Annotated in this window: 112 protein-coding genes, 1 tRNA gene and 1 pseudogene (1 of these 114 only partly in view); 74 read left to right on the top strand and 40 right to left on the bottom strand. The window is 64.0% G+C overall.

All coding sequences use genetic code 11. The features are described from left to right. Positions 1-314, top strand: the 3' portion of a protein-coding gene (locus tag GGR13_RS09270) for a carbohydrate ABC transporter permease (RefSeq protein WP_183213255.1). 502 nt of this gene lie to the left of the window's left edge; 314 of the gene's 816 nt are visible here — the last part of the coding sequence; its start codon lies off the left edge, out of view; the stop codon is at positions 312-314. A gap of 147 nt (positions 315-461) precedes the next feature. Further along, positions 462-3683 carry a discoidin domain-containing protein gene (locus tag GGR13_RS09265; protein WP_183213254.1) on the top strand — a complete coding sequence of 1074 codons (3222 nt, stop codon included), beginning with the start codon at positions 462-464 and terminating at the stop codon, positions 3681-3683. Positions 3684-3685: 2 nt separating this feature from the next. On the opposite strand, the gene GGR13_RS09260 is transcribed toward GGR13_RS09265, so the two are convergent. Both GGR13_RS09260 and GGR13_RS09255 read right to left on the bottom strand, forming a co-directional pair. Further along, complete coding sequence (locus tag GGR13_RS09260; protein ID WP_183213253.1) at positions 3686-4774, bottom strand: ABC transporter ATP-binding protein; 1089 nt, start codon at positions 4772-4774, stop codon at positions 3686-3688. A 431-nt stretch (positions 4775-5205) separates the two neighbouring features. Next, positions 5206-7500, bottom strand: a complete 2295-nt coding sequence (locus tag GGR13_RS09255; protein ID WP_183213252.1) for a glycoside hydrolase family 3 N-terminal domain-containing protein — start codon at positions 7498-7500, stop codon at positions 5206-5208. Positions 7501-7843: 343 nt separating this feature from the next. Between GGR13_RS09255 and GGR13_RS09250 the strand changes: the two genes are divergently transcribed. From GGR13_RS09250 to GGR13_RS09225, 7 genes are all read left to right on the top strand, one after another. Continuing rightward, positions 7844-8542, top strand: coding sequence for an IS6 family transposase (locus GGR13_RS09250; RefSeq protein ID WP_183213251.1), 699 nt, complete (start codon positions 7844-7846; stop codon positions 8540-8542). A gap of 128 nt (positions 8543-8670) precedes the next feature. Further along, positions 8671-8832, top strand: coding sequence for a hypothetical protein (locus GGR13_RS09245; protein WP_183213250.1), 162 nt, complete (start codon positions 8671-8673; stop codon positions 8830-8832). Continuing rightward, on the top strand, positions 8829-9572 hold the full coding sequence (locus GGR13_RS09240) for an SGNH/GDSL hydrolase family protein (RefSeq protein ID WP_183213249.1): 744 nt from the start codon (positions 8829-8831) through the stop codon (positions 9570-9572). Before GGR13_RS09245 ends, GGR13_RS09240 begins: the two co-directional genes overlap by 4 nt. Before the next feature lie 583 nt (positions 9573-10155). Beyond that, a complete protein-coding gene (locus GGR13_RS09235) occupies positions 10156-10848 on the top strand; it encodes an IS6 family transposase (protein WP_183213248.1) in 693 nt (230 codons plus the stop codon). Beyond that, positions 10827-11087: an FtsX-like permease family protein gene (locus GGR13_RS16850; RefSeq protein WP_343060330.1), complete on the top strand. Its 261-nt coding sequence runs from the start codon at positions 10827-10829 to the stop codon at positions 11085-11087. Before GGR13_RS09235 ends, GGR13_RS16850 begins: the two co-directional genes overlap by 22 nt. Before the next feature lie 34 nt (positions 11088-11121). Beyond that, positions 11122-11814: an IS6 family transposase gene (locus GGR13_RS09230; RefSeq protein ID WP_183213247.1), complete on the top strand. Its 693-nt coding sequence runs from the start codon at positions 11122-11124 to the stop codon at positions 11812-11814. Positions 11815-11856: 42 nt separating this feature from the next. After that, the gene (locus GGR13_RS09225) at positions 11857-12693 is read left to right on the top strand and encodes a hypothetical protein (protein WP_183213246.1); all 837 of its coding nucleotides are present in this window, start codon (positions 11857-11859) and stop codon (positions 12691-12693) included. A 405-nt stretch (positions 12694-13098) separates the two neighbouring features. On the opposite strand, the gene GGR13_RS09220 is transcribed toward GGR13_RS09225, so the two are convergent. The 10 genes from GGR13_RS09220 to GGR13_RS09175 form a co-directional block, all read right to left on the bottom strand. Continuing rightward, positions 13099-13188, bottom strand: a tRNA-Ser gene (locus tag GGR13_RS09220). A gap of 89 nt (positions 13189-13277) precedes the next feature. Next, positions 13278-14213, bottom strand: a complete 936-nt coding sequence (locus GGR13_RS09215; RefSeq protein WP_183213245.1) for an NUDIX hydrolase — start codon at positions 14211-14213, stop codon at positions 13278-13280. Between the two features lie 4 nt (positions 14214-14217). After that, complete coding sequence (locus GGR13_RS09210; RefSeq protein WP_246347808.1) at positions 14218-14811, bottom strand: YfbR-like 5'-deoxynucleotidase; 594 nt, start codon at positions 14809-14811, stop codon at positions 14218-14220. Between the two features lie 133 nt (positions 14812-14944). After that, complete coding sequence (locus tag GGR13_RS09205) at positions 14945-15829, bottom strand: methyltransferase type 11 (protein ID WP_221230588.1); 885 nt, start codon at positions 15827-15829, stop codon at positions 14945-14947. 117 nt (positions 15830-15946) lie between these two features. Then, positions 15947-16819, bottom strand: a complete 873-nt coding sequence (locus GGR13_RS09200; RefSeq protein WP_183213243.1) for an AAA family ATPase — start codon at positions 16817-16819, stop codon at positions 15947-15949. A 78-nt stretch (positions 16820-16897) separates the two neighbouring features. Next, positions 16898-18208: an MFS transporter gene (locus tag GGR13_RS09195; RefSeq protein ID WP_183213242.1), complete on the bottom strand. Its 1311-nt coding sequence runs from the start codon at positions 18206-18208 to the stop codon at positions 16898-16900. A gap of 2 nt (positions 18209-18210) precedes the next feature. Then, positions 18211-19545 (bottom strand): N-succinylarginine dihydrolase, encoded by a 1335-nt coding sequence (gene astB / locus GGR13_RS09190; protein WP_183213241.1) that lies wholly within the window; start codon positions 19543-19545, stop codon positions 18211-18213. Continuing rightward, positions 19542-20969, bottom strand: a complete 1428-nt coding sequence (gene astD / locus GGR13_RS09185; RefSeq protein WP_183213240.1) for a succinylglutamate-semialdehyde dehydrogenase — start codon at positions 20967-20969, stop codon at positions 19542-19544. Before astD ends, astB begins: the two co-directional genes overlap by 4 nt. A 5-nt stretch (positions 20970-20974) precedes the next feature. Beyond that, complete coding sequence (locus GGR13_RS09180) at positions 20975-21982, bottom strand: arginine N-succinyltransferase (RefSeq protein ID WP_183213239.1); 1008 nt, start codon at positions 21980-21982, stop codon at positions 20975-20977. Beyond that, positions 21983-23233, bottom strand: coding sequence for a hydrolase (locus GGR13_RS09175; RefSeq protein WP_183213238.1), 1251 nt, complete (start codon positions 23231-23233; stop codon positions 21983-21985). It abuts the gene before it with no gap. Positions 23234-23337: 104 nt separating this feature from the next. Here GGR13_RS09175 and GGR13_RS09170 point away from each other — a divergent pair, with 104 nt between their 5' ends. Next, positions 23338-23856 (top strand): hypothetical protein, encoded by a 519-nt coding sequence (locus GGR13_RS09170; RefSeq protein ID WP_183213237.1) that lies wholly within the window; start codon positions 23338-23340, stop codon positions 23854-23856. Next, positions 23843-24271 (top strand): arsenate reductase (glutaredoxin), encoded by a 429-nt coding sequence (gene arsC / locus GGR13_RS09165; protein WP_183213236.1) that lies wholly within the window; start codon positions 23843-23845, stop codon positions 24269-24271. The genes GGR13_RS09170 and arsC overlap by 14 nt, the downstream gene beginning before the upstream one ends. Here arsC and pip read toward each other — a convergent pair. Next, positions 24268-25242, bottom strand: a complete 975-nt coding sequence (gene pip / locus GGR13_RS09160) for a prolyl aminopeptidase (RefSeq protein WP_183213235.1) — start codon at positions 25240-25242, stop codon at positions 24268-24270. The genes arsC and pip overlap by 4 nt on opposite strands. 31 nt (positions 25243-25273) lie before the next feature. Continuing rightward, a complete protein-coding gene (locus GGR13_RS09155; RefSeq protein ID WP_183213234.1) occupies positions 25274-25645 on the bottom strand; it encodes a DUF423 domain-containing protein in 372 nt (123 codons plus the stop codon). Positions 25646-25693: 48 nt separating this feature from the next. Here GGR13_RS09155 and GGR13_RS09150 point away from each other — a divergent pair, with 48 nt between their 5' ends. Continuing rightward, positions 25694-26881, top strand: a complete 1188-nt coding sequence (locus tag GGR13_RS09150; protein ID WP_183213233.1) for an MFS transporter — start codon at positions 25694-25696, stop codon at positions 26879-26881. Here the strand turns inward: GGR13_RS09150 and GGR13_RS09145 are convergent. From GGR13_RS09145 to GGR13_RS09135, 3 genes are all read right to left on the bottom strand, one after another. Beyond that, positions 26852-27451, bottom strand: a complete 600-nt coding sequence (locus GGR13_RS09145; protein WP_183213232.1) for a hypothetical protein — start codon at positions 27449-27451, stop codon at positions 26852-26854. The genes GGR13_RS09150 and GGR13_RS09145 overlap by 30 nt on opposite strands. A 108-nt stretch (positions 27452-27559) precedes the next feature. After that, the gene (locus GGR13_RS09140; protein ID WP_246347780.1) at positions 27560-29956 is read right to left on the bottom strand and encodes a tipN; all 2397 of its coding nucleotides are present in this window, start codon (positions 29954-29956) and stop codon (positions 27560-27562) included. Positions 29957-30323: 367 nt separating this feature from the next. Beyond that, positions 30324-30506 (bottom strand): hypothetical protein, encoded by a 183-nt coding sequence (locus tag GGR13_RS09135; protein ID WP_183213230.1) that lies wholly within the window; start codon positions 30504-30506, stop codon positions 30324-30326. A gap of 123 nt (positions 30507-30629) precedes the next feature. Between GGR13_RS09135 and GGR13_RS09130 the strand changes: the two genes are divergently transcribed. Next, on the top strand, positions 30630-32093 hold the full coding sequence (locus GGR13_RS09130) for a phospholipase D-like domain-containing protein (protein ID WP_183213229.1): 1464 nt from the start codon (positions 30630-30632) through the stop codon (positions 32091-32093). Positions 32094-32107: 14 nt separating this feature from the next. Here the strand turns inward: GGR13_RS09130 and GGR13_RS09125 are convergent, their stop codons facing one another. The 5 genes from GGR13_RS09125 to folD all read right to left on the bottom strand — a co-directional run bounded on the left by GGR13_RS09125 (position 32108) and on the right by folD (position 36039). Beyond that, positions 32108-32842, bottom strand: coding sequence for an endonuclease/exonuclease/phosphatase family protein (locus GGR13_RS09125; protein ID WP_183213228.1), 735 nt, complete (start codon positions 32840-32842; stop codon positions 32108-32110). A 46-nt stretch (positions 32843-32888) separates the two neighbouring features. Further along, positions 32889-33458, bottom strand: coding sequence for a TPM domain-containing protein (locus tag GGR13_RS09120; protein ID WP_343060329.1), 570 nt, complete (start codon positions 33456-33458; stop codon positions 32889-32891). Positions 33459-33574: 116 nt separating this feature from the next. Further along, positions 33575-34390 carry a TPM domain-containing protein gene (locus GGR13_RS09115; RefSeq protein ID WP_343060328.1) on the bottom strand — a complete coding sequence of 272 codons (816 nt, stop codon included), beginning with the start codon at positions 34388-34390 and terminating at the stop codon, positions 33575-33577. Next, positions 34387-35055 carry a LemA family protein gene (locus tag GGR13_RS09110; RefSeq protein ID WP_183213226.1) on the bottom strand — a complete coding sequence of 223 codons (669 nt, stop codon included), beginning with the start codon at positions 35053-35055 and terminating at the stop codon, positions 34387-34389. Before GGR13_RS09110 ends, GGR13_RS09115 begins: the two co-directional genes overlap by 4 nt. A 60-nt stretch (positions 35056-35115) precedes the next feature. Next, a complete protein-coding gene (folD, locus tag GGR13_RS09105; RefSeq protein WP_183213225.1) occupies positions 35116-36039 on the bottom strand; it encodes a bifunctional methylenetetrahydrofolate dehydrogenase/methenyltetrahydrofolate cyclohydrolase FolD in 924 nt (307 codons plus the stop codon). Between the two features lie 96 nt (positions 36040-36135). On the opposite strand from folD, the gene GGR13_RS09100 reads away from it, so the two are divergent. Genes GGR13_RS09100 through GGR13_RS09085 form a run of 4 tightly spaced genes read left to right on the top strand, consistent with a single transcriptional unit; the run spans position 36136 to position 41635 of the window. Further along, positions 36136-37980, top strand: a complete 1845-nt coding sequence (locus GGR13_RS09100) for a PPC domain-containing protein (protein ID WP_183213224.1) — start codon at positions 36136-36138, stop codon at positions 37978-37980. Positions 37981-38028: 48 nt separating this feature from the next. Further along, the gene (crtY, locus tag GGR13_RS09095; protein ID WP_183213223.1) at positions 38029-39201 is read left to right on the top strand and encodes a lycopene beta-cyclase CrtY; all 1173 of its coding nucleotides are present in this window, start codon (positions 38029-38031) and stop codon (positions 39199-39201) included. Further along, entirely contained in the window at positions 39198-40700 is a 1503-nt protein-coding gene (locus GGR13_RS09090) for a phytoene desaturase (protein WP_183213222.1), read from the top strand. Before crtY ends, GGR13_RS09090 begins: the two co-directional genes overlap by 4 nt. Further along, the gene (locus GGR13_RS09085; protein WP_183213221.1) at positions 40697-41635 is read left to right on the top strand and encodes a phytoene/squalene synthase family protein; all 939 of its coding nucleotides are present in this window, start codon (positions 40697-40699) and stop codon (positions 41633-41635) included. Before GGR13_RS09090 ends, GGR13_RS09085 begins: the two co-directional genes overlap by 4 nt. Here GGR13_RS09085 and GGR13_RS09080 read toward each other — a convergent pair. Further along, on the bottom strand, positions 41604-42371 hold the full coding sequence (locus GGR13_RS09080) for a fatty acid desaturase (protein ID WP_343060327.1): 768 nt from the start codon (positions 42369-42371) through the stop codon (positions 41604-41606). The genes GGR13_RS09085 and GGR13_RS09080 overlap by 32 nt on opposite strands. Then, positions 42368-42871 carry a sterol desaturase family protein gene (locus GGR13_RS09075; RefSeq protein ID WP_183213220.1) on the bottom strand — a complete coding sequence of 168 codons (504 nt, stop codon included), beginning with the start codon at positions 42869-42871 and terminating at the stop codon, positions 42368-42370. Before GGR13_RS09075 ends, GGR13_RS09080 begins: the two co-directional genes overlap by 4 nt. 65 nt (positions 42872-42936) lie before the next feature. On the opposite strand from GGR13_RS09075, the gene fni reads away from it, so the two are divergent. Then, positions 42937-43977 carry a type 2 isopentenyl-diphosphate Delta-isomerase gene (fni, locus tag GGR13_RS09070; protein WP_183213219.1) on the top strand — a complete coding sequence of 347 codons (1041 nt, stop codon included), beginning with the start codon at positions 42937-42939 and terminating at the stop codon, positions 43975-43977. A gap of 3 nt (positions 43978-43980) precedes the next feature. Here the strand turns inward: fni and GGR13_RS09065 are convergent, their stop codons facing one another. After that, complete coding sequence (locus GGR13_RS09065; protein WP_183213218.1) at positions 43981-45081, bottom strand: phosphoadenylyl-sulfate reductase; 1101 nt, start codon at positions 45079-45081, stop codon at positions 43981-43983. 139 nt (positions 45082-45220) lie between these two features. Here GGR13_RS09065 and GGR13_RS09060 point away from each other — a divergent pair, with 139 nt between their 5' ends. Then, positions 45221-45787, top strand: coding sequence for a NifU family protein (locus GGR13_RS09060; protein ID WP_183213217.1), 567 nt, complete (start codon positions 45221-45223; stop codon positions 45785-45787). A 44-nt stretch (positions 45788-45831) separates the two neighbouring features. On the opposite strand, the gene GGR13_RS09055 is transcribed toward GGR13_RS09060, so the two are convergent. Then, entirely contained in the window at positions 45832-46083 is a 252-nt protein-coding gene (locus tag GGR13_RS09055) for a FliM/FliN family flagellar motor switch protein (protein WP_183213216.1), read from the bottom strand. Positions 46084-46155: 72 nt separating this feature from the next. Here GGR13_RS09055 and lipB point away from each other — a divergent pair, with 72 nt between their 5' ends. The 4 genes from lipB to GGR13_RS09035 all read left to right on the top strand — a co-directional run bounded on the left by lipB (position 46156) and on the right by GGR13_RS09035 (position 51150). Further along, positions 46156-46878: a lipoyl(octanoyl) transferase LipB gene (gene lipB / locus GGR13_RS09050; RefSeq protein WP_183213215.1), complete on the top strand. Its 723-nt coding sequence runs from the start codon at positions 46156-46158 to the stop codon at positions 46876-46878. Positions 46879-46937: 59 nt separating this feature from the next. Then, positions 46938-48557: an ATP-binding protein gene (locus GGR13_RS09045; RefSeq protein WP_183213214.1), complete on the top strand. Its 1620-nt coding sequence runs from the start codon at positions 46938-46940 to the stop codon at positions 48555-48557. Between the two features lie 89 nt (positions 48558-48646). After that, a complete protein-coding gene (locus GGR13_RS09040; RefSeq protein WP_221230585.1) occupies positions 48647-49276 on the top strand; it encodes a DUF305 domain-containing protein in 630 nt (209 codons plus the stop codon). A 23-nt stretch (positions 49277-49299) separates the two neighbouring features. Next, positions 49300-51150, top strand: coding sequence for an LVIVD repeat-containing protein (locus tag GGR13_RS09035; protein ID WP_183213212.1), 1851 nt, complete (start codon positions 49300-49302; stop codon positions 51148-51150). A gap of 90 nt (positions 51151-51240) precedes the next feature. On the opposite strand, the gene GGR13_RS09030 is transcribed toward GGR13_RS09035, so the two are convergent. Continuing rightward, positions 51241-52353 (bottom strand): L,D-transpeptidase family protein, encoded by a 1113-nt coding sequence (locus GGR13_RS09030; protein WP_246347779.1) that lies wholly within the window; start codon positions 52351-52353, stop codon positions 51241-51243. 389 nt (positions 52354-52742) lie between these two features. On the opposite strand from GGR13_RS09030, the gene GGR13_RS09025 reads away from it, so the two are divergent. From GGR13_RS09025 to GGR13_RS08865, 33 genes are all read left to right on the top strand, one after another. Beyond that, entirely contained in the window at positions 52743-53909 is a 1167-nt protein-coding gene (locus tag GGR13_RS09025) for a GNAT family N-acetyltransferase (protein WP_183213211.1), read from the top strand. After that, on the top strand, positions 53906-54814 hold the full coding sequence (locus tag GGR13_RS09020) for a cupin-like domain-containing protein (RefSeq protein ID WP_183213210.1): 909 nt from the start codon (positions 53906-53908) through the stop codon (positions 54812-54814). Before GGR13_RS09025 ends, GGR13_RS09020 begins: the two co-directional genes overlap by 4 nt. A 169-nt stretch (positions 54815-54983) precedes the next feature. Beyond that, positions 54984-55856: a GIN domain-containing protein gene (locus GGR13_RS09015; RefSeq protein WP_183213209.1), complete on the top strand. Its 873-nt coding sequence runs from the start codon at positions 54984-54986 to the stop codon at positions 55854-55856. Positions 55857-56215: 359 nt separating this feature from the next. Further along, on the top strand, positions 56216-56521 hold the full coding sequence (gene rpsJ, locus GGR13_RS09010; RefSeq protein ID WP_003164367.1) for a 30S ribosomal protein S10: 306 nt from the start codon (positions 56216-56218) through the stop codon (positions 56519-56521). Positions 56522-56543: 22 nt separating this feature from the next. Further along, the gene (gene rplC, locus GGR13_RS09005; RefSeq protein ID WP_183213208.1) at positions 56544-57296 is read left to right on the top strand and encodes a 50S ribosomal protein L3; all 753 of its coding nucleotides are present in this window, start codon (positions 56544-56546) and stop codon (positions 57294-57296) included. After that, the gene (gene rplD, locus GGR13_RS09000) at positions 57296-57964 is read left to right on the top strand and encodes a 50S ribosomal protein L4 (RefSeq protein WP_183213207.1); all 669 of its coding nucleotides are present in this window, start codon (positions 57296-57298) and stop codon (positions 57962-57964) included. Before rplC ends, rplD begins: the two co-directional genes overlap by 1 nt. Further along, positions 57964-58269 carry a 50S ribosomal protein L23 gene (locus GGR13_RS08995; RefSeq protein ID WP_183213206.1) on the top strand — a complete coding sequence of 102 codons (306 nt, stop codon included), beginning with the start codon at positions 57964-57966 and terminating at the stop codon, positions 58267-58269. Before rplD ends, GGR13_RS08995 begins: the two co-directional genes overlap by 1 nt. A 4-nt stretch (positions 58270-58273) precedes the next feature. Next, the gene (rplB, locus tag GGR13_RS08990; RefSeq protein ID WP_183213205.1) at positions 58274-59107 is read left to right on the top strand and encodes a 50S ribosomal protein L2; all 834 of its coding nucleotides are present in this window, start codon (positions 58274-58276) and stop codon (positions 59105-59107) included. A 2-nt stretch (positions 59108-59109) separates the two neighbouring features. Further along, positions 59110-59388 (top strand): 30S ribosomal protein S19, encoded by a 279-nt coding sequence (gene rpsS, locus GGR13_RS08985; protein ID WP_013268924.1) that lies wholly within the window; start codon positions 59110-59112, stop codon positions 59386-59388. A gap of 1 nt (position 59389) precedes the next feature. Further along, complete coding sequence (gene rplV, locus GGR13_RS08980) at positions 59390-59770, top strand: 50S ribosomal protein L22 (protein ID WP_183213204.1); 381 nt, start codon at positions 59390-59392, stop codon at positions 59768-59770. 1 nt (position 59771) lies between these two features. Continuing rightward, positions 59772-60524 carry a 30S ribosomal protein S3 gene (gene rpsC, locus GGR13_RS08975; RefSeq protein WP_183213203.1) on the top strand — a complete coding sequence of 251 codons (753 nt, stop codon included), beginning with the start codon at positions 59772-59774 and terminating at the stop codon, positions 60522-60524. Positions 60525-60527: 3 nt separating this feature from the next. Beyond that, positions 60528-60971: a 50S ribosomal protein L16 gene (rplP, locus tag GGR13_RS08970; protein WP_183213202.1), complete on the top strand. Its 444-nt coding sequence runs from the start codon at positions 60528-60530 to the stop codon at positions 60969-60971. Next, positions 60968-61165 (top strand): 50S ribosomal protein L29, encoded by a 198-nt coding sequence (rpmC, locus tag GGR13_RS08965; RefSeq protein WP_183213201.1) that lies wholly within the window; start codon positions 60968-60970, stop codon positions 61163-61165. Before rplP ends, rpmC begins: the two co-directional genes overlap by 4 nt. Before the next feature lie 9 nt (positions 61166-61174). Continuing rightward, entirely contained in the window at positions 61175-61426 is a 252-nt protein-coding gene (gene rpsQ / locus GGR13_RS08960; RefSeq protein WP_183213200.1) for a 30S ribosomal protein S17, read from the top strand. 18 nt (positions 61427-61444) lie between these two features. Beyond that, entirely contained in the window at positions 61445-61813 is a 369-nt protein-coding gene (gene rplN, locus GGR13_RS08955) for a 50S ribosomal protein L14 (RefSeq protein ID WP_013268930.1), read from the top strand. Positions 61814-61815: 2 nt separating this feature from the next. Then, positions 61816-62124: a 50S ribosomal protein L24 gene (rplX, locus tag GGR13_RS08950; protein WP_183213199.1), complete on the top strand. Its 309-nt coding sequence runs from the start codon at positions 61816-61818 to the stop codon at positions 62122-62124. Beyond that, the gene (gene rplE, locus GGR13_RS08945; RefSeq protein ID WP_183213198.1) at positions 62124-62687 is read left to right on the top strand and encodes a 50S ribosomal protein L5; all 564 of its coding nucleotides are present in this window, start codon (positions 62124-62126) and stop codon (positions 62685-62687) included. Before rplX ends, rplE begins: the two co-directional genes overlap by 1 nt. Positions 62688-62706: 19 nt before the next feature. Then, complete coding sequence (gene rpsN / locus GGR13_RS08940) at positions 62707-63012, top strand: 30S ribosomal protein S14 (protein WP_183213197.1); 306 nt, start codon at positions 62707-62709, stop codon at positions 63010-63012. Between the two features lie 15 nt (positions 63013-63027). Then, positions 63028-63426, top strand: a complete 399-nt coding sequence (gene rpsH, locus GGR13_RS08935) for a 30S ribosomal protein S8 (protein ID WP_183213196.1) — start codon at positions 63028-63030, stop codon at positions 63424-63426. 1 nt (position 63427) lies between these two features. Next, positions 63428-63961, top strand: a complete 534-nt coding sequence (gene rplF / locus GGR13_RS08930; RefSeq protein WP_183213195.1) for a 50S ribosomal protein L6 — start codon at positions 63428-63430, stop codon at positions 63959-63961. A 2-nt stretch (positions 63962-63963) separates the two neighbouring features. Further along, positions 63964-64320 (top strand): 50S ribosomal protein L18, encoded by a 357-nt coding sequence (gene rplR, locus GGR13_RS08925; RefSeq protein ID WP_183213194.1) that lies wholly within the window; start codon positions 63964-63966, stop codon positions 64318-64320. A gap of 12 nt (positions 64321-64332) precedes the next feature. Then, complete coding sequence (gene rpsE / locus GGR13_RS08920; RefSeq protein WP_183213193.1) at positions 64333-64935, top strand: 30S ribosomal protein S5; 603 nt, start codon at positions 64333-64335, stop codon at positions 64933-64935. Between the two features lie 2 nt (positions 64936-64937). After that, the gene (gene rpmD / locus GGR13_RS08915; protein ID WP_013268938.1) at positions 64938-65117 is read left to right on the top strand and encodes a 50S ribosomal protein L30; all 180 of its coding nucleotides are present in this window, start codon (positions 64938-64940) and stop codon (positions 65115-65117) included. A gap of 141 nt (positions 65118-65258) precedes the next feature. Then, positions 65259-65852 carry a 50S ribosomal protein L15 gene (gene rplO / locus GGR13_RS08910; RefSeq protein WP_183213192.1) on the top strand — a complete coding sequence of 198 codons (594 nt, stop codon included), beginning with the start codon at positions 65259-65261 and terminating at the stop codon, positions 65850-65852. Positions 65853-65965: 113 nt separating this feature from the next. After that, the gene (secY, locus tag GGR13_RS08905; protein WP_183213191.1) at positions 65966-67360 is read left to right on the top strand and encodes a preprotein translocase subunit SecY; all 1395 of its coding nucleotides are present in this window, start codon (positions 65966-65968) and stop codon (positions 67358-67360) included. Between the two features lie 66 nt (positions 67361-67426). Further along, a complete protein-coding gene (locus GGR13_RS08900; protein WP_183213190.1) occupies positions 67427-67996 on the top strand; it encodes an adenylate kinase in 570 nt (189 codons plus the stop codon). A 58-nt stretch (positions 67997-68054) separates the two neighbouring features. Continuing rightward, positions 68055-68786 (top strand): TonB family protein, encoded by a 732-nt coding sequence (locus tag GGR13_RS08895; protein WP_183213189.1) that lies wholly within the window; start codon positions 68055-68057, stop codon positions 68784-68786. 74 nt (positions 68787-68860) lie between these two features. Continuing rightward, a complete protein-coding gene (locus tag GGR13_RS08890; RefSeq protein WP_183213188.1) occupies positions 68861-71323 on the top strand; it encodes a zinc-dependent metalloprotease in 2463 nt (820 codons plus the stop codon). Positions 71324-71448: 125 nt separating this feature from the next. Continuing rightward, positions 71449-71817, top strand: coding sequence for a 30S ribosomal protein S13 (gene rpsM / locus GGR13_RS08885; RefSeq protein WP_183213187.1), 369 nt, complete (start codon positions 71449-71451; stop codon positions 71815-71817). Positions 71818-71826: 9 nt separating this feature from the next. Next, positions 71827-72216, top strand: a complete 390-nt coding sequence (gene rpsK / locus GGR13_RS08880) for a 30S ribosomal protein S11 (RefSeq protein ID WP_183213186.1) — start codon at positions 71827-71829, stop codon at positions 72214-72216. A 103-nt stretch (positions 72217-72319) separates the two neighbouring features. Continuing rightward, the gene (locus tag GGR13_RS08875) at positions 72320-73339 is read left to right on the top strand and encodes a DNA-directed RNA polymerase subunit alpha (protein ID WP_183213185.1); all 1020 of its coding nucleotides are present in this window, start codon (positions 72320-72322) and stop codon (positions 73337-73339) included. Positions 73340-73440: 101 nt separating this feature from the next. Then, positions 73441-73860, top strand: coding sequence for a 50S ribosomal protein L17 (gene rplQ, locus GGR13_RS08870; RefSeq protein WP_183213184.1), 420 nt, complete (start codon positions 73441-73443; stop codon positions 73858-73860). A 642-nt stretch (positions 73861-74502) separates the two neighbouring features. Further along, on the top strand, positions 74503-75555 hold the full coding sequence (locus GGR13_RS08865) for a YVTN family beta-propeller repeat protein (protein WP_183213183.1): 1053 nt from the start codon (positions 74503-74505) through the stop codon (positions 75553-75555). A gap of 10 nt (positions 75556-75565) precedes the next feature. On the opposite strand, the gene GGR13_RS08860 is transcribed toward GGR13_RS08865, so the two are convergent. Continuing rightward, positions 75566-76066: a GrpB family protein gene (locus GGR13_RS08860; protein ID WP_183213182.1), complete on the bottom strand. Its 501-nt coding sequence runs from the start codon at positions 76064-76066 to the stop codon at positions 75566-75568. Positions 76067-76212: 146 nt separating this feature from the next. On the opposite strand from GGR13_RS08860, the gene xrtH reads away from it, so the two are divergent. From xrtH to GGR13_RS08845, 3 genes are all read left to right on the top strand, one after another. Beyond that, on the top strand, positions 76213-76761 hold the full coding sequence (xrtH, locus tag GGR13_RS08855; RefSeq protein ID WP_183213181.1) for an exosortase H: 549 nt from the start codon (positions 76213-76215) through the stop codon (positions 76759-76761). Continuing rightward, complete coding sequence (locus tag GGR13_RS08850) at positions 76758-77408, top strand: exosortase H-associated membrane protein (protein ID WP_183213180.1); 651 nt, start codon at positions 76758-76760, stop codon at positions 77406-77408. Before xrtH ends, GGR13_RS08850 begins: the two co-directional genes overlap by 4 nt. A gap of 113 nt (positions 77409-77521) precedes the next feature. After that, entirely contained in the window at positions 77522-77989 is a 468-nt protein-coding gene (locus GGR13_RS08845) for a GNAT family N-acetyltransferase (protein ID WP_183213179.1), read from the top strand. A gap of 10 nt (positions 77990-77999) precedes the next feature. On the opposite strand, the gene GGR13_RS08840 is transcribed toward GGR13_RS08845, so the two are convergent. Together GGR13_RS08840 and GGR13_RS08835 are read right to left on the bottom strand one after the other, a co-directional pair. After that, positions 78000-78863, bottom strand: coding sequence for an ABC transporter permease subunit (locus tag GGR13_RS08840; protein WP_183213178.1), 864 nt, complete (start codon positions 78861-78863; stop codon positions 78000-78002). Beyond that, positions 78853-79767 carry an ABC transporter ATP-binding protein gene (locus tag GGR13_RS08835; protein ID WP_183213177.1) on the bottom strand — a complete coding sequence of 305 codons (915 nt, stop codon included), beginning with the start codon at positions 79765-79767 and terminating at the stop codon, positions 78853-78855. The genes GGR13_RS08840 and GGR13_RS08835 overlap by 11 nt, the downstream gene beginning before the upstream one ends. A 292-nt stretch (positions 79768-80059) precedes the next feature. On the opposite strand from GGR13_RS08835, the gene GGR13_RS08830 reads away from it, so the two are divergent. Beyond that, entirely contained in the window at positions 80060-81448 is a 1389-nt protein-coding gene (locus GGR13_RS08830; protein WP_183213624.1) for a Do family serine endopeptidase, read from the top strand. Here the strand turns inward: GGR13_RS08830 and GGR13_RS08825 are convergent. Further along, a complete protein-coding gene (locus GGR13_RS08825) occupies positions 81445-81861 on the bottom strand; it encodes a VOC family protein (protein WP_183213176.1) in 417 nt (138 codons plus the stop codon). The genes GGR13_RS08830 and GGR13_RS08825 overlap by 4 nt on opposite strands. Positions 81862-82116: 255 nt before the next feature. Between GGR13_RS08825 and GGR13_RS08820 the strand changes: the two genes are divergently transcribed. Together GGR13_RS08820 and GGR13_RS08815 are read left to right on the top strand one after the other, a co-directional pair. Then, positions 82117-83439 (top strand): replication-associated recombination protein A, encoded by a 1323-nt coding sequence (locus GGR13_RS08820; RefSeq protein ID WP_183213175.1) that lies wholly within the window; start codon positions 82117-82119, stop codon positions 83437-83439. Beyond that, positions 83436-83804, top strand: coding sequence for a VOC family protein (locus tag GGR13_RS08815; protein WP_183213174.1), 369 nt, complete (start codon positions 83436-83438; stop codon positions 83802-83804). Before GGR13_RS08820 ends, GGR13_RS08815 begins: the two co-directional genes overlap by 4 nt. Here the strand turns inward: GGR13_RS08815 and GGR13_RS08810 are convergent, their stop codons facing one another. Both GGR13_RS08810 and GGR13_RS08805 read right to left on the bottom strand, forming a co-directional pair. After that, positions 83805-85226, bottom strand: coding sequence for a Ppx/GppA phosphatase family protein (locus tag GGR13_RS08810; RefSeq protein WP_183213623.1), 1422 nt, complete (start codon positions 85224-85226; stop codon positions 83805-83807). It abuts the gene before it with no gap. Positions 85227-85288: 62 nt separating this feature from the next. After that, complete coding sequence (locus GGR13_RS08805; RefSeq protein ID WP_183213173.1) at positions 85289-87505, bottom strand: RNA degradosome polyphosphate kinase; 2217 nt, start codon at positions 87503-87505, stop codon at positions 85289-85291. A 105-nt stretch (positions 87506-87610) separates the two neighbouring features. On the opposite strand from GGR13_RS08805, the pseudogene GGR13_RS16930 reads away from it, so the two are divergent. The 5 genes and pseudogenes from GGR13_RS16930 to GGR13_RS08785 form a co-directional block, all read left to right on the top strand. Further along, positions 87611-87805, top strand: a pseudogene (locus GGR13_RS16930) (response regulator transcription factor); the annotation flags it as partial. A gap of 139 nt (positions 87806-87944) precedes the next feature. After that, positions 87945-88187: a hypothetical protein gene (locus GGR13_RS16615; RefSeq protein ID WP_246347777.1), complete on the top strand. Its 243-nt coding sequence runs from the start codon at positions 87945-87947 to the stop codon at positions 88185-88187. Between the two features lie 196 nt (positions 88188-88383). Continuing rightward, positions 88384-88743, top strand: a complete 360-nt coding sequence (locus tag GGR13_RS08795; protein WP_183213171.1) for a hypothetical protein — start codon at positions 88384-88386, stop codon at positions 88741-88743. Between the two features lie 463 nt (positions 88744-89206). Continuing rightward, positions 89207-89671, top strand: coding sequence for a hypothetical protein (locus GGR13_RS08790; protein ID WP_183213170.1), 465 nt, complete (start codon positions 89207-89209; stop codon positions 89669-89671). Between the two features lie 29 nt (positions 89672-89700). Next, entirely contained in the window at positions 89701-90144 is a 444-nt protein-coding gene (locus GGR13_RS08785; RefSeq protein WP_183213169.1) for a hypothetical protein, read from the top strand. Between the two features lie 52 nt (positions 90145-90196). Here GGR13_RS08785 and GGR13_RS08780 read toward each other — a convergent pair whose 3' ends face one another. Then, on the bottom strand, positions 90197-90880 hold the full coding sequence (locus GGR13_RS08780; RefSeq protein WP_183213168.1) for a P-loop NTPase family protein: 684 nt from the start codon (positions 90878-90880) through the stop codon (positions 90197-90199). A gap of 179 nt (positions 90881-91059) precedes the next feature. Between GGR13_RS08780 and aspS the strand changes: the two genes are divergently transcribed. Continuing rightward, on the top strand, positions 91060-92838 hold the full coding sequence (aspS, locus tag GGR13_RS08775) for an aspartate--tRNA ligase (RefSeq protein ID WP_183213167.1): 1779 nt from the start codon (positions 91060-91062) through the stop codon (positions 92836-92838). Between the two features lie 28 nt (positions 92839-92866). On the opposite strand, the gene GGR13_RS08770 is transcribed toward aspS, so the two are convergent. The 4 genes from GGR13_RS08770 to GGR13_RS08755 all read right to left on the bottom strand — a co-directional run bounded on the left by GGR13_RS08770 (position 92867) and on the right by GGR13_RS08755 (position 98378). Next, positions 92867-93751 carry a pentapeptide repeat-containing protein gene (locus GGR13_RS08770; protein ID WP_183213166.1) on the bottom strand — a complete coding sequence of 295 codons (885 nt, stop codon included), beginning with the start codon at positions 93749-93751 and terminating at the stop codon, positions 92867-92869. A gap of 62 nt (positions 93752-93813) precedes the next feature. Beyond that, a complete protein-coding gene (locus tag GGR13_RS08765) occupies positions 93814-94302 on the bottom strand; it encodes a pentapeptide repeat-containing protein (protein WP_183213165.1) in 489 nt (162 codons plus the stop codon). Positions 94303-94355: 53 nt separating this feature from the next. After that, entirely contained in the window at positions 94356-96335 is a 1980-nt protein-coding gene (locus tag GGR13_RS08760) for a M61 family metallopeptidase (RefSeq protein WP_183213164.1), read from the bottom strand. A gap of 99 nt (positions 96336-96434) precedes the next feature. Further along, on the bottom strand, positions 96435-98378 hold the full coding sequence (locus GGR13_RS08755) for a M61 family metallopeptidase (RefSeq protein ID WP_183213163.1): 1944 nt from the start codon (positions 98376-98378) through the stop codon (positions 96435-96437). Between the two features lie 377 nt (positions 98379-98755). On the opposite strand from GGR13_RS08755, the gene rpoB reads away from it, so the two are divergent. Both rpoB and rpoC read left to right on the top strand, forming a co-directional pair. Beyond that, complete coding sequence (gene rpoB, locus GGR13_RS08750; protein WP_183213162.1) at positions 98756-102871, top strand: DNA-directed RNA polymerase subunit beta; 4116 nt, start codon at positions 98756-98758, stop codon at positions 102869-102871. Positions 102872-102972: 101 nt separating this feature from the next. Next, the gene (gene rpoC, locus GGR13_RS08745; protein WP_183213161.1) at positions 102973-107166 is read left to right on the top strand and encodes a DNA-directed RNA polymerase subunit beta'; all 4194 of its coding nucleotides are present in this window, start codon (positions 102973-102975) and stop codon (positions 107164-107166) included. Between the two features lie 109 nt (positions 107167-107275). Here the strand turns inward: rpoC and GGR13_RS08740 are convergent, their stop codons facing one another. Next, a complete protein-coding gene (locus GGR13_RS08740; protein WP_183213160.1) occupies positions 107276-108121 on the bottom strand; it encodes a hypothetical protein in 846 nt (281 codons plus the stop codon). A gap of 199 nt (positions 108122-108320) precedes the next feature. Further along, positions 108321-109214 (bottom strand): hypothetical protein, encoded by an 894-nt coding sequence (locus GGR13_RS08735; RefSeq protein ID WP_183213159.1) that lies wholly within the window; start codon positions 109212-109214, stop codon positions 108321-108323. Between the two features lie 352 nt (positions 109215-109566). Between GGR13_RS08735 and rpsL the strand changes: the two genes are divergently transcribed. The 4 genes from rpsL to GGR13_RS08715 all read left to right on the top strand — a co-directional run. Continuing rightward, positions 109567-109941 (top strand): 30S ribosomal protein S12, encoded by a 375-nt coding sequence (gene rpsL / locus GGR13_RS08730; RefSeq protein WP_183213158.1) that lies wholly within the window; start codon positions 109567-109569, stop codon positions 109939-109941. Between the two features lie 66 nt (positions 109942-110007). Further along, a complete protein-coding gene (rpsG, locus tag GGR13_RS08725; protein WP_183213157.1) occupies positions 110008-110481 on the top strand; it encodes a 30S ribosomal protein S7 in 474 nt (157 codons plus the stop codon). 149 nt (positions 110482-110630) lie between these two features. Further along, positions 110631-112712 carry an elongation factor G gene (gene fusA, locus GGR13_RS08720; RefSeq protein ID WP_183213156.1) on the top strand — a complete coding sequence of 694 codons (2082 nt, stop codon included), beginning with the start codon at positions 110631-110633 and terminating at the stop codon, positions 112710-112712. A gap of 89 nt (positions 112713-112801) precedes the next feature. After that, on the top strand, positions 112802-112896 hold a 95-nt coding region (locus GGR13_RS08715; protein ID WP_209282537.1), incomplete at its 3' end, for a GTP-binding protein.

The following is a 112896-nucleotide window of genomic DNA, read 5'->3' as shown; positions in this document are numbered from 1 at the left end:
GTATCGATGGTGCAACCGAGGGACAGATCTTCAGGCGCATCGTCCTGCCAACCCTGTCGCCCATTCTGGTGACGCTGGGACTGTTTGTGTTCCTTGGCAGCTGGAATGACTTCCTTTGGCCGCTGATCGTGCTGACGGACCAGTCGAACTACACGCTGCCGGTCGCTCTGGCCGCCCTGTCGCGTGAGCATGTGCAGGACGTGGAGCTTATGATGGCCGGGGCGGTCATCACCGTGGCTCCGGTGCTGATCCTGTTTCTGGCGCTCCAGCGTTTCTACATCCGCGGCATGCTCGCCGGCAGCGTGAAGGGATAGTTGATGAAACTTGCCCATCTCATCGACAGCATGACGGCCGGCAGGCGAGTGGAGGGCGGCCGTCGCTCCGTGAAGCCTGCAGCCCCGCTCAGCCGGCAGCAAGCGCCGCGACACGGCTTGTCGGCGGGCCCAGGACGCATCCGGGCCATGGTTCTGGGCCTGCTACTGGCGGTGGTGTCTGCCGCGCCTGCGAGTGCCCAGTCATCTCGCGTTCTCGACGCCTTCGAGGATTTGACGCCCTGGACAGCCGACGCCTCGACCGATGTATCCTCGACCCTTTCGGCGGTCGAAGGTGCCACAGGCGCTGCGCTTCGGCTTGATTACAATTTCAATGGTCGGTCGGGCTATGCCTTTGCCGCGCGGGATCTCTCGTTCGAAGCACCGGAAAACTACGAGATCAGCTTCCGCGTCCGCGGCGTCGGTCCGATCAACACGTTCGAAGTCAAATTTACCGACGCCTCTGGCGAGAACGTGCACTGGCGCCAGACCACGCGTTACGATTTTCCCGATGGCTGGAGCCAGGTCACGATCAAGAAGCGCCAGGTCATCTGGGCCTGGGGACCGAACCCCGACCGTACCTTTCGCGGGGCAGACCGGATCGAGTTCGTCGTCGTCGCGGGCGAGGGCGGGGAGGGGTTCTTCGAAATCGACGATCTGACCCTGCGGTCGTTGCCGCCTGAACCCTCGGTGCCACCACGTCCCGTGGCTACGGCAACAAGTGCGCTCGCACCTGCCATTGCTTCCCTGGCCGTCGATGACGATGCGCAAACGGCCTGGCGCGCAAGCGCGCTGGAGCCGCAGAGCCTGACGCTCGATCTGGGGTATGAGCGGGAGTTCGGAGGCGTCACCCTGCGCTGGACGGACGGGCAATCGGCTTCGGCGTATCGGCTGATGGCCTCCTCGGATCGACGCGACTGGCGTGAGCTGGCTCGCGTGGACGATGGCGATGGCGGCACCGACTGGCTGTTGACGACCGAGGCCTCGGCGCGCTGGTTGCGGCTGGACCTTGTTAGCGCCGTTCCGGCTCCCGACACGCCTCGCCAGGCCGGTCCCGCTGCCTCGTCCGTAGCAGCCGTTCACGGCCTCGCCGACCTGCGGATCGAGCCGCTCGCCTTCGGCAAGGACCGTACGACCTTTCTGACGGCTGTGGCTGGCGAGAGCCGCCGCGGGCTTTATCCGCGCGGGTTCGCTGGCGAGCAGCCCTACTGGACCCTTGTGGGCGTGGACGGCGGCGGTGAGAGCGGGCTGATCTCGGAAGATGGCGCGATCGAGATCAGGCGCGGTGGCCCTTCGATCGAACCCTTCGTGCTGGATAACGGACGGCTGGTAACCTGGGCCGATGTCGGGATCCGTCAGTCTCTGGTGGAGGACGACCTGCCCATTCCTTCCGTCCAGTGGGATCACGAAGACTGGACGTTGCGGATCACGGCCATCGCCGAAGGTATGCCCGGAGCGGCCGCCCTTTACGGCCGTTATGAACTGACCAACAGGTCTTCGCGGGCCAGAACCCTGACACTGGCGCTCGCGGCTCGACCGATCCAGGTCAACGGCCCGGTCCAGTTTCTGGCGGTACCAGGCGGAGCCAGTCCTCTGGAGCAAATCCAGTGGAACGGCACGGAACTGGTTCTGAACGACACCCTCCGGGTCCAGCCGCTTAGCACGCCAGATGATGTCCGGCTGGCAACATTTGCTGCGGGGGCGGATCCCCAGAGTCTGCTCGCGCGAGGCCCGGACGGCCTCCGGGACGCGGCCGTACAGTCAGACAGGTCGGGCTTGATGGCCGGGGCCCTGACTTACGATCTGGTGCTGCAGCCGGGCGAGACGCGCACTGTTGGCTGGGTCACGAGCCTGGAAGGCCCGTTGCCAGGCCTCTCGCCCAGGGTAATCCCGGCGGCGGTTCTTGCTGACGTCCAGGCAAAGGTTTCGGCGGACTGGCGAGAGAAGCTTGACCGCTTCGACCTCGTCGTGCCGCCGGAAGGTCAGCGTATCGAAGACACGATGAAGACGTCGCTGGCCCATATGCTGATGTCGACCCAGGGGCCTGTGCTTCAGCCGGGAACGCGCAGCTACAATCGATCCTGGATCCGTGACGGGGCGATGATGGCCGAGGGGCTCAACCGGTTGGGCCACGCGGACCTGTCTGCAGAATATCTTGAATGGTACGCGCCTTATGTCTTCGACAATGGCAAGGTGCCGTGCTGCGTCGACCAGCGGGGAGCCGATCCGGTCCCCGAGAACGACAGCCACGGCGAATTCATCTTCCTTGCCGCAGAGACCTTCCGATACACCCGCGATCGCGAACTGCTGCGATCGGTCTGGCCACAGGTCCAGGCAGCCATCGGATACATGGATGGCCTTCGTGCCTCGACCCGGGTTGCGGCCAACCAGACGCCGGAGACCCGACACCTGTTTGGTCTGCTTCCGCCGAGCATCAGCCACGAAGGATATTCGGACCGCCCGGCCTGGTCTTACTGGGACGATTTCTGGGGTCTGCTCGGCTATGCCGATGCTGTGCAGATAGCCCTGGCTCTTGACGAGCCCGACGCCGCAGCGAGGTTCGAGTCGGCGCGGCAAGAGTTCAGCGCCGACGTCATGGCGTCGGTAGCCGCGACAGCAGCCCATCATGGCATCGACTGGATCGCCGGCGCTGCCGACCGGGGCGACTTCGATGCGACCTCGACCACCATCGGGCTGTCGCCCGCAGGCCTCCAGGCCGAACTCCCTCAGGCGCTTCTGGCGAGAACTTTCGAGAAATACTGGGAAAACTTCACCGCACGTCGGGCCAACCAGATCCGTTGGCGCGACTACACGCCTTACGAGCTGCGCACGGTCGGTGCGTTCGTGCGGCTGGGACAGCGCGAACGGGCCATGCAGGCGTTGGACTTCTTTTTTGCCGACCGCAGGCCCCAGGCCTGGAATGGCTGGGCAGAAGTCGTCGGGCGCGACCTTCGCGAACCGCGATTCATCGGCGACATGCCCCACGCGTGGATCAGTTCGGACTACATCCGCTCGTCCCTGGAGCTGTTTGTGTACGAGCGGGACGAAGACAAAGCGCTTGTGCTGGCAGCCGGCCTGCCGATGTCCTGGTTCGACAGCTCGACCGGCGTCGGGGTGACGGGCGTTCGTACGCCTTACGGGCCGCTCACCTACAGCCTTCGCCGGAGGGGCGGAGTGACAACACTCATTCTGTCAGGGGACGCTCGACCGCCGGGCGGGTTCATCCTTCCGTGGCCCGGTGATGAGGCCCTGCCTTCGCTCCTGCGAACTGATGGCCAGGATGCCAGCTGGACCGGCCGCAACCTGCACATCCCCGCCGGCACGCTCAGCGTCGAACTGCGTTCAGAAAGCGCCCCGACAGCCCGGCAATGAGATCATAGTCGGACGAAGGCGTTGCCCTCAGCATCGAACAGGTGCGCACGGGCTGGATCGATGTGCAGCTTCAGGGCTTCGCCAACCGAAGGGCGAACCTCGCCCGGCAACTGCACCGTCAGGGTTTCGGGCGACCCGGGATGGTTCACATAGGCATATGTGGCATTCCCCAGGGTCTCTACAAACGCAGCCTTTGCCTCAATCACGTCGCCGTTGCCCGACAATGCGAGATGCTCCGGCCGCACGCCCAGTGTGACGGCTTCTCCTGCCTTTGCTTGGCCGGCGTCGACGTCGACACTGATTTTTTCGCCTGCAGGGGTCGCCACGACAGCCCTTGTCGATGACGCCTCCACGACTTCCGCAGAGATCAGGTTCATCTTCGGGCTGCCGATGAATTCGGCGACGAAGCGGGTGCGGGGGTGTTCATAGAGCTCCATCGGAGCGCCGACCTGCTCGATCACACCGCCGTTCAGCACGACAATCCGATCGGCGAGAGTCATGGCCTCCACCTGATCATGGGTGACGTAGATCATGGTCGTCTTCAAACGGCCGTGCAGGTTGGCAAACTCGTAGCGCATTCGGACCCGAAGCGCGGCGTCGAGGTTTGAAAGCGGCTCATCGAACAGGAAGACATCCGGCTCGCGCACGATCGCCCGGCCAATGGCGACCCGTTGGCGCTGCCCCCCGGACAGGGCTTTCGGCTTGCGATCGAGATAGTCAACGATGTTCAAGGTTTCGGCGGCCGCCATCACCCTTCGGTCGATCTCTGCCTTCCCAGTTTTTGCCAGCGTCAGTCCAAAGGCCATATTCTGGCGCACGCTCATGTGCGGATAGAGGGCATACGACTGGAACACCATGGCGATGCCCCGGTCGGAAGGTCCAAGCGCGTTGACAACGCGGCCCTTGATCGAGACCTCGCCGACGTCAGCGTCTTCAAGTCCGGCGATGACACGCAAGAGGGTGGACTTCCCGCAGCCCGACGGTCCGACAAAGACGACGAACTCGCCATCGCCAATGGCGAGGTCCACCCCTTTCAATACCTCGGTGGTACCGAACGTCTTTCGAATGCCGGCGAGGACGACGTCTGCCATGTGTTTTCCGACCCTGTCGTAGTCTTTTGAGAGAACTGTAACCGGTTACGGGTCGGTGGGCCAATGCATCGTCGATGAACGCCGGCTTCAATTGTCGGGAGGGTCAATCCTTCGGGGGCCGCCCTTCGAGGTCAGCCTGAGACGTACCGGGCAAACCGACATGGACGTGCCTTCGCAGACTGCTGCTTGGGCGCGAGCGTGCAGGGGAGGGATGTCCGATTCTGACTTAAATGGGCGTTTGGGACTGCCTGATTTCGACGGGGGGAGGGCAGCTTACACCTTGCAACGATTAACCTGACAGCCCCCGGGCACCTTTGCTTGAAATCAAGCGGCAAAAGGACCTTTGACCCGCCGCAGTTAACTTGACAGAGCCCATCAAGAGCAGGGTAGGGCGGCTTGTGGCCTGGCGCAGTTCACGTGTCAGCACGGCATCAACGGTTCAGCCGGAACTCCACCGGTTCGCCCGCTTGCGCCGAAGACGTCAGCCATAACCGGAAAAGGCCCGGCTCGACCGTCGGGCGGCCCTGCTGGTTTATAAACTCCAGCTGCTGCCGGGTCAGAGTGAACCGAACCGTCTTGGTCTCGCCCTCCGCCAGCCTCACCTTCTGCCAGTCGCGCAGCCGGCGCACCGGCTGGGTCAGGCTGGCCACGCGGTCGTGGATGTACAGCTGGACAGTCTCCTCGACCGGCACCGAGCCGGAGTTGGTGACCGCCACCGACGCCTCGATCCGGCCATTGCCGTCCATGGTCGCCGACGACAGCTGCACTGTCCCATAACGAACCTCGCCATAGGTCAGGCCATGGCCAAACGGATACAGCGCCGTATTTGTCGTCTCGCGATAGCGGGCGACGTATTCCTGGGTCGCCAGTGCATTGTTCGCCGGACGGCCCGTCGTCTTGTGATCGTAGTAGAACGGCTGCTGGCCCGAACGGTGGGGAAAGCTGACGGGCAGCCGCCCCGAGGGCGACACCGTGCCGAACACCACATCGGCGACGCTGTGGCCCATCTGGCTGCCCAGGAACCAGGTCACCACAATCGCGTCCGCGTCCTTGACGGCGCCAGACAGTTCCAGCGCCCGACCATTGCGCAGCAGAACCACCACCGGCTTGCCAGTCGCCGCCACCGCCTCGGCGAGGGCACGTTGAGGTGCCGGGATGTCGATCTCGGTCCGCGACTGGGCCTCGCCCGACATCTTGCTGCTCTCGCCGAGCGCCAGCACCACGACATCGGCTCCACGCGCCGCCGCGACCGCTGCCGCGATCCCGCCGTCCAGCGCCGCCTCGACATCCGATCCCTGGACGATCACGAGGTCCGATGGGTCGCTCATCGCTGCTTTGAACCCGGCTTCCAATGAGACCTTCCTGGTCTCATCGCCCCAGATGGTCCACGGCCCGAACACGTCGAGATCTGCCGCGAAAGGTCCGATCAGGGCAATCTTCTGGCCATCGCGGTTCAGAGGGAGCAGACCGCCCTCGTTCTTCAGGAGCACGATCGACTTCACACCGGCTTCCCTCGCCAGGTCATGGTGCGCCTTGGCATTAACGACCGCCTTCTCGCGCACAGGGTCGCACCCGCGATAGGGATCGTCGAACAGCCCCAGCATGGCCTTGGCCAGCAGCACGCGCCGCACCGCCTGATCGATCCGCGCCATCGGGACGTCGCCCTTGGCCACCAGGTCTGGAATGTGTTCGAGATACAGCCCCGAAACCATGGACATGTCGACCCCGGCCAGCAGGGCGATCCGCGCCGCATCCCGCCCGTCCTCGGCGAAGCCGTGGGCGATCAGTTCCTGTTCGGAGGTATAGTCCGACACGACGAACCCGGTGAAGCCCCACTCATCTCGCAAGATCTCGGTCAGCATCCGGTGATTGCCGCTGGTCGGCACGCCGTTCAGGTCGTTGAACCCGCTCATGACCGACAAGGCTCCCGCCTCGAATGCGGCCTTGAACGGCGGCAGGAAGGTGCCGCGAAGCGTCGCCTCGCTCATGTCGGTGGTATTGTAGTCCATGCCGCCGATCGCTGCAGAATAGGCCACGAAATGCTTGGGCGTGGCCAGCAGGGCGTCACGATCGGCAAGACCCTTGTCGCCCTGGAAGCCGCGCACCCTTGCCGCCGCCAGCCGCTCGTTCAGCAGCACGTCCTCGCCTGCCCCTTCGACCACCCGGCCCCACCTCTGGTCCCGCGCGACGTCGACCATGGGGGCGAAGGTCTGATGGATGCCGCTGGCAGCCCCCTCGATCGCCGCGGCGCGGGCCGTGCGCAGCGCCAGGTCGGCGTCGAACGCCGCCGCCTCGCCAAGCGGCACCGGAAAGACCGTGAACAGCCCGTGGATGATGTCCGCAGCGAACAGCAGCGGGATCTTCAGACGGCTTTCCTCCACGGCGATGGTCTGAATCCTCCGCCCGGCATCGGCCCCGACACCGTTGAACAGATTGCCGACGGTGCCTTCCCGGATCATTTGGTTGATGCGCTCGGGATCGCCCTGGCCGTCCAGTGGATTGACGTTCTGGGGTCGGAACCGGAACGGATCTCCCAGGATATTCAGCTGGCCCGCCTTCTCGACGATCGTCATCTGCGCGATCAGGGCCTCGACACGCTCGACGTCCTGAGCCCGGACGTTTCCGGGCAACGAAAACAGCCCGGCTCCAAAGGCCGCCAGGCCCGCGGCGCTCAGCACACTGCGGCGGCTCGGGCCGGAACCGGCGTAGTTGGGGAAGTCATTCATATTCAGGCTCTGGCGAAATCTGGACGGCTAAAGACACGATATCGGATTGTAACCGTTTACTTGGTGCCACCGACAGGGCGCGCGCCTCAAATTTGTGAGGAACAAGGAAACCTCACTTCCAGCAGATCTGCGGAGACCGAGGCTACGTATTCTCCGGATTGGCACAGGTTCGGAGCGGATCACGGGCAGGGAGAGACTTTAACCACCGCGCAAACCCAGTCACCGCGGCGCGCTGGGGTAGGCAAAGGTCAGAGATCAGCTGTTCAAGGGGTGAGTGGCGGTGCTGTCAGTCTAACACTAACTTGTCTCCACAGAGGGCGGCGTAAGCCGCTGACGGAGATGATTGTTTGTAGGGCCGATATCGTTCAAGCGCCACCGCTTCCCAGCTGATGTGATCCGTCAGGCGGTTTGGCTGTACTTCTGGTTCAGCCTGAGCTTTCGGGACGTCGAAGAACTGATGGCGGCCCGCGGGATCGAGGTCAGCTACGAGACGATCCGATGCTGGACGATCAAGTTTGGGCCGTTGATTGCTCATCGGCTGAGGAAGCGAAGGCCTGCTCCGTCGCCGCGACGGCACCTGGACGAGGTGGTCTGCAGCATCGGCGGCAAGCGGATGTTTCTGTGGCGCGCTGTCGATGACGAGGGCGAGGTTCTCGACGTTCTGGTCCAGCGCAGACGGGACACCGAGGCTGCACTGAAGCTGATCAAGAGGCTCCTTCGCAACCAGCCGGTTGAACCGCAGACGATTACGACAGACGGCTGGGCTTCATACGGTGCCGCTCTCGAGCAACTGGATCTGAAGCACATCCACCGCCCCGGACGGCTCCGGAAGAACAACCGGATTGAGAACTCCCATCTCTCGATCCGAAGACGGGAACGCCAGCAGCAGCGGTTCAAATCGCAGGCATCTGCCCAACGCTTCCTCACCACCCATGCGGCGATCTACAACACCTTCAACATCCAGCGTCATCTAGTCAGCAGACTCACCCTCCGCCGTTTCCGCAGCGAAGCCGATGCTGTGTGGGCTCTTGCGACTGCCTGAATTTGGCAGGGAAGGGTGCTTTACAATTTACCGCCATTAACCTGACATGGCCGTGAACCGATCCCTAACGGAGCCGAGCCCGAAGTAAAGCGTTGCCTTCGAACCTTGAGATAAGCAAGGTTCGACCGATGACTTCCCCCGATCCCCGCCAGACCGAAAACGACAATCTGCGCCCGCCCGCCCATGACGGTGAGCCGCCCCGGCCGGCGACCGAGCCCGCAGGATCTGAAGGCTCCAGCAACTCGGGCGAAACCGAGACCGAGCCCGCCACCGGCAAGGAAAATCCATGACGCCACGCTTCGCCGCCCTCCTCGCCACCGCCGCCCTGGTTTCGACCCCGGCCTTGGCACAGGCGCCCGCCGCCTGCCAGGTCACCGCCGACCACGTCGTGGCCAATGGCGGTCTGACCAAGAGCCGCGCCGCCGTGGCCTCCGGTCGCCTGACCATCCTGGCCATGGGCTCGTCCAGCATCGAAGGGGCCGGGGCCAGCCGACGCGACCTCGGCTTCGTGCCGATGCTGGAGGCCGGTCTGGAGCGCCGTCTGTCCGGCGTGGCCGTCACCGTGATCAACAAGGGGATCGGCGGGGAAACGGCGAAGGATACGGCCGATCGCCTGAGACGCGAGACGGCCGCGGCCTCGCCCGATCTGGTGATCTGGCAGCTGGGCACCAACGATGTGCTGCGCGATCGACCGGGCGACGACATCTTCGCCGACCTGCGTCGGGGCGAGGCCATCCTCGACGCCGCTGGGGTAGACGTCCTGCTGATCGATCCGCAACGCCTGCCCGACGCCACGACCAACCCCGGCTTCAAGGGCCGAAACCCGGCGCTCGGCGACCTGTCGCGGTTGCTGGCCCTGGAAGCCGGTCGCGTCGGCTATGCGGTTTCGGGACGTTTCGCCGCCATGAGTGGCTGGACCGGTTTGGCCGGCAGTTCCGGCGTCGGCCCCGACGATCTGCATTTCAACGACGAGGGCTATGCCTGCTGGGCCGAGATCACGGCAGAGGGCCTGGCCGCCGCCCTTCGCTGACGGCGACGGAACACACGGGTATGCGAGGGATTTGAAAGGCCTGTAACGGAGGAGGCAGTCATCCAACTTGCCGTGCCCTTTCGCGGAATGGCGCTTAGGCGCCAACCGGAAGGGGAGGGATTTCCGTTCCTGACTCAAAGCGGTTGATGGGAAGGTCCGCTTTGGGCGGGACTTGCCGGTGTCGGCCTACAAAACCGGACGTTCGTCAAAGCGGAAGCTTGGAGTCGCTAAATATGATCCAGCCATCGACACCTTGATTAAGACTGCCGTTGCGTCTGCATTCTTTGTCCGACGATCTCAATAACATGGCGGCGCGTACGAACCTTCATTCGGCGCGGCTGAACACCCGGACATAATCGACCTCCATCGTCTGGGGGAACGCCCGGTCGTCGACACCTTCGGCCCCGCCCCAATCGCCGCCGACGGCGATATTCAGGATCATGTAGAAGGGGGCGTCGAACGGCCAGGTGGCGGGATCACCGCGACCATCGTTGCGGAAGCGATAGTAGCCGACGGTGCTGTCAGTCTAACGCCAACTTGTTTCCACTGAGGACGGCTAAGCCGCTGACGGGGATGATGTTTCGTGAAGCCGATTTCGTTCAAGCGCTACCGCTTTCCAGCCGAAGTGATCCGTCAGGCGGTATGGCTGTACTTTCGGTTCAGCCTCAGTTTTCGGGACGTCGAGGAATTGATGGCCGCTCGTGGCGTGGACGTGAGCTATGAGACGATCCGGTGCTGGACGATCAAGTTTCGGCCTCAGATCGCTAAACGATTGAAGAAGCGGCGGTGGCCTCCGTCTCCACGCTGGCACCTGGACGAGGTGGTCTGCAACATCGGTGGCAAGCGGATGTTTCTGTGGCGAGCCGTCGACGACGAGGGCGAAGTCCTCGACGTCCTGGTCCAGCGCCGGCGGGATACGGAGGCGGCATTGAAGCTGCTAAGGCGGCTCCTTCACAACCAGCCGGTGGAGCCGCAGACGATCACGACGGACGGCCTGGCGTCATACGGCGCGGCTCTGGATCAGCTGGATCTTAGGCATCTGCATCGACCGGGCCGGCTCCGCGAGAACAATCGGATCGAGAACTCTCACTTGCCAATCCGCCGACGAGAACGACAGCAGCAGCGGTTCAAATCCCAGGCCTCAGCCCAGAAATTCCTCGCCACCCACGCAGCGATCTACAACACCTTCAACACCCAACGCCATTTGATCAGCAGACCAACCCTTCGGCAATTTCGTGCAGAAGCCGATGCTGCATGGGCGGCCGCCTTCGACTGAAATCAGGCAGGGAAGGGGCCTTTTGGGCGGCAGCAGTTAACCTGACAGCGCCCGTGGCCGGTGGGCTTGGCGTTGCAGGCGCGGTATCCGCCTACCTTGACGAACGGAAGCGTTCAATTGCGACGCTCAAGGCCTTGGGGGCCGAAGGGGCACTTGTCCGTGATATCTATCTGATCCAGATCAGCGCACTCGCCGCGCTCGGCGGTGCTGTCAGTCTAACGCTAACTTGTCTCCACTGACTACGGCCTAAGCCGCTAACGGGGATGATGTTTCGTGAAGCCGATTTCATTCAAGCGCCACCGCTTTCCAGCTGATGTGATCCGTCAGGCGGTATGGCTGTACTTCCGGTTCACCCTTAGTTTTCGGGACGTCGAGGAACTGATGGCCGCTCGCGGCGTGGACGTGAGCTATGAGACGATCCGTTGCTGGACGATCAAGTTTGGACCTCTGATCGCCCGGCGACTGAAGAAGCGGCGGTGGCCACCGACGCCTCGTTGGCATTTGGATGAGATGGTCTGCAACATCGGCGGCAAGTGGATGTTTCTATGGCGAGCCGTCGACGACGAAGGCGAGGTCCTCGACGTTCTGGTCCAGCGCAGACGGGATACGGACGCCGCACTGAAGCTGCTCAGGCGGCTCCTTCACAACCAGCCGGTGGAGCCGCAGACGATCACGACGGACGGCCTGGCGTCATACGGCGCGGCTCTGGATCAGCTGGATCTTAGGCATCTGCATCGACCGGGCCGGCTCCGCGAGAACAATCGGATTGAGAACTCTCACTTGCCAATCCGCCGACGAGAACGACAGCAGCAGCGGTTCAAATCCCAAGCCTCAGCCCAGAGATTCCTCACCACCCACGCAGCGATCTACAACACCTTCAACACCCAACGGCATTTGATCAGCAGAACGACCCTTCGGCTTTTTCGGGCCGAAGCGGCTTCTGCATGGGCAACTGCGACGGCCTGATTGCAGGCAGGGTAGAGAGGCTTTCGACTTAACGCAGTTAACTTGTCAGGACCCGTCCAGGCGCTGTTGTCAGAAAACGATCGCAAAGTCCGCAAACCCGGCGAAACGCGCAAGGCCCATAAAGGCGCTCCGCTGACGGGCCTGATTTACGACACGGCCGGCCATCGGATGTCGCCAACGACCGCGCGGCAGAAGAACAAGCCAGCCTATCGCTACTACGCCTCGACCGCTGTCCAACTCGGTGACCCATCGAAGGCCGGCGCCGTCCCCAGAGTGTCAGCCCCCCTGATTGAGGCCTTGATCGCAGCACGGCTAAAGGAGCTTAAGATCCCCGCAGCCAGCGGACCTGCTGCGGACTGGAACGGCATCCGTGACCTGATCCACCGCATTGAGGTCCGTGCTGATGGCATCCGGGTCGAGCTTGACAGGCCTGCGCGGCAACGGGCGATGCGGGACATGCCCGCTGCCATTCGCGTCAGCCTTGAGCGGTTTGACGCAACGGACGACCGCCTCGTGATCGATATCAAGACACGCACGATCAGGAGAGGTGGGTCAAAGATCGCATTCGGACCTGACGGGCAGCCCGCCCTGAAAAACACCACCGTCGATCCTGCCCTAACTTCTGCGCTGATCCGAGCCGAGGCATGGAAGCGGAAGATACTGAGCGGCGACGCTGAGAACCTGGCAGCGATCTCCCAAGCCGAAAACGTCACACCAGCCTATGCTCGACGGATGATACGACCTGCGTATCTCGCGCCTGACCTCAAAGCCTCAATCCTCGACGGCCGCCAACCGATTGGCCTGACTCTCGAAGCCATCACCCGGACGGAGATGCCCCTCGACTGGAATGACCAACGACGGCTCTACGCCGGTCGCTGAACGCCTGACGGCACCAAGAGGGCGCTGTTCCCAGAACCGCCAACGCATTCCCTGATCGTGACTGACAAATTCCCTGTTTCGTCCTCAGGAAATCCCTGTTCCTGACAGCCTCTTTGAAGTCTAACCCGCCCGCAAATCCAGTGCTGGCGGGCTTTTTTAACGTCGCTGAGTTCGTTCGGACGGTCCAAAACCGGGCCGATCTCCCTGTAGAGTCCCTGTAAACCGCAAAACCGCGCAAAAGGACCCGTCGCCGGAAGAACAGAGACGAGGGGCGAAGTTCGACGACTTATGAGGAGTTAGAAAACCAGCGGAGACGGACTTCCCGTCTCCGATTACCTGCATGTCGCGGGAATGTCGGAGGAAGTTCCCGGTTCTGGGAAAATCGTTATATTACAAGGGAATGGCTGGCGGAGAGGGTGGGATTCGAACCCACGGTACCCTTCCAGGCACGCCGCATTTCGAGTGCGGTACATTCGACCACTCTGCCACCTCTCCGCGGTGCCGAAGTCGCTAGGTCGAAGCGAGCGGTCTCTCTAATGGGCCGGGCGCTTCACCGCAAGCGGGATACGGAAGGATTTTCTTCCCTATCGCTGAGCCGGCAAGGCCAGTCCGGGGGCCTGGCCCGAGTGCGGGTCGGCGTCGCGGATCCGGAACAGTTCGGCGGGGCGTCCGCCGGTTCCGGTCGATAGCAGGCCGGTGGGCTGCACCAGACCGGTGCGCTCGACGCCGCGACGGAAATTCTGTTTGTGGAGTGTAAGGCCGGCGACGGCTTCTGCCGCCGCCTGCAGACCCGACAGGGTGAACGTGTCCGGCGTCAGTTCGAACAGGACGGGGCGATACTTGAGCTTGGATCGCAGTCGCCCCAGACCGGTGGCCAGGATGCGTCGATGGTCTGAAACCATGGTTCGACCCGGCATTTCTGCCTCGGTGGGTCGATCCCGGTCGCGCGCCGCCTCGGTCACCAGACCGGCTTCATAGAGGAGCTCGTAGCGATCCAGCGCCCTTTCCTCATTCCAGCGATGGTCGGCCCCGGTCGCAAATAGGGACTGGACACGGGCGGCCCTGCGATCGTCCTGCCCAGCCCATTCCAGAAGCGCACTGGACAGTGCGAGGGCCGAAGCCGGGCCGCTCCGGCGATCTTCCCACGGGAAGATTTCGAAGAGCGGCGTCCAGTGCGCGTCGGGCACCGATGCCGTTTCAGCTTCGCGGGTCAGGGCGAGATAGCCCACGGACACCTCACGGGCGCGTTCTGGACCCGGGGTCGGACGAGGCGAGGCCCGGCCCGCATCGCCAAAGGTATAGAGCTGTTCCACAAAGCCCGGACGAAAGCCCGTTTGCGCGGCGACGAAGGCGCGCAGTGACAGTTCGAAAGTCCTGTCCCGGACGGGGTCGAAAGGGCCGAAGGGCAGGGCGAGGTCGGGCCCTGAGCCCGTGGTCAGAACGCAGAGGGCGCGCTCATGCAGGGCCATGACAACGGCTGATAGGCCAATGCGGACGCCGTGCTCGCCCCCGAAGGACATGGCTTCACTCCGTATGCCAGGCGTCGGCTCCGGGCAGGATGCCGACAGCTTCAGCCAGGACGCGATAACGCTCGAGGTAGCGCGCCTGGGCGAGCGGAGCAGGCAGGGGGTCGATGGTCAATTGGAAACCCGACGGAGGCGCACCGAAAAGTTTGAGCGACTCGCTCCGCTCGAAGCCTGCCAGCTGGGTGGCTTCGAAGAAGGCACAGGCCCGGTCCGCTTTCTTGATCAGGGTCTTGACGGCAACCGGGGATTTGGGCGGCAGACCAAACCGCACGTGAATGGCGCTCTCCAGCCGCGCCTCGAACGCCTTGTAGTTGACCCCGAGCGCGGATTTGAACGGAGAAATCATGTCGCCGATGACATATTCGGACGCGTCGTGGAGCAGGGCCGCAAGACGCCATCTGGGATCCAGATCCGGCTTTATGTGGACTGCGATGTCCTCGACGACGCACGAGTGCTGGGCGACGGAAAACGCGTGCTCCCCGATGGTCTGACCGTTCCAGCGGGCCACGCGCGCGAGGCCGTGGGCGATATCCTCGATCTCGATGTCGAAGGGAGACGGGTCCAGCAGGTCCAGGCGACGCCCGGACAGCATCCTTTGCCATGCGCGCGGAGCCGGGCTTCGGGACGGTCTGGCAACGGGGGTCGATATCGGGCGGTCAGACAAGGTATTGGTCCTGGGCAGCGGGTCGGTCACGTGACCCATTCCATTGCCAGGATCAAGACCGCTATTCGCCCACGTTCAGGGTGACCAGATCCTTGGCATCGTCGAACACGCCGTCATTGTTGCGATCCTTAGCGCGGACCGTTGCAACAACAATAGGCCCGCCCTGGGGACCGCGGGCTTCATAGCCGACCAGACGCCAGCCGGCTTCCGATGCCGCATTGTCCGTCAGGATATAGGTCACACGGGTCGCAGATCCGGGTGCGCGGGTCCGGATCTCGGCGGCGTCGTCATGAGCCTGGACACTGACCGACTCGTCGGACGAGGAGATGGCCACCGCCTGGCTGCCTTCGCTGGCATCGATGCTGAAGCCGCCGATACGGACACGGGCGTTGTCGCCATCGGTATCGACAGCCATGCCCGGCAGGCGAACGCTGGCGTCATCGCCGCTGGATTCGACGGTCACGCCTGGCATCCGCACCGTGGCGCGGTCGCCGGATTGTGCGCTGGATTCTGCCCTGGCGAGATCTGCTTCTGCGCGCGCGACCTCGGCATCGGCCCGAGCCGCCTCAGCGTCGGCCCGAGCCGCCTCCGTATCGGCCGCTGCGCCACGCATCTGGGCTGCGGTGCTGGGCATTCCTGCGATGAGTTCGTTCTCGAACCGTGCCAGAGCCTCGTCCGGGGTTGTTCCTTCGAGGCTGACCAGATGCAGGGACACCTCAGCCCCGCGCGGTCCTCCATAGGTACAGACCGTCCCCTCGGCCTGGGCTGATCCCTTGCGGGTCAGCGCCCCGAGGGTGTCAGGGCATTGAAGGGTATCAATGACGCGCAGCACCGCGTGACCGTCTCCACCCTCGCTGGTGCGTGTAGAGGTAATGCTGGAGCCTTCGTCACAGCCCGCAAGAAGGGCAGACACGGCGCAGAGGGTAATCAGGGCGGTACGCATCATCCTATCCTTTTTGGATACCCCATAGTCCCGCCGATCGCCCGGTCGCGCCAGTGAAATCGCGGTAATCGGCGTGGCGGCTTTGGCATGCAGCGATGTCCCCGCCGTGACGGTGTCGGATCAGCTTCCGGGCCGCCCGCCTTCCCGTCGGTTCAGAAAGGCGAGGCGCTCGAACAGATGGACGTCCTGTTCGTTCTTGAGCAAGGCTCCGTGGAGCGGCGGGATCAGCTTGTTGGGCGTCTTTTCGCGCAGGGTCTCGGGGTCGATATCCTCGACCAGCAACAGCTTGAGCCAGTCCAGCAGTTCCGAGGTGGAGGGCTTCTTCTTCAGGCCTGGCGTGTCGCGGATTTCATAGAAGGTCTTGAGCGCCGAGGAGACCAGCCGACCCTTGATGCCCGGGAAGTGGACCTCGACGATGGCCTTCATCGTCTCGTCGTCGGGGAAGCGGATGTAGTGGAAGAAGCATCGGCGCAGGAAGGCGTCGGGCAGTTCCTTCTCGTTGTTGGACGTGATCACCACGACCGGGCGGACAGCGGCCCGGATGGTTTCGCCGGTTTCCTGGACGAAGAACTCCATCCGGTCGAGTTCCTGGAGGAGGTCGTTGGGGAACTCGATGTCGGCCTTGTCGATCTCGTCGATCAGCAGGACGGGCCGTACGGGGCTGGTGAAGGCTTCCCAGAGCTTGCCGGGCTTCAGATAATTCCTCACGTCCTGGACGCGTGGATCGCCCAGCTGGGAATCCCTGAGGCGGCTGACAGCATCGTATTCGTAGAGGCCATTATGGGCCTTGGTCGTCGACTTGACGTGCCAGGTGATCAGCGGAGCATTCAGGGCGCTGGCCATCTCATAGGCCAGAACGGTCTTGCCGGTGCCGGGCTCGCCCTTGATCAGCAGGGGGCGCTCCAGGGCGACAGCGGCATTGACCGCGATCTTCAGGTCCTGGGTGGCGATATAGTTCGAGGTGCCCTCGAACCGGTCGGTTGGCCGCTGCATCGGGGTGTCATCGCTCCGGTGGTGTCGGGTGACGCCTAGCGAAGGCCGGCTGACTTAACAACGGTCAGGTTGGCGCGCTCAGCCATGGTCGTCCCTGATCAGGCTATGATGCCGGGTGTCGCGCATGGTCGCATAGGTCAGCAACGAGATGCCGATCATGCCGGTGACGTACCAGAAATACAGGCTTTCATTGCCGTCCAGCTTGAACCAGAGCGCGACATATTCGGCGGTTCCGCCAAAGGCGGCATTGGCAATGGCGTAGGGCAGGGCCACGCCGAGCGCGCGGATGTGGGCTGGAAACAGCTCGGCCTTCACGACGGCATTGATGGCAGTATAGCCGGAGACGATCACCAAAGCCGACAGGCTGAGCAGGAAGGCCATGATCGGATCGGTCGTGGTCGACAGCGCCGTCATGATCGGGACGGTGCAAAGTACGCCCAGGATCCCGAAGGTGATCATCACGGGCTTTCGCCCGATCCGGTCCGACAGGGCCCCGACCGCCGGCTGCAGCAGCATGAAGACGAAGAGGGCCGCCGCGCTGATTTCGGTCGCCGTCGTCTTCTGAAAGCCCGCCGTATTGGTCAGGAATTTCTGGAGATAGGTCGTGTAGGTATAGAAGGCGAGCGTACCGCCCGCGGTCAGGCCGATGACCATCAGCGCCTCTTTCGGGTGCTTCAGGAACAGTAGCAGGGCACTGGATTTTGGCGCCGATCCGGTTTCCCGGGCCTTGAACTCGGCGGTTTCGTCGAGACCGCGCCGCAGCCAGAACACCACCACGGCCAAGGCCGCTCCGACAAAGAAGGGGATGCGCCAGCCCCACGACGCCAGTGCGGCCTCGCCAATCGTGTTCTGCAGGACGATCAGGAGCAGCAACGCGAGGAGCTGCCCCGAGATCAGGGTCACGTACTGGAAGCTGGACCAGAAGCCGCGATGCTTCGCCGTGGCCATCTCGGACAGATAGGTCGCGGAGGACCCGTATTCGCCGCCCACACTCAGCCCCTGCAGCATGCGTGCGACCAGCAACAGGACCGGTGCGGCGAGGCCGATGGTGGCATAGGTCGGGAGGCAGGCGATGATCAGCGACCCCGTGCACATCAGGGTCACCGACAGCGTCAGGCCGGCCTTGCGGCCTTTCCGGTCCGAATAGACGCCCATCACCCAGGCGCCGATGGGCCGCATCAGGAAGCCAACGGCAAACACGGCGGCGGCCTGGAGCAATTCGGCCGTGTCGCTGCTGGACGGGAAGAAAAGCGGCGCGAAATACAGGGTGAAGGCCGCATAGGCGTACCAGTCGAACCATTCGACCAGGTTGCCGGTTGAGCCGCCAATGATGTTTCGCAGGCGGCGGGCCGGGGTCATGGGGACGGGAGGCGATGCCGGGTCTGTCATGGTCAGCCCTGCTGGAACGGGTAGAAGCCCGACCCAAGCTGCAGGATGGCCGTGAGCTCGTCCAGAGCCCCGCGCGTCTCGTCGATCAGGGCAGGATCAGCCAGGTCCCGGGCGGTCAGGGCCTCGCGGTACCAGCGGTTGGCCCAGGTCCCGAGCCGGCCATAAAGGCTGTCGGTCATCCGCATGGTGGGGTGGGTCGCCGCCAATTCGGCCTCGGTCAGGACGACCCGCAGTCGCAGGCAGGCCGGCCCGCCGCCGTTTCGCATCGACTGGCGGACGTCGACGTACTCGACCGAACCGATTGAGCCATTGGACGCCGCCAGGGCCTGCGCGACCGCATGGCTGCGCGGGTTATCACGGGTCTCGGTCGGGCAGATCAGGGTCAGGCGGTCCTGTCGCGGAATCCGCACCAGCATCGAGTTGAACAGATAGCTGGAAATGGCGTCAGCCAGCGGCAGGTCCGCGGTCGGGACTTCCACGAAGATCGGTTCGAACCGCCCGGCTGCAGCCTGCTGGATCGCGCGTTTCGTCGCTTCCGTGTCTTCGAAGGCCAGTTCGTGGAAGAAGAGTGTGTCCAGCGATCCGACGCAGACGACGTCGTTGTGAAAGGTGCCGCCGGCAATGGCCGCACGAGACTGACGGGCCAGAACCGGTCCCTGCGCGCCGTGCCGACGCACGATGGCCTCGCAGGCCTGACGGGTCTGGCGGGCAGGGTAGGGGCCTTCCCAGGACTCGAAGGCGTCGCGCCCCCAGACCAGCAGATTGACGCCGGGCTCGCCGTGATCGGCACAGAGCCGCACGTGGTTGGCCGCACCCTCGTCGGCCAGATGGGCCACGGCCGGAAGCGCGTCGTGGACTGCGAAATGCTCTGGATCCGGGAACAGCGCGTTCAGCGACCTGCGGGTCTGTTGGTGCTCCAGTGAGCGATGCAGATTGGTGTGCAGGTTGGCGGGGGTGAAATGAACCCGACCGTCGGCGCTGTCGGCCGATGGGGTCACAGTCGCGGCATTGGCGGCCCACATGGGGCTGGCCGAGCAGGCGGCGGCGGCAAAGCTCGGTGCGTCCTTCCAGGCCTGTTCGAGGACGCTGGCGTCCGTCCCCGTAAAGCCAAGGCCGCGCAGGAAGTCGATATCCGGGCGCTCGTGGGGCGGCAGGACGAACTGAGGCAGGCCGAGATCGGCAAGCCGCTTCATCTTGTCGAGCCCCTGAAGAACGGCCGCGCGTGGGTTGGACGCCTCGCCCCGGTTCAGACTGGAGGCGAGGTTCCCGGGCGAAAGACCGGCATAGGAATGGGTCGGACCGATCAGGCCATCGGCATTGGCCTCGACGGCTGTCATGCGTCTACGCCCCTTAGGCCCTTGATCTCGCTCTCGATGTTTCGCACGGCCCCGGCCTCGAAACTGGCGACCGGATAGGCGCAATAGTCAGCCGCGTAGTAGGCGCTGGGCCGGTGGTTGCCGCTGGCCCCCAGACCGCCGAACGGCATGTCGCCCGCAGCGCCCGTCGTCGGGCGATTGAAATTCACGACACCGGCGCGGATCCGGCGAATGAAGTGGTTCCAGTTTGCTGGGTCGTCGCTGATCAGGCCGGCGGACAGGCCGTAACGCGTGGCATTGGCCTGCGCGATGGCGGCTTCAAAGGTCGGGACGCGGGTCACCGACAGGAAGGGCGCGAACATCTCCTCGTCGGGGACGTCGATACCAGTCACATCAATGATGGCGGGACGCACGAAGGCTCCGGGCAAATTGCCGACGGGACCCGAGGCGCGGATGACGGTTGCCCCCCTGTCGATCCGTTCCTGCAGCGCTGCAAGTGCAGCCTCTGCCGCGCGGTTCGAGATTAGAGGGCCGGCATAGGGTTCGGGCGTGCTGTCCCACGGCGCGAAGATCAACCGATCAACCATGGCATTCACCGCTTCGATCACCGCGTCACCCTGCGGTCCTTCTGGAACAATCAGGCGACGAGCACAGGAGCAGCGCTGGCCGGTGGTGACGAAGGCCGACTGGACGACCAGCCCGGCAACCGCCTCGGCATCGGCCGTATCCCAGACCACGAGCGGATTGTTGCCGCCCAGTTCCAGCGCGAGGATCACATGCGGATCATCGGCAAACTTCCGCCGGAAATGCGCGCCGGCCGCTCCGGAGCCAGTGAACATCAGGGCATCGATCGGCTGCTCCAGCAGGGCGGCCCCGGTATCGCGACCGCCCTGGATCAGGTTGAACACGCCGGTTGGCAGGTCGGCCTCGGCGAGGCACTCGGCCATCAACTGACCGGTGTGCGGGGTCTCCTCCGATGGCTTGAAGACCACCGTGTCGCCCGCCAGCAAGGCCGGGACGATATGGCCGTTGGGCAGGTGCCCCGGGAAGTTGAAGGGCCCGAGGACCGCGGCGACGCCATGCGGCCGATGGCGCAGGGTGGCCGACCCGAAGGCTGTTTCGGCAGTCCGTTCGCCGGTCCGCTCGTCATAGGCGCGGATCGACAGATCGACCTTGCCGGCCATGGATCCGAGCTCTGCGGTGGTCTCCCACAACGCCTTGCCCGTTTCGCGACTGATAGCCCGAGCGATCTCGGGGGCACGGCTTTTCAGGACCGCCTGGTAGCGTTTGACGGCATCGATCCGGTCGCTACGCGGGCGATCGGCCCAGTCGGGAAAGACAGCGCGCGCGCGTTCAACGGCGGCAGCGACCTCTGTTGGAGAGGCAGCAGGGCCTTCCCAGACAGTGTTGCCCGTGGCGGGATCGGTGGAGATGATCTGGGTCATGGAGTTCACGCCTTCACGCGCACGGTGTCGCCAGCCCGGACCTTCAGCGCCTCGGCAACGTCAGGGGTCAGTATGGCGGTCTGGCCGTCCAGCCCGACCCGGGCACGGACAGCCCGGAAGCCGGACACGGCATTGGTGGATATCAGGGACGGCAGTTCGGCCTCGACCTCGTCGGCAATGCCGACGGTCAGCTGCCGGGCGTCGCGGACTGTCCGGATATGATCCCGGGGACAGGTCACCGTCGGGCCCGCGTCGAAGATGTCCACCAGACCGTTCGGGCGAAACCCTTCGGATTCCAGCAGGGCCATGGCGGGCACGCCCTGCGGATGAACCTTGCCGATCACGGCACGGGCGGGCTCCGGAAGCAGTTCGACATAGATCGGGTGGCGTGGCGCGAGGTCGAGGATGAACTGCTTGTCCGTCGAGCCCGTCATCATGTCCGCCTCGTCAAACGGCATGGGAAAGAACTTATGGGCCACATGGTCCCAGAAGGGACAGGCACCGTCAGGCGTGAATACCCCGCGAAGCTCGGCGAGAACCGTTTCGGCAAACAGGTCCGGCTGGGCACCGATCAGCATGTAACGACTCTGGCTCAGCAGGCGACCCGCTCCACCCTTGCGGCGGTCTGCCTTCAGGAACAGCGAGCCCACCTCGCTCCATCCGCTGCACTCGTTCACCAGCTGCAGCGTCTGGTGCTCCAGCTTGATGTCCAGCGAGGGCGAGGAGGAGGCGTTGGTATTGACCCGGAATGAAAAGAACGGACGGTTCAGGCCGACAGCGGCCTTGACGCTGGCGATCCCGTCGACATCGCCCGTGTCGGTTTCCTCCAGCATCAGGGTGTACCAGCACTGCTGGGCAGGCAGGGCACCGGCGAAACTGTCCCGGCTGAGATCAAGCCGTTCGGTCAGCTGGTCCGGATCTTCCGGCAGGCTGGTGAAACCCGGTCCGGACAAGATGGCCAGCTCCAGAAGGTAATCGAGGTCGGCGGGACCGGCGGGGCGGACGACGAGCATTTACATCGTCTCCAGACGCAGGCGCTTCAGTTCCAGCGCATCGATCTCGCCGGATGCCAGCTTGCATAGCACAAGCGCGCTGAGCTGGGCCCGCTCGACGAAGCTTTCGGGCCAGGCGAACTCGCGCTCGGAATGGATGTTTCCCCCCCGAACGCCCAGAGTGTCGATGTTTGGCAGCCCCGATGCATGGAGGTTGTTGCCCTCGCACACGCCACCTGAAGGAGTCCAGGCAATCGGCTGGCCCAGCAGGGCCCCCGTCGCGCGGACAGCTTCGAACAGGGCAGTCTGTGAGGCGTCCATGGGCTTTGGAGCCCGGGTCATGCCGCCATGAAGATCCAGCGTCAGGCCTTCGAAGGGCGCCGTGGCCACAATTTCGGATATGGCGTCGGTGATCCATGCCGCCGACGGGGCGTCGGGAACGCGGACATTGAAGCGAACCACTGCACGGTCGGCGACGACGTTCAAAGCCCCGCCACCGCTGATCTTCGCAACGTTGACGGTCACACCTTCGCGACGACCGTTCAGACCATGGAGGGCGGCAGCGACGAGGGCCGCACCCGCGATGGCGTTGCGCCCCTCCTCGAAGGCTCTGCCGGCATGCGCGGCCTTGCCCGTCACGATCAGATGGTAGTTGCCGCTGCCTTTGCGGGCTCCGGCCATCGTCCCGTCGGCCAGCGCCGGCTCGTAGGTCATGCCGACATGCCCGGCGGCACCCAGCTTTGCCAGCAGCGGAGCCGATGCGGGCGAGCCGATTTCCTCGTCCGGCGACAGCAGCACCGTCCAGCCGACCCGCTCGCGTCCCGGATGGGTTTCGAAGGCCTCGAGCGCCGCCATCAGGACGGAAATGCCACCCTTCATGTCGGCGATACCCGGACCATTCAACGCGCCATCGTCTCTGGCAGCGACGGTCTGGAAGGCGCTTTCCGCAGGATAGACCGTGTCATAGTGGCCCGTCAGCACAATCTGGACCGGGGCGTCCGGACGCGCGGTGATCAACAGCGCGTCAGCGTGGGCCTCGGTCCGGACCACGCCGTCATCGCCGATCGTCGTCGAGCCCCGGGTCGGAATCCGCGCGACACTGGCAGGCAGACGGCCAGCCTCCGTCTCCAGAGCGGCAAGAACGGCATTCAGGCCATCAGCATTCCGGCTGCCGGAGTTGAGGTTGGACCAGGCGATTGCACGGTCGACGATGTGACCGCTCTGCGCCGCGACATGGTCGAGCACAGTCTGGTCGTGGGGGTGAATCCGCATGGCGCGGACCCTAGCGTTACGATTTTGAAAGGTGAACCCCGCTGGCTTCCGGATTGGCCAGGACATGGTTAGGGTCAGGAAAATGCAACTGGAGGGCTGCTTCTGTGAGTAATCTGATCAAGGCCATGAACCCTGGCGCACCCATCACGAATGAAGCGGAGGCGACGGCAGCGGCCCGGTCCAGCGCGATCGCCATCTTTATCGGGGTCGTTGTCGGCATCGTCAGCGTGGTCTGGACGCTGATGAACCCTGAAATTATGCAACAGGCTGTCGCTCAGGCCAGTGGGGATTCGCCGGAGGCTGCGGCTGCTGCCGAGATCGGGGCAACGGCCGGAATGTGGATCGGCGGCATCGTGGTGCTGATCCAGCTTGCCTTCGCAGTGGTCCAGTGGCGCGACCCGAAGAAATGGATCGCGATCCTTTTCCTTGTCCTGATCGCGCTGGGTATTCTCCAGACAGCGGCGGCGCCGCTGATGGCCGGCATGGTGCCTAACGCGCCGGTCGTGCCGATGTGGCAGATCGCGCTTTCGCTGGTGATCATGGTGGTCCAGGTCGTTCTGCATGTGGCAGGGCTGCGGGGCATCAATCGCCTTGAGGCCATGCAGATGGATGCGGCGCGCTGAGACCACTTCCGTGTCCTCTGACGTCACTATCTGGCATAACCCCGCCTGCGGCACCTCGCGCAACACGCTTGCGATCATCCGAGCCGCAGGCGTGGAGCCCACGGTTGTCGTGTATCTGAAGGTCGGCTGGGACTCCGCTACGCTTCAGCGACTCGTGGATGGCGCAGGGCAGGGCGTGCGGGGCCTGCTTCGCGAGAAGGGGACGCCTGCCGGGGCGTTGGGCCTGCTGGATCCAGACGTCGAGGATGCGGTGATCCTTGCGGCCATGGTCGAGCATTCGATCCTTGTGAACCGTCCGATCGTGGAGACACCAAAAGGGGTGCGTCTGTGTCGCCCGTCGGAAGTCGTGCTCGATATTCTGGAGAATCCGCCGTCCCGCTTCGCAAAGGAGGACGGCGAAATCGTCAGCCTCTAGAGACCCGCGGCCCAGTCCGTGGCACGGATCAGGCTGTCGATGATGCCGGGCTCACTTGAAGCGTGACCGGCGTCCGGCACGATGTCCAGTGTCGATTCCGGCCAGGCCCGATGGAGGGCCCAGGCGCTCGTGATAGGGGTCACGACGTCAAAGCGACCCTGTGCGATCCAGCAAGGAATATGGCGGATCCGGTCAACGTTGTTGATGATCCAGTGTTCCTCGGGGAAGAAGCCGCCATTGACGAAATACCAGCATTCGATCCGCGCGAAGGCGATTGCAAAGGCCGGTTCTGCGAATTTCTCGGGACGCGCGGCAGGGCCCTGAACGCTGACGGTGTCGCCCTCCCAGCTGGACCAGGCGACCGCGCAGCGCTCCTGTTCGGCGCGATCCGGGCCTGTCAGCCGTTTGTAATAAGCCCCCATCAGATCGTGACGTTCAGCTTCGGGAATGGGCTCGACAAAGCGCTCCCATGCGTCCGGGAAGATCATCGAAGCCCCTTCCTGGTAGAACCAGTGAAGTTCCTTCTTGGTCAGCAGGAAGATGCCGCGAAGGATCAGGCTTTCGGTCCGGTCGGGGTGGGTGATTGCATAGGCCAGCGACAGGGTGGACCCCCAGCTACCGCCGAACACAGACCATGTCTCGATCCCGAGTTGCTCGCGCAGCCGCTCGATGTCCTCGATCAGCGTCCAGGTCGTGTTGTCCTCCAGCGACGCATTGGGGCGTGACTTGCCGCACCCACGCTGGTCGAAGAGGATGATTCTGTATCTTGCCGGGTCGAAGTAACGCCGCATGCTGGCATTCACGGCACCACCCGGGCCACCGTGCAACACGATGACGGGCTTGCCGGCAGGATTGCCGCACTGTTCGAAATAGATTTCGTGCGGACCTTCGGTCGCCATCCATCCGGACGCAAAGGGCTCAAGCTCGGGGTAAAGCTCGCGGCGCGGGAGGTTGGTCGCGGGAAAAGCCATCTAGAGCACTGATTCTTCCGAAGTGGTCGATTCAGTCGTTTACGGACGGAGACCGGACGACAGCAAGGACAATCACCAGCCATGCGGCAATCATGAGCAGCCCGCCTACGGGGGCAATGGCACCCATGGCTCTTATGTCCAGCAAACCAATTGTCGCCAGAGCTCCGGCGAAGACCAGACCTCCGGAAGCGGCAAGCCAGCCGGCCAGAGCGATCAGGCGGTTTCGCACCGGCCAAAGCGCGCACACCAGGGCCAGCAGGGCGTGCACCATCTGATACTGTGCCCCAGTCTGGAGCAGGGTCTTGACCGCGGGCCCTGCACCATGGGCCGCAAATGCCCCGCCAGCGACAGCCAGCGCACCATTCAGGGCGGCAAACATGGCGAGGTTGCGCTTCAGATGCATTCGACGACCCTAGAGCAAGGCGCGCGAAAGGTCTGCTATGGCGCGTGAATGAAATCGTCGCAGCGCATGGCGCTCCAGTACGGCCTGATGTTTGCTGCCAATGGCGTCAGCCTGCCGTTTGCCGGTCTGTGGTTCAGGGCCCAGGGTTTGAGCGGTGCCGAGATTGGCACCCTGCTGGCCGTCCCGATGCTGGCGCGGCTGGTGACGGGGCCAGCCATCGCGGTCTGGGCCGACGGGTTCACACAGCGCCGGACGCCGATCGCGATCCTCGCCCTGGTCGCTGCCCTGGCCTATGGCGCAGCCGGTCTGGTCGAAGGTTTCGCCCTATGGGCTCCCCTCTGGTTCATCGCAGCCACGGCTGCGGGAGCCATGATCCCGCTGTCGGACGTGATGACACTGAGGCTGGCGCGGCGAGAGGGCTTCGCCTTTGCCTTCCCACGAGGCTGCGGTTCGGCCGCTTTTGTCGCGGCCAACATCCTGATGGGCGCTCTGCTGGCACGCACATCGGTCGATGTCGTTATTGTCTTTATCGTTGTCGCAACGCTGCTTGTCGCGATGTTGGCAGCCCGCTTGCTGCCCCCCGAGCCTGTCGGCGAGGGAGTCGTGACGGCCAAGCGTGACCGGTTCAAGGGGATGGGGCGACTGGTTGCGGACCCGGTCTTCCTGACGGCCATCGTCGCCATCGGTTGTGTGCAGGCGACCCACGCCTTCTATTACGGCTTCTCGGCCATCGCCTGGAAGGCACAGGGGATCGACGAAGCGACGACTGGCCTGCTCTGGGCGTTTTCAGTCGTCGTCGAGATTGGCTTCATGTGGGCGATCGAACCCTGGCGTCGCGCCCGGGGCATCGGGCCCTGGCTCTTGCTGATGTTTGGCGTCATCGCAGCTCTGGTTCGGTGGGGCCTGATGGCCTTTTCCCCGCCGCTTTGGGCCTTATGGCCCTTGCAGGCCCTGCATGGCCTGACGTTCGCAGCGACCTATCTGGCTGGCGTGCAGATTGTCGAGCGCCTGAGCCCGCCAGCCCATCAGACCGCGGCACAGACGTTGAACTCGGTGCTCGCCGCCGGAGTATTGATCGGGCTTGCGACGGTGTTTTCAGGTCCGCTCTACGACGCCTATGGGGCGCACGGCTATTGGGCGATGACAGTGCTGGCCGCATTGGGCGGCATCGCAGCGATCCGGCTGCGGACTCACCTTGACGATCAGTCAGACGTGTCGAGCGCGAGGCAGGGGTGACATGTGCCGGGCAATCGCTCCAGCCACGGCCTTGATCCCTTGCTTGACCACTTCAGGTTCGGTGTCCTCGGGAACGCGCAAAAGACCGACCGAAGGAACATCCATGCCTTCGGGTAGCGAACAGAGGATGCGATACAGCAGGTAGCTGCCGACATCGTCCTCACCGGCCGACGTCGCTTCAGCCCCCAACCCGATGTCAGTCAGCGCCTCGACCATTCCGGCGGCTGGCGCTGTGGCGCGCGCAATGCTCGGGCTTTGCATCAGGGGAGCGAAGCCGGGTTCCAGCCCCCTGTTCTCAGCTCGCATCTGTATACGGAAAAGGTCTGAGGCCCGGTTCCGTCCGACAAGCAACAACCCTCTGCAGTCAGGGTCAGCGAGATGGCGTGCCAGAGTATCGACCAGATCTGACGGTCCGCAGGCTGGAACAGCGATCGTGCGCGCGCCGGCCGGGTTCCAGAGTTGGCCCGACAGGTCTTCCGCCAGATGCCAGTCACTGGCTCCGACATCATAGGAACAGATGACGATCGCGGGCCTGCGATCCTGAGCAGTCTCGGTGTGTGTATCGAGCATTAGGCTTGAGCGTCGCATGACAGCAGCGTGACAGTTGGGGGACCGTGTCGGTATGCTGATGGTCTCGTCAAGTTGAAAATGGTTCGGGTCTTCAACGCGATCGGAGCTTCAGCCAAGGTCACCCACAGCGGCATCCAGAAGCATGAACGCGCGGCCCGCATCGGTTGCCAGTGCGAGTTGAATCGCCCCTTCGTCGCGGTTGCGCGCATGCCCAGCCAGGGTTTCGCTGAAGGTCCGGACATAGTGTTCGGCATCGCTTCGGAGTTCAGGCTCGCTCATGACCCTCCGCGAGACGCTTCGAACGGCTGCAGGTGCGACCCGTCGGACGATCTGGCGAGCCTGGCCCGGATCGCGGTTGGCGAAGGCCGTCGCAGCTTCCTCGACACGTGACCGGGGCAGGAGCGCATTAGGGTCAACGCCCATCCGGCGAATGGCAGCAGTGATCCGCTCCGCCATTTCAGCGGGGTCCACGGCTGGCAAAGGAGTGCTCGATCCGCCAGTCTCTTGGTCTTCGCCATTGACGACCAGATCGTCCCAGTCGATCCGGGGCTCCCTTGACGGGATCTGTTCAGGCTCGGCGGGCTCCAGCCTTAGCCGACCGCGAAGACCGGAGTCGTCCTGCCTCGATGGGTTCAACGCGCGCGCAGGGGGCGTGCGCGTCGGCTCGAAGTTCATAAGCTCGGGACGAACCGGCTCGGGTATCGGAGCGGGCTCGGAATAGATATCGCGACGACGTTGGGGGACCGATTGTTCGCCCGAGACAACGCCCATCAGGCGGACGGCCTCCGTCAACATGTCGTAGTTGCGTCGCACGCGGTCCTGGAAACCGGCATCGAGCGCTTCTGTCTCTTCGGCTGCCTTTTGAGAGGCCGCCGAAAGTGCCTGCAAGCCTTCTTCGACCGAAGCGCGCACAGCGTCGGCACGGGCCTGAGCCTCCCGTGGCAGGCGAGCCGAGCGCTCATCCAGATCGGTGATGGCGCTGTCGACACGCGAGAGCGCTTCAGACATCCGCTGCAAGGTCGCTTCCAGCTTTTCAGCAGCCCGCTGTCCTGCCTCATCGACCAGATCCGCCGTTTCGCCAATCAGACGACGCGCATCCTCGATCCGAGTGTCGGCTGCCTGATCGGCCTTCTGCGCTGCCTCGAACAGGGCTTCGCCGAGACGGTCGACGCGGATCTGGGCCTGACCGGCGGCTTCGACAGCGGCAGCACGGCTGGTGTCGGCGGTCGCGTACAGCGCAGCCAGCGAACGGCGGGTCTCTTCCATCAGGCCATCCCGCGCATCCGCGGCAAGTGTCTCGAAGCGGTCGAGGGCCATCTTCGTTGCGGCATCGAAACCGTCGGCTTCGCGCTGGGACATCTCGACGAGCGCGTGGAACTGGTCTGTTGCGGCTTCGACGAGTTGACGCAGGGTCTCAGCCGACTGGTGGCTGGCCTGGCCAAGGTCTCCGGAAGCGGTACGCGCCGCAGACAGCTGTTCGTTCAACTGCGCGCGCTGGCTCTCGACCTGGGCGGAAAAATCTTCCTGATCGGTGCGCAGGGCGTAGGCCGCCGTGACCAGCGCCGCGCGCTGCTGGCCCAGGCCTTCCTCGACCGACAGGATTTGCTCGGCGACCCCTGAGCCGGCATTTTCAAGCCGCAGGGTTTGCCGTGCAAGATCATCGGCGGCGAGACGTGCAGCGTCCTGCGCCTCGGTCGCAGCCGCTGCCAGATCTGCTGCCCGCGCTGCGAGGGCTGCCTCGGCCTCGCGCAACTGGGTCTGGGCGAGGTCGGAAGCGTCTACGACCATGCGTGACTGCCGCTCCACGGCATCCAGGACTCCCGCCGCCTGGCTGTCGAGTTGTACCCCGAGCGACTGAAGGGCCTCACGTTCCCGGCCCAGGGCTTCAGCGAGGCGTCGCGCCGTGCGGCCGGCCGAGTCGGCGGCTTCATTCAGTCGGTTTGTCTCCAGCGCGAGCGCTTCACGAAGGAGGACCATGTCGTTCCTCGCTCGCTCTGACGCCAGGGCAGCCTGATCGATGTCGTCGCGCAGCCCGGACAATACCGTCCCGGCCTGGCGGGCGGCCATAGCCGTTGGCCCGAGCAGGGCGTCGGACATCTCGCGTGCGCGACGCGTCTCGGCCGCCAGTTTTCCGCCCTGTCCGGCCGTATGGGCCAGCATGAAGATCAGGCCTGACGGACCAAGGGCCACAAGGGCAAAGAGGGCCAGCCGAAGCGGCTCAAGCTCCAATGCACCCGCTGCGACCTCGGACGCGACCCATGCGGCAATACCGCTGATCCAGAGCGCTGAAGCTATCCCCGCCATCACGAAATTGGTTTGGGGCGACTTACCGTTCGATTGCGGTGGCGACAGAGCCGGGGACGGGACGGGGTCCTGTGTTGGCGTGGGGGGCGGCGCATAGGCTACGGGCGTCCGACCCGACGAAACGGAAAAAGCGGGCATGAACAGGGCGTCGGGGTCAGGCGCTTCCGTTCCCGCCGATGTTGCTGCCTGCTGATCTTCCATGAGACGTCTCCGACGGCGTTCCGACATCGGGCGGTTCGCATCCGGCTCTCGCGGCGTTGCATCGTAGGACATGGACACCGGAGCCATTGAGACAGCCGGAGGCGTGTCAGTCCCTTGCGAAGTGTGACCGGCGATCTCGCCGTCAGCACCATCGTCTTCCACAGCACCTCTCCGAGCAGCGGCGGCCGAAGCATCGGGCTCGGGGTCGGACAGGTTCAGAGGTGGCCGGTGACGGGATTTCATGAGGCGGCGGTCTCGATCACGGTACCTGTGCCGGACACCGGGCACAGAGAAGGAAAGACCCTAGCTGCTGTCATCGAAGGCTGAAAGGCGACAGGTGCGAAATGAAAGACAAGGTGCCGGTTGATCAGCAGCGACGTGACGCAACAGTCACGCTTGATGGGTCTACTTTTGCAGGGCCACAGTCCTGAAGGCGGCGCACTTCACGGTCAGGCTTGGCAGTTTTCGCCATATCCATCCCGAACTGGGCGAGTGCCACAGCGGCAAGCAGTGCAATGAAGCCCGCGATCAGTTCGATCAGTGCCTGCACAGACGACGTCCCCTGTCTCCAGCCTTCAATATGCTGAAATTTGCTTCAGCAGACAAGAACTCCCCTCGTGAACAAAACGTCACGATAAGCCGCTTAGGAACAGACTAGGTTGTGGGGGTGGATATGATCTCGGATCAGGGGGCAGGACTCGACGGCATTCTGGTGCCTGGCGACACCTGCTGGCGAGTCGCCACCGCTGATCGTCTAGCCATTCTGATGGAAAACGAGGCCTATTTCGAAGCGCTGCTTTCGTCGCTGGACAAGGCGCAGAAATCCATAGTGCTTTTGGGCTGGCAGTTCGATCCCCGGACCCGTCTGGATCCGCAGACACGTCCCGGCGACAAACAGGCGGAGATCGGACACAAGCTCAGGATGCTGGTTCGGGCCCGACCGGATCTCGATGTGCGACTGTTGATCTGGCAGTCGCCGTTGCTGATCGCCGCTTCGCAGGGGTTCTATCCTCATCGGGCCCAGGGATGGTTCCGAAAACGAATGGTCGAGTTTCGACTGGACCAGCCCGGGCCGATCGGTGCCTGTCACCATCAGAAGGTCGTCATCATCGATGACCGTGTGGCCTTTGTCGGAGGCGGCGATGTCGCAACCGACCGCTGGGACTCCGAAGCCCATCTCGATGCAGACCCGCGCCGCTGCCAGCCCTCGGGCATCATCTGCGCGCCTCGTCATGAAGTGATGTGTGTCATGGACGGTGATGCGGCGAGAGCACTGGGCGACCTTGCGCGGGAGCGATGGTTCCGGGCCACCTGGGAACGCACGGTTCCCGATGTGGTCGAAACCGACCCCTGGCCCGAGGGTGTTGAGCCGGATCTGCTGGACACGCCCGTGGCGATCGCCCGAACCGAGCCGAAATGGGGTGGGCGAGGAGAGGTCCGGGAGAACGAGAGGCTGTATCTTGCCGCGATCCGGGAAGCCAAGGACCTCATATATCTGGAGAACCAGTATTTCACCTCGCCCGTGATCGCTCGTGCCCTCGCCGATCGCCTCGCCGAGCCAGAAGGGCCCGAGGTCATCCTTGTATCGACAGGCAAGAGCCCCAGCTGGTTTGATGGCATCACGATGGACACGGCGCGAGCCGAGGTCCTGTTCCGTCTGGAAGCGGCCGATGCACACGAGCACTTCTTTGCCTTTGCACCCCGGTCCGCTGGTGGAGGGCGTATCATTGTGCATGCCAAGGTCGCCATCTTCGACGACCGCATGCTTCGCATCGGCTCGACCAATCTGAACAACCGCTCGATGGGCCTGGACACGGAATGTGATGTGGCCATGTTGCCTGAAACCGATGAGGGGCGTGCCGCGATCCGCGCCTTTCGCCATCGCACCATCAGCCATTTCATCGGAACCACGCCAGCGAGGTTTGCAGAGGCAGAGAAGGAGGCGGGTTCGACCGGACGCGCCATCGTCGGCTTCGGGGGTGAGCGAATGGTCCCCCTGGGTTCCGATCAGCCCTCCTTGATCGAAAGGGCGATTGCCGAGTGGCAACTGGGTGATCCGAAATCAGCGCAGGACACCTGGCGTCCGTGGAAGCGTCGCAACCCGTCGCAGCGCATCGCGGATCCCCGCAAAGGCTAGCTTGCACGGCTGCATCAGCCTTCGATTTCAAAATCCACGATAAGCGGAAGGTGATCCGACGCGACGCGCGCCAGCGGCGAGAAAGGCACCGAAACCCCGGTCACCCGAATGTGGGGGCTGATGAAGACATGGTCGATGCGGATCGCCGGAAAGCCGGATGGAAAGGTCTTCAGCGTGGGCTTCTGGCCAAATGCGCGCTGGCAATCCGCAAGCCTTCGGACGAGGGTCTGGTAGGGGCGAGTGATCGACGTCGCATTGAAATCCCCGGCCAGCAGGGTCGGGCCTGTGGCGTCGGGGTGCCCGAGCCAGTCTTTGCTCAAAAGCGCGGCGGCCTGCAGCCTTTGCTCGCGAGGGACTAGGCCGAGATGGGTCGTGACGACATTCAGTGTATGCCCGCCGATCTCGATGGCGGCCCAGACGGCGCCCCGGGGTTCCAGTCCGGGAACGCCCCGGATGGTCGGGAGGTGTCCAGCCCTGATCAGCTTCTCTGGGTGGGCGGTCAGGATGGCATCGCCATACTCTTCGGCTTCGATTCGCATGGCAGCGTTGAAGCGAAATCCCATCGACAGCTCCCTCGCGATCGCGGCAGCCTGATCCACATGCCCGGTTCGGGCGCGCCCGACGTCCAGTTCCTGAAGGCAGACGATATCCGGTTCGTGCTCGGCAATCACAGCCGCGACTCGCGCAACATCAAGCCGGCGATCAGTGCCGACACAGCGATGGACATTATAGGTGACAATACGGGCCATCCGGCTCCGCTAAGCCAATTGCGTGACGATTTCGAGGATTGCTCCGTCAGAGTTCGACAAGGCGGTTCGGCAGCTCGTTGATGTCATTTGCGCGTGGTGGAAAGTGGAGCGCCAGTACCTCGCCGACAATCTTGATCGCGGCTTCGAAACCTTCCGCCGCGTCGCCTGATCGCAGACGCTCCGTCAGGACATCGACCGCCTGAGCCCAGATGTCGCGGTCGACCCGGTCATGGATCCCGGCGTCGGCTATGACCTCGACCTGATGGTCCGACAGCGCTGCAAAGATTAGAACGCCAGTTCTGTGCTCGGTCGTATGAAGGCCATGGGCGAGAAATTGCTGCATGGCTGCGCGCCTGACCCGTGATCTGCGCACACTTCGCGGCGTGACCCAGCGACGGATGACCGGGATACATGTCACGAGAAACACGATGATAAAGACCATGGCCTGCAAGACGGCATAGGCGGATATGGCCTGCGCAATACTGAGGCTTCGCGACGCCAGATGGGCAGCTTCCCAGCTGTCGCCAAGACCGGCGATCCAACGGGGCTCGACCCCGAGGGGCACCAGTCCGAGCGGCAAAAGCAGGGCCGCCATGGCCGCCCATCCCAGGCTCACGTCCCGATAAGACGATACATGACCGGCAAGAACACAGAAGATTTCGCCCGAAGTTGTAGCTTCAGCTTGCGAGATTGCAGTCGCGATCCGGGCATGGGCGTCAGGGGTAAGTCGCATTACCATCCACCCGACGCACCGCCACCGCCGAAACTGCCGCCGCCTCCACTGAAACCACTGCCGCCTCCGCGGAAGATCGAACCGCTCGAGCGAGATCCTGAGCGAGTCGCATGGTTCAACATGTCGGCGGCAGCCCAGACCAGGACCGGAGAGACCCGACCCCTGCGGCGTTTCCCCCCTGCCGATGAGGCCCGGATCAGCCCGATCAACACGAAGCCGAAGACCAGGGCGACAATGATGCCGGCTCCAAACGGAAAGTCAGGTCGCGCCGGTTGTGCGGCAACCTCTGCGGCCCTGGCTGCAGCCTCGACGGGATCCAGCCGAAGCTGCGCCATGATGGAGTCGCTGCCGGCAACGATGCCGGACTGGAACTCACCGTCACGGAAAGCCGGCAACATCTGCGTCTGGATCACATGACTGGCAAAGGCATCCGTCAGGATCGGCTCAAGTCCATAGCCGACCTCGATCCGGACCTTGCGCTCGTTGGGAGCAACGATCAGCAGGACGCCACTGTTGTTTTCTGACTGGCCAATGCCCCAGGCTCGGCCCAGGCGGTAACCGTAGTCCTCGATCTCGTAGTCCTGCAGGGTATCCAGGGTGACGACAACCAGCTGGTCGCCGGTCTCGGCCTCCAGAGCGGCCAGCCTGTCAGTTAGCGCGGCCTCGCTAGCAGGCTCCAGAAGCCCGGCCTGATCGACGACCCGACCTGAAAGCTCGGGGAAGGTCTGTGCCGCTACAGGCGTGCTCAGGAAACAGATGGCCAACAGCAGGGCTGCGAAGGCCTGCCTCAGCGCCGGGGCTCCCAATTGGATCACTGCGCGGTCGGTGCCGAACCCGGAGTAACAGTCGGTGCGGCACCGCCGGGCTGGGCCGGACCGAGGTTGAAGGTCACGCTCGGTGCCGTCTGGGCCTCGGTCGTCGCATTGAAAAGCTGCATCGGCTGTGAACCCGAATGGGCCGTCTTGGCCCAGATCACGCTTGGGAAGGTCCGCAAGGTGGTGTTGTAGGCGCGCACAGCCTCGTTGTAGTCGCGCCTGGCTATGGCGATGCGGTTCTCGGTTCCCTCAAGCTGGGCCTGAAGTTGCACGAAATTCTGGTTGGCCTGAAGCTGCGGATAGGCTTCGACGCTCACGAGCAGACGGGACAAGGCACTGGTCAGCTGGCCCTGCGCAGCTTGGAACTGTTCGAACGCCGCCGGGTCGCTGAGGGTGTCGGGCGAGACCTGGATCGATGTAGCCCGGGCACGGGCTTCAATGACCTGAGTCAGGGTCGTCCTTTCGGCGATGGCCGCGCCCTGTACCGTGGCAACCAGATTTGGGATCAGATCAGCCCGCCGCTGATACTGGCTCTGGACATCGGCCCACGCCGCCTCGGCACGCTCCTGCTGGGTGGGGATGGTGTTGTAGCCGCAGCCTGCCATCGCAGGAAGCATCACGACGACGGCAGCGATGCCCGCCTGACGAGCGTTGAGACGAACCATGGACCCCTCCCGAACGAAACGCATGACGCGCGTTCCGATAGGGTTATCGGTCGCGGTGGCTCATGCGTCCAGCGTTTCCGGTTCGATGCCGGCCGATCGGCAGGCTGCCGTATAGGTGTTGGCCAGCAGACAAGCGATCGTCATCGGTCCTACGCCCCCTGGGACCGGCGTGATGTGAGCTGCGACCTCGGAGGCTTCGGCCAAGGCCACATCACCCACCACCCGAGTTCTTCCTTCGGCGGCCTTCACCGGATCGGCCGACGGGACGCGGTTGATGCCGACGTCGATGATGGTGGCTCCGGGCTTGATCCAGTCGCCACGGATCATCTCGGGCCGACCGACGGCCGCGACGAGGATATCGGCGGTGCGGCACAAGGTGGGCAGGTCACGGGTGCGAGAATGGGCCACGGTCACGGTGCAGCTTTCGGCCAGCAGCAGTTGCGCCATCGGCTTGCCGACGATGTTCGAGCGGCCGACGATAACCGCATGCAGTCCGGACAGATCGCCCAAGGTGTCCTTGAGCAGCATTACCGACCCCAGCGGCGTGCACGGGACCAGACCGGGAAGGCCGACCGCAAGCCGACCAGCGTTGACCACATGGAACCCGTCCACATCCTTGTCCGGATCAATGGCATCCAGGACAGCAGAGGCGTCGATGTGCGGTGGCAGGGGCAGTTGCACGAGGATGCCGTGGATGCCGCTGTCGGCGTTCAGGGACGCGATCAGCGCAAGCAGATCCGCCTGCGTCGTCGTTTCCTCCAGGCGATGGGTATCGGAGCGCATTCCCGCGGCGCTTGTCCGTTCGCCCTTGTTGCGAACATAGATCTGACTGGCCGGGTCATCGCCGACAATGACCACTGCAAGCCCCGGTGTCAGCCCGTGAGACGCTCGCAATCGTGCCGCAGCGGTCGTTATCCGCGTCACCAGACCGGCTGCGAAGGCCTTGCCATCGATAATCGCGGCATGCGCGGAAGGGCTGGCCATGGAATGGGCTCGCTGGAGTCAAAAACGGGGATGCAGGCGATTTACAGCGAGCAGGGTTCGGCGTCTATGATCGCACAGGATCACCTGGGGATACCGATGCACCGTCCGACCATTTTCGCAACCGTGAGCGCTTTTGCCATACTGCTGGGAGCCAGTCCCACGTTGGCTCAGTCGGTCCCTGACCTCCGGATCGGATCTGAGATCAAGGGCGTTCTTGATGGTGCTGATTCTGCGTCGAACGAGGACTATCGCTTCGAAGATCATCTGGTGACGGCGAGAGCCGGCCAGCGGCTCGAGGCCACCATGCGGTCGACGGACTTCGACACATTTCTGGCGATTTACAGAGAAGCCGGGATCGATGGTGAACCTCTTGCAAGCGACGACGACGGGCTCGGCGAGGGGACCGACTCGCGGCTCAGATTCACGCCGCAAGAGGACGGTCGGTATGTCCTGCGCGCGCGGACCCTGTCTGGCCTCGACGGCGGCGCCTTCACTCTGAGCCTGGTTGAACGCCCACCGGCGCCTCGAGCGCCTCGCCCGACCGGGATGAGGATCGGTCAGACCCGAACAGGAAGTCTGTCGGTGACCGATGCTGAAAGCGACGAGGGCACCCGTTTCGACGGTTACAGCGTCTCGCTGCGCGCCGGTCAAAGGGTCGTGATGACCCTCAAGTCCGATGATTTCGATCCAGTCGTCAGCATCGGCCGCTCGAACCGGGCGGGCTATGCGGAGTTGGCTCGAAACGATGATGGTGGCGGGGACGGCCTGAATTCCTATCTGGTGTTCACTGCGCCGGAAACAGGGACCTATGATGTGCGCGCGTCGTCCCTGGGCGTTGACGGTCTTGGCGATTATTCGCTGGACCTGGCCCAGGGACCCGCGCCGCTTACGGCCCAGGCGATTGCCTTGGGCGACAGTCTTTCCGGCGAGTTGCAGTCGACTGATGGCCTGAATGACGCCGGCCTGCGCGCCGATGCCTACCGGTTCAGCGGGCGAGCTGGTCAACGCATTCAGGCCACCATGAGGTCTGAAGCCTTTGACGCATACCTTGAGCTGTTCAGTCTGGTGGACGGGGTCCAGGCGACACTCGGCACCGACGATGATGGCGCAGATGGCGAAGGCACGGACGCCAGATTGACCCAGGTCCTGCCAGCGGATGGCGACTATGTGATCGAGGCGCGTGCGCTCGTCGACGGGGCCACAGGAGCCTATTCCCTGACGCTTGGTGAGACGGCACCCGAAGCGCCACCGACCCCGCTGGCTTTTGACACCGTGGTGCAGGGTGAAATCAAAGATACCGATGCCAATGACGACGAGGGGCGCGGATACCATGCCTACGGGTTCTCGGGCATCGAGGGCAATCGCGTTCAGATCGTCATGCGGTCGGGGGATTTCGACACCTTTCTGCAAGTGTCGCGCGCCGAGGGCACCTTCTCGATGTTGGCCAGTGATGACGATGGCCTCGGGGAGGGGACCGACTCGCGCCTGACCTATATTCTGCCGGCGACAGGAGATTATGTCGTACGCGCCTCGGCGCTTGGATCAGAGGACGATGAGGGCCTGTATTCGATCGAACTGACCGATCGCGGGCCCCAGCCTGTGAATGGCAGCATTCTCTCGGGCACGACTGCGCGCGGGACCCTGACCGAAACGGACGCCATCGCCGAGGATGGAACACACTATGACGCCTACGAAATTGCCGTGGCTGACGGCGAAAAACTGCGTCTGACCATGGTGTCGAATGACTTCGACGCCGTGATCGAGGTTGGCAAGGCCGGCGAGGACTGGGAAGCCGTGGCAACGGACGATGACGGCCTGTCCGACACGCACGCGCGGCTGGAATGGACCGTTGAGGGCGGCGGAGACTACGTCATTCGCGCGCGAGCTTTCGGTCAGGGCGAGTTTGGCGCCTATGCCCTGACTGTCGAACCCCGAACCTGATCAGGATTGGGTCTTGGGATCGAGCCGGACCGTGATAGATCAGACGTCATGGTTCGCCTGCCCAATGCCTATGATGTGATCCTCGTCGGCGGGGGGCTGGCTTCCAGCCTCATCGCATGGCGTCTGTCGATCGACCGGCCAGACGTCTGCGTGGCCGTCGTCGAGCGTGATGGAAGGTTGGGCGGCAAACATACGTGGTCGTTCTTCGATGGCGACGTGGCTCCGGACGATCGGGGCTGGCTCCAGGTGGCAACGCGCCATCGCTGGCCAGAGGGATACGATATCTATTTTCCTGGACTGAGCCGAGTGCTCGGTACGCCATACAACTCCATGATTTCGGACGATCTTCGCGCCGAAGTCGAGCCCATCCTCGGTGATCGGCTGATCGCCGGCGAGGTCGTGGCGATGACCCAGGACAGTGTGACCCTCGCGGACGGGCGGGTTCTGACGGCTCGGGGCGTTATCGACGCGCGGGGACCACAGCCGACGTCACATCTGGATCTCGGCTGGCAGGTCTTCCTCGGCCGGACAGTTCGTCTGACCCAGCCACACGGCCTCACCCGGCCAACCATCATGGATGCCACGGTCGCGCAGGGGCAGGCCTACAGATTTGTCTATCTGCTGCCGTTTGATGCGCACACCGTTCTGGTGGAAGACACCTATTACGCCGACAGCCCCACGCTGGACCGTGAATTGCTCAGGCAGCGGATTGACGAGTACATCGTCTCCCGAGGCTGGACGGTCGATGCGCTGGTGGACGAAGAAGAGGGAATTCTACCGATCGCTCTCGACGGCGACATCGATGCCTTCTGGGCCGAGGGGCCACCTGTGGCCCGTGTCGGCCTGGCCGCAGCGCTGTTCCATCCGACGACCGGATACTCGTTTCCGGATGCGGTGCAGACAGCGAGGCTGGTCAGCAGGACCGAGGACCTGTCATCGGCATCCCTGAGAGCCGTGCTCGAAGCCCATTCAAAGAAAGTCTGGTCGGACCGGGCCTTCTACCGCCTTTTGGACCGCATGCTGTTCAGGGCATCGGACGCGGATCGTCGATGGCGAGTCATGCGTCGGTTCTACGGTTTGTCCGAAGGCGTAGTGCGGCGCTTCTACGCAGCGCAGAGCACATGGCTGGACAAGGCTCGGGTCCTGGCCGGAAAATCGCCGGTGCCCATCGACCGGGCGATGAAACAGATCCGGGAAACCGGAAAGGGACGAGCGGCATGAGAGACGTGACCAGCAAGCGCGCGGTGGTGATCGGCGCAGGTTTTGGCGGTATCGCCCTTGCCATTCGTCTGCAGCGGGCAGGCATCCAGACGACCCTGGTCGAAAAGCGCGACAAGCCGGGCGGCCGCGCCTACGTCTGGAAGGAAGAAGGATTCACCTTCGATGCCGGTCCGACGGTTATTACCGACCCGGATTGCCTGAAGGAATTGTTCGAAGGCACGGGTTCGGAGCTGAAAGACTATGTCGACCTGATGCCGGTTGACCCGTTCTACCGCCTTTGCTGGGAGGACGGTGCCAGCTTCGATTACAATGACGACCAGGAAGCGATGGAGCGCCAGATCGGCGCTTTCAATCCCAGGGACGTCGAGGGTTACAACAAGTTCCACGAGTATTCCGAGGACCTGTATCAGGAGGGCTATCTGAAGCTGGGGGCTGTGCCGTTCCAGTCCTTCTGGTCAATGATCAAGGCAGCGCCCGAGCTTGCGCGTCTCGAAAGCTGGAACAGCGTCCATGCGATGGTTGCGCGCTACATCGAAGACCCGCACCTGCGCCAGGCCTTCAGTTTCCACACGCTGCTGGTGGGGGGCGATCCGTTCAAGACCAGTTCGGTCTATGCCCTGATCCACGCGCTGGAGCGGCGCGGGGGGGTCTGGTTCGCGCGGGGCGGCACCAGTGCGCTGATCAATGGTCTGATCAAATTCTTCCAGGATCTGGGGGGCGACTTCCGCCTGGATGCGCCCGTCGCGCGGATCGAAATGGAGGGCGATAGTGCCACGGGCGTGACGCTTGAGAGCGGTGAGTTCATCCCGGCCGAAATGGTCGCCTCGAACGCCGATGTGGTCCACACCTATGGCAAGATGCTGGGCCATACACCGCGCGGTGTTGCCAAGGCAAAGTCGCTGAAATCGAAGCGCTTCTCGATGTCACTCTTCGTGCTGCACTTCGGCCTGAAGACACCTCAGCCGCAGCTTGCGCACCACACCATCTGTTTCGGTGCCCGTTATCGTGAACTCATCAGCGAGATCTTCGCTGGCCCGAAATTGCCGGAAGATTTCTCGCTTTATCTGCACGCCCCTTGCGCAACCGATCCTTCGATGGCTCCGGAAGGGATGAGCAGTCACTATGTTCTCTCGCCTGTGCCGCATCTGGGCGTGGCCGATATCGACTGGTCGGTGACCGGGCCCCAGTACCGCGAGAAGATCATCGACTACCTGGAAGAGCGCTACATCCCGAATCTTCGACGTGATCTGGTGACGACCCGGATTTACACCCCCGCGGATTTCAAGGAGGATCTGCACGCCCACCTTGGTTCGGCCTTCTCGTTGGAGCCAATTCTGACCCAGAGCGCCTGGTTTCGGACTCACAACCGTGACGACAAGGTCCCCAACCTGTATGTTGTGGGTGCAGGAACGCATCCCGGGGCAGGAATCCCGGGTGTTGTCGGTTCGGCCAAGGCGACTGCCGGGTTGATGCTGGAGGACGCGAAAGCCGCTGTATGACCGACGCCGTCCTCGCCGCTTCCAAGGCCTCGATCGTCAAGGGGTCCAAGAGCTTCCGCTCGGCGTCGCGGTTGTTCGAGCCGGAAGTTCGCGAGGATGCGTGGCTGCTTTATGCCTGGTGCCGGGCCTGCGACGATGAGATCGATGGCCAGGATCACGGGTTCGGACATGAAACCCTGTCCACCGAAGAGCAGCGCCGACGTCTGGAACGGCTCTATGATCTGACGCGTCGGGCCATGACCGGCGAGGCCATGACGGAGCCGACCTTCTCTGCGTTTCAGCGCGTAGCCCTTCGCCACCGACTGCCCGAACGCTGGGCGCTGGACATGATCGACGGCTTCCGGATGGACGTTGAGCGGCACGACTATCGCACGATTGACGATGTCATGGCCTATTGCTGGCACGTGGCTGGCGTCGTGGGTGTGATGATGGCGCGCGTCATGGGCGTAACCGATCCGGAGGTCCTGCGGCGGGCTCAGGATCTCGGCCTTGCATTCCAGCTGACGAATATCTCGCGCGACGTGATCGAAGACGCCCAGGGCGGGCGGGTTTATCTGCCAGCCGACTGGCTGAGCGAAGCCGGGGTCGATCCAACGCCCGAAGCGGTTGCCGATCCCGTCAACCGCGCCGCCGTCCATTCCGTGACACGCCGCCTACTGGACGCCGCAGAGCCGTTTTACGACAGTGCCCGCAACGGCCTTAGGGGACTTCCTTTCCGCTCCTCGATGGCCATTGCTGCCGCGCGAGGCGTCTATCGTGAGATCGGCCGCAAGGTTGCGCGCGATGGTCCTGCTGCATGGAAGCAGCGGGTGTCCGTCGGCAAGTCGATGAAGCTGTGGCTGTTCGTGCGCGGCACCCTCATCGCGATCTGGACGCAGGTGCTGTCCCGAGGCCATCCGCCGCCTACACGACCCGCATTGTGGACGAAGGTTTGAGCGCTTCCCGACGGGCTTCCGGCAACCGCCACCACGGGGTGTTGGGCGAGAGGTGATGCTCGTGGTGCATCCCGAAATGGAAGCACGTCAGCAGGGAGGCGATCCACGGCATCGGCAGGGTTCGGGCATGATGATGGTCGGCGAAATCCGGACCTGCGGTCTCGTGACGATGCGGTAGCCATGTCCCGAAGACAAAGAGCTGAAGGGCGCTGAGGATCGCCGGGAGCCCCCAGAACAGCGCAACATTCAGCGGGTTCACCTTGATGACGTAGAGATAGACGCTCAGCACCGCAGTCACGATAGCGAACTCACGCCATCCGAAATAGCGGGTGAAGAAGCGGAAAAACCAGGGTCCGAACTCGGCCGGTCGCTCGGCGTGAAAGTCAGGATCTTCGGCGCTGCCGGGGCTGCGATGGTGCTGGTGATGGCAAACGTTCAATCGGCGGTAGGAGAAGGCCGCATAGGCTCCCACACAGATCTGACCAATCACGGCGTTCACCCGGGGACGGCCGGGAGCCAGCGAACCGTGCATGGAATCATGAGCCACGATGAACATGCCGGCCCCTAGCCAGCTCTGGGTCAGGATCAGGATCGGCGCGATTGCGACCGCAGGCCATCCAAGTGGCTGGAAGAAGACGCCCCACACATGCAGCGCAAGCCATGTCCCGACGATGGCAAAAGCCAGCCCAAGGCCGATCATGGTCTGACGCGCTCTGGAGATGGGAGCGAGGGTCACGCGGACGGAATATCCGCCGAGGGCCGTTCGTTGCGTCGGGCCTTGAGGATCGCGTTCAACCGATGGGGATCGGGCGCGAACACGAAACCGAACGATACAGCGCCATCACGCGTCTGCACGGCATGGTGCAGCTTGTGGGCCTGAACGAGACGTCGCGCATATCCGTTCTTTGGCATCCAGTGAAACGGCCACCGCTGATGCACCAGGCCGTCATGCACGAATGCGTAGACTATGCCGTAGAGGGTGACACCCAATGCAATGGCCCGGATCCACCAAAGGCCGGTCAGCCAGGCTACGATAAACAGCCCCGTCCCGACCACGGCACCAACGACGCCGTAAAGATCATTGACCTCGAACGTCTTGTCGTGCGGTTCATGATGGTCGCGATGCCAGCCCCAGCCCAGCGGGCCGTGCATGATGTGACGGTGCGTCCACCAGGCCACCCCCTCCATGGCGAAGAAGACAGCCAGCGTCAGCAGGGTGAACCAAAGTCCAGTCATTCGCGCACCCTACGCGTGCCCGCGCCTGGTTCCAACCGCGACCGCGCGTCGCTAGGGTAGGTTTCATGACCATCGATCCGATCCGTGACCGTAAGGACCAGCATCTTGATGTCGTGCTTTCCGGCGGGGGGCGTCACGCGCGTGACGCGGGCTTCGACGCCATCCGGTTTGTGCATGAAGCCCTGCCTGACATTGATCACGACAAGATCGATCTGGGGACCGATTTCCTCGGCCATCGATTGAAGGCACCACTGCTTGTCAGTTCGATGACAGGTGGCCCTGCCAGAGCCGAGTCGATCAATATGCATCTCGCAGAGGCCGCGCAGGCCCTGGGCATTGCGCTGGCGGTGGGTTCGCAGCGCGGGGCGATCGAGACAGGCGGGGCAGGGGGGCTAACGCAGGCCCTGCGCAATCGTGCGCCCGACACGCCCATTCTGGCGAACATCGGGGCAGCACAGCTGACAAGGGGGTTTGGCGTTGACGAAGCGCGGCGTGCGGTCGAGATGATCGGTGCCGACGCCCTGATCGTGCATCTGAACCCTCTGCAGGAGTCCTGTCAGCCCGAGGGGGATCGCAACTGGTGGGGCACGGCTGCAGCCCTCGAGGTCTTGATCCGAAAGCTGAACCTGCCGGTCGTGGTCAAGGAAACCGGAGCCGGTATCTCTGCACCTACGGCTCGTCGACTGGTTGAAATGGGTGCCGCTGCCATCGACGTGGCAGGGGCCGGTGGTGCCAACTGGGGCTTGATCGAGGGCGAACGTGCGACCGACCTTGCCGACAAGGCTCATGCGCTGGCCTTTGCTGACTGGGGAATACCGACGCCTGAGGCGATTTCTGCGATCCGTCAGGCCTGTCCTGACGCGACCATTATCGGTTCAGGGGGTGTGCGCAACGGCGTGGATGCGGCCAAGGCCATTCGCCTGGGGGCCGATGTGGTCGGTCAGGCTGCCGGTGTCCTGGAAGCAGCGACCCTTTCTACCGAAGCGGTCATCGTCCACTTCCAGATCATGATCCGCCAGCTTCGCACTGCGTGCTTCTGCACAGGCTCGGCCAGTCTCGCAGACCTCAGGGTAGCACTTCTTCAGGCTGATCGATCAGAAGCCTGAGCCTCAACCCGCTGTGACGCGCGTCGATTTCGGTAGGTGAATGCCGCATTCGCGCTTGTCGCTTTCCGCCCATCGCCCAGACCGGATGTTGGACTTATCGACTGGCGGCCGTGTGCAGGGCCAGCAACCGATCGAGGCATAGCCCTGTTCCACAAGCGGGTGGGCTGGCAGCTCACGTTTGGCGACATGACCTTCGACGTCGGCCATGCTCCACGCGGCCAGCGGGTTCAGCCGCAACGTACCATCGATCACCTCGGCGAGGGGAAGACTGGTCCGGTCTCCCCGATGATGGCGCTTGCGGCCTGTAATCAAAACATCAAACGGAGCGGACGCCCGGCCAAGGGGTGCGACTTTTCTTATATCGCAGCAGGCATCAGGATCCGTGCGCCAGAGGTCGTCCCTGGCATCCCGCTCCGCGCGGTCATCGGCGTCAGGAAGGATAATCCGCACATCCATGAGCCCAAGGTGTGCGCTGAGCTGTTTGCGATAGGACAGTGTCTGAAGAAAATGCTGGCCCGTATCGAGGAACAGGACAGGTAGGGCAGGATCAATCTGTGCCACGAAGTCGAGAATGACAGAGGCTTCGGCGCCGAACGACGAGAGCGTCGCGATCTTCAGTCCCCAGGCAGGGTTCATCGCCGCGCGGATCAGGGTTGCGGGGTCAGCTTCTGCGAACCCTGCGTTCAGCGTTGATGCGATCTGGTTCAGGCTCGGTCGCGGCACACGCCCTCTACGGTTCCAGGCTGGCTGCGAGCCGCGTTCTGCAACCTGCATCGGAACGTCAAACGCACTCAGCATGCGTGTCCATGTTTCCAGATCTGTCCCGGCGGGCAGTTCAACGGCATCGAATCCCGAACGGGCCAGATGTCGTGCCTGATCGGGAAGGACCGCGCCGGCCGCGATCAACTGGCCCTCGAACCCGCCTGCCCGCAATGCTGAAGCCACCGAAAACCCGCGTCCGTCGCGGAACGTACCGAAGACAAGAACGAGGGCAGCTTCGCCCTTTGACAGCGAACGGACTTCGGCCAGAGGCGTCGTCACGTCCAGTCGCAGTCCGCGCGCCAGCGGTGGTGTATCCAGAAATCTCAGCGACAAGTTCGTCATCGTCCCACTTTCAATCTGCGCTGGATCAGCGGCAAACCAGAAGGCATGAGCGCTGGCATTAGGATTTCTCAGGGCGCTGGCAGATGCAGTCACGCTCGTCGATCTTGCGAAGGGTCGGACAGGGGCGCATCTATTGCCCATGTTTATTCAGACAGAAGCCACGCCCAACCCCAACGTCCTGAAATTCCTCCCCGGACGCGACGTGTCGCCAACGGGAGCCCACGAGTTTCGGTCGATCGAAGAAGCCACGCGCTCGCCGCTTGCCGAAGCGCTGTTCCAGCTGGAAGACGTCGCGGGCGTGTTCTTTGGTGCGGACTATGTGTCGGTGACCAAGGCGCCGCATGGGCTGGACTGGTCCGAGATGCGGCCGGGCATCCTTTCGACGATCATGGACCACTTCACATCCGGATCCGCCCTGATCCGCGAAGGCGGTGCAGAGGCTGGCCATGCCTCGGCGGCTGAAGGCGACAGCGAAATCGTTACGGAAATCAAGAATCTGCTGGATACACGGGTTCGCCCAGCCGTCGCTCAGGATGGCGGCGATATCCTGTTCGACGCGTTCGATGAGGAAACAGGCGTACTGTCCCTGCGCATGCGTGGAGCGTGCGCGGGATGCCCATCATCGGCCATGACCCTGAAGGCCGGCGTGGAGCAGATGATGCGCCATTATGTGCCGGAAGTGACCCGTGTGGAGCAGACGATCTGAAAAGGCCTTGCGCCGGCGGTGATGCTGAAAGCGATCGTTCCGCCCTAGGCTGACCCTGCCATGAAATCGTACACGTCAGCCGCCCGCGTCACAGTGATGGCAATCCGGTCGTCGCGGATTTCAATCTCGCCGCGCGCTACGGGATGATTGTTCGCCAGAATCCAGACCTCGTCATGCTCCGACGCGTCCAGCGGAATGACGGCGCCCCGACCCATGCGCAGCAGCTGGGACATGGGTAGCACCGATCGTCCCAGTACGACCGAGATCTCGACATCGACGGCTTCGATCTGACTCATGAAAAATCCGGTTACCGGTCCGTTTGCTAGATCATCTTGCAAGGAGGCCCTATTGCTCACATTGAGGCCTTCATGCTTTCCGAGCCGTTAAGCGAAGCCCTTTCCTCTCTGCATCGGACGGATGGCCGACCAGTCGAATGGTGTGTGGCCACGGGACTGGTGGATTACGATCTGGCAGTGGCCGAAATGGAGGCGAGGGTCGCTGCGATCGCATCCGGTGCTGCGGCAGAGCGGGTCTGGTTGCTGGAGCACCCGCCCCTTTACACTGCGGGCGTATCGTCGCGGGACGCCGATCTTCTGGATGCCGGGCGATTTCCCGTTCATCGAACGGGCCGTGGCGGGCAGTTTACCTATCACGGCCCAGGCCAGCGCGTGGCCTACGTCATGCTGGATCTGAACGCTCGTGGAAGAGATGTCCGTGGCCTTGTGCGCAGTCTGGAGGCCTGGATCATCAGCGCGCTTGACGTCTTTGGCGTGCCAGCCGGGACCCGCGAAGGTCGGGTCGGTGTCTGGGTTGAACGCAAGGGGCCCGGCTGGACCCGCGAAGACAAAATCGCAGCCATCGGCGTAAAGGTTCGAAAGTGGGTCAGCTTCCACGGCATCAGCCTGAACGTCGAGCCGGATCTCGACCATTTCAATGGGATCGTACCGTGCGGAATCGCCGAGCACGGGGTGACAAGTCTGGTCGACCTGGGCGTCCTCGCGACGATGGATGACGCGGATGCAGCACTCAAGGCGAGCTTCCAGCGGGTCTTTGGCGGCACGGTTGATGTCGCTTCGGATACCTGGGCTTAACCGTCAACCGTTAGTCATGTCACCGTCCAGAGACCTCGACGGGATTTCAGTAGCCGATCATGACGTCTTTTGCGCTTGCTCCGTCGCCTGCCGATCAGGGTGATCGTCCCAATGCCATCGCCACTGGTTGTGCATCACCGTCGATGGACCTTGCCACCTTCTTTGACGTATCCCTGGACCTCCTGTGTATCCGGGATCTCGAGGGCCGGGTGGTCAAGGTCAGCCGGTCGTGGGAAACCACGCTTGGCTATCGCCCCGATGAAATAGAAGGCAGCGGACTTCTCAGACTGGTGCATCCCGACGATCTTCCAGGCACGCACACCAGCATTGTCGAGGTTGAAAATCGCCGTGCCGGAGCGCCCGTTCTCGGCCACGTGAACCGCTATCGGCACAAGGACGGGAGTTACCGAACCCTGGAGTGGCGTGCGCAGAGGTTCGGTGAACGAATCTATGCCGTAGCCCGTGACGTAACCGAGCGGGTCGCAAATGAAGCCGCTCTGGTCGAGGCAAAGGCCGCCGCGGAGGCAGCAAGCAAGGCCAAGTCCGACTTTCTCGCCAACATGAGTCATGAAATCCGGACGCCCTTGAATGGCGTGATCGGGATCGTCGATGCCCTGTCTCGAACCGCCCTGAGCGCCGAGCAGACCGAGATGGTAGCGATGATCCGAGACTCGGGCGTCACGCTGGAACGTCTGGTGTCGGACATTCTGGACGTGTCCAAGATCGAGGCCGGCCAATTCGATATCGAGAGCCGTCCCTTCGACCTCGACGAAGCCCTCCTTTCCTGTCTCGATGTGGCCCAGTCAAATGCGGAAGACAAAGGGCTGCGCCTCCATGTGGAACGCGGTGAGGCAGCCCGAGGCGTCTTCGTGGGTGACAGTACGCGTATCCGTCAGGTCCTCGGAAACCTGCTGTCTAACGCCGTGAAATTCACCATCCACGGTCATGTTTCCGTGCGGGTCGACGTCACGAACACGGCCGGGCCCACAATGCTGACGTTGGACGTTCAGGACACCGGGGTTGGCTTCGACGCTGAACACGCAGCCCGGCTGTTTGACCGCTTCAGCCAGGCCGATGCCACAATCACCCGCAGGTTCGGCGGGACAGGCCTGGGCCTGTCCATTTCGCGGTCCCTCGTCGAAATGATGGGTGGCACGATCACGGCAGAGTCACAGCCCGGAGCAGGGAGCCGGTTCAAGGTCACTCTTCCCCTGAACCGCGTCGAAAGCCTCGCCGACTATGACAGTCGAAGGGCAGGTGGAGCTCCGAAACGCACGGCTACGGCTGTACGTCAGAGCCGCCTGCGCGTCCTGCTGGCCGAGGATCATCCCACCAATCAGCGAGTGGTGCAGTTGATCCTGGGAACGCAAGGTGCGCACGTCGTGACGTGCAGTGACGGGGCCAAGGCCCTCGCAGCTTTTGAAGCCGAGGTCTTCGATGTAGTCCTGATGGACATGCAGATGCCTGTCATGGATGGCCTGACGGCGACCCGCGCCATTCGTGCCGTTGAGGCACGTCGTCCGGAGCGGGTTCGCACTCCCGTCATCATGCTCAGCGCCAACGCCATGGCAGAGCATCGGGCCCATGCCCACAAGGCCGGCGCGGATCTGCATGTCGCCAAGCCGATAACGGCGATCAGTCTTCTTGAAGGGATCGATGCGGTCGTGCTGGACGACTGACGGCCGAATATCCTTGCTCAGTCGACGAACTGGACCTTAGTCTGCGACGACCGAAAGACGGTCTGCCGGAGCGTGCTGCCTTGTTCCCCGTGTCTGGTATTCTGATCGCCGCAGCCTTGAGCAGCATTCTCAGCCAACAGTCTGCACCGATCTTCCAGCCCGGAGCGCCAGGCGCACCCGCGCGCGTCATTACCCAGGCCGAAGCCGTCGATCTCGGGCGGACAACGTTCATTCCGGCCGATGTCGCCTTCATGCAGCACATGATCGTGCATCACGGTCAGGCTGTAGAAATGGTGGACCTCCTGCAGACGCGCGCGGCCAATGAGACGGTGCGGCGTCTGGGACAGCGGATTGCGTCCAGTCAGGCGGCAGAAATCGATCTGATGCGCGACTGGCTCAACACCCGGGGACAGCCGCTCGAGATGCCGGGCATGGCCGGAATGCATGCGGGTCATGATATGGGTGACCATGCCCTGATGGCCGGAATGCTGACACCGAACCAGATGGCTGGGCTGGCCGCAGCGACGGGCCCTGCCTTCGATCGTCTGTTTCTGGAGGGGATGATCCGGCACCATCAGGGTGCGCTGGACATGGTCGACGAACTGAATGCCAATCCGGACGCGGCCGAAGACCCAATGCTTTCGGACTTTGCGACCTCGGTCGTGGCCGACCAGTCGGCCGAAATCCTGCGAATGCAGTCCATTCTATCCGAACTTTGAACGACCACATTGAGGGGCGTAACATGACCATCCGATCCTGCCTGTTCAGCTCTGCCGCTGCGCTGAGTCTGCTGTTTTCCGTCGGTCAGGCGCAAGCCCAGGCCCCCGCCGGTCCGCGTCCCCCTGCCGTGTTCCCGGATGCCCGGACGGCCTTGACCGGGGGTTTGCGTGATGCCGGGATTGCCGCTTCCAATCTTGCCCTGGAGTATTCGGTCGCGCCGCCCCCCGGCTTCTTCGATCCTGACGCCCTGTTTGCCCCCCCGACGAACCGTGCCGAAGCCGAGGCGCTGCAGGCCCGCAATCGCGCAAGTCCGCCGCGCTACAGCGCCCTTGCCCTGGCCAACAGCGATATGGCGATGTCCAACGGCCGTCTGTTTGTGGGAAATTTCCACGGCTTCAACGGCTATGACGTCTCGCGAGGCGGTGCCCCCGAACTGGTGCTGTCGGTGGTCTGTCCAGGCGGGCAGGGCGACGTCTCGGTCCACGGCAACCTGCTGTTCATGTCGGTCGAGCAGAACCGCGCGCGGCTGGATTGCGGCGTCAAGGACGCCGAGGGCGAGGTCAACGCCGAACGTTTCCGTGGCGTCCGGATCTTCGATATCTCCGACCTGAATGCACCGCGCCAGGTGGCCGCTGTTCAGACGTGCCGCGGGTCGCACACCCATACCCTGCTGCCCAGCGCGTCAGACCCAAATGTGCTTTACATCTATAACTCGGCAACATCGGGGGTGCGGAAAACCGACGAGCTCTCGATCTGTTCTGACGGCGAGCCTGGCACGAATGCCGAGACAGCACTGTATTCGATTGATGTTATCAAGGTGCCGCTCGATGCTCCAGAGCAGGCCGCCATCGTGGCGCGCCCGCGGATCTTTGCCGATGCCGAAACAGGAGCCATTGCCGGCCTCTGGAAGGGGGGACGGTCTGGCGTGTCCAGCCAGCGCACTGCCGGAACCAACCATTGCCACGACATAACGGTCTATCCGGAACTGAACCTGGCGGCGGGGGCATGCAGCGGCAACGGCATCCTCCTCGACATTTCCAACCCGGAAGCGCCGAAGCGGGTATCCGATCTGTTCGATCCGGACATGGCCTACTGGCACTCGGCCACGTTCAACAACATCGGGGACAAGATCGTCTTCACGGACGAATGGGGCGGCGGAACGTCGCCACGCTGCCGTGCCGAGGACCCGGCCAACTGGGGTGCCAACCTGATCGCTTCGGTCCGGGAAGACCGCACGATGGAAGGGCGGAATTTCTACAAGCTGCCCGGTATCCAGATGGCGACCGAAAACTGCGTCGCTCACAACGGAACCCTGATCCCTGTGCCCGGGCGCGACCTGATGGTTCAAGCTTGGTATCAGGGCGGGGTGTCCATCATGGACTTTACCGACCCCAATCGCCCGACCGAGATCGCCTACTTCGACCGGGGCCCGATCGACGCCTCGAAAATGGTCGTGGGTGGGTCATGGTCCGCTTACTGGCTGAATGGACGGATCTATTCGAGCGAGATTGCGCGTGGCCTGGACGTGCTCAAGCTCGTGCCAAGCCAGTATCTGTCGGCGGCGGAGATCGCTGCGGCAGAAAGTGTCATGGTCGCCACGATAAACCCGCAGACCCAGACCCGGGCTGTCTGGGCCGATACCCCAGACGTGGCCACAGCCTATCTGGATCAATTGACCCGCGCTTCGGCCGTGAATGCCGAACTCGCCACAGAGGTCCGTAGCCAGATCGACCCGTGGCGTGCAGGGTCGCCAGATTCCCGCGGAGCGGCTCGACTGGCTCGCACCCTGAACGCAGAGTCTGAGAAGGCGACGGGTGCAGACCAGATGCGCATGAAGGCGCTCGCTGGACTGTTCGAACGAATGGCCGGCTGACCCTAAGACCTTGAGGATGAAGGGCGGGTGATCGAGATCACCCGCCCTTTTTTTCGGCCGTCTTCAAGGTCGACGAGCCGGAAGGCAACGTTACAGAAACCGGACCTCGACCCCAGGCTTGACGCTGGCCGCCAGCTGCTCGGCGTCCCAGTTTGTCAGCCGGACACATCCGCTGGAGAAGGTCTTGCCGATCTTCGAAGGGTCGGGCGTGCCGTGAATCCCGTACGTGTCGCGCGACAGGTCGATCCAGACAGACCCAACCGGATTGTTCGGCCCCGCCGGAATGACAAGCTTCTTATCTCCCCGATCAAAGGTTACCCGCGTCGGATCGTAGGTATAGTTCGGCTCCGGAGCGACACCCACAACCGTGACTGTGCCGGAAGGGGCCGGGCGTTCCGCGCTGCCGATCGTCGCCGGGTAAAAGGCGATCAGCCTGTCCGAGGCATCATAGGCGCGCACCGACCGCTCGGTTTTGTCGACGGTAATGCGGGCCACATCGGCCGCAAGTTTCATGGGGCTAACGGCAGGAACCACGAGCACCGTGCCAGAGCGTGTCAGGTCGGCACCGGGGTTCAGCGTCGCCAACAGCGCCTCGGTTGTATGGAAGCGCTCTGCCAGGCCTTCCATAATCGTGGCATAGCCGACACTCTCAAGTTCTGCCTGTGCCTCAAGGCTTTCAGGCACTGTTCCAAGGTAGGGCCCCGCTATGTCAGCCGTCGTCAGGGTGTAGTCCTGTAGAACGACCCCCTTGTCGCTTGCGACAAGTCTGGCAAAGACCTGGGCATCCAGGATTCCGTCTTCGGGCAGGCCATTCGCTTTTTCGTAGGCAGCAATCGCCTGTGTCGAATTCTCGCCAGGAAGCCCATCGATCACGCCCGGCGAAAAAGCGGCGCGATCCAGAAGGATCTGGGCGCGGATCAGACCCGGATCGATCCCGCCTGCAGACGAGACGGCTGGCTTGGATCCAGATGCCGGCGGTTGCGGCGTTTGCCTGCTTGTAGCGGTGAAGGCGGGGCCGGCGGCCTTTGCGGAGCCTGGCTGAAATGTCGCTGTCTCGATCGCCTGTCGAAGCGCTGTGTCCGAGCCCACACCGACGACGGGCGAAGCTGGGCGTGCGGGTTCGGTCGTGACGTTCGCAGGTTCCGCACCGCTGCACGCCATCAAGACGATTGCGGCGATCGGTGACATTCGGTTGAAACGCATGGCAGTCCTTAGCGAAAGTGAGCTTCTCTAACTCCGCCAGAGACTCCTGCGTTCCTATGCCTCCAGCGATCCCGAGGCTTAGTCTGTGGGATTCTGTTCGCCGGTTGCGGGGTCCGTTTCCGTTTTGCCAGAGTTACTCGACCCCTCTGAGCCTTCTGGCTCCGTTGCCGGGCGAGGGGGCTCGCCATCGTTGGCGGGTGGACGGAGGTTTTCGTTTTCGGATTGGCGGGGGTCGGGGGTCGTCATGCGGATCAGTTCCGTGAGCGGGACAGACCAACGCACGATCGCCTTTGAGGCTCCTTTTAGGGATCGATTCACCCTGTGCCTAAACCCCGTCGCAATGCCGCGCGGGCATTATCGAAGCATCAGCCATAATGAGGCGGGACGAGATGAGCGGGACCTTGCGGGTCGAGATCGTCGGAGTGGAAGCTCTCGACGCGACGGACATCGCGCTTTGGCACGCCATGCTCGCCGGCAATCCGGAGCTTGCCAGCCCCTATTTCCATCCTGACTTCACAAGGATCGCGGCGCGGGTAAGCCCGCATGCGGCTGTCGCGGTGTTTCGCAGGGGAAACCGCACGATCGGCTTTTTCCCGCACCAGCGACGCGGATCGTCGATCCAGCCTCTGGCTGCGCCAATGAACGACTATCACGGGGTTATTGCCCTGCGAGGCGAGGCGCCTTCGCTTGAGGAGGTTGCCTCGGTCATGAACGCGACCCGCCTGAATGTCGGGGCCTGGGTCGGGACGGCGACCGCTGGCGAGCCGCGTGAAACCCTTCTGGTAACAATGCCAGAGGGTTACGCAGACTGGTATGCCGAGCGTCGCCAAACCTGGGGCAAATATTACAAGGACAAGGAACGCGCGCGAAGGAGCCTTGAGACGGAACTGGGTGAGGTGCGGGTTGAGCTGGGCATCAAGGATCCGGCAATGCTTGATCATCTGATCGATCTGAAGCGGGCCCAGTATCGACGTACGGGACGACACGACGTCTTCGCCTGCGGGTGGACGCAGCAACTCCTGCGCGACCTGATGGCGGGGGCGAGCGATGGCTTTGGCGGTTCGCTTGCGGCGATGTGGGCAGGCGGCAAGCTGACCGCAGTGGAATACTCCCTGCATGCTGGCGGGCACTACCATTTCTGGTTTCCAGCCTATGAGCCGCGACTGTCTCGGTGTTCGCCCGGCATTCTGCTTACTCTGGACACCATGCGGTTAGCGTCCGAACAGGGTTACCGCGTCTTCGACTTTGGCTTTGGTGGCGAGGGATACAAGAAGTACTTCTGCGACACGTCACAGGTCGTGAGGGAGGCCTTTGTCCAGCGGCCCGGCTTCCGCGCCGCAGTAACCGAGGCCGTGGCCGGTGTGATGGCGACAGCGGATCCCGATCGCGCCGAGAAGCTGAAAATCAGCGTCCGGCGGCGGTGGTCAGCGATCGAGGCGTGTGAAACGAACCGGATTGACCGCGTAAAGGGCGCTCTGGGTGCCGTCGGCGCAGCGCTGAACAAAGTGACGTGCAAGGCTCCCGCACCGATAGCAGCGGCCCTGGATCCACAATGAATGACCGTCGTACGCGCTATCCCGGCCCGATCGCAGAGGCGAAGAAGCATCCCCATACTTTGAACGCTCGGGGCTTTGCGGCCGACGCCGCACTGGCTCAGGTGTTGGACACCTATCCGGCGCATCTGATCGATATCAACCTGTACGACTATGATGACGAGGGTCAGGCTTCGCTGAAAACCGGAGCACGGGGACGTTTGTCAGGCGAAGGTTTGCTGGAAGCCATCCAGGGCGGTCGGTTGTGGGTCAATCTCAGGGGCGTGGAAACGGGCTGTCCAGCGCTTTGGGCCGCCGCCATGGAGGCGTTCAAAGACATCCAGGCGACCTATCCGGGGATGAAGGCCGTCAAGAATGCCGGCCAGTTGATCCTGTCGTCGCCGGCGGCAAAGGTACCCTATCATTTCGACGCGTCAGGGGTCGTGCTGTTCCATATGCGGGGTCGCAAGCGGCTGTTCGTGTATCCGGGCGACGAGACCCATCTTCCGGAGATCGCGATGGAACAGGTTGTGGCGCGACAGACCGCGGAAGAAATTCCCTACAGCCGCGCGTTCGAGGCGTATGCCCGGGTGATAGATCTTGAACCCGGCGAGGCCCTGACGTGGCCGCTCTACGCGCCGCACAGGGTCGAGAACCTGGACCGGTTCTGTGTATCGTTGTCGATGGACTTTCAGACCTGGCCGTCGCGGCTTCGCAACGGCGCACTTTATACCAACGCCGTGTTGCGCAGCCGCGGACTGTCGCCCCGTTTCACGGACGGCATGGCCATGCCGGAGCTTGCGGCCCGCTGGGCAGCGTCGCTGGCGTTGAAGCGTGTCGGCGGGCTGAAGAGCCGGATCGCGACCTTCGAGCGGGACTTCGAGCCGGAGATCGGCGCGGCTGACGGGGCCGGCGCGATCCGGGCGTGAACCCTGCGCCAGCCGCAGCTCAACCCATCAGCTGGCTTCCTCACGCCTGGGGAAAGCAGCCAGTAGGCAACCGGTCCAAGATGAATTCGACGTCATGACGTCGAGTTAAAATGACTCCCCGGGATCGTGACGGCACCTTTGCATCAACACCGCAGAGGGACCCGTCGTCATGAAGACCGTCATCGCATCCGCCGTATCGCTGGCCGCCCTGGCCACCGTCGCAATGGCCGCGCCGGCCTCGGCCCAGGAGGTCGAGCTCCGGAATGCCGTGGCGCGCGTCGTCGTCATCGTCGAGGACCGGACCGATGTCGGCGTCGAGATCGAACCGGGCTCGGCGAACCTCCCGGCACCCAGGGTCATTCGGCGGGGCAATCAGGTCCGTATCGACGGTGATCTGGGTCGCAACGCGATCCGCAACTGCCGAAGTGGAGGTGGTGATCGCCGCCAACCGGGGGAGGGGGCCTCGGTCGAACTGCGCCAGTTTGGACGGGTCAACCTGAGTGAAGCGCCGCTGATCGTGCTGCGCACGCCGCGCGACGTGGAGGTGTCGGTGGAAAGCGGCGCGGTCTATGGTTCCGTCGGGCGTGGCGCGACATCGATCGCGGTCGGCAATGGCGGTTGCGGGAACTGGACCGTCGCAAACACGACGGGGAGCCTCGAACTGTCGCTGGCTGGCTCGGGCGACTTCCGGGCCGGGACATCGCGTTCGCTTGAGGTCAACATCGCAGGGTCCGGAAACATCACCGCTGGCGCGACGCGCGATCTGGAAGCGAACATTCTGGGCTCAGGCAATATCGACGTGGCGCGCGTGGACGGAGATCTCGAGGCCAATATCCTGGGCTCCGGCAATATCGAGGTGCGTGGAGGAGAAGCGACAAACGTCGAAGCCAACATCATGGGGTCGGGCGATATCGCCTTCCGGGGACGCGCGCGGGATGCTGAAGCCAATGTCGCCGGGTCTGGTGACATCCGTCTCGCGTCCGTCACCGGGAATCTATCGCGCAGCACTCCGGGCTCCGGTCGGGTGATCGTCGGGCCTTAAGACCCGTCATTCGATCGTCGAGAGAAGGCCCGGGCGATTGGAACCCTCCCGGGCCTTTTTCGTGCCTTGGAACCAAAGGCGGCTTGACCAAATCGGAATCGATCGTCATAAGCGCCAACTCTTGTTGGACCGGCTGTGCAGCGAACCCCCCGGGGCGAGTTGCAGACGCGGTCCGCAGGAACGACCTGAGACACTGTTCTTTGCAGATGACCAGGACTTCAACGGCTCTCGCGGGCGACTGCGTGGGCCGATCGTTTTTGCGGACGTGCGTACTCTGAGGGCATCCGTGCCCGAAGGCCTCCGGTCTTTGAAATGGTTCACAGGGACGCAGGTTCGCCTGCTTGGGAAATACGACCGATATGGATCAAAGCATCCGCATCAGGCTCAAGGCCTTCGATCACCGCGTCCTCGATTTTTCGACGCGCGAAATCGTCAACACGGCCAAGCGCACCGGCGCGACCGTTCGCGGTCCGATTCCGCTGCCGACCCTGATCGAAAAATTCACCGTGAACCGCTCGCCGCACGTCGATAAGAAGTCGCGCGAGCAGTTTGAAATCCGCACGCACAAGCGTGTCCTCGACATCGTCGACCCCACCCCGCAGACCGTGGACGCGCTCATGAAGCTCGACCTGTCCGCTGGCGTGGACGTCGAGATCAAGATTTAAAGAAACAAAGGCGGGATCCGATATGCGCACGGGCGTGATCGCCAAAAAACTGGGAATGACGCGTCTCTTCGCTGAAGATGGCGCGCATATCCCGGTCACGATTCTGGAGCTTGATGGCTGCCAGGTCGTGGGCCAGCGTACCAAGGAGCGGGACGGCTACGTCGCCCTGCAACTCGGTGCCGGAGCCAAAAAGGCAAAGAACACCAACAAGGCTCAACGCACGACGTTTGCGAATGCAGAAGTCGAGCCCAAGCACATCGTCGCCGAGTTCCGCGTGTCGGAAGACGCGCTGATCGACGTGGGTGCCACTCTTTCGGCCGACCATTTCGTCGCCGGCCAGAAGGTGGACATCCAGGGCGAGACGATCGGCAAGGGCTTCCAGGGCGGTATGAAGCGCTGGAACTTCGGCGGTCTGCGGGCGTCACACGGTGTGTCCGTGTCGCACCGTTCGCTGGGTTCCACCGGTCAGCGACAGGATCCGGGCAAGACCTTCAAGGGCAAGAAGATGGCCGGCCAACTCGGTAACGAGGTGGTCACCACGCAGAACCTGACGATCGTCCGCGTGGACGTCGAGCGTGGTCTGCTGATGGTCAAGGGCGCTGTCCCCGGCCACGAAGGTTCGTGGGTCAAGGTCCGCGACGCGCACAAGAAGCCGTTCGCTGACCTGCCGTTCCCCGGCTCGTTCAAGAAGAATGGTCAGGTCGATGCGGCTCCCGCCGAAACGCCGGCTGAAGAGCCAGCCTCGGTCGAGACCGTCGAAGGCGGTGAAGCGTAATGAAACTCTCGGTCATCAAACTCGACGGCGGTGCCGCCGGTGACGTCGAACTGTCGGACGCCGTTTTCGGCATCTCTGACATCCGCGGCGATCTCCTGGCCCGTTACGTCAACTGGCAGCTGGCCAAGCGCCGTGCCGGTACCCACAAGGTGCAGACCCGGAACGAGAACTCGCGTACCGGCAAGAAGATGTACAAGCAGAAGGGAACCGGCGGCGCTCGTCACGGTTCGCGTCGCGCCCCGCAGTTCGTCGGTGGTTCGCGTGCCTTCGGCCCGGTCGTTCGCGACCATGGCTTCTCCCTGCCCAAGAAGGTTCGCGCTCTCGCCCTGCGTCACGCCCTGTCCGCCAAGGCCAAGGCCGGCGACCTGGTCGTGGTCGACGCCCTGACGGTCAAGGACGCCAAGACGGCCGCCCTGCGCGAAACGTTCGGCAAGCTGGGCTGGACCCGCACGCTGATCATCGCCGGACCGGAAGTCGACGTGAACTTCGGTCTGGCTGCTCGCAACATCCCGATGGTTGACGTGCTGCCGAACGCCGGTCTGAACGTCTATGACATCCTGCGCGCTGACAAGCTGGTGCTGTCGAAGTCCGCCGTGGAGGCCATCGAGGCCACCTATGCCGACTACAAGCCCTCGCGTCGCGAGCAAGCTCAGAAGGAAGCCGCGTAATGGCCGGCGCCAATCCAACCGCAAAACACTACGACACCATCCTGTCGCCGATCATCACCGAGAAGGCGACGATCCTGTCGGAGCAGAACAAGGTCGTGTTCCGCGTTTCCGGAACCTCGACCAAGGACGAGATCGCTGCTGCGGTCGAAAGCCTGTTCAAGGTCAACGTCCTGAAGGTCAACACCCTGGTTCAAAAGGGCAAGACCAAGCGCTTCCGCGGCATCATGGGTCGTCGGGTCGACATCAAAAAAGCGATCGTGACGCTGGCCGAAGGCCAGTCGATCGACGTCACCACGGGGCTCTGATCAGATGGCCTTGAAAACATACAATCCGACATCGCCGGGCCGTCGCGCCTTGGTGCTGATCGATCGCTCGGAACTCCACAAGGGTCGTCCCGAGAAGTCGCTGACCGAGGGCCTGACCAAGTCGGGTGGACGCGGTCAGGGCGGTCGTATCGCTGTCCGCTTCCGCGGCGGTGGTGCCAAGCGCCTGTATCGCAAGATCGACTTCAAGCGCCGCAAGTTCATGACGGCGACCGTCGAGCGTCTTGAGTACGATCCGAACCGGACCGCCTTCATCGCTCTCGTCACGTACGAGGACGGCGAAAAGGCCTACATCGTCGCCCCGCAACGCCTGAAGGCGGGTGACACGATCGTGGCCGGCGAAAAGACCGACGTGAAGCCTGGCAATGCCATGCCGCTGCGTTCGATCCCGGTCGGCACGATCATTCACTGCGTGGAAATGAAGCCCGGCAAGGGCGCTCAGCTGGCCCGTTCGGCCGGTGCCTATGCCCAGCTGGTGGGTCGCGATCAGGGCTATGCCCAGATCCGCCTCGGCTCGGGCGAGCTGCGCATGGTTCTGGACGGCTGCATGGCCACGGTGGGCGCTGTTTCCAACGCCGACCACATGAACCAGAACCTCGGCAAGGCTGGTCGCGTTCGTCACATGGGCTTCCGTCCGCACGTTCGCGGTGTTGCCATGAACCCGGTCGACCACCCGCACGGTGGTGGTGAAGGCCGGACCTCTGGTGGTCGTACCCCGGTTACGCCGTGGGGCAAGGACACCAAGGGCACGCGCACCCGCAAGAACAAGTCGACGGACAAGTACATCATCCGTACCCGCCACGTTAAGAAGGCTCGCTAAAGATGGCCCGCTCCTCCTGGAAAGGCCCGTTTGTCGACGGGTATCTGCTCAAGAAGGCCGACGCCGTTTCGACGTCGGGCCGCAAGGACGTGATCAAGACCTGGTCGCGCCGCTCTACCATCCTGCCGCAGTTCGTCGGTCTGACGTTCGGCGTCCACAACGGTCACAAGCACGTTCCCGTGCACGTGAACGAGGACATGGTCGGCATGAAACTGGGCGAGTTCTCGCCCACCCGTTCGTTCCCCGGCCACGCCGCGGACAAGAAGGCGAAGCGGAAGTAACATGCCAAAGACCAACAATCCCCGCCGCGTCGGCCTGACCGAAGCCCGTGCCAAGCTGGTGAACGTCCGGATCAGCCCTCAGAAGCTGAACCTGGTCGCCGCCTCGATCCGTGGCCTGCCTGTGCAGCGCGCCCTCAACGAGCTGGAGTTCTCGCGCAAGCGTATCTCCGACGACGTTCGCAAGGTGCTGTATTCGGCGGTTTCGAACGCCGAGAACAACCACAACCTGGACATCGACAACCTGATCGTTGCCGAGGCCTTCGTGGGCAAGAACCTGGTGATGAAGCGTTTCGCGAGCCGCGCTCGTGGTCGTTCGTCGCGTATCCTGAAACCGTTCAGCGAGATCACCATCGTGGTCCGTGAAGCCGGCGAGGCCGCCTGATATGGGTCAGAAAATCAATCCGATCGGTTTCCGCCTCGGCGTGAACCGCACCTGGGACAGCCGCTGGTTCGCCGGCGGGGCTGACTACGCCCGTCTGCTGCACCAGGACCTGAAGCTGCGCACGTGGCTGAAGGAGCGTCTGAATGCTGCCGGCGTTTCGCGCATCATCATCGAGCGCCCCCACAAGAAGTGCCGCGTCACGATCTATGCCGCCCGTCCGGGCGTCGTGATCGGCAAGAAGGGCGCCGACATCGAGAAGCTCCGCAAGGACATCTCGGCTCGTACGGAAGGCGAAGTTCACCTGAACATCGTCGAAGTCCGCAAGCCGGAAGTCGATGCACAGCTGATCGCCGAGAACATCGCCCAGCAACTGGAGCGCCGGATTGCTTTCCGTCGCGCCATGAAGCGGTCGATGCAGGCCGCGATGCGTCTGGGTGCCAAGGGCGTCCGGATCAACGTCTCGGGTCGTCTCGGCGGTGCCGAAATCGCTCGTATGGAATGGTACCGCGAAGGTCGCGTGCCGCTTCACACCCTGCGTGCCGACATCGACTATGGCTTCATCCAGGCCAAGACGACCTACGGCATCATCGGTGTGAAGGTCTGGGTCTTCAAGGGTGAGGTCCTGGAACACGATCCGATGGCGCAGGACAAGCGCTGGGCCCAGGAAGCTGCCGGTCCGTCGTCGAACGAAGGCCGTGGTGGTGATCGCGGCGGTCGTAACGACCGCGGTCAGCGTCGCGGGCGTGAGGGCTAAGTCATGCTGCAACCGAAGAAAACCAAGTACCGCAAGGCCTTCAAGGGCCGTATCCACGGCGCTGCCAAGGGCGGCTTCTCGCTGAACTTCGGGTCCTATGGCCTGAAGACCCTGGAGCCCGAGCGCATCACGGCGCGTCAGATCGAGGCGGCTCGCCGCGCGATCACGCGTCAAATGAAGCGTCAGGGCCGCGTCTGGATCCGCATCTTCCCGGACGTTCCCGTCTCGGGCAAGCCTGCCGAAGTCCGCATGGGCAAGGGCAAGGGCGCGGTGGATCACTGGGCGGCGCGCTGCCACCCGGGCCGTATCCTGTTCGAAATCGACGGCGTTGCTGATGATGTTGCGCGCGAAGCGCTGCGTCTGGGTGCCGCCAAGCTGCCGGTCCGTACCAAGGTGGTCACCCGCCTCGATGCCGGCGTCTCGCATGTGGAGCACGTTGCTGCATGACCAAGATCGCTGACCTTCGGGCCCAGACTCCCGACCAGCTGGGCGACCAGCTGCTGTCCCTCAAAAAGGAACAGTTCAACCTGCGCTTCCAGGCCGCTACCGGTCAGATGGAAAAGACTCACCGGGTCGGTGAAGTGCGCAAAGACATCGCTCGCATCTCGACGCTTATGCGCGAGAAGCGTTCGGCCTCGTAAGGAACCGCTATGCCCAAACGTATTCTTGAAGGCGTGGTCGTGTCCGACAAGGGCGACAAGACCGTCGTCGTCGTCGTCCAACGCACGCTGCTGCACCCGGTCATGAAGAAGATCGTGCGCCTGTCCAAAAAGTACCACGCTCACGACGAGGCGAATGCCTTCAAGGAAGGCGACGTCGCTCGCATCGTCGAATGCGCTCCCAAGTCCAAGCTGAAGCGCTGGGAAGTCCTGTCCAAGGACACCCCGGCTTCGGCGTCGTAATCAGAAAGATCTGACACTATGATCCAGATGCAAACTAACCTGGAGGTAGCCGATAATTCGGGTGCTCGCCGGGTCATGTGCATCAAGGTGTTGGGCGGCGCAGGCCGTCGCTACGCCTCGGTGGGCGACACGATCGTGGCATCCGTCAAGGAAGCCATTCCTCGTGGTCGCGTCAAAAAGGGTGAAGTGGTTCGCGCCATCGTCGTGCGCACCGCCAAGGACATCCAGCGCAAGGACGGCTCGGTCATCCGCTTCGACAAGTCGGCAGCCGTCATCGTCAACAAGCAGAACGAGCCTGTCGGCACGCGGATCTTCGGCCCGGTTCCCCGCGAACTGCGCGCCAAGAACCACATGAAGATCATCTCGCTGGCTCCGGAGGTTCTGTAGTCATGGCCGCCAAGATCAAGAAGGGCGACCGCGTCGTCGTCCTGGCCGGGAAAGACAAGGGCCGCACTGGTGAAGTCACCAAGGTGCTGCCGACCGAAAACCGCGTCCTGGTTCAGGGCGTGAACATGGTCCAGCGTCACACCCGTCCTTCGCAAGCCGACCCCCAGGGCGGCATCAAGAACAAGGAAGCGACGCTTCACCTGTCGAACGTCGCGATCGCCGACGCCAACGGCAAGGCGAGCCGCGTCGGCTTCCGCATGGAAGGCGACAAGAAGGTTCGCTTCGCCAAGACCACGGGAGACGTCATCTGATGGCCGCGACCGAGAAATACACCCCGCGCCTGAAGAGCGAGTACAATGACCGCATCAAGGGCGTGATGGCCGAGAAGTTCGGCTATACCAACCCGATGCAGATGCCCAAGCTCGAGAAGATCGTGCTGAACATGGGTATCGGCGAGGCCGTTGCTGATTCCAAGAAGGCCAATGCGGCTCTCAAGGATCTGGCAGCCATCGCCGGTCAGAAGCCGGTTCCGACCAAGGCTCGCAACTCCATCGCCGGTTTCAAGCTGCGCGAAGGCATGGTCATCGGCGGCAAGGTCACCTTGCGCGGCGACCAGATGTACGAGTTTCTGGACCGTCTGATCACGATCGCCCTTCCGCGCGTGAAGGACTTCCGTGGCCTGAAGCCGACGTCCTTCGACGGTCGTGGCAACTACGCCATGGGCCTGAAGGAGCACATCGTGTTCCCGGAAATCAACTACGACCAGATCGACCAGATGTGGGGCATGGACATCATCGTCTGCACCACGGCCAGGACTGACGACGAAGCCCGCGCGCTTCTGACCGAGTTCAAGTTCCCGTTCGTGAAGAACTGAGCGGGAAGGGAAAAGAAAAATGGCAAAGAAAAGCGCCGTAAACCGCAACGAAGCCGTCAAGGCCCTGGTTGCGAAGTATGCCGCAAAGCGGGCCGCCCTCAAGGCGACCGCCAACGACGAGAGCCTGCCTCTGGAAGAGCGCTTCGAAGCTCGCCTGAAGCTGGCCGAACTGCCGCGTAACTCGGCAGCCGTCCGTATCCGCAACCGCTGCGAAGTGACGGGCCGTCCGCGGGCCTTCTATCGCAAGCTCAAGATGAGCCGTATCGCCCTGCGTGAACTCGGCAACCTGGGTCAGATCCCGGGTCTGACCAAGTCCAGCTGGTAAGGGGAGCGACACACAATGATGATCAACGATCCCCTCAGTGACATGATCACCCGGATCCGCAACGCGCACATGCGCAAGCGGTCCAAGGTGCTTACGCCCGCCTCGCGTCTTCGCCAGCGCGTCCTCGACGTGCTACAGGACGAAGGCTACATCCGCGGCTATTCGCTGGTTCAGAACCCGGGTGAATTCCCGCAGTTCGAGATCGAGCTGAAGTATTTCGACGGCCAGCCCGTCATCGCCGAGATCGCTCGCGTGTCCAAGCCGGGCCGCCGCGTCTATTCGGCGATCAGCGACCTGAAGCCGATCAAGAACGGCCTCGGCATCTCGATTCTTTCGACTTCGAAGGGCGTCATGTCTGACGCTGCCGCTCGCGACGCCAACGTCGGCGGCGAAGTCCTCTGCAGGGTCTACTAAGATGTCCCGTATTGGAAAACGTCCCATTGCTGTTCCGAAAGGCGTGACCATCACGCTCGACGGACAGACCGTGTCGGTCAAGGGTCCCAAGGGCGATCGCTCCTGGACCGTGGCCGAAGAGATTGAAGTCAAGCAGGAAAACGGCGAACTGACGCTGGTTGCCCGTGAAGACACCCAGCGCGCTCGCGCGATGTGGGGTCTGTCGCGTACGCTTCTGGACAACATGGTCGTCGGCGTCACCGATGGTTTCACGCGCAAGCTGGAACTGGTCGGCGTGGGTTACCGCGCTGCCCTGAAGGGTAACGACCTGACCCTGCAACTCGGTTTCTCGCACGAGGTCGATATCAAGGCCCCCGAAGGCATCACCTTCGGCGTGCCCAAGCAGACCGAGATCAACATTTCCGGCGCCGACAAGCAGGTCGTCGGCGAACTGGCCGCCACCATCCGCAAACTGCGTCCGCCGGAGCCCTACAAGGGCAAGGGCGTCCGGTATTCGGGTGAGAAGGTCCGTCGCAAGGAAGGCAAGAAGAAGTAGTCATGGCTCTTTCTCTTCGACAACTCGCCAAGCGCCGTACCGAGCGCAACCGCATCCGGCTCAAGGCTGTCGGCAATGGTCGTCTGCGTCTTTCCGTGCATCGCTCGGACAAGAACATTTCGGCCCAGATCATCGACGACCTCAAGGGCGTCACCGTCGTCTCGGCCTCCTCGCTGGAAACCGCCAAGGATTCCAAGGGATCGAACGTCGAAGCGGCGGCTGCCATCGGCAAGCTGGTCGCTGAACGCGCCATCGAAAAAGGCGTCACCGACGTCGTGTTCGACCGCGGCGGCTACATCTATCACGGTCGGGTGAAGGCGCTGGCGGAAGCCGCGCGTGAAGCCGGCCTGAATTTCTAAGGAACGCGACGCATGGCGCAAGCACCCCAACGTGGCGGCGGCGGCAACGACCGCAATCGTCGTGACAACCGCAACGCTCCCGAAGGTCCGGAATCGGACGTCGTCGAGAAACTGGTCCACATCAACCGCGTCGCGGCCACCGTCAAAGGCGGCCGTCGCTTCTCCTTCGCAGCCCTGATGGTCGTCGGGGACGGCAAGGGTCGCGTCGGTTTCGGTCACGGCAAGGCACGCGAAGTGCCGGAAGCCATCCGCAAGGCGACCGAAGAAGCCAAGAAGACCATGATCCGCGTTCCGCTTCGCGAGAACCGCACCCTGCACCACGACGGCAACGGCCGTTGGGGCGCCGGCAAGATCATGATGCGCGCTGCCCCTCCCGGGACCGGCGTCATCGCGGGTGGTCCGATGCGTGCTGTTCTCGAGACCCTCGGCGTCCAGGACGTCGTGGCCAAGTCGAGCGGTTCGTCCAACCCCTACAACATGATCCGTGCGACGTTCGAGGCCCTCAAGGTCCAGTCGTCGCCGCGTCAGGTCGCCTCGAAGCGTGGCAAGAAGGTCGCTGACCTGATGGGCCGCCGCAACGACGGTGCCTCGTCGCCAGAAGCCGTGGAGTCCTGATCATGGCCACCGTTACCGTCAAGCAGACCGGATCGCCGATCCGCCGCAAGAATGACCAGCGCGCCACCCTGGTGGGCCTGGGTCTGAACCGCATGGGCCGTGAGTCCACGCTAGAAGACACGCCTTCGGTTCGTGGGATGATTGCCAAGGTCGCCCACCTGACCGAGATCGTCGAGAAGTAAGCCGCAGTCGCCCTGGTCCGATCCGGATCAGGGCGTCTCGCGTATTGCAAGACTGACAGGGGCCGCCTAGAAGCGGCCCTTCGTTTTTAACGCCGAGTTCGCTGTTCGCAGCGGGCGCTAGCACCCGAAAGGATCAGGCACATGAAACTGAACGAAATTCGCGACAACGCGGGCGCTCACAAGAAGCGTATGCGCGTCGGACGGGGCCCGGGCTCGGGCAAGGGCAAGACCGCAGGTCGCGGCGTCAAGGGCCAGAAGTCACGTTCGGGCGTCGCCATCGGCGGGTTCGAGGGTGGCCAGATGCCGCTGTACATGCGGATGCCAAAGCGCGGCTTCAACAACGCCAATGCTCTCAAGCTGGCCGAAGTGAACCTGTGGCGTCTGCAGGACGCCATCGACGCTGGCAAGCTGGACATCAAGGGCGAGATCAAGGGCGACGCCCTGGTCGCCGCTGGCGTGATCCGTCGCGTGAAGGATGGCGTTCGCATCCTCGGCACCGGTGAGCTGAAGTCGGCCCTGAACCTGGTCGTCTGGTCGGCGTCGGCTGGTGCCGTGAAGGCGATTGAAGCCGCTGGCGGGTCGGTCGTCCAGCAGCGGATCGCGGCTGAAGCCAAGGCTGCTGCCGCTGTCGAGAAGCGCAATGCTGCCAAGGGCAAGGCTCCGGCTCCCAAGGCTCCGCGTGGCGACGCCAACAAGATCTCGGCCCGCACAACGCGCACGGCCGCGAAAGCCTAACGAAGAAAGCTTGAAGGGCGGTCTCGCTAAGAGGCCGCCCTTCGCCTATCTGCACTCGGGGCCCGGATTCGATATCCGATGCACCGCGTTCTGATCAGTCGGGGTAACGACATATGGCTTCGGCCGCCGAACAACTTGCCGCCAATATGAACATGGGTTCGTTCGCCAAGGCGACCGAACTTCACAAGCGGCTGCTCTTCACTCTGGGTGCGCTGCTGGTCTACCGCATCGGGACCTATGTGCCGATCCCGGGGATCAACTCCGAGGCCTTCCTGGCGTTCTTCCAGAACCCGGATGGCCAGCGCGGCATCCTGGACATGTTCAATATGTTCTCGGGTGGTGCCGTCGAGCGGATGGCCGTGTTCGCCCTGAACGTGACCCCCTATATCTCGGCGTCGATCATCGTCCAGCTGATGGGCGCGGTGTATCCGCCCTGGGAAAAGCTGAAGAAGGAAGGCGGCGAAAGCGGCCGCAAGCAGCTGAACCAGTACACCCGTTACCTGACGGTGTTCCTGGCGCTGGCCCAGTCGTTCGGTATTGCCGTCGGCCTGAATGCCCAGACGGGTCTGGTCGATGCACCGGGCATCTTCTTCATCGTGTCCACCGTCGTCAGCCTGACCGGCGGCACCATGTTCCTGATGTGGCTGGGTGAGCAGGTGACGGCCCGTGGTGTCGGCAACGGCATCTCGCTGATCATCTTCGCCGGCATCGTGGCCGTCCTGCCCGGGACGATCGCGCGGATGTTCGGCCTTGCGCAGGAAGGCCAGATCTCGGCCTTTGCCCTGCTGTTCGTGGCTGCCATGGCGATTGCCGTGGTCGTGTTCATCGTCTTCATGGAGCGCGCCCAGCGGCGCCTGCTGATCCAGTATCCCAAGCGCCAGGAAGGCAACCGCATGGCCGGAGGCGAGCGGTCGTTCCTGCCGCTGAAGGTCAATACCGCCGGGGTGATCCCGCCGATCTTCGCCTCGTCTTTGTTGCTGCTGCCCTCGACCGTGGCCCAGATGACGGCCAATGCCGATCTGCCGACCTGGATGTCCTGGCTACCGGCCGTAACGGCCCAGCTCAGCCATGGTCAGCCGCTGTTCCTGATCCTGTACGGCCTGCTGATCGTCTTTTTCTGCTTCTTCTACACATCGATCACCTTCAACCCGGAAGAGACCGCCGAGAACCTGCGCAAGTACGGCGGCTTCCTGCCCGGGATCCGGCCGGGCAAGCGTACGGCCGAATATCTCGACTACGTCCTGACCCGGTTGACGGTCATCGGTGCCGCCTACATCACCGCTGTCTGTCTTCTGCCCGAGTTCCTGATCGCCCAGATGCCGAGCGTCGGCTATTTCGGAGGAACGTCTATCTTGATTGTCGTGTCGGTCACGATGGACACTGTGGCCCAGATCCAGTCGCAACTTCTGGCGCACCAGTACGAGGGGCTGATCAAGAAGGCCAAGCTGCGGGGACGAGGCGGGCGTGGAACACCGGGCAGGGGCTCGCCGACACCGGCGCGTCGCTGACTTGTTGGGCTACCGCGCTTCGCGCTACTTGACCCTGATACACACACCGTCTGGGAGGGCGAGCCTTTGAATCTGATCCTGTTCGGGCCGCCCGCTGCGGGCAAGGGCACCCAGGCCAAACGGCTGGTCGAAGAGCGGGGGATGGTCCAGCTGTCGACGGGCGACATGCTGCGCGAGGCGATCACGTCGGGGTCCGATCTCGGCAAGGAGTGCCAGGCGATCATGTCTCGCGGCGACCTGGTCAGCGATGCCATTGTCATCGCCCTGATCGAGGCCCGGCTGAAAGAGGCCGAGGACGCCGGCGGGGCCATCTTCGACGGCTTTCCGCGCACCCTGGCCCAGGCAGAGTCGCTGGACGCCATGCTTGCGACACTTGGCAAACAGATCGATGCCGTCGTGCGGCTGAAGGTTGATGATGCCGCCCTGCTGGAACGCGTGGCGGGTCGGTTCGCAGATCAGGGGCGCCCGGACGACAATCCGGAAAGCTTCAAGATCCGGCTCGACGCCTACAATCGCAATACGGCACCGCTGTTGCCCTATTATGCTGACCGTGGGCTGCTGACCGAAGTTGACGGCATGGGATCGATCGCAACGGTCGCCGCAGCCATCGACGGCGCTCTGAAGGCCGCCGCCTGAACGAAACCTGACGGCTGGGCGTGCAACGCGTTCAGTTTTCATGACCTATAGGCGGGTCATGGACAGGGGTTCACCATCTCGAGATCGGCACCGGCTTGTCCGTGCAGCGACCGTCGCCGGGGTTCTGGCGCTTCACGGTGCACTGTTTGCCGTGATCGGGCTGACGACGGTCCCGCGCGACGCCTTCGTCAGTCAGGCTCCCATCACTGTGGAGCTGTTCAGGCCGCCTCTGCAGCCCCCTCCACCGCCGGAGCCGACGCTGGAACCGGTCACGCCGGAACCCGGCGGCGGAGCCCCGGCGGCTCCGTCGATCGTTCGACCGGCGCTCGCCCCGGTCGAACAGCCAGAGGTGATTGCCCCGCCGACGCCTGCGCCGGAACAGCCGATGGTGATCGGCGTGGCACCAACGGCCTCGCCAATTCTGGGTCATGGCCAGGGCGGCGTGGGTGAAGGGACCGGCAGCGGGGTTGGTGACGGAGACGGCCCCGGCCGAGGGGGTATACCGCCCCTGATCATCCGCGGCGCCTCGCCGCGCGAGATCCTGAGCGTCGTGCCGCCAGAGGCGCGGCAGGCCCGTCAGGCGGGTCGAGCCGCCGTGAACTGCGTCATCCTGGCCGATCAGAGACTGGATGACTGCCGAATCGTCAGCGAGATGCCCCTGGGTTATCGCTTCGGCGAGGCCGGGCTCAGGGCGGCGAGCTTCTTTCGCTACCGGCCCCCGTTGACGGCATCTGGCCGCCCTGTCGAGGGGCAACGCGTCACCATCAACGTCCTGTTCGGGCGGCAGTAGTGTTCGAACCGAAAGAGGTTTGACACCTTCCGGCCAATCGCGCCCTTATCGCCCTTCAGCATCAGGGGCGGCGCATGGCTTTGAACATCGGCAGGACGGCGACGGCGATCGCCCTGGTATTGGCGCTCGGGTGCGGGACGGCGATGGCCCAGACGGCCTCGCCTCCATCCTATGCCGACACGATCGCGTCAATGGCCCGGCAGGACGGCCTCCTGCCGATGTTCGTCGATCAGGCAGCCGGCAAGGTGCTGATCCAGTTGCCTCCCCCTGCGTCCGATGGAGTCATGACCCGTGTGATCCATCACACGGCGCTCAGGACGGGCGTTGGCTCTGCAGTGACAGGGCTGGACCGGGCCCAGATCGGATCCACCAACATCCTTGCCTTCCGTCGGATCGGAAAACGGGTCGTCGCAGAGTTCGAGAACCCCAGATACCGCGCACTGGCCGGTTCGATCGAGGAACAGGCCGCGGCGCGTGATGCCTTCGTCGGGTCGACCGTCTGGGCCGGTGACGTCGTGGCAACGGCGCCGGACGGCTCCGTCCTTGTCGATATCGCGGGCTTTCTGACCCGTGACGCCCACGGCATCGTCGAGACGCTGCGGCGGGCGGGGCAGGGGACCCTGCGGCCTGTCGCCGACCTCACGCTGGTCGATCCCGCCGCCGCGCGGTCCTTCCCCGACAACCTCGAGCTGGAGGCGCGGCTGACCTTTGCCGTCGAAGGACCGGGGCCAGTCCTGAACCAGATCGCGCCGGACTCGCGACTGGTCAGCTTCGATGTGCGCCATAGCTTCATCAGGCTGCCCGATGCCGGCTATCAGCCGCGCCGTTTCGACCCTCGCACTGGGGCTATAAGTACCGTGGTGACCGATTTTTCGGCTGCGCTGGACGCGCCGATGGTCACCCGCCTCGCGAACCGGTTCCGGCTTGTGAAGACAGACCCGACCGCTGGGCGGTCGACCGTGGTCGAGCCCATCGTCTTTTATGTGGATCGCGCGGCGCCCGAGCCGATCCGGACGGCGCTGGTCGAGGGTGCGCAATGGTGGGCCCAGGCGTTCGACAAGGCGGGTTACATCGATGCCTATCGGGTCGAGGTCCTGCCCGAAGGCGTCGACCCTCTGGATGCCCGTTACAATGTCATCAACTGGGTCAACCGGGCGACGCGGAGCTGGTCCTATGGCCAGAGCGTCGTCGATCCGAGGACGGGCGAGATCGTCAAGGGCTCGGTGCTGCTGGGTAGCCTGCGCATCCGTCAGGACATGCTGATCTTTGAGGGCCTTGTCGGGGCGGATCAGACCGGGACCGGAGGGCCGAACGATCCGCAGGAGGTTGCGCTGGCCCGTATTCGGCAACTGTCGGCCCACGAGGTCGGCCACGCCATCGGCCTGCTGCATAATTTCGCAGCCAGTACCCAGGATCGGGCGTCGGTGATGGACTATCCGGTACCGCAGATCGCCATTCGAGAGGGCGGCCTGGCGTTCGAGGACGCCTATGCGGTCGGGATGGGCGCGTGGGACGATTTCGCCATCGACTGGCTTTACGCCGACGCCGATCAGGCGACACTGGATGCCAAGGCCGAGGCCGGGGCCCAGCAGCTAAGGTTCGTATCCGACGGGGACGCGCGTGTCGGAGGCGACGCTCAGGCCTGGGGCAGCCTGTGGGACAATGGTGCTGACCCTGTGGCCGAGTTGGATCACCTGACGCAGGTGCGGCGGATCGCGCTGGATCGGTTCGGCCTCGCAGCCCTGCCGGATGGGTCAGCGGTCAATGACCTGCGTCGCCGGCTGGTGCCGATCTATCTGTATCATCGCTACCAGGTGGACGCCGTCGCCAAGCTGGTGGGCGGTCTGGACTATGGCTACCCGGTCAAGGGCGACGGCCGCGAGACGGCGACGCCGGTTCCGGCAGTGACGCAGCGTGCGGCTCTGGCCGGGCTGGTCGCGACGTTGCGGCCTGAAGCGCTGGATCTGCCCGAGCCGTTGCTGGGACTGCTGGCCGCGCAGCAATCGGGGGATGGCGATCCGCAGCACGACATCGAGGTCTTTGCCGGCCGACAAGGACAGGTGTTTGATCCCGGCAGTGCCGTCGAGGCCGCCGCCGACATCACCCTGACGGCCCTGTTTGCGCCGCAGCGGATCAATCGCCTGGTTGATGCCGGACGTCGTGATCCGGCCGCTCTCGGCCTCGGAGAAACTCTGGATGCGGTGACCTCGGCCGTCTTTGCGCCTGCAACGGGTCGCCTGGCCGAGCCAGCACGACGGGTGCAGGCCCGGACCGCCCTGACCCTGGCCGGCTTGCTGCGAGGGAACGGCCTGTCGGGGACATCGGCAGCGGTAATCGACGGGCGACTGCAAGCGCTTTCGGCGCGATTGAAGGCGTCGACAGCGGCCGATGCGGTACAGCGTGCCCATGACCGCTGGCTGGGGGCAGTGCTGACGGACCGGGAGCGGCTGGATCAGCTTCTGACAGCCGATCGGTTCGAAACGCCGACACCCCCGGGCAGCCCGATCGGCGCCGAGGCCTGCTGGCACTGTGAATAGGATGGTAACGGTTGACGCATTCCGAATCCAATGTATAAGGCCGGCTTCCGCGAAGGGCGCGTCACGCTCCTGGTCTGTTGACCGGAGCGATTTCTGCGTCTGAAAACGCGCATCTGGAGAGTTTCGTGGCCCGTATCGCTGGCGTCAATATCCCGACCAACAAGCGCGTTGAAATCGCGCTTCAGTATATCCACGGCATCGGCCCGGCCGCCGCCAAGGAAATCGTGGGCAAGGTGGGCATCGAGTCCGCGCGCCGCGTCAACCAGCTGACGGACGCCGAAGTCCTGCAGATCCGGGAGACGATCGACAAGGACCACACCGTCGAAGGTGACCTCCGTCGCGAAACCTCGATGAACATCAAGCGTCTGATGGATCTGGCCTGCTATCGCGGCCTGCGTCACCGCAAGGGCCTGCCGGTCCGCGGCCAGCGCACCCATACGAACGCCCGCACCCGCAAGGGCCCCGCCAAGCCGATCGCCGGCAAGAAGAAGTAAGACATAGCCATGGCCAAGGAACCGGGTCGCGTAAAGAAGCGCGAGCGCAAGAACATCACCTCGGGCGTTGCCCACGTGAACTCGTCCTTCAACAACACGATGATCACGATCACGGATGCCCAGGGCAACGCGATCTCGTGGTCGTCTTCGGGACATATGGGTTTCAAGGGTTCGCGGAAGTCGACCCCTTATGCAGCCCAGATGGCCGCTGAGGACGCGGGCAAGAAGGCGCAGGAACACGGCGTGAAGACGCTGGAAGTCAACGTCTCGGGTCCGGGTTCCGGACGCGAGTCCGCACTGCGCGCGCTGCAGTCGGTTGGCCTGACGATCACCACGATCCGTGATGTCACGCCGATGCCGCACAACGGCTGCCGCCCTCCCAAGCGCCGCCGCGTCTAAGCCTTTCGCCGCCGACCCTTTTTAAACGCCGACCCAGACGCCCTGACGAGGGCTCCCCGAGAGGGTTTTTGAGGTCGGCGAACTCCGTAGTCGAGGGACACACATGATCGAACGTAACTGGCAAGAGCTGATCCGTCCCGAGAAGCCTCAGATCGAGCAGGGTTCGGACCCGCTGCGCAAGGCGCGGCTGGTGGCCGAGCCTCTCGAGCGCGGCTTTGGCGTGACCCTGGGCAATGCCCTGCGTCGCGTGCTGCTGTCGTCGCTACAAGGCGCCGCCGTCACTGCCATCCAGATTGACGGCGTGGTTCACGAGTTCTCGTCGCTGGAAGGCGTGCGGGAAGACGTCGTGGACATCGTCCTGAACATTAAGCAACTGGCGCTGCGCATGCACGCCGAGGGCCCCAAGCGCATGATGCTGCGCGCTACCGGCCCCGGCCCTGTTACCGCTGGTCAGATCGACCTGCCTGCCGACATCGAGGTTCTGAACCCAGACCACGTGATCTGCACGCTGGACGACGGGGCTTCGGTCCGGATGGAACTGACCGTCCAGAACGGCAAGGGCTATGTCGCAAGCGAGTTCAACCGTCCGGAAGATGCGCCGATCGGCCTGATCGCCGTCGACGCCCTTTATTCGCCGGTCAAGCGGGTTGCCTACCGGGTCGAGCCGACCCGCCAGGGCCAGTCGCTGAACTACGACAAGCTGGTGCTGGAAGTCGAAACCAATGGTGCCGTGTCGCCGGTGGACGCCGTGGCCTATGCGTCGCGCATCCTGCAGGACCAACTCCAGATCTTCATCACCTTCGACGAGCCGAAGAAGGCCGTTGAAGCTGCCGAAGGCAAGCCGGATCTGCCGTTCAACCCGGCCCTGCTGAAGAAGGTGGACGAGCTGGAACTGTCGGTCCGTTCGGCCAACTGCCTGAAGAACGACAACATCGTCTACATCGGCGACCTGATCCAGAAGACCGAGGGCGAGATGCTTCGCACCCCGAACTTCGGCCGCAAGTCGCTGAACGAGATCAAGGAAGTGCTGACCGGAATGGGTCTGTCGCTCGGCATGGACGTGCCGAACTGGCCCCCCGAAAACATCGAAGACCTGGCCAAGAAGTTCGACGACCAGATCTAGTTTCAACCCTCCGCCCTGAGCCAGTACGGTCACGGAGCGGTTAGAATGACAGGCCCAAGGTCCGGTAATGCCGGAAACCGGGGCGAGTAGGAGAGACCCCGATGCGCCACGGCGCCGCCCACCGCAAGCTCGGACGCACCAGCGCCCACCGGACCGCCATGTTCGCCAACATGGCCGCGTCGCTGATCAAGCACGAGCAGATCACGACGACCCTGCCCAAGGCCAAGGAGCTGCGCCCCTTCGTCGAGAAGCTGGTGACGCTCGGCAAGAAGGGCGACCTCCACGCCCGTCGCCAGGCCATCAGCCACGTCCGTGACGTGACCCAGGTCGGCAAGCTGTTCGACACGATCGGCCCGCGCTACGCCGAGCGTAACGGCGGCTACATCCGGATCATGAAGGCCGGCTATCGCCACGGCGACAACGCACCGATGGCTGTGATCGAGTTCGTCGACCGCGACGCCGACGCCAAGGGCCTTGACTCCGGCCCGGTCTACTCGGCCGAGGGCGACGACGAAGCCTAGGCTTCGGCACGTCTTCCAACGATTTGAAGGGCGGCCCGGGGATCGGGCCGCCCTTTTCGTTGTTGTTGGTTCAGGCGGGGCTTTCTGGTCGTGCAGCAAGAAGGCTGCTGATCGGTGCGGTGATCAGGGGCCGCGGTTTCGATGACTGTCATGCCCCGGCCCCTCAATGGCTTCATGGCTTCCCCAATCAATTCCCCGAAATGGGGAAAAAAGGGCGATCACCGACCGGCACAGCGTGGTGGGTTCAAACACCTCGAATGGTCTGGGTGGGATCGCGCTTGTGAGCGGGAAAGACCTGGGATCAAAGCGGTCTACCACCCTGGGTCAGGTCATGTTTCCATTCCCGCAGCCATCCACGAGGCAGGCGTCGCTCGCCCCCTCACGCCATGCGGGAAATCCGAAAACTCACCAACAGAGACCAAGACAATCTCCGGGTAGTAATCGCCTCGACCCATACGCGAAATCGTCATTTCCGCGGTCTGCTGGGCGCTAAGCTGTTCGTTGACCAGTGTTTTTCCTCGTGACACTCAAAGGTCGCATGGTCTGATTCCATGTGTGAAATCATACGGGTGTCGTTTGTTGCAGACGTGTCGCCTCGGTATTGGCGGAGCGGGTGGGTGGTCCAAGATCGCCGGGCTCTGCATGGCCTGTCTTACCCTGCTATGGTCCGGGATAGCTGCGGCCCAGTCGGCCTATGTCACCAATTTCGGTTCGAACACGGTTTCGGTGGTCGATACAACGACCAACGCCATCACCGCCACTGTTGCCGTAGGGGCTGGACCCAGAGGCGTGGCCGTGAGCCCGGACGGAACTCGTGCCTATGTGGCCAACAGCGATGCCGGGACCGTCTCGGTTATCAATACCGCGACCAGCACCGTCATCGGCACCATCACGGTCGGGAGCAATCCGCGGGGTGTGGCCGTAAGCCTGGACGGGAGCCGGGCCTATGTCGTCAATCTGGCAGCATCCAATGTCTCGGTCATCAACACGGCCACCGGCACCGTCGTGGCGACGGTCGCTGTGGGCGTAAACCCCGTCGGCATCGCTCTGAGCCCGTTCCGGAACCGGGCCTATGTGGCGAACTCGTTCTCGAACACGGTCTCGGTGATCGATACCACCAGCAACCTCGTGGTCGGCACGATCGCCGTAGGGACAAGGCCGTTCGGCGTAGCGGTGAATCCGGCTGGCACCTTCGCCTATGTCACGAACGTCAACTCCAGCAATGTGTCGGTGATCGACACCGGCACCAATGGCGTTGTCGCGACGGTCGCTGTGGGATCGGGCTCCCGCGGCGTGGCCGTGAGCCCGAACAGCAGCAGAGTGTATGTCTCGAACCAGGACACGGACGACGTCTCGGTCATTGATGCCACCAACAACACCGTCAGCGCCACGCTGACGGTCGGAAACGGACCCTATGGACTGGCCGTCACACAAGACGGTACCCGGGTCTTCGTTGCCAATCAGTTCGACAATACGGTGTCGGTAATCAGCACAGCCAGCAACACGGTAACAGGCTCATTTGCGGCAGGGACGGCACCCCACGGCTTTGGACAGTTCATCCGCCCCGCACCCGCTGCGCCCGCGCCGACCCCCGTTCCGACCCTGTCGACATGGGGGATCGTCCTGTTTGGCGTCGCACTGGCGGGTGGGGCACTGCTGATTGTCCAGCGCCAGCGGGTCGTGGCCCAGGCGTGATTCAGGGTCGCTACGCGGCTGCTTCGGCCTTTAGCAAGGTCACCATCCCTGCCTTGGCCTCGGCATAGGTCGTGCCCGGTGGGTGGTCACCGCTGACGATGGCGATCTTCAAGGCACCATAGGCGGCAGCCCGTTCCGGGAAGGCCCGGAGATAGTCGCGAAACGCCAGATGGCGGGGGATCTGGGGCGAACCATCCTGATAGACATGGAGATGGTGGGTACGGACACCTTCGGTCCGGGTCTTGCGGAAATAGCGCCGGCCTTCGATCCCGAAGGCGCCCATGGCTTCATAGCCCAGATCCGTCAGGCGACCGGAAGCGGGGTCGAGGGCATCAAGGCAATCGACGACCCCCAGAATGCCTATGATGGGCTTGGCGGGCAGGCCGCGCACGGCGGTGCTGCCCATGTGATGGAGCGTGACAGCGAGGGGCTGAAGCGCGGCTCTCAGTGCATCGGCCTCAACGATGAAGGCCTCGGCCCATCCGGGGTCGTAGGGCACAACGCGTTCCATCCTCAAACTCCCTTCCGACTCGATGATCTGTGGATCCGACTGTTTGCGCCAATCGCAAAATCGGGCAAACGGTGGTCTTCAGGCGCGGATGTACCGGCCGATATCCTGACAGTTTCCATCTCTGCCACACTGCCGGAAAGGCAACGATGACCAAACTCTTCCGCAACCCCGGGATCCGTTACCTGGCGACGTTTGCGATCGTAGGGCTGGCGCTCTTCAGCGTGCTGGCGACTCCCTGGGCCGAGCGGCTGTTCGTGCAGCCCTTCACCCAGGGACTGGTGGATGTAACGGCCTTCATGGTCAGGCCGTTCGATGCGCGGGTCGTGGCCGATGGCGACATCCTGAGGTTCAGCGATGGCCTAGGGGCGGTACAGGTTCTGGCGGGATGCAACGCGGTTGAGGTGTGCGCCCTTCTGGCAGCGGCCATCCTCGCCTTTCCGGCGCGGTTCAGAGACTGTCTGATCGGGGCCGTGCTGGGGATCGTCGCGCTGCAGACCGTGAACCTGTTCCGGATCATCACACTGCTATACCTTTCGCGGGGGTCACAGGAGGTGTTCGAGTTCTTTCACCACTATGTGTGGGACGCCATGATCGGGCTGGAAGGGCTGCTGGTCTTCTTCTTCTGGGCACGCTGGCAGGGACGCCAGGAGCGGGCCGCGAGGTCCGGCGAAACGTCGGCAGAGGTCGGGGTATGAGCCTTTTTAAGGGACTGGCCGCACGCACGCCCGAGGAGGCCGATCGCCGCAGGTTCGGGGTCTGGGTTGGGTTGGCGCTGATCGTAATTCTGCCCGCCTGGTGGTTCGGCGGAGCGGATATCCTGACCGCAGCGCTGAGGCCTGTTGCGGCGGTCATCCTGGGCCTGTTCGGGCTGCAGGGCGGCATCGTCGCCGGGGCGGAGGGAGCCTGGATCGTGTCGACCGGGCTGCCCTTGGCCGACGGATCGGGGACGCTGGACTATACGGTCGCCAAAGAGGTGCTGAGGCGGCTGATGCTGGGAGTGCCTCTGTTCGTCGCCTTCATGATCGCACCGCCCCGGGCCCAGCGGCCGGTGCAGGGGGTTCTTATCGGGGGCGCGGTGCTGGTCGTCCTGTTCCTGCTGTCGCTGACAGCGTTCCTCTGGGGCGAGATCGCGCCGATGTTGAACCCCGCCCTGGCTCCGGCCGGAGGACCGCCCACCCGATTGACGGGCGAGCCGCTGAACCCGCTGCTGGCCCAGATCGCAATTGTAGGGCGGTACGTGGGGATGTCCGTCGCGCCGTTGATTGTGTCGATCGTCCTTTGGGCCGTGCTGAATCCCCGGGGACGAGAGGCCCTGCTCGGCCAGATCGAGGCGGAGCAATAGGGGGCCCGCCAGGTGTGACCATGCTATGTATCCTTGTTCGCTGATAGCGGCCCGGATCTGGTCCATACTAGGCCGAATACGCCGCACTCACGCGCTGTCCGGAAACGCCCGCCATGTCTGACCTCTTCCGTATCGTGCCCTATCGCCCGGACCATGCGGCCGCCTGGCGGGCTTTGAACGAGGCGTGGTTGGCCGAGGGCGGATATGCGCTGGAGGCCAAGGACCAGGCGGTGCTGGGGGATCCGGAAGATGCGGTGCTGTCCAGAGGTGGCGCAATCTTTATCGCTGAGCGGGACGGCGAGGCCGTAGGCTGTTGCTCCGTGATGCGGATGGCCGATGGCGGTTATGAGGTCGGCAAGATGGCGGTCACGCCGTCGGCGGTGGGCTTGGGCATCGGTTGGGCGCTGCTGACCGCCTGCGAGGGCGTGGCGACGTCAGGCGGGGCCCCGCGACTGTATCTGGAAACCAATGCCGCCCAGACCCACGCCATTGCCCTGTATGGGCGGTTTGGCTTCGTGCGCATGCCGGCCCAGCCGACGCCCTATGCGCGGTGCAACGTCTGGATGGAAAAGCCGCTCTGAACGCCGACGGCTATTCCTTGGACAGGTCCTGACGCTGGAACCAAGCCAGGGCAAGCGCCAGGGGCACGAGGGTCCAGAGCGTGAGGCTGACCGCAGCCTTGAGCGCCAGACCGTCCGGAGCGGGCGGGGCGGCCGGCTCGGCCATGACGGCCGCCTTCAGCGTGTCGAAGGCCAGGCCTGGCAGGGTGAGTTGCGCGGCCCAGTCAGTCGGGGCCCATCCCAGCAGGGGCAGGCCAGGGCCGCCGATCAGCGACTGGGCAAAACCCAGCACGACGGGGACGAACAGGGTCGCCAGCAGGGACCGGGTGATCGCCGCTGTCAGCAGGGCGACCATCGCATACTGGATGATTCTGACCCATGAAAGACCGACCAGCAGAGCGATCTTGCCAGGCTCGCCCGCTTCGAAGCTGAAGCTGAGGGGGCGCTCGAAAACGATCGCCTGGGACACGCCGAAGAGAATGCCTGCAACCATGAAGAGTACCATCGCCACAACGGCCAGCAGGGCAAAGGTGATCAGCTTGCCCAGCACCAGATTGATGCGGCTGTTGCGGGCCGTGATCAGACGCCAGGTCTCCCAGCGATAGTCGCCGGCGTAGAGGGTTGCAGCCGCCACCAGCATGAAGACCAGAATGGCCCCGTTTGCGGCGGCTCCGGCACCGTTCATCAGATCGCCTGCCAGGTTCACGGGCTCCAGACCCATCGTTGCAGGCAGGTTCAGCTTGGTTGCCATCTCGGCCGTGCGGGCCTTGGTGACCAGATGATAGATCACGCCCCCGATCGCGAACAGCACCGGGATGAACAGCAGGCTCCAGAACACGGTCATGCGGTTCTTGCCGAAGCGGTAGGCCTCGGAACGGATGGCATCAGCGAGCATGGATGGTCTCCGGGGTCTGGATGCTGCCGGTCTCGGTCATGAAGACGCTCTCCAGATCGGCCCCGACCCAGCGCGCCTCGTCGATGTCGATGCCCTGACCGATCAGGGCCCGCAGCAGGGCAGGGGCCTCGGCCCGGGGAATGGCAGCGAGGATGGCATTGCCCTCGATCGTGCCCTTGTCGCCGAGCACGGACAGGGCCTGGGCCATGGGCGTCAGAGACAGGCGCAGCCGCTCGCCCGTGGCGGTCAGTTCGGTGACCGAGCCCTCGCGCACCAGCTTGCCGCGATTCATGATGGCGACACGGTCGCAGACGCGCTGGACCTCGAGCAGCTGGTGGCTGGCCAGGATGACGGTGATGCCGTCGGTGTCCGCCAGGCTGCGGATCAGGGCCCGCATCTCCTGGATCCCGGGGGGATCCATGCCGCTGGTCGGTTCATCGAGGATGATCAGCTCGGGCTCGGTGATCAGCGCGGCGGCGACGCCGAGCCGCTGGAGCATGCCGACGGAAAACCCGCGCACACGCCGGTTGGAGGCCTCGGTCAGGCCGACCCGGTCGAGCCAGCGGTCGATGCGCTGGCTGTCGGACTTGAGGCCGTGGGCGATCGACAGCCACTCCAGCACCTGGCGGGCGGTCATATAGGGGGGATAGCGCGGGGTCTCGATCATCGAGCCCATCCGCCGCCCGGCTGCGATGTCGCCGACCGCTCCGCCCATGACCGACGCCGAGCCCGAGGTCGGCTTGATCAGACCCAGCAGGATGCGGAACAGGGTCGACTTGCCCGCGCCGTTGGGCCCGAGCACGCCATAGACCCCGCCGCGCGGGATGCTGAGACTGAGCCCGTCAAGGGCACGCACGGTGCCATAGGTCTTGGTCAGGTCGCGGGTTTCGATCACGGCTGTCATGGGAGGAGCTTGGCCGCTGCCGACGGCCCCGACAAGCCGTCGTGAGCGTGTCGCGGATTAAGTTTAAGCAATGTGGAGTTGATTGCGCAGATTGCATGATCCGCTGCCTGACGGTTGCCGGTCGGTGGTTTTGCCGCCCACGGGGCCGGCCGCGATCTGGCCCTGCCACCCGAAGCAATGGACAGGCATTGCCTCCGGCCAGGGTATTGCGGTTGGCACGCGGACCGGCCTTGATGCCGTCGAAAAGACAAGGCGAAATGGGCCTGAGATGATCCAGCTTTTCCGGGATGTGATGAAGACTTCCAGCCTCGCGCTCGCCGCCGCCCTGATGCTCGCGGCCTGTGGCAATGCCAATGAGACCAGGGCCCAGGACGGGGTGTTTGCCGAACCCAACAGCCGGACGGTGCCGACCGACGCCATGACCATGAAGTCCAGCTTTGCGCCGGTCGTGCGCGAGGCGGCGCCGGCGGTGGTCAACATCTCGGCCCAGAGCCTGCAAAGAAGCCGCGACCCGTTCTTCCAGATGTTCGGCGGCGGTCAGCCGCGCGTCGCCCAGTCGGCGGGTTCGGGCGTGATCGTGCGCTCGGACGGGGTGGTCGTGACCAACAACCACGTCATCGCGGGAGCCCAGCAGATCACCGTTGTGCTGAATGACCGACGCGAGTTCGCTGCGCGCGTGCTGCTGGCCGACGAGCGGTCGGACATCGCCGTGCTGCAGCTTGAGGGCGTCAGCGAGCAGCTTCCGGTCCTGGCCATTGATGCAGCCGAGCAGCAGGAGGTCGGCGACCTGGTTCTGGCGATCGGCAATCCGTTCGGGGTGGGCCAGACGGTGACCAATGGCATCATCTCGGCCCTCAACCGGACCGAGACCGGGATTTCGGATAGCGGCTCGTTCATCCAGACCGACGCGGCGATCAACCCGGGCAATTCGGGCGGCCCGCTGGTGGACATGGACGGGGACCTGATCGGCATCAATACGGCCATCTTCTCGCGCTCGGGTTCATCGTCGGGCGTGGGATTTGCTGTGCCCGCCAGCATGGTGCAGCGGGTGGTGGACTCGGCCCTGGGCGGGGCGACTTCGGTTGTCCGGCCCTGGCTGGGGGTCAAGGGTGACAGCGTCAGTGCCGATATCGCCAGGTCGCTGGGGCTGCCCCGGCCGCAGGGGATGATTATCACCGACGTCTATCCGAACGGACCGGGGGCCCGGGCCGGTCTGGAGGAAGGCGATGTCATCACCACGATCGACGGAGCCGAGATCAACGACCAGAGCGGGCTGAATTTCCGGGTCGGAACGCGCGATCCGAACGACAGTGTCGCCGTCGGCGTGCTGCGCGACGGCCAGACCCGGACCATCAATGCGCGGGTCCAGACCCTGCCGGGTAATCGCGATGCCAAGGAAGGCCAGGTGTTGCGCGAAGGACCCCTGGCCGGGTTGCAGGTGCTGGCACTGAATCCCGCGCTCGCCGACAGTCTGGGTGGTGATCCCTTCACAAGCGGTGCGATCGTCACGGGTGTCGATCCGCGCAGCTATGCCGGGCGATTGGGGCTGCGACCCCGCGACATCATCGTGTCGGTGGATGGTCGGTCCGTGACTTCGGCGAGCGCCCTTGCCAACGCCGAGCGGGGCAATGCCCTTAGCATCGTGCGGGGCGGGCGTCGTCTGGACGGGCGCTTACCCTAGGCCTTGATCGGGGATCCGATCGACCAGCTGTGGCCGAACGGGTCCTTGAGCTGGCCATAGCGGTCGCCCCAGAATTGGTCGGCAATGGGCAGGGTCGGTATCGCTCCGCCCAGCATCGCCCGTTCCCACCAGGCGTCGGCATCGTCGACCTGGAGATGGAAGGCGCATCCCGCTGGAACGACGTCGGCGGGGTGGCCGTATTCCGGAAACTCGTCATGCAGCATGACGCTGGCACCGTTGATGACGAGATGGGCATGCATCAGCCGTTCGCCGTCTTCGGCGTATTTCCTGTCCAGAATCTGGGCCCCGAAGGCGACGGAATAGAACTCCAGCGCCGCCTCGCCGCCGCGCGAAGGAATGGTCAGGTGGGGCGTTACGCCCGCGGTCGGGCCTTGCTGCGCGGGGTCGGTCATGGCTGGGGCTCCTGTCTGATCGCAGTATGATCCTTCTCCCCTTGTGGGAGAAGGTGCCCCGGAGGGGCGGATGAGGGGTCAGGCGGGCCGACGTAGTCCGGGGCGATGGATTGTTTCAGGGGTGCGACCCCTCATCCGTCACGCTACGCGTGCCACCCCTCGGCTGATCGCATGCGATCAGCCTCGACCCGCAAGGGGAGAAGGAAGCGGTGTCGGCACCTTCACCCGCGAGCCTGCAGGGGCCATGTTGTCGCGATGAGTGATCTGTTCGAAGCTTCCGGTATCCATCCTCCCGACGCGCCGCTCGCCGACCGGCTGCGGCCCGCGACGCTGGGAGAGGTCGTGGGCCAGGATCATCTGCTGGGCGACGGCGGGCCGATCCGGCGGATGGTCGAGGCCGGGCGGCTGGGGTCGATGATCCTGTGGGGACCTCCCGGAACGGGCAAGACGACGATCGCCCGACTGCTGGCCCAGGCGGCCGGTTATCAGTTCCAGCAGATCAGCGCCGTCTTCTCGGGCGTCGCGGACCTGAAGAAGGCCTTCGAAGCCGCCCGGATGCGTCGGGCCGCCGGGCAGTCGACGCTGTTGTTCGTTGACGAGATCCACCGTTTCAACCGGGCGCAGCAGGACGGCTTCCTGCCGTTCGTGGAGGAGGGGGTGATCACCCTGGTCGGGGCGACGACCGAGAACCCGTCCTTCGAGCTGAACGGGGCCCTGCTGTCGCGATCGCAGGTGTTCGTGCTCAAGCGGCTGGACGATGCGGCGCTCGATCAACTGTTGATCAGGGCCGAGGCGCACGAGGGCCGGACCCTGCCGCTGACGCCCGAGGCACGGCAGGCGCTGACGGCCCTGGCCGATGGCGACGGGCGGTATCTGCTGACCATGTCAGAAGTGCTGTTCGATCTTGCAGGCACGGCAGCCGGCGACATTCCGCTGAATGTTCAGGGGCTGGCCGGGATCCTGCAGAAGCGCGCTCCGGCTTACGACAAGTCCAGAGAAGAACACTATAACCTCATATCAGCATTGCATAAATCGGTTCGAGGTTCGGATCCAGACGCGGCGCTGTACTGGCTGGCCCGGATGCTGAACGGCGGCGAGGACCCGCTTTATCTGGCGCGCCGGATCGTGCGGATGGCCGTCGAGGATATCGGCGAGGCTGACCCGCTGTCGCTGCTGGTCGCCAATGCCGCCAAGGACACCTACGACTTCCTGGGCAGTCCCGAGGGTGAACTGGCGCTTGCCCAGGCGGTGGTGCATCTGGCGACCGCGCCCAAGTCGGTGGGGGTCTACGAGGCCTTCAAGGCTGCGCAGAAGGCTGCGCGTGAGACCGGTTCCCTGATGCCGCCCGCTCACATCCGCAATGCCCCGACCAAGCTGATGAAGTCGCTCGGGTACGGAAAGGGTTATCAGTACGATCCCGATACGCCCGAAGGATTTTCAGGGGCGAATTTCTTCCCCGACGAGATGGAGCGGCGCGTCTTCTACCGGCCCAAGGGCGAGGGGCATGAAGAGAAGGTCAAGGCCCGGCTGGAGCGCTGGGCGGCCATGCGGGCGGCGGCGGGCGAAGACGGGGAATGAACCTCAATCAGGTCACCCTCGACGTCACCGATGTCGAACGCGCCAGGGCCTTCTATCAGAGGCTTGGCCTGACCCTTATTGTCTCCTCTGATCACTATGCTCGATTTCTGTGTCCCGGCGGGGCGACCCTGTCGGTGCATCGGGTCGAGACGGTCGTACTGGGACAGTCGGGGGTCTATTTCGAATGCGAGGACCTGGATGACCGGGTCGAGGCGCTGATCCACGCCGGAGTGGTCTTCGATCACGGACCGGTGGACCAGACCTGGTTGTGGCGGGAAGCCTGGCTGAGGGATCCGGACGGCAACTGCCTTTGTCTGTATCTTGCCGGCGAAAACCGGGTGAATCCGCCCTGGCGGGTGGCCTGACTAGATGTCCAGCTTCAGGTTCATGGCTTCGGCCAGGGCTTTCGCACGGCGACGGGTCTGCTCGCCCAGCAGAACGTCGGCATAGCCTTCGGACGCCGTCAGACAGAGCGTGCCATTCCGGACGGTGGCAGACGCATTGGCCAGAAGCTGCGGCGAGCGGCCGGACAGGTCGCAGCCGAGGCGCATTGCGAGGCCGAGCGCTCGCGCACGAAGACGCATCTCCTCATCGAGCAAGCGGTCGGTGAGTGCTGGATCGGGGGTCGCGGCATTGCCGCCATAACGGGCGTTCAGGGTGCAGGCGAGAAAGGCCCTTTCGGCGTGGGTCTGGCCCGGAATCGGTGCGCGCAGCACCTGATCGAAAACCAGCTCAAGACGGTGGTCCGGGTGCAGGCGCGCACCGAGGTCCGCCAGACGGCATGCGGCGGCCGCCAGGATCGGGTCACGCGCCTTGCCGAAGGCCGGGGGCAGGGCGGCGATGATGTCGGCCAGCCAGGCGTGGAGTGCGGCGGGAAGGCTTGGCGAGATTCCCTGACGCGCACCGAGCGCGGCACAGCCGGCGACCAGCGGGTCCTGCGCCGGTTCATCGGCGTCCAAAGTCTCGTACAGGAGACCCTCGCGCAGACCCCAGGCGGAGAAATGGATGGTCTTGAGTCCAAGGGCGTCGATCAGCCCCTCCAACACCAGGGCGGCATAGGGCAGGGTCTCGGCGCGCTTCCTCGACACGCCCGGCAGGCGATCGAGCGAGGCACGGGACTGCTGGGCGACCAGACGGGCCACGCTGCGGGCGTCGTCGGCGGACATGGCGTACTGGTGCACGATCTTCAGCGGATAGTTCTGCATCGCCATGTGCAGCTGGGCCAGCGACCGCCAGCCTCCGCCAACCGCGTGGAGTTCATCCGCCGAAAACGGGCCCTTGGCAGGCTTGAGCCGTTCGGTAATCGTGGCGCGCAGGCGTTCGGCGTCGAATCCCCGGGCGTCGGCGAGGCTGAACGGGCCCAGCGGCAGGGTGATGCCGGGCTTCAGGCTCTTTTCCCCAACGCGGACGAGCTCGAGGCTGGAGCCGCCCATGTCCGCCGCCAGACCACAGGCGCGGGGGTCTCCGGCCATGACGCCGAGGGCCGCATATCGGGCCTCTTCCTCGCCCGACAGGACCCGGATGTGGAGGCCGGTCTCGGCAGCAACACGCTCGCAAAACTCGGGGCCGTCGGCTGCCTCGCGGACAGCGGCCGTGGCGGCTACGAAGGTGTAGGCAGGCCGGACGCTTTCCAGAACGGCCGCGAACCGCCGCAGGGCCGTCAGGGCGAGGGTGACGCCGCCTTCGGAAAGACGTCCGGTCGCAGGCAAATCGCGACCGAGGCCGGCAAGGACCTTTTCGTTGAAGACGGTCCAGATGGCGCGGCCTTCCAGCCGGTACAGAACCATCCGCACCGAGTTGGACCCGATGTCGATGACCGCCGCCTCGCGGGGCGGAGCGTGAGGGTCGATCACCGTTTCGGCCGGTCGTAACGCAGCCGGCCGGGCAGGGTCTTCACCTTGCGACCCCGGCCAGACAGACTGGGGTTGGTCATGAAATACTGGTGGGCGGAGAAGGGACGTTCAGGATCAACGGGCACAAGGCGGTGGTAAGCTCCTTCGGAATCCAGAATCCAACTTTGCGCATCGTCCTTGAGGTTGGCGACCATGATCTGTCGCAGGACCTGATCGTGAACGGTGGCATTCTTGACCGGCGTCATGACCTCCACCCGGCGATCGAGGTTGCGGGTCATCCAGTCGGCAGAAGAAATAAAGACCTTGGCACGGTCGTGCGGCAGGTCGCGGCCATTGGCGAAGCAGATGATGCGGCTGTGCTCGAGGAAGCGGCCGACGATGGACTTGACCCGGATGTTTTCCGAAAGGCCCGGTACACCCGGGCGCAGGCAGCAGATACCGCGGACAACCAGTTCAATCCGCACACCCCACTGACTGGCGCGGTACAGGGCGTCGATGATCTGGGGATCGACCAGCGAGTTCAGCTTGACCCAGATGGCGGCCGGTCGACCCTTGGCCGCAGCGGCCATTTCCTTGCCGATCAGCTCGATCAACGTTGATTTCATGTTGAGCGGCGACACGACCAGCGCCTCGAGCTCATCGGGTTGGGCATAGCCGGTGATGTAATTGAACACCCGCGCCGCATCGCGGCCCAGCACGGGATCAGAGGAAAACAGGCTGAGGTCGGTGTAAACCTTGGCCGTGATCGGATGGTAGTTGCCGGTGCCGAAGTGGCAGTAGGTCTTCAGCCCGTCACCCTCTCGCCGGACGACGACGCTGAGCTTGGCGTGGGTCTTGTATTCGACGAAGCCGAAGACGACGTGGACGCCGGCCCGTTCCATGGCGCGGGCCCATCGCAGATTGGCCTCCTCATCGAACCGGGCTTTCAACTCGACAAGGGCGACGACGTTCTTGCCATTCTCGGCTGCCTCGATCAGCGCCGCGACGATCGGACTGTCCTTGGACGTGCGATAGAGCGTCTGCTTGATGGCGATGACGTTCGGGTCGCGCGCGGCCTGTCTCAGAAACTGCACCACGACGTCGAAGCTCTCGAACGGGTGGTGGATCAGGATGTCTTTTTCCCGGATCGCCGCGAAGACGTCGCCGCCCTGGTCGCGGACGCGTTCGGGGTAGCGTGGCTCGTAGCCGGGGAATTTGAGTTCCGGGTGACCGGAGGGAATCAGCTCCGACAGCTGGGCAAGGCCGAGCATGCCCGGCACCATGACGACGTCCTGAGGTGCCGCGTTCAGCTCTCCGATTATGAACTCACGCAGGTCGTCGGGCATGGAAGCCTCGATCTTGACGCGGACCACGTCTCCGAGACGGCGCTGTTTCAGCGCCTCCTCGAACTCCATGACCAGATCCTCGGCCTCTTCCTCGATCTCGATGTCGGAGTCGCGGATCAGACGCAGCACGCCCTTTTCCAGGATCTCGCAGCCCGGAAACAGGTGGTCGATGAACAGGAGCAGCACGTTTTCAAGCGTGACGAATCGGCGGCGGCCCTTCACCGACCGACCGTCGCCCGGGAGCTCCCAGAACCGGCGAACCTGAGTGGGGACGGGAACCAGGGCATAGAGGGTCTTGTTGTCCCGCGTCCGCTTCAGCTTCAGCGCGAGCGAGAAGCCCAGATTTGGAAGAAAGGGAAACGGGTGGGCCGGGTCGATGGCCAGAGGCGTCAGGACGGCGAACAACTGGTTCAGGAACTCGGGCTCAAGCCGCTCCTTGTCCGTCTTGGTGATCTTGGCCGAGTGAACCACTTCGATCCCGGCCCCGACCAGTTCGCGGCGAAGCTGGCGCCAGCGATCCTGCTGTTCGGCCATAAGCTCGCCCGCAGCGACATTCACCTTCTCGAGGGTTTCGGCCGGCGTCAGGCCATCGGCAGACAGGACGCGGACCCGCTCGCGCACCTGACCCTTCAAGCCAGCCACGCGGGTCATGAAAAACTCATCCAGGTTGTTGGCCGAGATGGAGAGGAATCGCAGACGTTCCAGCAGGGGATGGGCCGGATTTGCTGCCTCTTCCAGCACCCGGGAATTGAATTTCAGCCAGGAAATCTCGCGGTTGAAGAACCGCTGGGGCGAGGCGAGCAGCGCCTCGTCCAGAGCCAGCTGGGGTGCGCGCGAGGTGGGTACGTCCTCGCCCGTCGTGGTGTCGGTGATGGCCGCGTCGCTCATGAATGGGTTCTGAGGGCGAATTGTAACGGCTGCAACCCTTCGCGGCGATGGCGCGCGAACCTGCGCGCGTGGACGGACGACCTGAAGTATGGCTTAGCTTCAACCATGCCGACTTCCGATCCTCGCCCACCCGTCGATCTGCACCGCCTTCTGACCGACCGGGAACGCGAGGTCATGAGCTATGTGGCCGCACACCACCGCAGCAAATCCATATCGCGGTTGCTGGGAACGGCCCCCAAGACCGTCGACGCCCAGGTCGCCAACGCCTGTCGCAAACTGGGTGCGGTGTCGCGCGACGAGGCCGTGCGGATGTTGCTGGCTGCCGGGGTCGACCTGGCCATTAGGGAAAATCCCCTATCGGCAAGGTCCCCAATGCCCATGGCCGATGTTTCGAACTCATCTGTGCCCGTCACAGAAAGGACGAAACATGACTGCAACCATGACGACCAGAGAAACGGCACGATCGCTGGACGACGCGATGCCGGGGCTGACCTATCGCGACCTGAGCGTGGCGCTGGGATTGATCGCCAGTGGCCCGGATCATCGGGCCATGATTCCCTATCTGGTTTCAGCCCTGCGCGAGCAGGCCCCCTATCTGACCGGGCAGATGACGATGTTCGAGATCCTTCGTTCAGCGAATTGTCTGGCGGATATAGGATCGCAGGGCACGCCGGATGGCTGAAGCCGCTTCCTCCGCCGCTCGCGCGGATCCTGGTAGCCGTGGCGATTGCTGCACTGGCCTCCATCATCATCCCTGCGGCGTTGAAGGGGGCTGTCGCGCTGCAGAAGACCGTCGAGTCGCTGCAACACCCCTGAACTGACTTTCGTACGCACTCAAACCCCAAAGGTGCCACGCTCACGCGCGGCAAGGAGCCCCCATGTCCGACAAGACCCTGGCTGCCCAACGGGTGGCTGATCTCATCAACGATGCCGAGCGGGCCATGGACCAGGCCATGGCCAAGGCCTCGATCCTCGTCGCCGAGTTGCCGCAGTTGCAGGCCCAGGCCGGCCTTAATGCCAGCTGGGCCCAGCCCGCGATCGTTTCAGTCTGTGCAGCGCTTTCCGACATGACGACCGCTCGAGGCTCTCTGATCAGCGCTCACAGGTCGTTATCGGTCATCCAGCGGAAGCTCGGGCTGGTGACCACCTTGTTGCCTGGAAATGACAAGGCATCTGAGGGACCGATTGTTCCGACAAGCGCCTTCGGTGATGATCGCGTCGTTGCCCTGCGCGCCTGACATTCCGGCGCCTGGTCGCGATATCCATCGGGTTCACATAACGAGCGCTGGGTCGCAGAGCGCGACGTCAGCGATAAGACTTTTGCGCTCGCTGCAAGAACGCTTGTGCTGCGGCGTCGCTGGCCGCAGACGACTTCGTGAACCAGCGGTCGCAACTGACCCCTCCCACCGTCCTGGATATACAATCTGAAGCCCAATTCTGACTGGATTGGAGTCAAAAAGCCGTGTCAACATAACAATGGGTTGCATGTGCCATATTGGGATACTAATGTTATCCCACTTCGAACTGCGATTGTCCCAAGGTTGGTGAGCGCGAACTTCCGGCTCGGTCTTACACATCCCTGGTCCACGGCGATTGGCCGAAGCGCGTATCGTCTGGAAGCGTAACGGCTACGCACGCGTGGCCTCATCAGAAAAAATCTGAATGCGCTGCTGCCACCGGTCAGCCTCTGCGGAGATGAGCATGCCAAACTGGCTGATGGCGGTTGATCACCTTTACGAGATCATTGGTTACGCTGCGACTGTAGTGCTCTGTCTTTTTACCTTTTTCCTAGGAAGTATTCGCGAGCGGCTGGTTGCTTTGGTCATTGCTCTGGACGGGGTGACGATCTCGGCCTTTGACATCTATCTCGACGGGTGGCCGAGGGTCTGGGCGATCTCCAGCAAGGCTGTACTGCTATTCGTGATCTATGCCGGGTTCAGCTGGCGGTGGCCACATACATGGCTGATAGTCATGACGTCGCTTCAGTTCGTTGATCTTCTGCTTGTGATGGCCGTTGTCGTCGACGGCTCTATCCTGATCAGCGTCAACGGTCTGCTGAGGAACGTCGTTGGCTGGCTGATGCTGCTGACCTTCGCTGTAGGGATCGTGCAGACAGCTAGAGCCAATCTGATGGCGCGGGTCCAGCCGTTGCCGAGATGCGACTGAATGAACAGTCCCTGTGGAATGGAAGCGCCATGCTGGAGTGGCTGAAGGGCATCGAAGAGCTGCATCAGATCGTCGCCTACCTTGCTGCTGGGGGCCTGTGTCTTTGCGCCATGGTTTTCGGGAGCATTCGCGAGCGGATCGTAGCGGTCATTGTCCTTTTGGATGCCTTGTCGACCATTGCGTTCATTGGGTATCTCCACGGGTGGGGGATGGTCTGGGCAATCTCCAGCAAGACCCTGGTTTTGTTCGTGAGTTATGCCGCATTGAGCTGGCGATGGCCGCACATCTGGCTTATCGCCATGACGTCCCTGCAGTTCATCGATCTTCTGCTGGTGATGGCCGTGTTTGTGGACAGATCCATCCTGATCAGCGCCAATGGCCTGCTCCGGAATGTGGTGGGTTGGCTGATGCTGCTGACCTTCGCTGTCGCCATCGTGCAGACGACGCGAGCGAGGCTGATGAAGACGGGTTGAACGGGTTTTGGGAAAGCGTACGCCCGCGCCATCTGGATGCTGATGCCGAGGCTCAGTCGAACAGATCGCCACTTTCGTCGGCGGCTTCCAGTACCTGACGGGCGAGGACGCGGGTGACTGGACGGTGTTCGGCATCCAGGCGGGTCACGATATCGGCGGCCGCAGCCGCAGAACGATCGATCCGCCGCACCAGATAGTCGATGACCCCGTCACCGGGCGCGATGCTGCGTTCTGCAAAGCGGGTGCGCAGGATGGCGGCCAGGACGAGGTCGTCCGGCGGCTCCATGGCCACCACACGAAGGGAATCGAGCCGCGAGCGTAAATCCGGCACCTGGACCGACCACTGACGGGGCGAGGGCCGCGAAACGAGCAGCAGGGCCCCACCCTCGGCCTGCGCCAGGTTGATCAGGTGAAACAGGGTTTCGTCGTCGGCATCCTGGGCGATGTCCAGCAGGACGGGGCGATGTTCCAGCTCCAGCGGATCCGCCAGAGCCGCCTCGGCCCCGTGAAGCGGAACGGCTCCGACCCGCTCGGCCCAGATGGCGGCCAGGTGGCTCTTGCCGCAGCCTGCAGGGCCGCAGATGGCCATGACCTGTCCTGCCGCATCCGGCCAGCGGTCCAGCACCCGGGCAGCCTCGGCGTTGCAGTCCGAGCGCACAAACCCGGCCGCGCCAGTCGGTACAGCCCGCTGCAGGGGCAGTTTCAGCTGATCACGAGGAGGAAGGCCGCCGGACATGGGTCCACCATAGCAGACCCCGTTCACCGTCCGCATACGGCAGGCTGACCGGTCGGGGACAAATTGGCGCGGCTGTGGACAGCCGACCGGGCCGCGACCTTGACTTTCAGGGACGATGATGCGCCCTACCGGCTCTCAAATTTACGGCCATTCCTGGCTGACAATCCGAAGATTTCCCCATGCACGCCTATCGCTCCCACACCTGCGGTGCCCTTCGGTCGACGGATGCCGGCACCAATGTCCGGCTGTCGGGCTGGGTGCATCGCAAGCGCGACCACGGCGGCTTGCTGTTCATCGACCTGCGCGACCACTACGGCCTGACGCAACTGGTGCTGCACCCCGAGACGCCGGGCTTCGAGGCGGTCGAAAGGCTGCGGGCCGAGAGCGTGATCCGGGTGGATGGCGAGGTTGTCGCCCGCGATGCGTCCGTCGTGAACGCCAACCTGCCGACCGGCGAGATCGAACTGCGGGTGCAGGCGGTTGAGGTGCTGTCCGAGGCCGCCGAACTGCCGCTGCCGGTGTTTGGAGAGCCGGAATATCCGGAGGAGATCCGGCTGAAGCACCGCTACCTCGATCTGCGGCGCGAGACCCTGCACAAGAACATCGTGCTCCGCTCCAGGGTGATCTCGTCAATCCGGCAGCGGATGGTCGGGCAGGGGTTCCTTGAATACCAGACTCCGATCCTGACGGCGTCGTCGCCGGAAGGCGCGCGGGACTTCCTGGTGCCGTCGCGGCTGCATCCCGGGAAATTCTATGCGCTGCCGCAGGCTCCGCAGCAGTTCAAGCAGCTGCTGATGGTCTCCGGCTTCGATCGCTATTTCCAGATCGCGCCCTGTTTCCGCGACGAGGACCTGAGGGCAGACCGTTCGCTGGAGTTCTACCAGCTGGACGTCGAAATGAGCTTCGTCACCCAGGAAGACGTCTTTGCCGCCATCGAGCCCGTCATGCATGGCGTGTTCGAGGAGTTCGCGGACGGCAAGCGGGTCGATGCCTATCCGTTCGTGCGCATTCCCTATCGGGAGTCGATTGCCAAATACGGCTCGGACAAGCCGGACCTGCGCAACCCGATCGAGATGCAGGACGTGTCAGAGCATTTCCGCGACGGCGGCTTTGGCCTGTTCAACAAGATCCTGGCCGGCGATGCCAAGAACGCGGTCTGGGGCATTCCGGCTCCGAAGGGTGGCAGCCGTGCGTTCTGTGACCGGATGAACAGCTGGGCCCAGGGCGAAGGCCAGCCGGGTCTGGGCTACATCTTCTGGTCCGAGGATCAGGGTCAGTGGGGCGGGCCGATCGCCAAGAACCTCGGGGCCGAGGCCACCGACGGCCTGATGCAAGAGCTGGGGATGGGGCAGGGCGACGCCGCCTTCTTCGCCGCCGGAGACCCTGCTGTGTTCCACAAGTTCGCCGGTTCGGCGCGCACCAAACTGGGCCAGGACCTGAACCTGATCTCGGACGACGAGTTCCGGTTCTGCTGGATCGTCGACTTCCCGATGTTCGAATGGTCCGAGGAAGAGAAGAAGGTCGACTTCAGCCACAACCCCTTCTCGATGCCGCAGGGCGAGATGGAAGCCCTGATGACCCAGGATCCGCTGGATATCCTGGCCTATCAGTATGACATCGTCTGCAATGGCTATGAGCTTTGCTCGGGTGCGATCCGGAACCACAAGGCCGAGATCATGCTGAAGGCCTTCGAGATCGCGGGCTACGATGCGTCGGTGGTCGAGGAGCAGTTTGGCGGCATGCTGAACGCCTTCCGCTATGGCGCTCCGCCGCACGGGGGTCTGGCACCGGGCATCGACCGGATCGTCATGCTGCTGGCCAACCAGGTCGCGATCCGCGAGGTCATCGCCTTCCCGCTGAACCAGCAGGGCCAGGATCTGCTGATGAGCGCACCGGCCGAGGCGCAGGACCGGCAGTACAAGGAACTGCACATCCGGTCGGCTCCGCCGCTGAAATAGCGGCGTTCAGGTGAAGCGTCCGGGCGACCTAGTCGCGGTCGGCGCTGACCATATTGCGCGACGCCGGTGGTGCGGGCGGACGCGGCGGTGCCGGTGGAGCCATGCGGCCGCCGCAGCTCGCGACGGTCATGCCCCGGGGCAGGCGGGTTCCGCCATCGCCACAGGCGCGTGAGATCTGGCTCTGGGTCAGGCCGCGTGCACTGGACAGGTCCACGCCGCGGATATCGCTGCGACGCATCTCGGCCCCGGCGAAATCGGCCCGGGTGAATTTGCCACCGGCCAGACGCGCGCTGTTCAGCTCGGCCTGGCGGAAGCTGGCCCCGGTAAAGTCGCCACCGCTGAGATTTGCGGCGTTCATTTCACTGTCGCTGAAGGAAGCTCCGCGTGCGCTGACATTGGCCAGGTTGGCACCGGTCAGTTCGGTTCCGGAGACATCGGCCTGTGCCAGATTGGCACCGTTCATGCTGACGCCGACCATTTCGGCCCCCGACAGGTTGGCGCGGTTCAGGTTGGCGCGATTGAAGACTGCGCCCTGGGCCTCCGCGCCCTCGAGCGACACGCCGGAAAAATTGGAGCCGGAGAAATTGGCGCCGACGATCTCGACGCCGCGCATGTCGGCGCGGCTGAAATCGCTGTTTGAAAAATTCGAGCCCATCAGCTCGGCACCGCGCAGATTGGCACCGACCAGGGTGGCGTTCTCGAAGCTGGCTCCGGTGAAGGTCGCGCCGCTGAGATCCCGGCCGGACAGCTCGCAGCGATGGCAGGACCCGCCCAGCGAGACCATCCGGGCCACGTCGCGGTCCTGGAACGTCAGCTGTTTGCTGGCGGCCGATGCGGACGAGACGGTGCCGAGCGCGGTCAGTCCGAAGACGACGGCGCTGGCAAGACGGACAGGGTGCAGGAAGGTTTTCACGTCGCCTTCATGCCGCCGGATGCCTGCAAACCCTACTTAAATCGCGGTAAGGTCGGTGTTCGTCAGCAGGCGCGAATGCGAAGGCCGCGCGGCAGGACAGTGGCGGCATCGCCGCAGGCGGCGTTCAGCCGGGCCTGTGTCAGGCCGGTTGCGCGCGCCAGGCTGGCTCCGGAAAAATTGGTGCCGTTCAGGGTTGCGCCCGAGAAGCTGGCTCCCTCGAGATAGGTGCCGACAAAGCTGGCATTGGTCAGGTTGGCCCCGGTGAAATTGGCGCTCGAGAAGACGCCGCCATAGGCCTCGACGTCGCGCAGGTCGGCGTTGGCGAAGCGGGTGCGGTTCATGCTGGCGAGGCTGAGGTCGGCCTGACGCAGGCGGGCACCGGCCAGGTTCAGACCGCTGCGGTCGAGGCCAGAGAAGTCGGCCTGGAAGAGGTTGCAGCCGGGGCAGCTGGCACCGCCGCGCACGCGGTTGATCTGGCCCGGGTCCTGGGCGAGGGCCGGGGCGGTGGTCGCGACGGACAGAAGGGCGGCGAGGATCAGGGCGGGCTTCATGGGACGGCACTCCGGTTTCGACACTGTCGCAGCAAGGAGTATGCCATGCTGACCTAGCGCCGCCGGGCAGCCATGATCTCCCTGAGACGGTCCGGTGTGCCCTCGATCCGTTCAAGCCGCGGATAGCGCAGACCCTCGGACCAGATCATGGGCACGGTACGCACCCGCTCGCCGTTCCGGATGACCAGATTGATCGGCGTTATGGTGCCTTTCGCCGAGGTGATGGCCTCCCGCAGGGCTTCGGCCGACGGGCCCCGGTCGTTGACGGCGATCAGATCCCAGCCCGGGCCGATCCCGGCCTCGTAGGCCGGGCTGCCCCAGCGGACGCCCACGATCCGGTTGTTGGCCCCGAGAGTGAAGCCCAGCGAATACTGGAAGCTGCTGCCCCAGCCGGTCTGGATCGACTTCTCGGTCGCCGTCAGGCTGTCGGTCCAGGCAAGGCGGTAGCCGCCGCGCGCAAGGCCGTCCAGCGGCGCCCGGGCGTCCGGCCCGACGGCGTCAAGACGGCCGCGCAGGAAGCCCGACCAGTCGTGCGGATAGACATCATTCAGGGCAGCGACGACCTCTTCGAAGGTATAGCCGCGGGGCTCGGCCCGACCGTCGAGGCGACCGAAGAATCCTTTCGCAAAATCGTCCAGTGACCGGCGACCCTCCGTGCCCTCGCGGATCAGGGTGTCGGCGTCCAGCCAGACCAGCAGGGCCTCGTCATAGTAGTCGGTCGTGGTGCGCATCCACGACGGCCAGTTGCCGGGCACACGGTAGCCCAGGAGGTTGTGGTTGTTGGTATCCTGGAGCGAGCGCCACTGACGGCCCGGCTGGGTCTCGTAGAAGGCCGCATGCTCGGCCATGCTGATCAGGGATTCCTCGGTCGTGGCCAGACCCGAACGGGCGGCCAGCACCTCGCCCCAGTAGGAGGTCAGGCCCTCATAGACCCACAGAAGGGTGTTCTGGGTCGGCACATTGTAGTTGGCGGTCAGCTCGTCGGCGGGCCGCATGTGTTTGCCGTTCCACGAATGGACGAACTCGTGCGGGAGCAACTGGCGCGAGCCGAGCGAGCCGGTGCCGCGGGTGAAGAAGTCCGGGGCCAGGGTGTTTTCGGAACTGCGGTGATGCTCCAGCCCGATGCCGCCGATCTGGTTCGAGGCAGCGACGAGGAATTCGTAGCGGTCGAACGGGCGCGCCCCGAACAGGCGATCGGCCTGTTCAACCAGGGCCTCGAATTTCGGCATCAGGCCGTCGGCGGGCCTGAGCTGTTCGGCCTTGTCGGCGACGAGGCTCAGATGGACGGGCGAGGGACCGTCGCCGTCGAGGGTGAAGCGGCGATAGTGGGCCCCGGCGAACATCGGACTGTCGACCAGGGTGTAAAGGCTGACGGGGGCGAAGGTCGCGACCCCGTCTTCGTTCGACACGGTGTCGAGGGCGACGCCGAAGCCCCAGCCCTCAGGCAGGCGGACCGACGGGGCGATGGTGATGCCGGTGGAGGCATAGCCCGCCGGATAGAGGATGGCCTTTTCCCACTGCAGGTTGACGATTTCCGGCGTCTGGGTCACGCGCCAAGGTCCGCCGTCCGGCTGGGTCAGCCACTGGAACGACACCTCGATGGCGCTGACACCGGCCGGGATGTCCAGATGGAAGGCGTGGGGCTGGATCGTGTCACGAAGCCATTCCAGACGCTGGCCATTGGCGGTGACGGTGACGCCCGAGATCAGCTGGATGGGGCCGGTGTCGGCGTGGTTGCCGGGCAGGAATTCCGGATAGAGCAGGGTCATCGGCCCGGGGGCCGCGACCGGAATGGTCTGGCGGACGCTGATGATGCGGCGATCGCGATCGGTGACGTCGGCCTGGTACTGGATGGTGCCGGGATAGGTGGCCCGGGTCGGCGCCGGAATGGCCGGCTGGGCGCGGGGCAGGGCCAGGGCCGCGTCACCGGCCTGGGTCAGGACGGGGGTTCCGGGAGCCTGCGCCAGCGCAGGAAGGGCGACCGAGGTCAGCAGCAGGGCGAGGGCGGCAGCGGGCAGACGGATACGCGACATCTAACAGGGCACCTTGGGATCAGCGGAAGTGGCCAGCGTCGTCCTGGGAGGCGGGGCCGTCAAGGGCCGAGGGGCGGACATGCGCACCTCCGGGAACCACTAGCGTCGCCTTGCCTCGAAGATATCGCCCAGCCGGTCCGGCGTCCCGGCAATGCGTTCCAGCCGGGGATAACGCAGGCCGCCGTGATAATCGATGCCGACGGTGCGGTATCGATCGCCCTGTCTGACAATGAGTTCGATCGGCGTGGTGGTATCCTTGGCTGCCGTGATACCATCAGCCAGAATCTTGGGCGACGTCGCCAGGCCGTTCACGGCGACGATCTGCGCTCCAGTGGCGAGCCCCTGCTGGAATGCAGGACCGTTCCATTGCACTCCGGCAATCGTACCGTCGCCCGTGATCGAGAGGCCGAGCGAATAGGTGAAGTCGTTGCGCTCGTATTCGGCATAGAGGGTCTTCTGATAGTCCGAGGGCGTTTCCGAATAGACCAGCCGCCAACCGCCCCGGGTCAGGCCGTCCAGCGGGGCGCCCGGTCCGTGGCCATCCAGACGCGTCCGCAGGAATGTGGCCCAGTCGTGCGGGACCACATCGTTGAGAGTCTGAACCACAAGATCGAAAGTGTAGGGCGTTGCTTGCCAGTCACCATCGCGCACGCCGAAAAAGGCCTGTGCGAAATCGTCCAGTGATTTGCGGCCGCCGGTTTTCTCCCGGATCAGGGTGTCCGCATCCAGCCAGATCAGCTGTCCCTCCTCATAATAGTCCTCGCTACGCTGCCAAGAGTTGAAGGGGGCAGGGCGGCGCTGGCTGATAATGGGGTCGTTGGTTGTGTCCTGCAGCGCGCGCCATTCGCGACCGACCCGGTTGTCATAGGTGGCTGCCACAAGGGCGAGGGCGTCGAGGGCCTGCTGACGATCATGCAGGCCGGATCGAGCGGCCAGCACCTTGCCCCAGTATTGCGTCTGCCCCTCGTAGACCCACAGGAGGCTGTTCTGAAGGGGCGTGTTGAGATTGGGGACCAGCTGGTCGGCGGGTCGTTTCCATTTGCCATTCCAGGAGTGGGTGTACTCGTGGGGAAGCAGGTCACGGTCGCCCAACTTGCTGACGTACTCGGTGAAGAAAGCTGGATCGATGCTGTTTTCAGAAGATCTGTGGTGCTCCAGCCCGATGCCGCCAAGGGTGTCCGTTGCCGCGACGAGGAAGTCATAGTGGTTGTAGTGTCGAGCGCCGTAGAGGCGGTCAGCCTGCACTACGAGCGCGCGCAGAAGGGCGATCTGGTCATCCGTTGCCTTCAGGCCATCAGCGTTGTCGGCGACCAGGTTCATGCGGACAGGCGACCGACCGCCCGGATCAAGATCGATCTGACGATAATGGAGGCCTGCAAACACCGGGCTGTCGACCAGCACCTCCAGGTCCACGGGCTTGAAGGTGGTTGTCGCTGCGTCGATCGAAGAGGCTTCCAACGCGGTGCCCAGCGACCAGCCAGCAGGCAGGGTGATGCTAGGCTGGAAGCTGATGTTGCGGGAGAAATGCCCTGCCGGATACAAGATCATCTTTTCCCACTGAACGTTCAGCATTTCCGGCGTGATCTCGACCCGGCCCTGTGACGGCGTCAGGGGCGAAAGGCGCTGGAACTCCGCGATGACCTCGGTCGCGCTGGCCGGGATCTCGATGTGATAGGCATAGGGGTTCAGAGTATCGCGCACCCATTCGACCCGCTGTCCGTTGGCCGTGAAGACCAGGCCCGCGAGGCTGGAGACAGGCCCGACAGGTCCGTGATTGCCCGGCAACCATTCCGGAAACAGAAGGGTCATCGGGCCAGCACGGGTGACCGGGATCGTCTCGCGGACCCTGAAGATGCGGCGGGTAAGGTCTGTCGCATCGACAGATATCGTCAGTGTGCCGGGATAGGCCAGGTCGACGGGCTGCGGGATTGCATGGAGGCTGATCGGCAGGGCAGGCGGGGCGACCTGGGCCATGGAAGGCCCCCCGGCGATGAGGAGCATAGCCGCCATACAGGCGGTGACGGCGTAACGCTTGATCAACATCGGATTTTCGGTCCTTGGCCGCCAGGCGCGGCGGGCGGAGATCACGCCTGTCCGACCGAGACGTCAAGCGATCCGGTCGTTTTTCGTCAGCCCGACGAAAACTGTGGACAGGCCTTTATTTCGCCGAAGAACGGCGTATATGTCGCGTCTCCGCAGATTCCATGAATTTCGCGCGCAAGCGCCGAGGCCCGGTCCGTCGCCCTCCGACCGAGCGAAGGCGTGGCTCCTTTCCCGGGAGCTTCAATGATTTCAGGCGTCCTGATCCGGGGTCCGGGTCGAGGGTGGATGCCGAAACCGTCTGTCACGGGACACCGACCGGTGCCTCGTGCCGCCGCATTTGACGCAGGGCCTCGCGGGTCTGCGAATGGGAACACAGAATGACTGACGTCCTCGACGGTCTCGCCATCAACGGTCAGATCGCCTCCGCCACGACCTTCACCGGCAAGAAGCGCATCCGCAAATCCTTCGGGCGCATTCCCGAAGCGGTCAAGATGCCGAACCTGATCGAGGTTCAGCGCGCCTCATACGAACAGTTCCTGCAGCGCGAAGTGCGCGCGGGCGTCCGCAAGGACCAGGGCATCGAGGCCGTCTTCAAGTCGGTCTTCCCGATCAAGGACTTCAACGAACGCGCCGTGCTGGAATACGTCTCGTACGAGTTCGAGCCGCCGAAGTATGACGTCGAGGAGTGCATCCAGCGCGACATGACCTATGCCGCGCCGCTGAAGGTCAAGCTGCGCCTGATCGTGTTCGAGGCGGACGAGGAAACTGGCGCGCGCTCGGTCAAGGACATCAAGGAGCAGGACGTCTACATGGGGGACATCCCCCTGATGACCGACAAGGGCACCTTCGTCGTCAACGGCACCGAGCGTGTGATCGTCTCGCAGATGCACCGTTCGCCGGGCGTGTTCTTCGACCACGACAAGGGCAAGACGCACTCCTCGGGCAAGCTGCTGTTCGCCGCGCGGGTTATCCCGTACCGCGGCTCGTGGCTGGACTTCGAGTTCGACGCCAAGGACATCGTGTTCGTCCGCATCGACCGTCGCCGCAAGCTGCCCGCCACCACCTTCCTCTATGCCCTGGGCATGGACGGCGAGGAGATCCTGCGGACCTTCTACGAGACCGTTCCCTACGAGAAGCGCGGCGAAGGCTGGGTCACCCCCTACAAGCCCGAGCGCTGGAGAGGCGTGAAGCCCGAGTTCGACCTGGTCGACGCCGACACCGGCGAGATCGTCGCCTCGGCCGGGGCCAAGATCAGTGCCCGTGCCGCCAAGAAGCTGGGTGACACGACCAAGTCGCTGTCGCTGGCCGCCGATGCCCTGGTGACCCGTTACCTAGCCGCCGACGCCGTCAACTACGAGACCGGCGAGATCTATGCCGAGGCTGGTGACGAGCTGGACGCGCCGACCATCGCGCTGCTGGAAGAAAAAGGCTTCACCACCATCGACGTGCTGGACATCGACCACGTCACGGTCGGGGCCTACATGCGCAACACCCTGCGGGTCGACAAGTCGACCGGCCGCGAGGATGCACTGTTCGACATCTATCGCGTGATGCGTCCCGGCGAGCCGCCGACCCCGGAAGCCGCCGAAGCCATGTTCAACTCGCTGTTCTTCGACAGCGAGCGCTACGACCTGTCGGCCGTGGGCCGGGTCAAGATGAACATGCGTCTGGAAACGCCGGAAGTTTCCGACGAGATCCGCGTCCTGCGCAAGGATGACGTGCTGAAAGTCCTTCAGATCCTCGTCGGCCTGAAGGACGGCCGTGGCGAGATCGACGACATCGACAACCTGGGCAACCGCCGGGTCCGTTCGGTCGGCGAGCTGCTGGAAAACCAGTACCGTGTCGGCCTGCTGCGCATGGAGCGGGCGATCAAGGAGCGGATGTCGTCGGTCGATATCGACACGGTGATGCCGCACGACCTGATCAACGCCAAGCCGGCCGCCGCCTCGGTCCGCGAGTTCTTCGGCTCGTCGCAGCTGTCGCAGTTCATGGACCAGACCAACCCGCTGTCCGAGATCACCCACAAGCGTCGCCTTTCGGCGCTTGGCCCGGGCGGTCTGACGCGTGAGCGCGCAGGCTTTGAAGTCCGCGACGTGCACCCGACCCACTACGGCCGCATCTGCCCGATCGAAACGCCGGAAGGCCCGAACATCGGCCTGATCAACTCGCTGGCGACCCACGCCCGGGTCAACAAATACGGCTTCATCGAGAGCCCCTACCGTCGCGTGAAGGACGGCAAGGCCCAGAACGAGGTGGTCTACATCTCGGCGATGGAAGAGGCGAAATACACGATCGCCCAGGCCAACATCCAGCTGAAGGACGGCGAGATCGTCGACGATCTGGTCCCCGGACGGATCAACGGCGACTCCCAGCTGCTGATCAAGGCTGACGTGGACATGATGGACGTGTCGCCGAAACAGGTCGTTTCGGTCGCTGCGGCCCTGATCCCGTTCCTCGAGAACGATGACGCCAACCGGGCCCTGATGGGCGCGAACATGCAGCGTCAGGCCGTGCCTCTGGTGCAGTCCGACGCGCCGCTGGTCGGCACGGGCATGGAAAGCGTCGTGGCCGTGGACTCCGGCGCCGTCGTGGTGGCCAAGCGGGACGGCGTCGTCGAGCAGATCGACGGTACCCGGATCGTGGTCCGCGCGACCGGCGAACTGGAAGCCGCGCGTTCGGGCGTCGACATCTATCGCCTGTCCAAGTTCCAGCGTTCCAACCAGTCGACCTGCATCAACCAGCGCCCGATCGTGCGCGTGGGCGACGAGGTGAAGGTGGGCGACGTCATCGCCGACGGTCCATCGACGGACCTGGGTGAACTGGCTCTGGGCCGCAACGCCCTGGTCGCGTTCATGCCGTGGAACGGCTACAATTTCGAGGACTCGATCCTGATCTCGGAGCGCATCGTGCGCGACGACGTCTTCACCTCGATCCACATCGACGAGTTCGAGGTGATGGCCCGCGACACCAAGCTGGGGCCTGAGGAAATCACCCGCGACATCCCCAACGTCGGCGAGGAAGCCCTGCGCAACCTCGACGAGGCGGGCATCGTGGCCATCGGTGCCGAGGTCCAGCCGGGCGACATCCTGTGCGGCAAGGTCACGCCCAAGGGCGAAAGCCCGATGACCCCGGAAGAGAAGCTGCTGCGCGCCATCTTCGGCGAGAAGGCTTCGGACGTCCGTGACACCAGCCTGCGTCTGCCGCCCGGCGTCGCCGGCACGGTCGTCGACGTGCGGGTGTTCAACCGTCACGGCGTCGACAAGGACGAGCGCGCCATGTCGATCGAGCGTTCGGAAATCGAACGCCTGGGCAAGGACCGCGACGACGAGCTCGCGATCCTGGAGCGCAACACCTATGGCCGCCTCAAGCCACTGATCCTGGGCAAGACGGCGACGTCGGGTCCCAAGGGTCTGGGCCGCGGTGAGGTCACCGAAGAGAAGCTGGCCGACCTGTCGCGTGGTCTGTGGTGGCAGATCGCCCTCGACGACGAGAAGGCGATGGGCGAGCTGGAAGCCATGAAGACGTCGTTCGAGGACGCCCGCAAGGCGCTCGACCGTCGCTTCGAGGACAAGGTCGAGAAGCTGCAGCGCGGCGACGAACTGCCCCCCGGCGTGATGAAGATGGTCAAGGTCTTCGTGGCCGTGAAGCGCAAGCTTCAGCCCGGCGACAAGATGGCCGGACGTCACGGCAACAAGGGCGTCATCTCCAAGATCCTGCCGATCGAGGACATGCCGCACCTCGAGGACGGGACCTCGGTCGACGTCGTTCTGAACCCGCTGGGCGTGCCTTCGCGCATGAACATCGGCCAGATCTTCGAAACCCACCTGGGCTGGGCCTCGGCTGGTCTGGGCAAGCAGATCCAGGGCCTCCTGGAAGCCTGGCAACAGGGTGGCCAGAAGCAGGCGCTGATCGACAACCTGGTCAGCATCTACGGCGAGGACACCCCGCTGCCGCAGGACGAGGACGATCTGATCGAGCTGGCCCGCAACCTGTCGAAGGGGGTTCCGTTCGCGACGCCCGTGTTCGACGGCGCGCACATCTCGGACATCGAGGACCTGCTGGAGAAGGCCGGTCTGGAGCGTTCGGGTCAGTCGATCGTCTATGACGGAACGACGGGCGAGCAGTTCAAGCGTCCGGTCACGGTCGGCTACATCTATATGCTGAAACTGCACCACCTGGTCGACGACAAGATCCACGCCCGTTCGATCGGGCCGTACTCGCTCGTCACCCAGCAACCGCTGGGCGGCAAGGCGCAGTTCGGCGGACAGCGCTTCGGGGAGATGGAGGTCTGGGCTCTGGAAGCCTATGGCGCCGCCTACACCCTGCAGGAAATGCTGACGGTGAAGTCCGACGACGTGGCCGGCCGGACCAAGGTCTACGAGGCCATCGTCCGTGGCGACGACAGCTTCGAGGCGGGCATTCCCGAGAGCTTCAACGTTCTCATCAAGGAAATGCGTTCGCTGGGTCTGAACGTGGAGCTGGAGAACAGCTGAGCCTGACGTCTCCTCCCGGTCGCGGCCTTGCGACCGGGAGGAGACGGGTTCGCCGTCCTCCTCTTTGAATTTTACGCGGCCTCGCCGCAGAAGGAATCAAGATGAACCAGGAAGTCCTGAACATCTTCAACGCGGTCCCGGTCACTCCGACCTTCGACCAGATCAAGATCGCCTTGGCCTCGCCCGAGAAGATCCGTTCGTGGTCGTTCGGCGAGATCAAGAAGCCCGAGACGATCAACTACCGCACATTCAAACCCGAGCGTGACGGCCTGTTCTGCGCACGGATCTTTGGCCCGACCAAGGACTACGAATGCCTGTGCGGCAAGTACAAGCGCATGAAATACAAGGGCATTATCTGCGAGAAGTGCGGCGTTGAGGTCACTCTGGCCCGCGTCCGGCGCGAGCGGATGGGTCACATCGAACTTGCCAGCCCGGTCGCCCACATCTGGTTCCTGAAGTCCCTGCCGTCGCGCATCTCGCTGATGCTGGACATGGCCCTGAAGGACGTCGAGCGTGTCCTGTATTTCGAGAACTACATCGTTACCGAGCCGGGCCTGACCCCGCTGAAGCAGAACCAGCTGCTGACGGAAGACGAGTTCTATCGCTACCAGGACGAGTTCGGCGATGACGGCTTCACCGCCGAGATCGGCGCCGAGGCCGTGCGCCACCTGCTGATGGGGATCGACCTGAACGCCGAGGCCGAGCGCCACCGTGGCGAACTGGCCGACAGCCCCTCAGAAATGAAGGCCAAGAAGGCGTCCAAGCGCCTGAAGCTGATCGAGGCCTTCCTCGAGAGCGGCAACAAGCCCGAGTGGATGATCCTGACGGTCGTGCCGGTCATCCCGCCGGAACTGCGCCCGCTGGTGCCGCTGGACGGCGGTCGTTTCGCGACCTCGGACCTGAACGACCTGTATCGCCGGGTGATCAACCGGAACAACCGCCTGAAGCGCCTGATGGAGCTGCGGGCCCCGGACATCATCATCCGCAACGAAAAGCGGATGCTGCAGGAATCGGTCGACGCCCTGTTCGACAACGGCCGTCGCGGTCGCGTCATCACGGGTGCCAACAAGCGTCCGCTGAAGTCGCTGGCCGACATGCTGAAGGGCAAGCAGGGCCGCTTCCGCCAGAACCTTCTGGGCAAGCGCGTCGACTATTCGGGTCGTTCGGTCATCGTGGTCGGACCCGACCTGAAGCTGCACGAGTGCGGCCTGCCCAAGAAGATGGCGCTCGAGCTGTTCAAGCCCTTCATCTATGCGCGTCTCGACGCCAAGGGTCTGTCGGGCACGGTCAAACAGTCCAAGCGCATGGTCGAGCGCGAACAGCCCCAGGTGTGGGACATCCTCGAAGAGGTGATCCGCGAGCACCCGGTCATGCTGAACCGCGCGCCGACGCTTCACCGTCTGGGCATCCAGGCGTTCGAGCCCAAGCTGATCGAAGGCAAGGCCATCCAGCTGCACCCGCTGGTCTGCGCCGCGTTCAATGCCGACTTCGACGGTGACCAGATGGCCGTGCACGTCCCGCTGAGCCTCGAGGCCCAGCTGGAAGCGCGCGTCCTGATGATGTCGACCAACAACATCCTGTCGCCCGCCAACGGCAAGCCGATCATCGTGCCGTCGCAGGACATCGTCCTGGGCCTCTACTATCTGTCGCTGGTCAAGGACGGCGAGCCCGGCGAGGGCAAGCTGTTCGCCAACGTCGGCGAGATCGATGCAGCCCTGGATGCCGGCGTCGTCACCCTGCACACCCGCATCAAGGCGCGGTGGACCGAGGAAGACGCGCAGGGCACCGAGGTGACCAAGGTCATCGACACGACGCCGGGCCGGATGAAGCTGGGTGCGCTCCTGCCCAAGAATCCGAACGTCGGCTATCGCCTGCTCGAGAAGAACCTGACGAAGAAGGAAATCGGCAACCTGATCGACGTGGTCTATCGCCACTGCGGCCAGAAGGCGACGGTGATCTTCGCCGACCAGATGATGGGCCTGGGCTTCAAGGAAGCTGCGCGCGCCGGTATCTCGTTCGGCAAGGACGACATCGTGATCCCGGCCAAGAAGGTCGAGATCGTTGCCGCCACGCGGACTCTGGTCGAGGAATACGAGCAGCAGTACGCCGACGGCCTGATCACCAAGGGCGAGAAGTACAACAAGGTCGTTGACGCCTGGGCAAAGGCCACGGACCGGGTCGCCGACGAGATGATGGGCGAGATCGCGCAGCCGCGCGTCCTGGCCAGCGGTCGTACGGCCGAGATCAACTCGGTCTTCATGATGGCCAACTCGGGTGCCCGCGGTTCGCAGGCCCAGATGAAGCAACTCGGCGGGATGCGCGGCCTGATGGCCAAGCCGTCCGGCGAGATCATCGAGACCCCGATCGTCTCGAACTTCAAGGAAGGCCTGACCGTCCTCGAATACTTCAACTCCACCCACGGGGCCCGCAAGGGTCTGGCGGATACGGCGCTGAAGACCGCCAACTCGGGTTATCTGACCCGTCGTCTGGTGGACGTTGCGCAGGACTCGATCGTCACCGAAGAAGACTGCAAGTCCACGCGCGGCATCACCCTGCGCGCCGTGGTCGAGGGCGGTGACGTCCTCGTCTCGCTGGGCCAGCGCGTCCTGGGTCGCTATGCGGCCGAGGACATCAAGGAGCCCGGCACGGACAACGTCCTGTTCCCCGCCGACACCTATCTGGTGGAAGATGTGGCCGAGATCATCGACCAGCAGGGCGTCCAGTCGGTCAAGGTCCGTTCGGCCCTGACCTGCGAGGCCGAGGCCGGCATCTGTGGCATGTGCTACGGACGCGATCTGGCCCGCGGGACCAACGTCAACATCGGTGAGGCCGTCGGGGTCATCGCGGCCCAGTCGATCGGCGAGCCCGGTACCCAGCTGACGATGCGGACCTTCCACATCGGCGGTACGGCCCAGGTGGCGGAGACCTCGTTCTACGAGGCGACCAACGCCGGTACCGTCCGGATCGTCGGACCGACCGTCACGGCCGCGCACGGCGATCTGGTCTCCATGAGCCGCAACGTCGTCGTGACGGTGATGGTCGATGGCAAGGACCGCGAGAGCTACAAGATTCCTTACGGTGGGCGTCTGCGCGTCAAGGAAGGCTCCGAGGTCAAGAAGAACCAGCGCCTGGCCGAGTGGGACCCCTACACCACGCCGATCCTGACCGAAGTGGGCGGCACCGTCCGCTTCGAGGATCTGGTCGAGGGCCTGTCGTTCCGCGAGGAAACCGACGAAGCGACGGGTATCGCCCAGCGCGTCGTCATCGACTGGCGTGCCTCGCCCCGCGGTTCGGACCTGCGTCCGGCCATGGGGATCACCTCCGGCGAGGCCTATGCCCGTCTGGCATCGGGCTCCGACGCCCGTTACCTGCTGCCGGTGGGGGCCATTCTCTCGGTCGCCAACGGCGACGAGGTCAAGCCCGGCGAAATCCTGGCCCGTATCCCGACCGAGGGTGCCAAGACGCGCGACATCACCGGCGGTCTGCCGCGGGTGGCCGAGCTGTTCGAGGCCCGTCGTCCCAAGGATTGCGCGGTCATCGCCGAGATGGACGGTCGCGTCGAATTCGGTCGCGACTACAAGAACAAGCGCCGCATCAAGATCACCCCGGAGCCGAATGCAGATGGCGAACAGGGCGAGGCGGTCGAGTTCCTGATCCCGAAAGGCAAGCATATCTCCGTCCACGACGGCGATCTGATCCAGAAGGGCGACTACATCATCGACGGCAACCCCGATCCGCACGATCTGCTGCGTATTCAGGGTGTTGAAGCGCTGGCCGAGTATCTGGTGAACGAAGTGCAGGAGGTCTATCGCCTGCAGGGCGTGCCGATCAACGACAAGCACATCGAGGTCATCGTCCGTCAGATGCTGCAGAAGGTCGAGATCCTCGACTCGGGCGAGACGACCCTGATCCGTGGCGACACGGTCGAGGTTGCCGAGGCCGTGCTGGAGAACGAGAAGGTCGAGAAGCGTGGGGGCCGGATCGCCACCACCCAGCCCGTTCTGCTTGGCATCACCAAGGCGTCGCTGCAGACCCGCAGCTTCATCTCGGCGGCGTCCTTCCAGGAGACCACCCGCGTCCTCACCGACGCCTCGGTCCACGGCAAGAAGGATACGCTGGAAGGCCTGAAGGAAAACGTCATCGTCGGTCGCCTGATCCCGGCGGGCACGGGGGCCTACCTCCGCAGCCTGCAGAAGGTGGCCAACGAGCGCGACGCGGTCCTGACCAACAACCGCGAAGCCGCCGTCGAGCCCCTGCCTGCAGACCTGCAACTGGAGCTGGCCGAAAGCGAATAGTCCCTGTCCCGGGAATTTCCCGGGTCGGAGATCACGAACGAAAAGCGGGCGGCACCGGCAACGGTGTCGCCTTTTTCCTGTTGCGGGAGCGAGTGTGGAGGGGTTTGACCTAGAGAGGCCCCACTCGCCGGTAAGGGACCTGATCCGGATTCTGATAGTGGTCCGGCAAGTGGGCCCCCGCGCAGGTTCCTCGCAGGTTTCCGCCGGGACAATCCGGCGACGCGCCGGAGACACCGACACCTGATCTCAGTGGGGCACGACGGGCCTCGTAGCGGGCCAGGGCCGCTGCCCCCTCCTGTGCGAACCGCGCCTCGCGTCGCGCCTCGCCCGGGTTCAGGGTCCGCGGACCGACGGGGCCGGCAGCCCCGGCCGCGGCATTGAAATTCTCGTCGCAGATGGCCTGTTCGGTGGAGTTCAGCCGACCGTACATGGTCCGGCAGCCTCCGGCCCCGAGCCGCAGGGTGCGACCGACACGGGCCCCCAGCGCCTCGGGCCGGACCTGCCAGGCGCCACTGTCCGCAGGGGCCGGAGCGCCAGTGGCGGCAGGACCGGACGGGCCGGGGCTTAGACGCGGGGCGGGTGGGGAGGGCAGGGCATCGTCATCCTCTTCGTCCCGGGGCGTCACGGCCGGTGCGCGAACGATCACGGTCGGACGGGTCAGCAGACGAGTCTCGGGTGCGGCGGTGGTCGATGTTGCCGGAGCGGTGGCCGGGAGGCGCGCGCGTTCGCCCTCCAGCAGCGGCCGGGGCTCGATCTCGATGAAGATGGGGACATTCGGCGGCACCGGAGGATAGGCGCGCTCCGGCTCGAACAACCGCAAGGCCAGAATCGACAGGATTGCGACATGAAGGGTCACGCATCCTGCGAAGCTTGCTACCCACCAGCGATTTGGCGGGGGAGATGCCGAACGGTCCGCCAGGCCCAATGTCCGGGCACGCACTGCGATATCGGACATGTTGCGCGCCCCCCCGGAAGCGAAGGGAGGGACAAACCGTGGCCTTCTGGTGGCAGAGCAGGGGATTGGCCCAGCCGGCTCGCCCGGCTTGACCCTTCTCGAACGGGCATCCCAGGACCTGAGCCTTTTGCCTGCGATCGCCGCAGGTCCCTTCACTGACGGTTGCCGATCTTTTGTCCGTATGGATCTTCTGTGGATCTCAGTCGTCGACAGGCGGTGGCGGCGTCACGCCCGGCAGGCGTCTGGGTCCGCCGAGCTTGTTGGACTCCTGACGCAGCAGGTTGTCGGCCCCGTCGCGGAATACAGGGTCCAGATGGGCGCCGGCTGTACCCATCCCGAGATTGCCGCCGACGCCTTCGCCCGAGGTCACGACGCCGACTCCGGACCTCAGGGGGGCGCGCCGGGCTTCATAGCTGCGCAGTGCTGCGGCCCCCGCGCGCGCAAACCCGGCCTCGCGTCTCGCCTCGCCCGGGGTCAGGGGGCGGGGCCCGACAGAGCCGGCAGCCCCCGCAGCCGCATTGAATTCATCGTCACAGATGGCCTGTTCGGTGGGGTTCAGCCGGCCATCCATGATGCGGCACCCTCCGGCCCCGAGGCGCATGGCTCGCCCGACGCGGGCGCTCATCCCCTCCTGCTGGACCTGCCAGGCCCCGCTGTTCGCAGGGGCCGCCGGCGCGCCCGTGGCCGCTGGACCGGAGGGACCAGGACTGAGGCGCGGGGCAGGCGGGGAGGGAAGGGCCTCGTCGTCCTCCTCGTCCCGGGGCGTCACGGCCGGAGCCCGAAAGATCACGGTCGGCCCGGTGAGGGGGCGGGTCTCCGGCGCAGCGCTGGTCGCCGGTGCCGGAGCCGGCAGGCGCGCGCGTTCGCCCTCGAGCAAAGGCCGTGGCTCGATTTCGATGAAGATGGGTGCGTCCGGCGATATCGGCGGATCGCTGCGTTCGGGCTCGAACAGTCGCAGGGCCAGAGCCGCCAGGATCGCTCCGTGCAGTACGACCGATCCGCCGAGAATCGCTGCGGCCGTCCGGTCCGCCGGCCGGGGCGGTCGCCGGTCCGCCAGTCCTGTCGACCGGGGCAGCATCACGATATCCGACATGGCGAACGCCCCCTTCTGACGAGAGGACGGACAAACCGTGGCCTTCTGGTGGCAAGGGGCCCGATCCCCTGCCTCCGCATGCCCGGTCTTGACCCCGCGGCCCCTTCCGCGTAAACGCGCCGGACTTTCGAGGCTGTCAGGACCTGTCCTGCGCCGGGAAGGTGACAATTGATCGGACGGGCTGTGCCCGCCGGAACGCCCGAAGCGCGCGTTCCGGTTTTTTCGTTTGCGTCACCGTCCCGAACTCGAACGATCCCGGGCGGGGCCGAAAGGTCGCGTTCAAAAGAAGGAAACCGAGGCGCCCCGGCCGACAGGCACACGCCTCCATCAGAAGTCGAGACGAGTTCGAACCATGCCTACGATCAACCAGCTGATCCGCAAGCCCCGCAAGCCCAAGCCCGTGCGCAACAAGGTGCCCGCGCTCGAGGGTTCGCCCCAGCGCCGCGGCGTCTGCACCCGCGTCTATACGACGACCCCCAAGAAGCCGAACTCGGCTCTGCGTAAGGTCGCCAAGGTCCGTCTGGCCAAGAACGGCTATGAGGCCGTGTGCTACATCCCCGGCGAGGGCCACAATCTTCAGGAGCACTCGGTGGTCCTGATCCGCGGCGGCCGCGTGAAGGATCTTCCCGGCGTCCGCTACCACATCCTGCGCGGCGTGCTCGATACGCAGGGCGTGAAGGACCGCAAGCAGCGCCGTTCGCACTACGGCACCAAGCGTCCGAAGTAAGCGACCCGCTCTTTCCAGATTCAGCCGGTCCCCGGCTTCCCAAGAACGATTTAGAAGGCCCAGCCCATGTCACGTCGTCACCGCGCCCAGAAACGCGAAGTCCTGCCGGATCCCCGCTACAAGGATCTGATCGTCACCAAATTCATGAACTATGTCATGTACGAGGGCAAAAAGGCCGTCGCCGAGAACATCGTCTATGGTGCGTTCGAAATCCTGGCCGAGAAGAAGAAGGATTTCGAGCCGGTCCAGACCTTCCACACCGCCCTGGAAAACGTCCAGCCGTCGGTCGAGGTCCGGTCGCGTCGCGTCGGCGGTGCCACCTATCAGGTCCCGGTCGAGGTTCGCCCCGACCGTCGCCGCGCTCTGGCGATCCGCTGGCTGGTGAACGCGGCGCGCAAGCGCGGCGAGAACACCATGACGGAAAAGCTGGCTGCCGAGCTGCTGGATGCGTCCAACAACCGCGGCACCGCCGTCAAGAAGCGTGAAGACACCCACAAGATGGCCGAAGCCAACCGCGCCTTCAGCCACTATCGCTGGTAGCGCCTTCAAAGCGTCATCTGCACTGACTATCTAAGGGTTTCCGGCGCGGGCGGTTTGAGTTAGATCGCCCGCGCTCGTTTATCCGAACAGACCGACAATCTCCCGAGGGCGCCATCCGCGCCCTGACATCACTTCAAGGCACGTTCATCATGGCCCGCGAAAACAAGATCGAGGACTACCGCAACTTCGGCATCATGGCCCACATCGACGCGGGCAAGACGACGACGACCGAGCGGATCCTGTACTACACCGGCAAGAACCATAAGATCGGCGAAGTCCACGACGGCGCCGCGACCATGGACTGGATGGACCAGGAGCAGGAGCGGGGGATCACGATCACCTCGGCTGCGACCACGGCCTACTGGAAAGAGAAGCGCCTCAACATCATCGACACCCCCGGCCACGTGGACTTCACGATTGAAGTCGAGCGGTCGCTGCGCGTGCTCGACGGTGCCGTGACCGTGCTCGACGGCAACGCCGGCGTGGAGCCCCAGACCGAGACCGTCTGGCGCCAGGCCGACAAGTACCGCGTGCCGCGCATCGTTTTCGTCAACAAGATGGACAAGATCGGCGCCGACTTCGACGCCTCGGTGCAGTCGATCCGCGACCGCCTGGGTGCCAAGGCCGTGCCGATCCAGTTCCCGATCGGTGCGGAGTCCTCGCTGTCCGGCCTGGTCGACATCGTCGCCATGAAGTCGGTCATCTGGGACAACGACCAACTGGGTGCGAACTTCACCGTCGGTGATATCCCTGCCGATCTGGTCGACAAGGCCAATGAGGCCCGTCAGTACCTGATCGACAACGCGGTCGAACTCGACGACGAGGCCATGGAAGCCTACCTCGAAGGCACCGAGCCCTCGATCGAAGTGCTGAAGAAATGCATCCGCAAGGCCGTGCTGACGGGGGCCTTCTATCCCATCCTCTGCGGCTCGGCCTTCAAGAACAAGGGCGTGCAGACCCTGCTCGACGCCGTTGTCGACTATCTGCCGTCGCCGCTCGACATCCCGCCCACGCCCGGCATCGATTTCAAGACCGAAGAGCCGATCGTGCGTCGCGCCTCGGACGACGAGCCCCTGTCGGTTCTCGCGTTCAAGATCATGGACGACCCCTTCGTCGGTTCGCTGACCTTCTGCCGCATCTACTCCGGCAAGATGGAAACGGGCATGAGCCTGCTGAACTCCAGCCGCGACAAGAAAGAGCGCGTTGGCCGGATGCTGCTGATGCACTCCAACGACCGTCAGGACATCAAGGAAGCCTATGCCGGCGACATCGTCGCCCTGGCCGGCCTCAAGGACACGCGCACCGGGGATACGCTGTGCGATCCGCTGAAGTCGCCGGTCATCCTCGAGAAGATGGAATTCCCGGCTCCCGTGATCGAGATTTCCGTCGAGCCCAAGACCAAGGCCGACCAGGAGAAGCTGGGCGTCGCCCTGGCCAAGCTGGCGTCGGAGGATCCGTCCTTCACCGTCTCGACCGACCACGAGTCGGGCCAGACCATCCTCAAGGGGATGGGCGAGCTTCACCTCGACATCAAGATCGACATCCTGAAGCGGACCTACAAGGTCGAGGCCACGATCGGCGCGCCGCAGGTGGCCTATCGTGAATCGCTCGGCCGCAAGGTCGACATCGACTACACCCACAAGAAGCAGACCGGCGGTACGGGCCAGTTCGCCCGCGTCATGATCACCTTCGAGCCCGGCGAACCCGGCTCGGGCTTCGTGTTTGAGAACTCGATCGTCGGCGGTGCCGTGCCCAAGGAATACATCCCGGGCGTGGAAAAGGGCCTCAACTCGATCAAGGACAGCGGCCTGCTGGCCGGCTTCCCGCTTATCGACTTCAAGGCGACCCTGACGGACGGCAAGTACCACGACGTCGACTCCAGCGTGCTGGCGTTCGAAATCGCGGCCCGCGCCGCCTTCCGCGAACTGCGCGAGAAGGGTGCACCCAAGCTGCTCGAGCCGATCATGGCGGTCGAGGTCGTGACCCCCGAGGACTACCTCGGTTCGGTCATCGGCGACCTGAACGGCCGTCGCGGCATGATCCAGGGTCAGGACATGCGCGGTAACGCCACGGTCGTGAACGCCTTCGTGCCGCTGGCGAACATGTTCGGCTATGTGAACACCCTTCGCGGGATGTCGCAGGGCCGCGCGGCCTTCACCATGCAGTACGACCACTACGAGCCGGTGCCGCAACACGTCGCCGACGAAGTGATCAAGAAGTATTCCGCCTAACCCAAACCAAAACCCGGCGGGCCTGACCGGTCCGCCGGACCCCTGAAAACCCACGATATGCCCCCTTTTCAGGGGACGGAGAGAAGAGAATGGCCAAGGAAAAGTTCGAACGTAACAAGCCGCATTGCAACATCGGCACGATCGGTCACGTTGACCACGGCAAGACGACGCTGACGGCGGCGAT

Origin of the sequence: Brevundimonas variabilis (assembly GCF_014199945.1) — a bacterium.
GTDB classification, from domain to species: Bacteria; Pseudomonadota; Alphaproteobacteria; order Caulobacterales; family Caulobacteraceae; genus Brevundimonas; species Brevundimonas variabilis.
This window is presented reverse-complemented; position numbering and strand designations above follow the sequence as displayed.

Bases quoted from the DNA above. Each gene is read 5' to 3' on its own strand.
- GGR13_RS09265 (WP_183213254.1), top strand. From the start codon at position 462: ATGGTTCTGGGCCTGCTACTGGCGGTGGTGTCTGCCGCGCCTGCGAGT.
- GGR13_RS09260 (WP_183213253.1), bottom strand. From the start codon at position 4,774: ATGGCAGACGTCGTCCTCGCCGGCATTCGAAAGACGTTCGGTACCACC.
- GGR13_RS09255 (WP_183213252.1), bottom strand. From the start codon at position 7,500: ATGAATGACTTCCCCAACTACGCCGGTTCCGGCCCGAGCCGCCGCAGT.
- GGR13_RS09245 (WP_183213250.1), top strand. From the start codon at position 8,671: ATGACTTCCCCCGATCCCCGCCAGACCGAAAACGACAATCTGCGCCCG.
- GGR13_RS09240 (WP_183213249.1), top strand. From the start codon at position 8,829: ATGACGCCACGCTTCGCCGCCCTCCTCGCCACCGCCGCCCTGGTTTCG.
- GGR13_RS16850 (WP_343060330.1), top strand. From the start codon at position 10,827: ATGGGCGGCCGCCTTCGACTGAAATCAGGCAGGGAAGGGGCCTTTTGG.
- GGR13_RS09215 (WP_183213245.1), bottom strand. From the start codon at position 14,213: ATGTCCTTCGGGGGCGAGCACGGCGTCCGCATTGGCCTATCAGCCGTT.
- GGR13_RS09210 (WP_246347808.1), bottom strand. From the start codon at position 14,811: ATGCTGTCCGGGCGTCGCCTGGACCTGCTGGACCCGTCTCCCTTCGAC.
- GGR13_RS09205 (WP_221230588.1), bottom strand. From the start codon at position 15,829: ATGATGCGTACCGCCCTGATTACCCTCTGCGCCGTGTCTGCCCTTCTT.
- GGR13_RS09200 (WP_183213243.1), bottom strand. From the start codon at position 16,819: ATGCAGCGGCCAACCGACCGGTTCGAGGGCACCTCGAACTATATCGCC.
- GGR13_RS09195 (WP_183213242.1), bottom strand. From the start codon at position 18,208: ATGACAGACCCGGCATCGCCTCCCGTCCCCATGACCCCGGCCCGCCGC.
- astB (WP_183213241.1), bottom strand. From the start codon at position 19,545: ATGACAGCCGTCGAGGCCAATGCCGATGGCCTGATCGGTCCGACCCAT.
- astD (WP_183213240.1), bottom strand. From the start codon at position 20,969: ATGACCCAGATCATCTCCACCGATCCCGCCACGGGCAACACTGTCTGG.
- GGR13_RS09180 (WP_183213239.1), bottom strand. From the start codon at position 21,982: ATGCTCGTCGTCCGCCCCGCCGGTCCCGCCGACCTCGATTACCTTCTG.
- GGR13_RS09175 (WP_183213238.1), bottom strand. From the start codon at position 23,233: ATGCGGATTCACCCCCACGACCAGACTGTGCTCGACCATGTCGCGGCG.
- arsC (WP_183213236.1), top strand. From the start codon at position 23,843: ATGCGGCGCGCTGAGACCACTTCCGTGTCCTCTGACGTCACTATCTGG.
- pip (WP_183213235.1), bottom strand. From the start codon at position 25,242: ATGGCTTTTCCCGCGACCAACCTCCCGCGCCGCGAGCTTTACCCCGAG.
- GGR13_RS09155 (WP_183213234.1), bottom strand. From the start codon at position 25,645: ATGCATCTGAAGCGCAACCTCGCCATGTTTGCCGCCCTGAATGGTGCG.
- GGR13_RS09150 (WP_183213233.1), top strand. From the start codon at position 25,694: ATGAAATCGTCGCAGCGCATGGCGCTCCAGTACGGCCTGATGTTTGCT.
- GGR13_RS09145 (WP_183213232.1), bottom strand. From the start codon at position 27,451: ATGCTCGATACACACACCGAGACTGCTCAGGATCGCAGGCCCGCGATC.
- GGR13_RS09140 (WP_246347780.1), bottom strand. From the start codon at position 29,956: ATGGAAGATCAGCAGGCAGCAACATCGGCGGGAACGGAAGCGCCTGAC.
- GGR13_RS09130 (WP_183213229.1), top strand. From the start codon at position 30,630: ATGATCTCGGATCAGGGGGCAGGACTCGACGGCATTCTGGTGCCTGGC.
- GGR13_RS09125 (WP_183213228.1), bottom strand. From the start codon at position 32,842: ATGGCCCGTATTGTCACCTATAATGTCCATCGCTGTGTCGGCACTGAT.
- GGR13_RS09110 (WP_183213226.1), bottom strand. From the start codon at position 35,055: ATGGTTCGTCTCAACGCTCGTCAGGCGGGCATCGCTGCCGTCGTCGTG.
- folD (WP_183213225.1), bottom strand. From the start codon at position 36,039: ATGGCCAGCCCTTCCGCGCATGCCGCGATTATCGATGGCAAGGCCTTC.
- GGR13_RS09100 (WP_183213224.1), top strand. From the start codon at position 36,136: ATGCACCGTCCGACCATTTTCGCAACCGTGAGCGCTTTTGCCATACTG.
- crtY (WP_183213223.1), top strand. From the start codon at position 38,029: ATGGTTCGCCTGCCCAATGCCTATGATGTGATCCTCGTCGGCGGGGGG.
- GGR13_RS09090 (WP_183213222.1), top strand. From the start codon at position 39,198: ATGAGAGACGTGACCAGCAAGCGCGCGGTGGTGATCGGCGCAGGTTTT.
- GGR13_RS09085 (WP_183213221.1), top strand. From the start codon at position 40,697: ATGACCGACGCCGTCCTCGCCGCTTCCAAGGCCTCGATCGTCAAGGGG.
- GGR13_RS09075 (WP_183213220.1), bottom strand. From the start codon at position 42,871: ATGACTGGACTTTGGTTCACCCTGCTGACGCTGGCTGTCTTCTTCGCC.
- fni (WP_183213219.1), top strand. From the start codon at position 42,937: ATGACCATCGATCCGATCCGTGACCGTAAGGACCAGCATCTTGATGTC.
- GGR13_RS09065 (WP_183213218.1), bottom strand. From the start codon at position 45,081: ATGACGAACTTGTCGCTGAGATTTCTGGATACACCACCGCTGGCGCGC.
- GGR13_RS09060 (WP_183213217.1), top strand. From the start codon at position 45,221: ATGTTTATTCAGACAGAAGCCACGCCCAACCCCAACGTCCTGAAATTC.
- GGR13_RS09055 (WP_183213216.1), bottom strand. From the start codon at position 46,083: ATGAGTCAGATCGAAGCCGTCGATGTCGAGATCTCGGTCGTACTGGGA.
- lipB (WP_183213215.1), top strand. From the start codon at position 46,156: ATGCTTTCCGAGCCGTTAAGCGAAGCCCTTTCCTCTCTGCATCGGACG.
- GGR13_RS09045 (WP_183213214.1), top strand. From the start codon at position 46,938: ATGACGTCTTTTGCGCTTGCTCCGTCGCCTGCCGATCAGGGTGATCGT.
- GGR13_RS09035 (WP_183213212.1), top strand. From the start codon at position 49,300: ATGACCATCCGATCCTGCCTGTTCAGCTCTGCCGCTGCGCTGAGTCTG.
- GGR13_RS09030 (WP_246347779.1), bottom strand. From the start codon at position 52,353: ATGCGTTTCAACCGAATGTCACCGATCGCCGCAATCGTCTTGATGGCG.
- GGR13_RS09025 (WP_183213211.1), top strand. From the start codon at position 52,743: ATGAGCGGGACCTTGCGGGTCGAGATCGTCGGAGTGGAAGCTCTCGAC.
- GGR13_RS09020 (WP_183213210.1), top strand. From the start codon at position 53,906: ATGAATGACCGTCGTACGCGCTATCCCGGCCCGATCGCAGAGGCGAAG.
- GGR13_RS09015 (WP_183213209.1), top strand. From the start codon at position 54,984: ATGAAGACCGTCATCGCATCCGCCGTATCGCTGGCCGCCCTGGCCACC.
- rpsJ (WP_003164367.1), top strand. From the start codon at position 56,216: ATGGATCAAAGCATCCGCATCAGGCTCAAGGCCTTCGATCACCGCGTC.
- rplC (WP_183213208.1), top strand. From the start codon at position 56,544: ATGCGCACGGGCGTGATCGCCAAAAAACTGGGAATGACGCGTCTCTTC.
- rplD (WP_183213207.1), top strand. From the start codon at position 57,296: ATGAAACTCTCGGTCATCAAACTCGACGGCGGTGCCGCCGGTGACGTC.
- GGR13_RS08995 (WP_183213206.1), top strand. From the start codon at position 57,964: ATGGCCGGCGCCAATCCAACCGCAAAACACTACGACACCATCCTGTCG.
- rplB (WP_183213205.1), top strand. From the start codon at position 58,274: ATGGCCTTGAAAACATACAATCCGACATCGCCGGGCCGTCGCGCCTTG.
- rpsS (WP_013268924.1), top strand. From the start codon at position 59,110: ATGGCCCGCTCCTCCTGGAAAGGCCCGTTTGTCGACGGGTATCTGCTC.
- rplV (WP_183213204.1), top strand. From the start codon at position 59,390: ATGCCAAAGACCAACAATCCCCGCCGCGTCGGCCTGACCGAAGCCCGT.
- rpsC (WP_183213203.1), top strand. From the start codon at position 59,772: ATGGGTCAGAAAATCAATCCGATCGGTTTCCGCCTCGGCGTGAACCGC.
- rplP (WP_183213202.1), top strand. From the start codon at position 60,528: ATGCTGCAACCGAAGAAAACCAAGTACCGCAAGGCCTTCAAGGGCCGT.
- rpmC (WP_183213201.1), top strand. From the start codon at position 60,968: ATGACCAAGATCGCTGACCTTCGGGCCCAGACTCCCGACCAGCTGGGC.
- rpsQ (WP_183213200.1), top strand. From the start codon at position 61,175: ATGCCCAAACGTATTCTTGAAGGCGTGGTCGTGTCCGACAAGGGCGAC.
- rplN (WP_013268930.1), top strand. From the start codon at position 61,445: ATGATCCAGATGCAAACTAACCTGGAGGTAGCCGATAATTCGGGTGCT.
- rplX (WP_183213199.1), top strand. From the start codon at position 61,816: ATGGCCGCCAAGATCAAGAAGGGCGACCGCGTCGTCGTCCTGGCCGGG.
- rplE (WP_183213198.1), top strand. From the start codon at position 62,124: ATGGCCGCGACCGAGAAATACACCCCGCGCCTGAAGAGCGAGTACAAT.
- rpsN (WP_183213197.1), top strand. From the start codon at position 62,707: ATGGCAAAGAAAAGCGCCGTAAACCGCAACGAAGCCGTCAAGGCCCTG.
- rpsH (WP_183213196.1), top strand. From the start codon at position 63,028: ATGATGATCAACGATCCCCTCAGTGACATGATCACCCGGATCCGCAAC.
- rplF (WP_183213195.1), top strand. From the start codon at position 63,428: ATGTCCCGTATTGGAAAACGTCCCATTGCTGTTCCGAAAGGCGTGACC.
- rplR (WP_183213194.1), top strand. From the start codon at position 63,964: ATGGCTCTTTCTCTTCGACAACTCGCCAAGCGCCGTACCGAGCGCAAC.
- rpsE (WP_183213193.1), top strand. From the start codon at position 64,333: ATGGCGCAAGCACCCCAACGTGGCGGCGGCGGCAACGACCGCAATCGT.
- rpmD (WP_013268938.1), top strand. From the start codon at position 64,938: ATGGCCACCGTTACCGTCAAGCAGACCGGATCGCCGATCCGCCGCAAG.
- rplO (WP_183213192.1), top strand. From the start codon at position 65,259: ATGAAACTGAACGAAATTCGCGACAACGCGGGCGCTCACAAGAAGCGT.
- secY (WP_183213191.1), top strand. From the start codon at position 65,966: ATGGCTTCGGCCGCCGAACAACTTGCCGCCAATATGAACATGGGTTCG.
- GGR13_RS08895 (WP_183213189.1), top strand. From the start codon at position 68,055: ATGGACAGGGGTTCACCATCTCGAGATCGGCACCGGCTTGTCCGTGCA.
- GGR13_RS08890 (WP_183213188.1), top strand. From the start codon at position 68,861: ATGGCTTTGAACATCGGCAGGACGGCGACGGCGATCGCCCTGGTATTG.
- rpsK (WP_183213186.1), top strand. From the start codon at position 71,827: ATGGCCAAGGAACCGGGTCGCGTAAAGAAGCGCGAGCGCAAGAACATC.
- GGR13_RS08875 (WP_183213185.1), top strand. From the start codon at position 72,320: ATGATCGAACGTAACTGGCAAGAGCTGATCCGTCCCGAGAAGCCTCAG.
- rplQ (WP_183213184.1), top strand. From the start codon at position 73,441: ATGCGCCACGGCGCCGCCCACCGCAAGCTCGGACGCACCAGCGCCCAC.
- GGR13_RS08865 (WP_183213183.1), top strand. From the start codon at position 74,503: ATGGCCTGTCTTACCCTGCTATGGTCCGGGATAGCTGCGGCCCAGTCG.
- GGR13_RS08860 (WP_183213182.1), bottom strand. From the start codon at position 76,066: ATGGAACGCGTTGTGCCCTACGACCCCGGATGGGCCGAGGCCTTCATC.
- xrtH (WP_183213181.1), top strand. From the start codon at position 76,213: ATGACCAAACTCTTCCGCAACCCCGGGATCCGTTACCTGGCGACGTTT.
- GGR13_RS08850 (WP_183213180.1), top strand. From the start codon at position 76,758: ATGAGCCTTTTTAAGGGACTGGCCGCACGCACGCCCGAGGAGGCCGAT.
- GGR13_RS08845 (WP_183213179.1), top strand. From the start codon at position 77,522: ATGTCTGACCTCTTCCGTATCGTGCCCTATCGCCCGGACCATGCGGCC.
- GGR13_RS08840 (WP_183213178.1), bottom strand. From the start codon at position 78,863: ATGCTCGCTGATGCCATCCGTTCCGAGGCCTACCGCTTCGGCAAGAAC.
- GGR13_RS08835 (WP_183213177.1), bottom strand. From the start codon at position 79,767: ATGACAGCCGTGATCGAAACCCGCGACCTGACCAAGACCTATGGCACC.
- GGR13_RS08830 (WP_183213624.1), top strand. From the start codon at position 80,060: ATGAAGACTTCCAGCCTCGCGCTCGCCGCCGCCCTGATGCTCGCGGCC.
- GGR13_RS08825 (WP_183213176.1), bottom strand. From the start codon at position 81,861: ATGACCGACCCCGCGCAGCAAGGCCCGACCGCGGGCGTAACGCCCCAC.
- GGR13_RS08820 (WP_183213175.1), top strand. From the start codon at position 82,117: ATGAGTGATCTGTTCGAAGCTTCCGGTATCCATCCTCCCGACGCGCCG.
- GGR13_RS08815 (WP_183213174.1), top strand. From the start codon at position 83,436: ATGAACCTCAATCAGGTCACCCTCGACGTCACCGATGTCGAACGCGCC.
- GGR13_RS08810 (WP_183213623.1), bottom strand. From the start codon at position 85,226: ATGGTTCTGTACCGGCTGGAAGGCCGCGCCATCTGGACCGTCTTCAAC.
- GGR13_RS08805 (WP_183213173.1), bottom strand. From the start codon at position 87,505: ATGAGCGACGCGGCCATCACCGACACCACGACGGGCGAGGACGTACCC.
- GGR13_RS16615 (WP_246347777.1), top strand. From the start codon at position 87,945: ATGACGACCAGAGAAACGGCACGATCGCTGGACGACGCGATGCCGGGG.
- GGR13_RS08795 (WP_183213171.1), top strand. From the start codon at position 88,384: ATGTCCGACAAGACCCTGGCTGCCCAACGGGTGGCTGATCTCATCAAC.
- GGR13_RS08790 (WP_183213170.1), top strand. From the start codon at position 89,207: ATGCCAAACTGGCTGATGGCGGTTGATCACCTTTACGAGATCATTGGT.
- GGR13_RS08785 (WP_183213169.1), top strand. From the start codon at position 89,701: ATGCTGGAGTGGCTGAAGGGCATCGAAGAGCTGCATCAGATCGTCGCC.
- GGR13_RS08780 (WP_183213168.1), bottom strand. From the start codon at position 90,880: ATGTCCGGCGGCCTTCCTCCTCGTGATCAGCTGAAACTGCCCCTGCAG.
- aspS (WP_183213167.1), top strand. From the start codon at position 91,060: ATGCACGCCTATCGCTCCCACACCTGCGGTGCCCTTCGGTCGACGGAT.
- GGR13_RS08765 (WP_183213165.1), bottom strand. From the start codon at position 94,302: ATGAAGCCCGCCCTGATCCTCGCCGCCCTTCTGTCCGTCGCGACCACC.
- GGR13_RS08760 (WP_183213164.1), bottom strand. From the start codon at position 96,335: ATGTCGCGTATCCGTCTGCCCGCTGCCGCCCTCGCCCTGCTGCTGACC.
- GGR13_RS08755 (WP_183213163.1), bottom strand. From the start codon at position 98,378: ATGTTGATCAAGCGTTACGCCGTCACCGCCTGTATGGCGGCTATGCTC.
- rpoB (WP_183213162.1), top strand. From the start codon at position 98,756: ATGACTGACGTCCTCGACGGTCTCGCCATCAACGGTCAGATCGCCTCC.
- rpoC (WP_183213161.1), top strand. From the start codon at position 102,973: ATGAACCAGGAAGTCCTGAACATCTTCAACGCGGTCCCGGTCACTCCG.
- GGR13_RS08740 (WP_183213160.1), bottom strand. From the start codon at position 108,121: ATGTCCGATATCGCAGTGCGTGCCCGGACATTGGGCCTGGCGGACCGT.
- GGR13_RS08735 (WP_183213159.1), bottom strand. From the start codon at position 109,214: ATGTCGGATATCGTGATGCTGCCCCGGTCGACAGGACTGGCGGACCGG.
- rpsL (WP_183213158.1), top strand. From the start codon at position 109,567: ATGCCTACGATCAACCAGCTGATCCGCAAGCCCCGCAAGCCCAAGCCC.
- rpsG (WP_183213157.1), top strand. From the start codon at position 110,008: ATGTCACGTCGTCACCGCGCCCAGAAACGCGAAGTCCTGCCGGATCCC.
- fusA (WP_183213156.1), top strand. From the start codon at position 110,631: ATGGCCCGCGAAAACAAGATCGAGGACTACCGCAACTTCGGCATCATG.